The following is a 115,343-nucleotide window of genomic DNA, read 5'->3' on the forward strand; positions in this document are numbered from 1 at the left end:
CGAGACCTACCACGACGACCCGCGCATCGCGCAGACGCAGGCCAGCATCGAGCTCTCGGAACAGATCATCCCCGGTTTCCTGGCGCTGCACCCGATGGGCGCGCTCGTCGGGCAGGAGTGCGTCCGCATCACCGCCAGCGAGTTCACCAGCATGATCTACTCGGTGCAGTACCGGCTGCCGAGCTACTATCGCTGGCTGCTCTACGAGGCCGACCACGCCGGCGCCTATCGCTTCCACCGAATCTTCCTGCAGCACCTGCAGTCTGGGGTGCCCGGTCAGTGGCTGCTGAAGTCGCCGGCGCACCTGTGGCAGCTCGACAAGCTGCTGGCCGAATATCCCGACGCGCTGATCGTGCAGACCCACCGCGATCCCCTCAACGTCATCTCGTCGATCGCCGCGCTGACCCACCACCTGCGCCGGATGGGCAGCGACGAGTCGAACATCGCCGAGTGCGCGGCCCAGTCCTACGAGGAGATCGTCGTCGGCCTCGACCGTGCGATGACGTTGCGGGACAGCGGCGACGTGCCCGCCGGGCGGGTGATCGACGTGCAGTACGCCGAGTTCGTCGACGACCCGTGGACCACGATCAAGGACATCTACGCCAAGCTCGGTCGCGAACTGCGGCCCGAAGCGGAACGGCGGATGCGCGACTTTCTGGCCGCTCACCCCGGCGACGGCGGGCGCGGCCGCTACACCTGGTCGGACACCGGCCTGAACGCCGACGAGGTGCGGGAACGGGTGCGCGCCTACCAGGACCGCTACGGGGTGCCGACCGAGCAGCTGCGGTAATCAGTCGTCCACGAGCTGCGGTTGCGCGATGATCTCGCTTACGCCCGAGACGCCGAGCCGCTCCCGGAACGCCTGCGCGGTATAGCCGACGGCGGTGGCGTCGGTTCGGGCACGCACCGTCGCCGAGCGCGGCATGTGAAACAGCACGCCGATTTCGCCGAAGTAGTCGCCGGCCCCGGCCACCTCGACCAATTCCTCACCGCCATCGGCCAATTCGCGCACGATCTCGAATTCGCCCTCGGACACCACATAGATCAGGTCGCCCATCGTGCATTGCTCGAACAACACCTCGCCGGCCTTCAGCGCAACGGTTTCCGGGAGCCGGTTCGTCGACGCCAGTGCGGGTGCCAGCTCGACGACGTGATCGGCCATCGGCAGTATCCGGCTGTCGTGGGTCGCGACCACCACCACACGCTCGCCCGCCGCGAGCGAGCGGATCAACCGCAGCACCTCCTCCACCTGGATGAAGTCGAGGTGCGCGGTCGGCTCGTCAGCGAGGATCAACGGCGGATCCAGCGCGATCGCGCGGGCGACCGCGACCCGCTGCTGCTGCCCGCCGCTGAGGTCTCCTGGCCGGTGTTTCACCCGGTCCGCAAGGTTGACCCGCGACAGCAGCTCCTCGGCACGCCGACGCGAGGCCGCGCGCGACATCCCGGCCGCGCGCAGCGGGACCATCACGTTCTCGAGGGCGGTCAGGCTGGGCACCAGGTTGAACGCCTGAAAAACGATGCCCACCGTGTCGCGCCGGTACCTCGCCAGCGCGCGCGGGTCGAGGGCGGTGACGTCGATGCCGTCGAACTTGATCACCCCGCTCTTCGGCCGCAGGATGCCGCCGAGGCAGGACAGCAATGTGGTCTTCCCGCAGCCGCTGGGGCCGAGCAGGATCACCAGCGATCCGGCGGCCACGTCGAGGCCCAGGCCGTTGATGGGGCGCAGCGCATACCCACCACTGGAGTACTCGACGACGAGGTCTTGAATGCTCAGATCGCCCACGGTCACGGACCCCCGAACGCCAACGCGGGATCGACGGCCACCGCGCGTCGCAGTCCCGCGGCACTTGCCAGCAGACCGATCGCGACCGCGATCACCGGCAGCGCCAGGTAGGCGCGCAGGGGGACCACGACGATCATCGGGAACACCGGTGCCAGCACCTGCGCAAGGACGGCGCCCAACGCCGCCGCGAGCAGCGCGACGACCACCGCCTGCAGCGCCAGGCCCGCCAGGATCGACCGGGTGGGCACGCCGATCGCCTTGAACACCGCGAAGTCGCGCAGCCGCTCGAGCGCCGACAGGTAGACCAACGATCCGACGATGAGGACGGCCACAATCCACAGCAGGAACGCGATGATCGTGATCGCCCCCGACGCGACCTTCAACGGACGCATCAGGTCGGTGACACCGGCGGATCGATCCACGGCCTGGTAGCCGTCGGGCAGCTGCCGGGGGGCGCCGATGATCCCGATCGACGTGATCACCGGCTGCCCGTTGTAGGCCAGTTTTTGCAGGCCCTCGGTCGTCAGGAAGATGCAGGGCGTCTTCGCCAGCGCGGTGGCGTTGGGCACGACGCCGACGATCCGCAAGGTGTGCGCACCGACCTGCAGATCCTCGCCGATGGGCCGGCCCAGCGTGCTCGACACCGCGACCTCGTCAGGCGTCTCCGGCGCCCGACCCTCCGAAACCTGCGGCATGCCGGGTCCGTGTGAGGGCGCACCGAAGGCCGAGGAGTTTCGCGCCGAGTTGCCTTCCCTGATCGGCTGCGCCGCGGTCGCCAGCGGGGACGCCGCCTGCACACCGGGCGAGGCGGCCACCCGGGCCAAGTCGACTTCGGCGAACGGCGTCGAACCGAGAAACGGGCCGGCCGCGCCGGTCTTGACCACGAAGCCGTCGACCCCCATGGCGTCGACGGTGCGCTGGGCCTCGACCCGGAAGCCGTTCGCAAGTCCGGTCAGAACCAGCGTCATCGCGAACACCAGGCCGGTGCTGACGATCGCGATCACCAGGCGCCGCCGTCGCCATTGCATGTCGCGCAAGGCCGCGAACAGCATGACTGAGACCGTACCGCCGCCCACCCCGTCGTGGGCAGGGTTTATCGGCGATTTTCAGCCGGCGACCGACGCGTCGTAGATCGACTGGATCGACTTGTCCAGCGTCGCGTTGAACTGCTCGTCGGTCTGGTCGACGGTCAGGCCCTCGGTCAGTGCGCGGCTGAAGCTGGCGATGAGCCCGGTGTTCTGCGCGAGCAGCTTGTTGGCCTCGTCCCGCGAGTAGCCGCCGGACAGCGCCACCACCCGCATCACCTTCGGATGTTCGATCAGCGGGCGGTAATGGTTGACCTCGCTGGGCAGGCTGAGCTTGAGCATCACCCGCTGCCCCTGGGGCACGGTTTCGAGTTGCTTGGTGATCTCGTCGCGCAGGATGTCCTCGGCCTGGGCCTTGTCCGCGATCGAGATGGTGACCTCGGGTTCGATGATCGGCACCAGGCCGTGCGACAGCACCCGGTGGGCCACCTCGAACTGCTGGGCCACCACCGCGGCGATGCCCTCGACGTTGGCGCCGCCGATCACCGATCGCTCCTTGGTGCCGAAAACGCCCTTGCCGATGGCCCGCTCCAGCAGCTCGTCCAGGCCGGGTATCGGCTTCATCAGCTGCACCTCGTCGGACGCCTCGGCAAGCCCCTTGTCGATCTTGAGGATGGGCACCACGCCCTTGGTCTCCCACAGATAGGTGGTCGACGGCACCCCCTCGATCTCGCGGTCCATGGTCTGCTCGAACAGGATCGCCGCCAGCACCCGGTCACCGGTGAACGCCGGGGAGGTGATGATCCGCGAACGCATCTGGTGGATGAGGTCGAACATCTCTTTCTCGGAGGAATAGGCGTCCTCTCCGATGCCGTACAGGCGCAGCGCCTTGGGCGTCGAGCCGCCGCTCTGGTCGAGCGCCGCGATGAATCCCTTGCCCGACGTCATCCGGTCTGCTTGCTTCTCGTTCGGCATGGAATTCTCCACTCCCTTGTGGTCTTCGCACCCCTTTCGTGCCGGTGCGCGATCAGGCTCGAATCGGTGTCGATCATATTCGGCATTGGTACCGGGCGCGGTTGCGGTCCGGGCGTTCGGTTATTTTCGACTGGTCGCGCGTTACGCGCAGCCAGAACGGATCGACATGAAAAACGCTGTGGGGCAGGCCTTTGCCGTCATCGGCCTGGCCGCCCACCTGGGGCGCGGGGCGGGACGGGTGGCCGTCGACGCGGTGGCGGGGAACCGGGTGGGACTGCCCCGCACCGTCGAGCGCATCGACGCCGCGGTCCTGTCCAAGGTCATGGGGAACACCGTCAGGTCGGTGCGCGTCCTTGGCAGCGACGCGGGGACGTCGTCGCGGGCCCGGCTTGTGCTCACCGGAAAGGACGTGCCCGAGTCGGTGTTCGTCAAGCTCGCGGCGCAGACCGCCGCGACCCGCCTGATGGGTGAGCTCGGCCGGCTCGGGCACACCGAGGTGCGCTTCTACAGCCAGCTCGCGCCGCAACTCACCGGCGTGCCCGCCGCCTACGGCACGGCCTTCGACCCCTGGACCGGCCGGTACCTGCTGGTCCTGGAGGACCTCCCACCCGAGACGTGCCAATTCCCCGACACATTGCATCCCCTGTCCCCCGACCAGGCCGGGCTCATCGTCGAACTACTGGCCCGGTTGCACGCCACCTTCTGGGACCGCCTGCCCCGCGACGGGCGCGGCCCGCTGGGATGGCTCTACACGCCGTCGGGCGATGTCACGTCGCTGCTGACCGGCTCGCTGATGCACGCCTCGATCAAGCGCCTCGCCGATCGCACCACCATCCCCGTCGAGAATGGCCGCTACATCGCCGACAACTACCGGGCCGTCGCCGCGCTGATCGACGCTCCCCCGCACACCGTCATGCACGGCGACGCCCATCCGGGCAACATGTACTTCCACGGCGGCAAGGCGGGGCTGCTGGACTGGCAGGCGATGCGGCGCGGACACCCCTCCCGCGAACTGGCCTACACCCTGATCACCAGCCTGACCCCGGAGGACCGCCGCGCGACTCAGCGCGACCTGCTCGACGACTACCGGCGCGCGCTCGTCGCCGCCGGCGGCCCCGACCTGGATCGCGACGAGCTGTGGCTGCGGTACCGCCAGGGCGCGCTGTACGCCTACGTCGCCGCCCTGATCACCGCCGGAATGGGGGGAATGCAGGTCGAAGCGATCGCCATGGAGGGCCTGCGGCGCGGCGTCGCGGCGCTCGACGACCTGGAAACCATCGCGGCGCTGAAGGCCGCGGGGTAGCCGCGCGAAATTCGGCTCAACCTATTGCCATCGGTGCCGGAGGAGTTACGCTACTATGCGTAGCGAAATCCCCCGCGCGTTCGACGCCGACAGCGGCGGCAAGGAGAGTCTCATGTTCGACCTGAAGATCACCGGTGGCACCGTCGTCGACGGGACGGGCGGGGAGCGCTTTCGCGCCGACGTCGGCATCAAGGACGGCGTCATCGTCGACGTCGTCCGCCTTCCGGATCGACAGGGCGCCGACGGCGGCGGCCTGGCGACGGCCGAGGCCGCCGAGACCATCGACGCGACGGGCCATGTGGTGGCCCCCGGCTTCGTCGACATCCACACCCACTACGACGGGCAGGTGAGCTGGGACAGCCTGCTGGAGCCGTCGAGCGGCCACGGCGTCACGACGATTGTGACCGGCAACTGCGGCGTCGGCTTCGCGCCGGTGCGGCCCGGCAGCGAGCAGTGGCTGATCGAGCTGATGGAGGGCGTCGAGGACATCCCCGGCACCGCGCTCACCGAGGGCATCACCTGGGGCTGGGAGACCTATCCCGAATACCTCGACGCGGTCGGCAAGCAGAAGTTCGCCATCGACGTGGGCAGCCAGGTCGCCCACGGCGCCATCCGCGCCTACGCGATGGGCGAGCGGGGCGCCCGCAACGAGCCGGCCACCCCCGACGACATCGAGGCGATGGGCCGGCTGGTTCGGGAGGCCATCGAAGCCGGCGCGCTCGGATTCTCCACGTCGCGCACGATGGGCCACCGCGCGATGGACGGCGAGCCAGTACCCGGCACCTTCGCCGCCGAGGAAGAGCTGTTCGGGCTGGGCCGCGCGATGGCGGCCGGCGGCCAGGCGGTGTTCGAGCTCGCCCCGCAGGGGGCAGCGGGCGAGGACATCGTCGCCCCCAAGAAGGAGCTGGACTGGATGCGGCGGCTGGGCGCGGAGATCGACCGGCCGGTGTCCTTCGCTCTCATCCAGGTGGACGCCGATCCGAACCTGTGGCGCGAGATGCTCGACCTCTCCGCGGCCGCGCACGCGGAGGGCGCCCGCCTACACCCGCAGATCGCGGCGCGCCCGTTCGGCATGATGATCGGCTTCCAGGGTCACCACGGTTTCAGCCACCGGCCCACCTACCGCCGCCTGGCGGCCAAGCTCGGCCGCGAGGAGCTTGCGCAGCGCCTGGCCGACCCCGCGGTCAAGGCCGCGATCCTGGCCGAGGACGACCTGCCCGCCGACCCGACGCTGTTGTTCGACGGGATGTTCGCCCTCGTGCAGAACTCCCTGCACCGCCTCTACGCGCTCGGCGACCCGCCCGACTACGAGCCCACGCCCGACCGCACGGTCGCCGCCATCGCCAAGGCCCGCGGCGAGGACCCGCTGTCGACGCTCTACGACCTGATGCTGGAAGCGGACGCGACCAACATGCTGATGCTGCCGCTGTTCAACTACGCCGACGGCAACTGCGACGCGATCCGGGAGATGATGCTGCATCCCGCCGGGGTGCTGGGGCTGTCCGACGGCGGCGCGCACTGCGGGATGATCTGCGACGCCTCCTACCCGACGTTCCTGCTGACGCACTGGGCGCGCGATCGCAGCCGCGGCGAGAAGCTGGGGTTGGAATACGTGATCCGCAAGCAATCCCGCGATACCGCACACCTTTTCGGCCTCACCGACCGCGGCACGATCGAGCGCGGCAAGAAGGCAGACATCAACGTGATCGACATGGACGCGCTGCGGCTGCATCCCGCGGCGATGGCGTTCGACCTGCCCGCCGGCGGGCACCGGATCCTGCAGGGCGCAAGCGGGTACGCGGCCACGATCGTCAGCGGGACGGTGACCCGGCGGTACGACGTCGACACCGGTGCTCGCCCCGGCCGGCTGGTGCGGGGGGCGCGTTAAGGGCCGGGCTTATGAACGCGCCCGCACGCAACCCGGCTCGGACCCGCGACGAGGACGCGATCGGCACCCCGCCGCCGAGCCCGACCCTGGTGCCGGTCGAGCGCTACTATTCTCCGGCGTTCGCCGCGCTCGAGATCGAGCGGATGTGGCCGAGGGTGTGGCAGGTCGCCTGCATGCTCGACCACGTCGCCGAGCCGGGCGACTATTTCGAGTACCGCTGCGGCCCGTACGGGGTGCTGATCGTCCGCGGCGACGACGGCGCGCTGCGCGCCTTCCAGAACGCCTGTCGCCATCGCGGCAACTCGGTCTGCGTCGGCTCGGGTTCCGGGCTGCGCGAGCTCAAGTGCGGCTATCACGGCTGGACCTGGGACCTGGCCGGCACGCTCAAGCGAGTGCCCAACCGCAAGGGCTTCGGCGCGCTGCGCATGTCGGACTTCCCGTTGCTGCCCGTCCGGGTCGACACCTGGGAGGGCCTCGTCTTCGTCAACCTCGACCTCAACGCGATGCCGCTGCTCGAATATCTGGAGTCGATGCCCGACGACATCGCCTGGTGCAACCTGGGCGACTTCCGCTGCTATGCCACGCTGACCGTCGAGGTCGAGGCCAACTGGAAGACCATCGCCGACGGCTTCAGCGAGACCTACCACATCCAGACGCTGCATCCCGAGTTGCTGCGCTGTGTCGACGACATCCATGCGCCGCAGCAGATCTGGGGTCACACCGGCAAGTCCGACCAGCCCTACGGTGTGCAGAGCCCCCGCTTCGACGGCGCGCTGAGCGACGAAGAGGTTTGGGACGCCTACGTTTACACGCAGGGCGCGCTGATGGGCGTGGCCGAGGGAACACCCTTTCCCGCCGAGGAACTGCAGCCCGGGCAGACCGTGCAGGACCTGATCGCCGACCGAACTCGGGCGTTCGCGGCCACCCGCGGGGTCGATCTCGGCTGGGCCGACACCGACCGGATCACCCGGCTGCACCAGTACAACGTGTTCCCGAACATGACGCTGCTGGCCAACGCGGACCACCTGACCGTCATGTGCTCGCGCCCCGGGCCCGACCCCGACCACGGCGAGTTCGTCATGTTCTTGATGACGCGACTGCCGCCGGGCGCGGCGCGCAACAAGCCGACGGACGTCCGCATGAGCGCCGGCGAGGCCGAACCCGGCCTGGTGCTCACCCAGGACATCCGCGTGCTGCCGGGCCTGCAGCGCGGCATGCATCAGCCCGGTTTCACCCACCTGGTGCTCTCCGGCGAGGAGCGGCGCGTGATCAACACGCATCGCAACCTCGAGCGCTACCTCGACCTGCCCGAGTCCGAGCGGATGACGGGCGGCGGCTGATGTAGCGCTCCCGTGCCTGGCCACCCGGGCCGCGACACTGCAATGACGCACACGACACGCCGATGCGCGTGTGCGTGGATTCAGTCTCGACGGAGGCCCCCGGCGAGAAGACGTCCGCGCACGACGAATCGCCGCCAACGAAATTGGCGCGGAGCCTTCGAAACGGCGCCCAACCGAATTAGACTCCCGGCTTGTGGCGATCCCGTCGAGCCCATGCGGTGGCGAATGGGGGCGCCTGTCGCATCGGCTGGAGATGCAATACCGAATTGTCGGCCGCAGGGGTGCGCGGCGGTTGTGCAAGCGCTTCGAACAGGTGGGCGTCAGGACCCAGCCGGACCGGCTTCAGCAGATGCTCGCCGGCCTTCCCGGCGCGGACGACGAGGTGACCGACGTCAGGTTCGCGTTGATCGCCTCACAGATGAACCGTGAAGCGCGCACCGCGAAGCTGAGGCGCCTGCAACGCCGCGGCACCCGCTCACTGCTGTTCGCGGGGTTGCTTCTGGTCGTCCTGAACTTCCTCTTTTGCGTTGCCTACGTGCTGCTGAACCTGGCCCAACAGGCCACGCCGTTGTGAAAGGTCAACCCCCGCACTAGGCCGGGCCGCTCCCGTCGCCGGACAGCGTCAGCAAAAGCCGCGTCCCGCCGAGCGGGCTGGCGTGCAAAGACGCTGTGCCGCCATGTAATTCGGCCTGCTGGGCGACCAACGCCAGGCCCAGCCCGGACCCCGAGCGCGAGGCCGTCGACCCCCGGGAGAAGCGTTCGAAGACCCTGGCGCGCTCGCCCTCGGGGATGCCGGTGCCGTTGTCGTCGACGGCGATCTCCACGCCGTCGCCGGAACTTGTTACGGTGAGCTGGATTTCGGTGGCGCTGCCGTGCTTGACGGCGTTGGCGATGGCGTTGTCGATCACCAATCGCAGGCCCGTGGGCAGGCCCACCATCAGCACCGTCGGCGACGGCACCAGCGACACCTGCACGCCCGGGTAGATGCGCAGCGCGTCGTGCGCGGCGCGGTCCAGCAGCTCGGTGATGTCGAACGGGACGAAGTCGTCGACGGTGGTGAGCTCGCCCTGGGCGAGTCGTTCCAGCGCGGTCAGGGTGGCTTCGATCCGGCTCTGGGTGCGGATGACGTCGTTCATCACCTCTTTGCGCTGCTCGGCGCCCAGCTCCAGGGTCGACAGCACCTCCAGGTTGGTGCGCATGGCCGTCAGCGGGGTGCGCAGCTCGTGGGAGGCGACGGCGGCGAAATCGCGCGCCGACTCCAGCGCCGCCTTGGTGCGCTGCTGCTCGTTGCCGATGCGGGCCAGCATGCCCTCGACCGCTTCGGCGATCTCCACGGCCTCGCGCACGCCGCGGACCTGGACCTCGTCCGGGCTGGACTGCGCGTTGATGGCGCGGGCTTGCTGGGCCAGCAGCAGGAACGGGTTGACCATGATCAACGAGATCACCCAGCCGACGAGGATCGTGCCCCCGATGACGCCGGAACAGATCAACAACACCCGCAGGTGCAGTTCGTTGATCCGGTGCTGGGCCTCGGCCAGCGGCGCCGCCAGCGCGATCGACGCCGGGCCCGCGGTGAAGGTGCGGACGCGGTATTGCACGCCGTCGATGGTGGTGTTGGCGTAGCCGTTCGCCAGTTTGGGCAGCACGATATTGCCCGGCACCGAGACGGTGGTGTCCCGGACGCGCACGGTGCGCACCAGGTTGCCGTCCGGCATGGGTCGATCGGGGTTGGTGAGCTGCGCGCGGTTGAGCAGCGAATTGATGTCGCCGAGGCTGCTGACCGAGTCCAGGCGACGGTCGAGCTGACTGTACTGATCGTTGGTGACGCCGATCCACACCCAGAGGCCCAGCAGGACGACGAGGGCGATCACCGACACCGCGGCGACGATCACGATGGTGCGCAGCGACAGCACCCGCATCGGGAGCCGTATATGACGAAACACGCGAATATCAGGCTCCATTTATCACGCTCGAAGCGCCAGGTCGATGTCGGGGACGATCCTAGCCAGCCTGACCGCCATCCGGCGTGTAGGTGCGCCCATCCGGCCGGTCGTTCCCAAAGGCGCGTTCCGACAGTAGAGTTGCGGCTCTATGCAATCGTCTATGCATTCTCGAGTCTCGCCCGAATAGGCCGGGGGCACATGGATATTCAACGGGTCGCCGATCAGCAGAGGATCACCCCACTCTTCGACTTGGCCGGGCGCGTCGCCGTCGTCACCGGCGGCGCCAAGGGCATCGGCGCGGGAATCGCGGAGGTGCTGGCCGAGGCCGGCGCGACCGTGGTGGTCGCCGACTCCGATCTCGACGGCGCGAAGGCTCACGTCGACGCCCTGACCGGCGCCGGCCACCGTGCGGTGCCCGTGGGCGTCGACGTTGCCGACGAGGACTCGGTGATCGCGGCCGGCGCGGCGATCGCGGCCGAGGTGGGCTCCCCCTGGCTGCTGGTGAACAACGCGGCGCTGCAGCATCGCGAGCTGTTGCTGGAGGCGAGCGCCTCGCACTGGGACGCGATCCACACCGTCAACGCCCGGGGCGCGTTCCTGATGACGCGGGAGATCGCCGGGCAGATGGTCGCCGCCGGACGGGGCGGGCGGATCGTGAACATCGCCTCCAACGCCTTGCGTGGCGGCCTCATCAAGGGCCTCGCCGCGTACACCACCTCGAAGGGCGCCATGCTCGAGCTGAGTCACGTGAGCGCCTTCGAACTCGCCGAACACCAGATCACGGTGAATACGATCCTTCCCGGCGCCGTCATCACGCCCGGGGCCATCAACGCCACCGGGCCACTCACCGCCGGGCCGGCGACCAGGCCGACGCCGTTCGGCTTCCAGGAGCCGCGCGAGATCGGCGCTGCGGTCGTGTTTTTCGCCTCGGACGCGGCCCGGGCGATCACCAACCAGGCGCTCGCCATCGACGGCGGCTTCTCGGTCAGCTAACAGCGATCGCCGGACCGGACCGCCGGGGCGATTTGGCCTCGGCCGTGGTGAGTGAGTACTCTCTCACCATGTCCACCGCACGTGACCGGTTGCTGGCCGAGGCGCTGCAGCTGTTCGCCGCCAAGGGGTACGCGGCGACCTCGGTGGCCGACATCCAGCGCGCATCGGGCCTCGCGCCGGGGTCCGGCGCGCTCTACAAGCACTTCGGCTCCAAGCGCGAGCTGCTGGAGGCCGCCGTCGCGCACCGGATCGACAGCATCGTGGCCGCGCGGGAGCAGTACGACGCCGGGCGGTCGGGCAGCGTCGAGGACGCGGTGCGCACGGCGGGCCGGCTGATCTGGAACAACCTGCGCGAAAGCGAGGAGCTGCTCAAGGTCATGTTGCGCGAGCCCGCCGAGGCCGGCGATCTCGAACAGAAAACATGGCAGGTCATCACCGACAACGCCTATCAGCGCTTCGCCGACGAACTGGCGGCGTCCAATCGCTCCGGGCGCACCAGCATCCCCGACCCGGAGGCCGCCGCGGCCGTGGCGATCGGGTCGCTTTCCTACGCCGCGACGCTGCAGGCGCTGACCGGACGCTCGCCCGGAAACATCGACGACGACCGATATTTCGAGGCCTGGGTCAACCAGACGGTCGCCGTCCTGGCGCAATACACGAACCGCAAAAACCGTTGACCACAACATAGTTCAGGAGCAGGCAGTGACGTTCTCACTACAACTCAGCGACGACGTTATCGAGGTCCGCGACTGGGTGCACAAGTTCGCCAGCGAGGTCATCCGGCCCGCCGCGGCCGAATGGGACGAGCGCGAGGAAACCCCGTGGCCCGTGATCCAGGAGGCCGCGAAGGTGGGCCTGTACTCCCCCGATTTCTTCGCGCAGCAGGCGGCCGAGCCGACCGGGCTGGGCTTCCTGACCGCGTTCGAGGAGATGTTCTGGGGCGACGCCGGTATCGCGCTGTCCATCATGGGCACCGGCCTGGCAGCGGCGGCCCTGGCGGGCAACGGAACTCCCGAACAGCTGGGCCGCTGGCTTCCCGAGATGTTCGGCACGTCCGACGATCCCAAGCTCGGCGCGTTCTGCTCCTCGGAGCCGGACGCGGGCTCCGACGTCGGCGCCATCCGGACCCGCGCACACTACGACGAGGCGGCCGGGGAGTGGGTCCTCAACGGCACCAAGACGTGGGCGACCAACGGTGGCATAGCCAACGTGCACATCGTGGTGGCGTCGGTCTATCCGGAACTGGGCACCCGCGGCCAGGCCACGTTCGTCGTCCCGCCGGGCACCCAGGGGCTGTCCCAGGGGCAGAAATTCAAGAAGCACGGGATCCGCGCCTCGCACACCGCCGAGGTGGTGCTCGACAACGTCCGCCTGCCCGAGGACGCGATCCTCGGCGGCCGGGAGAAGTTCGAGGCGCGGATCGCCCGGGTCAAATCCGGCGCCTCCGCCGGTGGCCAGGCGGCGCTGAAGACCTTCGAACGCACCCGTCCAACGGTCGGCGCGATGGCCATCGGCGTGGCCCGGGCCGCCTACGAATACGCCCTCGAATACGCCTGCCAGCGCGAGCAATTCGGCCGCAAGATCGGTGAGTTCCAGGCGGTGGCGTTCAAGCTCGCGGACATGAGGAGCCGCATCGACGCGGCGCGCCTGCTGGTGTGGCGGGCCGGCTGGATGGCGCGCAACAACCAGAACTTCGACTCGGCCGAGGGCTCGATGGCCAAGCTGGCGGCGAGCGAGACCGCGGTCTATGTCACCGACGAGGCCATGCAGATCCTCGGCGGCAACGGCTACACCCGCGACTACCCGGTGGAGCGGATGCACCGCGACGCGAAGATCTTCACCATTTTCGAGGGGACCAGCGAGATCCAGCGGCTGGTGATCTCGCGGGCGCTGACCGGCCTGCCGATCCGGTGAGGGCGCACGCCATGATGGCGGGGTGACCATCGACATCCGGGTCCTCGACGACGAGGGCGACCTCGTCGCCGCGGCCAACCTGTTTCGCACCGCGATGGTCGGCTTCCCACCCCTGCCGAACCTGCAGCCAGGACAGATCGACAACCTGCTCGAACCCGGCCGCACCGTGGGGGCGTTCGTCGACGGACAACTCGTCGGCACCGCGGACGCCGCGACGAGCGGCCTGACCCTGCCCGGCGGGGCGATCGTCAGTCATGCCGCCGTGTCACACATCGGGGTGCTGCCGTCGTTCACGCGCAAGGGTGTCGCCACCGCGCTGATGGATCACCAGCTGCGCGACGTCACCGCGCGAAGCGAGGTGGTCGCGACGCTGCGCGCGTCGGAGGCGACGATCTATGAGCGGTACGGCTACGGCGTGGCGAGTTCGTCGCAGACCGTCGAGGTGCACACGGCGCGGGCGGCGCTGCGGCCGGGCGTCGGAGCCGGGGCTCCGGTGCGGTTGCTCGACGCCGCCCAGGCATGGGACGTCCTGCCACACATCTACGCCGTGAACCGTCCGTCGCGGCCGGGAACGATCGACCGGCCCCGGGTGTGGTGGCACATCGCGCGGCTGCGCACCGAATCTTCCTCGGGGCCCGCGTATGTCGCGGTGTGCGGTGCGCCGGGGTCCGAGTCGGGCTTCGCCCGCTACCGCCCCATCGACACCGAGCGGTGGTTCGTCAGCGATCAGCGCACCATCGTGGTCGAAGACTTCTTCGCGCCCACCGCCGACGCGTACCTCGGGCTGCTGCGTTTCCTGCTCGGACTCGATCTCGTTGACCGCGTGGTGTTCTGGATGCTGCCGGTCGATGACCCGCTGCCCTGGCTGCTCGTCGACCGGCGGGCCGCGCGGATGACCGCGGTGCACGACGAAACGTGGCTGCGCATCGTCGACGTCCGCGGGGCGCTGCGGGCCCGCCGATACGCCGACGGCGGCGCGGTCACCATCGCGGTCAAAGACCCGCTGCTGCGGAACAATTCGGCCACGTTCACCATCGCTGGCGGCGGCGCCGAGCCGGACAGCCGGCCGCCCGAGGTGCACGTCGGCGTCGAGGGGCTCGCCGCGGTGCTGCTCGGCGGCGCCACCTGGCGCGGCCTGACCCTTGGGGGGCTGGCGCACGGCGACCCGGCGGCGATCGCGGCGGCCGACCGGCTGTTCGCGGTGGCCGAGGCGCCGTACGCCGGGTTCTTCTTCTAACGCGCGGGCCGGGCAAAGCTCGCGCGCAGCGATTGGAAGCCTTGCAGCGTGTTGTTCAACATCCGGACCGGCGTGTCGACCCGAATCCGCGCGACTTCGGGGATCATCGCGCGCATCAGCGCGTGCATCTCCATCTTGGAGAGGTACATGCCGACGCAGGCGTGGGCGCCGAAACCCCACCCGAGATTGGCTCCTTTGCGGTGCAGGGAGAAGACCTCGGGTTGTTCGAATTGGGTTTCGTCCATGTTGGCCGACGCGAAGAGCAGCACGACGCGTTGGCCTCGGCCCAATGGGATGCCGTCAATCTCGGTGTCCTTCTTCAGCATTCGCGCGAAGCCGCGCACCGGCGAGCCGAGGCGAACGGCCTCGACCGCGGCCGCGGGCACCAGATCGGGGTTGTGCCGAATCTCCTCCCACACGTCGGGGTGGGTGCCCAGGCTCCACAGCAGTTGCGCGGACGCCAGGATCGTCGTGTCCAGGCTCGGCCCGATGAAGTCGATCACCATGGCCTTGGCTTCCGCCGGGCTCAGCGCGCCAGCATGTCCGGCCGCGAGGACCGACTCCGCCCATCCACCGCTCTTGACGCTCTGGGGGCGGATGGTTCGCGCGTAGTGCCAAAAACTCAGCCCCGCCGGCGCCGCCCTCAGGGTCCGGGTGTTGGTGGGGCCCAACACGTCGAACCCGCCGCGGCCGTATTTCAGCATCCGGTGGTGGTCGATGTCGACGCCGACCAGATCGGCGACCACCCGGATCGGCAGATGCGCGGCGAAGTCGGAGACCCCGTCGAACTCGACGCGGTCACACAGCCGCTCGATGAGTCCCGACGCCTCGCGCTGCAGGATCGGATCGATGGCGCAAAGCGCCTTTGCCGACAGGGATTGCAGCAGGACCCGACGTCGCTTGGCGTGAGCTTCGCCGTCGCTGGCGAGCGTGGTGCCCGCGGTCAGCACATTGGTCACCGGATTGGCGGCGACCCCGTTGCCGCTGCAGAACGTCTCGTCATCGCTGAGCGCTCGGCGCACGTCGCGATAGCGGCCCATCACCCAAAGGCGGTGCTTCGGCAGCCAGACCACGGTTCCGGCCTGCCGGATGCGGCGATAGGTTTCGGCCGGGTTAAGCAGTGTCTCTCTGCTGTAGAGGTCGATGGGCAGGGTCGGAGCCCCCGGCACGGCACCGCGACGCAGCATGTTCACATTGAACACGTGATCGTCATCGTCGGGGCGGGGATCTGCGGGCTCGCGGCCGCCTACGAACTGTCGCGGCGCGGGGAGCACGCGATCGTGTTCGAGCGCGGTGAACCGTTCGCCGAGCAGTCGGCGGGCCTGGCGCGCATCTTCCGGATCGCGCACCGGCGCCCGGCGCTGTGCGGGCTCGCGATCAGGGCCCGAACGGGTTGGCAGCGCTGGGAGGCCGAGTTGGGCGCGGGGCGGCTGCTCGGCTCGGAGGGCTTCATATCCGTGGCCGCGCCCGACGAAACCGCCACGGCAATGACCGACGCGGGCGCGGCGTTCTCCTGGGTCGACCGCCGCGAGATCGAGGCGCGCATCCCGTTTCTGGCCGCGCCGTGGGAAACCGGGGTGTTCGACCCGCTCGGCGGCAGCCTGCGCATCCGCCGCGCGCTGGGCGCGGTGGCGCGGCGGGTCACGATTCGCCGGGGCGAGGTCGCGTCGGTCGGTGACGACGGCACGGTGGCACTTGCCGACGGCACGGTGGTGCGGGGCGACGGCGTGCTCGTTTGCGTGGGCGTCCAGACGCCGGCGCTGTTCGGGCCCCTCGGCGTCGAGTTCGCCCCGCACACTCGCTTCACCTACGACGGCGCGAATGCCGTTGGCGCCGCTTGCCTTTTGGCGCCCGAGGGTTACGGGTTGCCGCTCGGCAGCACCGGCCGCTGGGCCTTCGGGCAGGAGGCGCCGGACCCGGCGACCGTGCGCGCCCTGTTCCCGTCGCTCTCGCCGGTGGGCCGGGTGGACTGCTTCACGGTTCGCGCCCCGTGGCTCGACCCCGGCGGCGACGGCTGGACCGTCGCGCGGCGCGGTCGCGTCGTCGCGTTCGTCGGGAGCAACCTGATGAAGTTCGGGCCGCTGCTTGGTGAGCTGCTCGCCGAGGCCGCGCTGGGCGACGAGCTGCCCGGCGACTTGACATTGGCCTAAGAGCCGTTAGCCGTGGGGCGCCTCGGAGATCTTGGTGTCCGGCTTGCCCACGGTCTGGCAGTACGTCAACGCCGAGAGCCGCGTCGCCGAGATCTCGATGTTGGTCGGATCGGCGCCACTCTTGTCCTTGAGCATCTTGCTGACTTCGTCGTTCTGCTTCTTCTCGTCCTGCGTGGTGAAGTCCTTGCACTTGGTGTCGCCGCCGGTGTTGATGACCTGCGACGCTGAGCACGCGCCGGACAGCACCGCGGCGACGGCGATCATGGCGGCCGCAATTCGCTTCATCGTTTGCCTTCCCGGATCTCGGTAGTGGTATTTGTACACCAAATCAGCCGATTTCAAACCGGGCCGGGGCCTGCCGCCAGTTCGATCGCCTCCTGCTGGATCCGGTCGAACTGGGCGCCCATCGCCTCCGACAGCGCCGTCGCGCCGGACAGCGGCCGCACCATCACCATGAAGTCGTCGATGAGGCCGTCGTCGTTGAAGTGCAGGAAGTCGCAGCCGGTGATCTTCTTGCCCGCCACCGTCGTCTCGAACACGAAGGCGTGGTCGCGGCCGTTGGCGTCGTGGATTTCGCGGACGTAGCGAAAGTCCTCGAAGACCCGCAGCACGCCGCGCAGCAGCGCCGCGGTTATCGGCTTGCCGACGTAGGGCTTGAACGCCACCGGGCTGGTGAACACCACGTCGTCGGCGAGCATCGCCTGGATGGCCGCCTCGTCGTGCTCCTCGACTGCCTTGCGGAACGGATGCATCGGGCACCTCGCATCATCGAATGGGACCGCTTGATTGACGCTAGGACATCGGACACCATTGCCGCAGTGGCTGACATCACCGAGTTGATCCTCGCCGACCATAACTGGTTCCGCGAGCAATTCGCCAAGCTGGACGACCTGCAGGAGCGGACGCCGGACAACCACGCTGCGCTCGAGCGGGTATGGCGGCCGCTCGGCGACAAGCTCGACGTGCACGCCTACATCGAGGAGAAGATCTTCTACCCCCAACTGCTCAAGCGGGGCGCCAACGATCCCGAGGGCGAGACGCTCGACGCCATCGGCGACCACAACGACATCCGCGACGGGGTGCGCGACGCCAACGCGGCCCCGGTCGGCAGCGAACAGTGGTGGGCGGCGGTCGGCCGCACCCGGGTGGCCAACGACGACCACATGAGCGAGGAGGAGCGCGAGGGCCTGTCGGATTTCCGCCGCCACGCCCCGATCGGCCTGCGCGAGGCGCTCGGCCGGCAATACAGCGAATTCATGGAGCAGCATCCCACCACCGAGGGATTGCCGATCATCGACCGCGACCCCGAACGCTACGTCGAGAAGCTCGAGGAAACGCCGCCGTCCAAACGCACCGACTTTTCGCTCCGCATCGGCAGCCTGAAGGGCCAATGAGCCGTCAGGCGCTACCAGCCGCGCCTACCGGCCGCGCCGAGCGTGCAGCTGCTGCGAAATGTGAGCCGATTTTCGCAATAGCTTCACGCTCGGCGAAAGCTGTCAGCGGCTAGCGGCCGCACGGCTGATCGGTTGCGTTGCAAGGTAGTCCGGCCGCTCGATCGCGCGTTGGGGTACCCGCGGCGCCACGCCGGTAAACCGCGCCGCTTATTCGAGTGTGACATGCGCCTTTTTTGGATAACCGTAGATAGAGGACGACACGGCCGCAGGAAACGAGGACGACGACCATGGAACCGATATCGCCGACGGATGCGCTGTTCCTCATCGGCGAATCGCGCGAACACCCGATGCACGTGGGTTCGCTGCAGCTGTTCGAACCGCCCGTGGACGCGGGGCCGCATTTCGTCCGCGAGTCCTATCAGGCGATGCTCGAGTGCACGGACGTGCAACCGACGTTCCGCAAGCATCCGGCGTTCTTCGGCGGCGTCACCAACCTCGCGTGGTCGTTCGACAAGGACGTCGATCTCGACTACCACCTCCGCCGCTCGGCCCTGCCCGAGCCGGGACAGATCCGCGACCTGCTGGAGCTGGTTTCCCGGTTGCACAGCAGCCTGCTCGACCGGCACCGCCCGCTGTGGGAGGCCCACCTCGTCGAGGGCCTGCAGGACGGCCGGTACGCCGTCTACACCAAATACCACCACTCCCTGATGGACGGCGTCTCGGCGCTGCGGCTGATGCAGCGCGCCTTGACCGATGACCCCGCCGACGACGAGGTGCGCGTTCCGTGGACCCTCGCCCCACGCAAGAGGAGCGGACCGCGCAAACGGCCCTCGCCGCTCGATCGTGTCGGCCGCACCGCGGCGTCGGCGTTCGCGTTGGCCCCGTCCACGTTGAAGCTCGCGCGCGCCGCCCTGCTCGAACAGCAACTGACCCTTCCGTTCCGGGCGCCGCGCACCATGTTCAACGTCCGCATCGGCGGCGCTCGCCGGGTGGCGGCGCAGTCGTGGTCGTTGGACCGCATCAGGGCGGTCAAGTCGGCCGCCGGGGTGACGGTCAACGATGTGGTGCTCGCCATGTCGTCGGGGGCCCTGCGCGGCTACCTCATCGAGCAGGACGCGCTGCCGGATGCCCCGCTGACCGCGATGGTGCCGGTCAACCTGCGCAAGGGCGACGACGACCGCGGCGGCAACATGGTCGGGACCTTTCTGTGCGACCTGGCGACCAACGTCGACGACCCGGCGAAGCGGCTGGAGATCATCAGCACGTCGATCCGCGACACCAAGGAGGTTTTTCAGCAGCTGCCCCCGGTGCAGCAGTTGGCGGTGTCGGCGTTCAACATCGGTGGACTTTTCCTGGGACTGATCCCCGGTTATCTCTCGACCGCGTCACCACCGTTCAACGTCGTCATCTCGAACGTCTCGGCCGGCCCGTCCGGGCCGCTGTACTGGCGCGGCTCGCGCTTGAACGGAAACTATCCGCTGTCGATCCCGCTCGACGGGCAGGCGGTCAACATCACCGTGACCAACAACGCCGACAACCTGGACTTCGGTCTCGTCGGCTGCCGTCGCAGCGTCCCCCACCTGCAGCGGCTGCTGGGTCATTTGGACACGTCCCTGAAGGACTTGGAGCGCGCCGTCGGTGTGTGACCATGGATGACGAAATCGACACCACCCCGGCCGCGCGGCCCAAGGACGCCAGGAAGCCGACCCAGGAGCAGCGAGACCGGCAGGGCAAGCTGGAACATCAGCACGATGACCCGGATGCGCCCGGTCTGCATCAGTCCCGGCACGACCTGCCCGACGAGAGCACCCGTTAGCACCCGACGCTGCGCTCCCCGAACCAGGTGGTGAGCGCGTCGGCGAGCCCAAGCCCTGATCCGACGCCCACCCAGGCGACGTACCCGTCGGGCCGGATCAGCACGGCGCTGGGCGCGCTGATCGCGCCGAGCGCCGGAAGTTCCCAGCCGCCAAAGTATTTCGCGTCGACCAGTCGAACCCGGTCGGCCCATGGTCCGATGTCGACACCGCCGGGCTCACCGAGGTTGAGCAGCACCGGCCGGGCCTCGTGCAGCAGGGGGTAGACCCGCAGCGGCCCGGTTGCGGTGGCCAGGTCGAGGTCGGGCATGCGGCGCCCGAGCAGCGGGTGTCCCTCACCGAGGTCGTAATGGATGTCCAGTCCGGACATCATCGCGGCGAAGCGCTTGCGCGGCTCCTCCATGCCGAGCAGCTCGGAGGTGGTGTCGCGCAAGGCCTTTGTGCGGTCGTCCGGCCGAAGCAGGGCCATCTGCGCCATCGTGTTGCGCAGCACCCGCGCACCGACCGGGTGCCGTTCGGCATGGTAGGTGTCGAGGAGGCTGTCGGACGACGTCCGCTTGACCACCTGGGCCAGCTTCCATCCCAGGTTCACCGCGTCCTGCACGCCGGTGTTGAGGCCCTGTCCCCCTATCGGGTGGTGCACGTGGGCGGCGTCGCCGGCCAGCAGGATGCGTCCGCTGCGATAGGCCGCGGCCTGCCGCGTCATGTCGGTGAACCTGGAAATCCAACTGGGACTGTGGATTCCGTAGTCGGTGCCGTAGACCGCGACGAGTGCCTCGCTGAGATCACGCAGGGTGGGTTCGCCGCCGGACCGCAGGTGCCGCTCGGTCACCATGACCCGAACCGGCCCCCCATCCACGGACTCGCTGAGCGCATGGACGCCGAGGGCGTCGTGTCGGATGCCCCATTGCGGCTCCCGGCCCGGCTCGAAGGCCATTTCGACGCCGGCGAGCAGGTAGCTCGTCGTCGGATCCCAACCCGGGAAGTCGATGCCGGCCGCCTTGCGGGTCAGGCTGCGCCCGCCGTCGCAACCGACGAGATACTCCGCCCGCACGACCTTGCCGCTCGCCGTTTCGACGTCGACGCCGGTGCGGTCTTGCGCGACGTTCGTCGCCTCCCGTCCCCGATAGATGGGCACCGCCAGCTCGCCGACCCAGCCGGCCAGGATGCGCTCGATGTGGTTCTGCCACAACGCGAGACCGTAGGGGTGCCGGGTGGGAAAGTCGCTGATGTCCAGGCGGATTTGGGAGAACCCGGCGACCTGGGCAACCTGTCCCTCCGACAGGAAACGATCGGCGATGCCGCGCTGGTCGAGGACCTCGATGGTGCGCGAGTGCAATCCGCCCGAACGCGAGCCGATGACGTCCTGGTTGGCGCGCCGCTCGACGATCGCGACGTCGACGCCCGCCAATGCCAACTCACCGGCCAGCATCAGCCCCGTGGGGCCGGCCCCGACGACCACCACCGCATGATTGGACACCCCGGCCTGTCGGCGCATTCGCAACCCCCCGATTCGCTGAGTTTTGGCTTAGGCCAGCGATTTTGCGGCATGACCCCGGTCTTGCCGCAAGCCCCCGGGTCCGCTATATGTTGAAGGTGAGAGGCAAAATACTCGCCGGCCCTCGACCCGTCTTAGAAGACCGCCAGCCAGATCGCGATGTATTGGCAGATCGCCGCGACCGCGGTGAACGCGTGGAACAACTCGTGGTAGCCGAACGTCGTGGGCCAGGGGTCGGGCCAGCGCAGCCCGTAGAAAAGCGCACCGATGCTGTACAGCGCGCCGCCGACGGCCAGCAGCACCGTCGCGGCCACGCCGGCGTTGTGCAGGATCATTCCCGCATACCAGACCGCCACCCAGCCCAGCAGCAGATAGAGCAGCACGCCCAGCCAGCGCGGGGCCATCGGCCAGAACAACGTCAACGCGATTCCGGCCGCCGCGCCGCCCCATACGATCGCCAGCACCAGATGGCCGGTGCCGCGCGGCATGTCCAGCCTCGCGAAGGGCGTATAGCTGCCGGCGATGAGCACGAAGATCATCGAGTGGTCGAGCCGCCTCATCCAATTCCGCAACACCGCCGACTCCCAGTCGACGCGGTGATAGACCGCGCTCACGGCGAACAACGCCACGATCGCCAGGGTGTACGTCAGCGTCGAATGGCCGGCCCGCTTGGATACCGCCGCCCATGACACCGCCACCAGCGGCAGGCCCGCGATGACGGCCGCGATGGCGCAGTATTGGTGGATCCAGCCCCGCATCCGCGGCTTGGCCAGTCCAGTGTCGTCGCTGGCCAACGGCGGATGGCTCATCGGTCCCCCTCGTGACGGGTTCCTGCCTATATCGTTTCGCCGCGCGATTCGTTACAGCCGACGCGGCAGCAGCCCCGACAGGTCCAGCCCGTCGACCGCCTGCCCGACGCAGACGGCGCGCAGGACGCTGTCGGTGAAGGCCTCGGCGTCCCCCCAGGGCAGGTAGGGCTTGGCGATCAGCAGCGAGGCGACACCGTGCGCCGCGGCCCAGAGCTGCAGGGCGGGTTTGACGGGATCACCTGGCGGAAAGAACTTTTGGTCCATGAGTTCCTGCACGGTTTCGCGGAGGTGGACAAAGGCCGAGCTGATGAGCGTCTCGTCGAAGTTGCTGCCGCGCCGCGGGGGAGCGCCGGTGGCCACCCTATACATCAGCGGTGTCGCGACGGCGAAGCGCACGTAGGTCATGCCCAGGATGTGCAGGCGCTCCAGGGCATTCGAGACGTCGCGTATCGCGTCCTGCATGACCTCGCCGAGCTGGCGGTAATACTTCGCGCAGACGGCGTCCAGGAGTTCGTCCTTGTTGGCGAAGTGCCGATAGAGCGAGGGCGCGGAGATGTTCAGGGCGCGGGTCACCTCCCGGGTGGACGGCGCCTTGATGTCTCCCGACGCGATGATCAGTTCCGTTGCGGTGTCGATGATTTGCTCGCGCAGCTGGCCGCCCGATCCCCTGGGCAGTCGCTGCCGGCGCGGCTCAGGACGCGTAGGCGTTTTGTTCGAGTGGCTCATCGGTGATACCCCATCGTGCGTGCCATCGCGCCAGCGCCGGCGGCGCCCACCAGTTCAGGCGGCCCAGGATCCGCATGAAGGCGGGTACCACCAGCATCCGTATGACGGTGGCGTCCATCAGGATTGCGATGGTCAGTCCGGCGCCGAACATTCTCATGAACGACACCTGCGCGGCGATGAGCGCGCCGAACGAGATCGACATGATCACCGCGGCGGCGGTGATCACGCGACCGGTGCGGGCCACCCCGAGGGCGACCGATTCGTCGTTGTCGGCACGGGTGCGGCAGGAGTTCATCCAGTACTCGCGGATTCGGGACATCAGGAACACCTCGTAGTCCATGGACAGGCCGAACGCGATGCAGAACATCAGGATGGGCATGTTCGAGGTGATCGTCCCGGTGGGATCGGTGCCCAACGCGCCCAGGTGCCCCTGCTGGAATATCCACACCAGCGCCCCGAACGTGGCCGTGAGGGATAAAAGGTTGAGGACCAACGCTTTCAGGGGGAGGACCACCGATCCGGTCAGCATGAACAACAGCGCGAAGGTCACGACGGCAATGATGCTCAGCACCCATGGCAGCCGGGACAATATGCCGTTGACGGCATCGCGATCCAGTTGCGCTCCACCGCCGAACAGAGCATCCGTGCCCGCGGGCGCGGGTATCGCGTGCAGCGCGTCGAGCTGACGTTTGGCTCCCGCCGTGTACTGCTGGGCGGTGGTCCGCACGGTGAAAAGCCCCGTGCCGTCGTTGATTCCGGTGGGCGTCAGCGCGGGGCCGGCCTTGTTTCCGTTGACGTAGGCCCCGGTTGGTGCCGAAACGGCCGCGACGCCCTGCACACGCGAGAGAGCAGCGGCGTACCCGTCGAGCTGCCGGCTCCCGGGTCCTTTCACGTGCTCGACGACGATGGAGAGGTTGGTGGCATCGTCGTTGTTGAAGTTGGTGCGCAATTGGTCTCCCACTTGGCGCGCCGACGCCGACGCGGGCAGCGTCCGATCGTCGGGGAAGCCGAGCTTCACGTGAAGAAACGGCGATCCCAGTAGCAGTAACATCGCGACGATGGCCAGGGCCACCGGAACAGCTTGTGCCATAACGTGTTTGGCGGTCCGGTACCAAAACGTGTCGGTGATCGCCGCGGCGACGGGCTCGGGGCGGCGCAGGATGCGCCGGAAGAACGGCCGGATGTTGAGGGCGTCGATACGATCGCCGAGCAGCGTGATCACCGCGGGAACGATGAACAGCGCGGCCACCGCGCCCATGCCCACGACCGCCACTCCGGCGTAGGCGAACGACCTGAGGAAATACATCGGGAAGAGCACCAGGGAGACGAGCGAGAGGGCCACCGTCAAGGCCGCGAACAAAACCGTCCGTCCCGAGGTGCGCATGGTCAACACCAGCGCATCCTCCCGGGCCATCCCGGCGGCGACCTCTTCGCGATAGCGGTTGATGATCAGCAGCGAATAGTCGATCGCCAGCCCGAGCCCCATCGCGATGGTCAGGTTGAGCGAAAAGATCGAGACATCGGTGAAGTAGCTCAGGGCGCGCAGTATCGACATCGAGCCCACGATGGAGAACACCCCCACCACCAGCGGAAGCAGCGCCGCGTTGAGGCCGCCGAAAATCGCCACCAGCGCAACGAAAGTCACCGGGATGGCGATCGATTCCATCGTCATCAGGTCGCGCTCGGTCTGCTTGTTGATCTGACCGTAAATGGTGGCCATCCCGCCGGCACGCACCGATACACCGTCGCGGTCATGGCCGAGAGTCTTGATCAACCGGGTGGCGTGCTTCTGTGCGTCGTTCTCGCCCCCGATCAGCCCGGCGACGATCATCCCCGACTTGCCGTCCTTGCTGAACAACCCCGCCGCAACCGGCGGTGGCGCGTTCCACGCGGAAGCCAGGTTCAGCACCACGCCCGAGCGGCGCAACTCGCCTTCCAGCTCGCCGGCGACCTTCGTCGTCGCGGGACTTCTCGCGCCCTGGTCGCTGCTGAGCATCAACACCAGCGACTGTTCGCTGATGCCGAACTTTTCGACGAGAATCCGCGCCACCCGCGCCGATTCCGACGTCGGATCCTGCTGCCCGCCCGCGGCAAGGTGACTCGTGACGGGGAGGCCGAACACGGCGGCGGCGACCGCGATCAGCAACGCCGCTCCCAACACCAGTCGCGGAGCCGCGACCACAAACCGCGTCAAACGTTCCAGCATCAGCATCCCCCGCCAATAAGGTAACGACGCTACGTTAGCGACGCTACTCTAGGCCGTCAAGGGCTCCGCCCCCGGCCGCGTCACATCGACTCGGCCTTGGCGCGGGGTTGACGTCGCCGCCTCGGCCCCCTAGATTCAAACCCGAATCTGGTTCGGGTTGAGGACGGTGGGGGCGTGCCGACACAACGAGCGGTTTTCATCGGCGCGGCCGGCGAGATGTGCCGGGTCTGACCACATGGGCAACGCGCACAACCGAATTCAGGCGACCGAAGAGGCGCCTCAACTCAACGCGGACGTCGTCGTCGTCGGGGCGGGGATCTCCGGTCTGACCGCAGCCAGGCGCCTACACGAGGCGGGGGTCAACGTGCTGGTGCTGGAGGCCGGCGATCGCGTCGGAGGGCGCACCGTCAACCTCGACGTCGCTGACGGGGTGATCACCGAGGGCGGCGGTCAATGGATCGGGCCCGGTCAGGAGCGGATCTCCGCTCTCATCGACGAATTGGGGCTGTCGACGTTCGACACCTACGTCACCGGCCACGCCATTTACCAGTTCCGGGGCAGGCGACGAACGTACACGGGCAACAATCCCCCGCTGCGGCTTCGGGCCAAACTCGATTACATCGAGCTGCAAGCGCGGTTGGAACGGATGGCGGCGAGCGTGCCGGGCGCGACGCCATGGGCTGCGGCCAAGGCGGTCACCTGGGACGGCACCACCTTCGGCCATTGGCTCGACAGGAACGCGTTGACGGACGAAGCGCGTTGGCTGCTGACCCTCGCGTTCACCACCATCCTCGGCGAGGACCCGCACAACAGCTCACTGCTTCGCGTTCTCCACGCCATCAAGACGTGCGGCGGCGTCGAACACATGATGGGCATCACCGGCGGATCCCAGGAATCACGCGTTACCGGCGGCTCCCAACTCGTCTCGTTGCGGATGGCCCGTGACCTCGGCCAGCGGGTGATGCTCGACACGCCGGTGTCCGAGGTCGCGCAATCGCACGACGGTGTCGTCGTGAAATCGGCTCGGGCACACCTACATTGCCGACGGGTGATCGTCGCCATGGCGCCCGCCGACGCTGAGCGCATCCGCTTCCGCCCCGACCTTCCCGTCCGCCGGGCAACCCTGCAACGCAAGTGGCACAACGGCACCGCGATCAAAGCCCTCGCCGTCTACGACGGGCCGTTCTGGCGGGACCAGGGCCTGAACGGGCAGGCCATCGCCGATCTGCCGACAACGTCGTTCGTCGTCGACAATTCGCCGCCCGACGGCAGCGTCGGCATCCTGCTGACATTCATCGGGACTGCCGGCTCCGGTACGGAACTGGCGTGGAACGACGCCGTCCTCGACAATCCCGAGCAGCGGCGCGAGGCCGTTCTCGCCGACTTCGCGACGCTGTTCGGACCCAAGGCATCTCGGCCCCAACAATTCCTCGAGAAGGACTGGGTGCACGAACCGTGGATCGAGGGCTGCGTGAGTGCACGCGCTCCGGGCCTGCTCACCCAGTGCACCGATGCCGTCAGCGTGCCCATCGGGCGCGTCCACTGGGCGGGTTCTGAGACGTCGACAGAATCCTATGAGGGCTACATGGACGGCGCGGTACGTGCCGGCGAACGGGTTGCCAAGGAGGTTACCGACGCTCTCTACCCGGTCGGAGCGTAGGTCGCCAGATAGGCCGTGATCATTCGGCGCGCCTCGGCCATCGTCGCGTCGTCACCGTCTGGCGATCGCCGGAATGCGATGTCGAAGAGGCGGTTTCCGGCTTCGAAAGCCAACCGGATCACGTGCAGGGGCGTGTCGTCGCGGACGAGGTGCCGATCCAGCAGCATCCTCCACACCGACTCCGACTTCTCGTCGTCGAATGCTTGCACCAGGTCGGTCACGGCCTCGTTCCGTCCGGCGAACCACAGCTCGGCGCAGTCGGGATGTGTCCGAAAGTATTCCATCAACGGATCGATGATGGCGTCCGTCGCGTCGCCCAAGGTTCGAATCTCCTTGGTTCTCAGCACCTCTGAGACATGCTTGTCCAGTTCACCGAGGTGTGCTCGAATCAGCTCCATCTCGACGTCGTGGCGATCCGAGAAGTAGTGGTACATCGATGCGATCGGGATCCCCGCGCGGTCACCGACCGCCTTGAGCGTCGCCGCCGCGTAGCCTTGCTCGCTCAGAATCGTTTTGGCCGCGGTCAGGATGGCGCGCCTGCGTTCGACTCCGCGGCGCTGCACCCGAGACTGTGACGGCTCGGCCCGTTCGGCGATGAGCCGCGCGGCACGGCTCATGGACGTCCTTTAAACTCGAACACAATTCGAAATCTTATCAGTAGAACGTGGTATTCCACCGAACTACAGGTCGGCGGAGGTTCGCTAGCCGACGACCTGCGCTCGCTGCTGTGACGGACGCGTCCTTTTGACACTCTGCCACATGACTACATGGTTGGGTTTCATTGCGGTGCAATGGCTTCCGGGAGACTTGCGTGGCTTTGCGGGCCGATGCAGATCAGCGTGCAGCCGGGCTGTCGCGTCTGCCCCGGCACCGGGGTGTTGGCCGGCATCCACGGGAACATCGGCGGCTGCCCGAGCGGCTGCGGCGGGCCGAAGTCGATCAGCGGCATCCGCGCCATCGGATCGTCGACCGACAGGCCGTTGATGTTCATCGGCAGGCCGGGACCCAGCCCCTCCGGGTGCTCGTCGTGGGCGTCGCCCAGCGGGGGCGGCGGCCCGGTGATCGGCGGCAGGTCGACCGGGACGACGCCGGTCGCATACGCCGCCGCCCAGCCCAGCACGTTCTGGGCGTACGGCATCGAGTTGTTGTAGCGCAGGATCGCGGCCATCACCTGCGCCGGGTCGCGCAGGTTGAGCCCGCCGGCGCACAGGTACCGGGCGGCCGCGAGCGTGGCGTCGAACAGGTTCTGCGGATCGGCCGTGCCGTCGCCCTTGCCGTCCGAGGCGTACCGCGCCCAGGTGCCGGGCAGGAACTGCATCGGGCCCATCGCGCGGGCGTAGGTGACCCGGTTGCCGACGCTGCTCTGCAGGATGACCTCGTTGCCGGGCAGCGTGCCGTCCAGCGCCGGGCCGTAGATCGGGACGACCGCGGTGCCGCGCGCATCGACGGCGCCGCCGCCCGCGTGGCCGGACTCGATGCGCCCGATCCCCGCGAGCAGGTTCCAGCTGACACCGCAGCCCGGCGCCTCGGCGGCCATCTTCTGTTCGGCGCTGCGGTAGGCCGACAGCGCGATCATCGGGATGCCCAGCGCACCCGGCGCGCCGACCGACACGCTCGGTGGCGGAGCCGAGACGGCAGCCGGCGCGATACGAAAGCTGGTCGGTGCATGCGGGACCGTGATCACTGCCGGGCCCGGCGGGGAGCTCCCTGCGGCGGCAGCAGACGCCACCGGAGAAATTGTCCCGTTAGCACGCAAAGCGGCCGTGGGCGTGTGAATTTGCGGAGCGGCGGCGGCCACGGCGCCAGCGAGTACCACGGGAGTGACCACCGCGACGCTCACGGTCGGCGTCCGTGCTGCGCGAATTGCCCGCTGGCACACCACCGCGAGGCCGAGGTGGTGCAGCGCCCAAACGACCAAGTGCATATACGATCTGCTCGCCGAGGCGGGTTGCTTAGTGTGGGGTATCAGACGGTGACGTGCCATCTTGGGCCTCCTTCACGCAGCCGCACTCGGTGCTGGCGCAAGCGTCCTCGGTGAGTCGAAATCGACAACGTGGGTCCTTGGTCGCCGTGAGGGCGGTACCCACATACGACACCTGGCCTCTCCCGAAATAGCCTGGGCTGCACGGCTTTGTACCGAATCCCGCCGTCGTTCAGCGCGAGCGCCTTCATTGCCTGCTAAGCCATCCTCTCGCCGTTGCCGTGGTGGGCTCACCCCCTGAAGAGCGGACCTTGCCCTCCTCTTGGCTTCAGTAGTAGGTACTAGGCGGGCCTTCTCCGCTCGGTGGTTGGTAGTGCGCCGCCGAGTTCCGAAGCTGCCAAATCTGAGCAGGGCACAACAGATTGACTGCATACGAAACCAAGTAGTTGGCTGCGAATTCGTCGTTAGGGGTCACGTCACTTTTCACGTCACTCATCACTTGGGCGTACGCTCCACCCCGACTGACTTTGTCGCAGATCCCATGGCCGTAACCGATCGCATCATTGTTGGGAAAGTTGTAGTGCCGCCGCACCGTCACGTTGTAGAGATACTCGATGTCGGGTGCCGGCGCGGCATGCGCGCGGGCGGCTGACACCTGCACGGCCCCGGCAACGGCTGCGGAGAACGCGATCAAGAGGACCACTGACTTCCGGCGCTTCATGGCTGAGTTCCTTGGGCGGGGTTACGGGAAGTAACGTCGTTGACAGATTTTGTGACGGCAACGCCCGTGCGAGCGCCTAATGCGTCGACGAGATAAAACGTTTCGTGCCTAAGAGATCGCACTCTAACCTACTGTGGCGGATAGGCGGGCGGCGGATACACACCCCGCAGGATCCAGGCGAACCAATTTGTGCCGAACTCGAATTCGTCGCTGGCGTCATAGTCCGGGCTGGGATCAATCGGAAGATTCTGCGACCTGTCGCCCGGGGAACTCAGAGGCGATGTTTCCCCTCCACCTCCGGTTGTGTCCGCCAGTCGCTGCGGCTGCCCGTAGACGGCTACCACCACCGTGCGATCGTGACTGTTTTCCGACCACACCCCGATTTGCGTGTTAGCGCAATCTGACATGATCGCAAAATCGGCGGGGTCGTCATACCAGCGGTTGATCAACTCGATACCACTGATCGCGAGAGCGGGGTTGATCGCCACAGTTTCCGCCACTTTTCCCTTATAGCCGGCGGCGTTGGCGCGGTCTTGTGGTGTGGATCCGTCAGATCCGGTGTCGCCGTCGAGGTTTCGGTTGCTGAGCACATCGTGGGTGTGCCGTTGGGCGGCCAGTTGCAGTTGCGGGTTGGTTCTAACGTCGTTGGTGCAGCCGGCCTGATGCTGCATGGTGAAGACATTGGCTACCACACCGTCGTTGAGCCGCTTGTTGTTCGGGACAAGTGTGTTGTTGTCACCATCGGCATATGCGGCGGGCGTGCCCAGTAGGACGCCGGCGACGCCTACCAAGGCGGGCAGGGCGAACGGCCGATACGGCATGTCGATCTCCTCCTTATCAGCCGCCAGCGAGCGGTGGCTGGTAGTGGCTGCTGAGGCTCGCAATTGGCAGATCTGTGCGGGCCCACAGTTCGTGGGTGGCGTCGGTGAAGTTATGGCCGCACGTCGCATTGACGAGATAGGCCGCAACGCCCGCGCGCGAGCGCGGAGTGACCGCCGTTGACGCGACAACGAATAACCCCGCCCACGCGAAGTCCACACGCGCTGGCAGCGTGCGAAGTATGCGATCCATTACTCGGTTGCGCATCGTAATGGGCTCAGACCGGGTCGAATTGAGAGATCAGCCATCGACCACCGACCTTGTCGAGGGTGACCCGAACATCGGATGCGGTACTGGTCGGCGCATCTTGGCCCACAATGATGGTCTGGTTCACAGACAGCAGGACCACCGCGTGGTTGGCGGTCGCAGATTTCGACGCAGCAGCCGGAACGGTTGCCACAGCAGAGATCTGCTTTTGCTGTGCTCCTGGGATCACCACGTCGTGGGTCAGCTGGGTGTAAGCGTTCAGGAACGTACCGGTCAGTCGGCCACGCGCGGCCTCCAGGTCCTTCTGCACGGTGTCGGGCCGGTAGGACAGCAGGGCGATCGTGCTCTCGGTGGCAACCCGCACGGATTCCGTCCGGGCCGCCGCAGCCTCGCGGGCCGAGGCGTCCTGCCACTTCAGAAAGCCCGCGGCGGAGGCCAGTATCAGTGCCAGCCCCGGCAGCACACCGTAGGCGATCGTCCGCGACCAACGGACGCGACCCTTCGCAGCGGTCGGACGCCGATAGTAGTTTGCCTCCTCGGCCTCCGCGGACGCTTGGGCCACGGTCGCCTCCTCGTCAGCGGTCACTGTCTGAACCCGCTCGGCAGGTGATTCCTCCGCTGAGTGGGTGTCACCCAGATAGCCGCCGCGGCGCAACTTCGGCCACCTCATGGCACGAACCCGACGTGGGAAACTTTGACCTGATCGCCGACCTTCTGCACGGAGACACGCATCCGCCAGGCGCGCGGAACCTGTTCGGATACACCGGCATTCGACGTCTGTACGGACACGGCGACCAGCGCCTGGGCTGCGTCGCCTGTCTCCGACTCCAGGCCGGCCTCCGTAATCGTCCCGACTGTGGTCGCCTTGGCTTGCTTGAGCACCTCGATGAACGGCTGTGACCGCTTGGCGAAGTCGTCGTAGAACTCCCCCGTCGCGCCGTCCAGAATGCGGTGCACATCGGCATCGGCATGCCGCCAGTCGATTGTCGACAAGTTCAGCGCGCCCTGTCTCGCCACTTGGAGGAATTGATTTCGCTGCGCCAGTGCCTGGTGCGACTGATACACACGAAATCCGAACCATCCCACCAGCACCGCCAACGCAACGACGACGGCCACCCCGAACCGCATCGCCGGCCGCAGCGGCGACGTGGCCTCTCTGGGCCGCACGTCTGGCACACGATCGTCGCCGCCCGCGTCGGACTCAGTCGCAACGTCCTCGATGTCGCCGTCAGTGTCCAAGGGATCCAGGAGGAGATCGACATCGGTCACTACGTGCACATCGTCCTCCCGTCGCGGTCGGTCGGCCCGCGCTATCGCTGTTAGTTGCCCGGCGGCGGGAGCAGCATCGTTTGCCATGTCTTGTCCTTCGGTGCGGTTTGGGCCAGGTCTGATTGGGTGTACTGCTGCCCGTCTGGCCCGATATAGGTGCCGGTGGCGGGGTTGTACTCGGCCGCGGGTATCGGCAGCGGCGGGCCGGCAGGCCCGGCAGCCTCCGGAGCAGACCCAGGCAGCAGTTGCGGGATGTCTTGGCCCGACACAGTGGCGTTGGGGTCGCCCTTCCAGTTGTAACCGTCGTTGAGCGGCACATACTGCTCGGCGCTTTCACACAGCTTCACCGTGGGCGCGCTCTTGCCGGGCGCGGTTTCGCATGGGACGTTGCGCGCCCCGCGCACGTCGAGCTGTGAGTCCTTGGGGACCCTGCAGTACAGCAGGCCGGCCGGGAGGTCCGGAGCGTCTTCGAACGTGGGATTGCGCCTCTGCTGCGACGGCAGATACCCGGTGGTGCACGGGGCCGGCAGATTGAGGTTGAGATTGAGATTGGCGAAAAAGCCCGCGTAGTCCTGCTTGGTATTCGCGTTGGCCACGATGGCCGCTTGGTGATTCGCGACCAGTTGGGGGAACAGCACCAGGATTTGTTCGATGTCGTTTCGGTAGGTGACCCCGACCTGGCCGACGCTGACCAGGTTGGCCAGCAAAACCGGCAGGGTCGGCTGCAATCGCTCGACCAGTCGCTGGGCCTCCGCGACCGCTGAGCCGCTGTTCTCCACCATGCCGGTGAATGCCTCGTCGTGGGTCTGCAATTCCGTTGTCACCGTGGCCATGTGCGATGCCCACTGCTGGATTGCGTCAGATGTGTGGGTCTGCGAGTCGAGGACCGGCTGCGATTGGTCTATCAGCGCGAGCAGCGGGTCGAGGTTGTTGTGCGCCTCGATTGCCAGGTCGGATGAGCCTTTGACGAGGCGGGACAGCTCCGGGCCGAGGCCGCCCACGGCGGTATACGACTCGTCGATGACGGTCTTCAGGTTGTCGCGCGGCACCGCCTGCAGAGCAGTGTTGACCGCGGTGAGCAGACCGTTGATGTCGGGCGGCACGGACGCGTTGGCCAGTGCGATCACGTCGCCGTCTTTGAGCGCCGGCGACGTGCCGGTACGCGGCAGCAACTCGACGTACTGCTCGCCGAGCGCGGTTTCGCTGTGCACCTCGGCTTTGAGATCGGAGGGAATGTGGATGCCGGATTTCAGCGATAGGACGGCTTCGACGCCCGTGCTGGTCAGCTGGACAGATTGCACCCGGCCTACTTCGCTGCCGCGGTAGGTCACATTGGCCCTGCTGTAAAGCCCGCCAGTGCGCGGCAGCTCCAGTCTCACGGTGTAGCGGCCGACGCCGAACAACATAGCCGGCAACTTGATGACATGCAGAAAGGTGTATGCCGCCGTGACAAGCGTGACCGCGATGAGGATCGCCAGCTGGAACTTGATTCGTCGGTAGCGCATCTAGGGCCCCTGGTTCCAGCGATACGGAATCGTCAGTGGATTGCCTCGGTTGAATGGGCCACCACCCGTGCATGGGCTGGGGAACTGGCCGATGGTGCGGCCCCACTGGAGCTCCAGCTCGGTCAGATTGCACTGCCACCGGGTGCCGGTGAATAGACCACTGTCGATGCGACTGAGGGTGAGGTCGATGATCATCGTCAAGTTGGCGTAGTCACCGCGTTGAACTTTCTCGAGCGTGTCGTTTGCGTAAGGAAAGGTGGTCAGGAGGCTGAGCGATCGCGTCATGCTGGGGCCGGCATTGGCGAACGACTCCAACACCGGGCCCATCGCCCGCAGTTCTTTGACCAGGTTCTGTTTGGTACGGCGGACCGTGTCGACGGTCAGGGCGCTGAATTTGCTCAACTCACTGGATGCGTCGGCGAGGTTCTCCCGCTCGTCGTTGAGCACCGCGAGCGCGTCGGGGATGGTCTTGATGGCCCGGTCCAGGACTAGTTGCTGCGCGGCGAACTTTCCGACGAGGTTGTTCAGGCTGTCGGTGGCGGAGATGATGTCACGGCTCTGGTCGTTGAGGTTGCCGGTGAAGGTGTCCAGCTGCTTCATCAGGGTTCGCAGGTCTTGCTCACGGCCCCGGAACGCCGTGCTGAACGCCTCGGTGATGTCCTGTATTTGGCCCAGCCCGCCGCCATTGAGTACCTGTGAGAGCGCCGCCAGTGTCTGCTCGGTGCGCGGATACGCACCGGCGCGTGACAAGGGGATAAGGGAGCCGTCATGAAGCTCGCCCTGCGGGGGGCCGTCCGCAGGGGGCGCCAGCTCGATGTGTAGCGAACCTAGCAGGCTGGTTTGGCCGAGTTTGGCGGTCGAATTGGCGGGCAGGTGGACGTCACCGTTGAGGCGCATGGTCAGCAACGCATGCCAGCCCTGGCGCTCGATCTTCGTCACAGTGCCGACCGTCACGTCGTGGACCCGCACCCGCGAGTTCGTTTGAAGGTTGTCGACATCGGGCAGCTGCGCCTGGATCACGAACGAAGCCGGTCCGCGCCCCTGCGTTCCGGGCAGCGGTAGCGAGTTCAATCCACGCCAGCTGCAACCAGTTATCCCGGCAACAACAATGATCGTCATCAGGCTTGGTCCCACCAAGCCCCGCCTGCTGAGCCTCATGAGCCACCTCCGGGGGGGATCATCATGCCGGGTAGGCCGGCAGCGGGGTTGGTGGAAACCGCCGCCGCGGCCGGTGCTCCCGGCGTTGCGGGCGGCGGTGGTTCGGCCGGAGGAGTCGCGGCGGCGGGCGGCGATTCGGGAACCGGGGGCACGTAGTCGGGCCGCATCCAGTCCTCGCTGTAGGTGACTTCGTTAGGCCTGGCCTGCGCTCCGACGAAGAAGTTCATCCCCAGCGGGGGGAAGTTGTATTGGCGGTTCTTGACGATCGGCGCCAGGTATTGGACGCAGAGCTTCGCGGCTTGCTCACCGCCCAAGCGGGAAGCGGCCTGCACCGCGCCGCAGAGGAAGGCGATCGGATTGGCGAAGTTGTTGACGGCCAACACTCCACTGAGGCCACCATTGGCCGGCTTGAAGATGTTGACGAAATCGGAAGCGGCGTGGGGCGTGATGTGCAGCGTCTGTTTGATGTCGTCGAGGCTGTCGACCAGCGCCTTGGTGATCGATGCCAATTTGTCTGACGTGGTACCGATCGCTTCGCGGTTCTCGGCCGCGAACCCTCGCACATCCGCAACGACCGCGTTGAGGTCTTCGACCGCCTGTCCGACCTTGTCGGGGCCGTCGGCGAGCAGCCCCGAAACCGCGGCCAGGTTGTGGTTGAGCTGCTCGAGCAGATCGGTGCTGTCGTGCAGCGCTGACACCAGGATTGACAGGTTCCTGAACGTGCCGAATATGTCCTTGCTGTGATCGCCGAGCGCGGACACCGCCTGCGACAGCTTGACGATGGTGTCGCGGATACTGACGCCCTGCCCGCGCAAATTGTTGGCGGCGGTGTTGATAAGCGCACCGAGCGTGCTCACGCCGCCCGGCTGGGTGGGCCGTAGCAATTCAGTCAGCCGCTCAAGCTGCCCCCGCAGGTCGTCCCACTCGACCGGCACCACCGTGTGGGCCTGTGCGATGACCGCGCCGTTCTGCATCGCCGGTCCGCCGGTGTAGGGCGGCGTCAGCTGGATAGCCCGACCCGTCACCAACTGCGGTGACAGGATCGCCGCCATAGCATTGGCGGGAACTTTGTATTTGCGATTGAACCAGAAGGTGATCTTGGCCCGCTGGGGCTGCGGTTCGATCTTTTCGATCCTGCCCACGCGCACGCCCCGGATGAGCACATCGTCACCGGGAAAGACGCCGGTACTGTTCTCAAAGTAGGCGACAACCGTTGTTCGGGCGGTCTGATCGGTGGCGCGCAGCGCGACGAACAGGCCCGCGACGAGCACGAGCACGAGCCCGACCGCGACGGCGATGCGCGGGTGCGTCCGCAGCCGGGTTCTCACGGTTGACCTCCCGGCGGCGCGGGGCGCCCCGCCTCACCCGGTGCCGGCACGTACACCGGCGACGGTGTCGGCTCGGGTGTGGACCGCAACCCGGGTGGTGCCACGGCGGGCGGTCCGGGCGGCGGCCCGCCGGGCGGCGGTGCCGGCGGCTCAGGCCGGTATGGGTAACGGCCCGGAGATTGTGGTGGCAAGTTGGGGTCGAGATTGCCGGTGATCGCGTCGGGCAGATTCAGCCGCGGTTCACCGCCCTGGCCAGTCCGCGGGTACGGCAGCGGTAGCGGCGGGGTCGCAGGCTGACCAGTTTGCGGATCCGTCAGCTGCGACGGCAGCAACGTGGCCGGATCCAGTCCCAGATCGGAAAAAGCGGCGTCGAGGAACGGTTGGACGAACTGGCCCGGCAGCAGGTTCGCGATATATACCTTGAAAAATGGCCCCCCGGAGATAGTTTCACCAAGCTGCAAGATGTAGCGGTTGAGACCGGGAATGGCCTGCTGCAGCCGCTCCTTACGGTTGTCGATGATCGCCAGCACCCCGTTTAGCTTGTCTAGGGCCGGCTGCAGCTGTTGTCGATTCTCCGCGATGAATCCCTTCAGTTGCCGCGATACGGCGGAGATATTGGTCCAGATCTGGTCCAGCGCCGCGCTTTGCGTCCGCAGCTGCGCCATCAGGGCGTTGGTGTCCTTCACGAGGCTCACCACTTGGTCGCTGCGCTTGGCAAGCACTCCTGTCGCCTTGGACGCGTTGTCGAGCAGGTGGCGTAGTTGGGCGTCGTGCTCGTTAAGCGTTTGCGCGAACCGTGCCAGTCCTTGCACCGCGTTCCGCAGGTCTGGCGGCGTAGTGGAGAAGGTTTGGGCGAGGGTGGCCAGCGAGTCGGACAGCTGGCTGGTGTTCAACCCGCTGATCGTGGTGGCCAAGTCACCGAGGGCTTCGGGCAGCTGGTAAGGAGACACTGTCCGGTCGATCGGGATGGCGCCGGTGAGCCGTCCGTCACCCCGGGGCGTCACGTCGAGCACCTTGGTGCCCAGAAGGCTCCTCGTTTTGATCGCAGCAGCGGTGCGGTCGCCGACACGGACGTGCTTATCCACCTTGAACGTGACCAGCACGCCCTGTCCGTCGAGTTCGATGCCCGACACCTTTCCCACCGGATAACCGGAGACCTCGACGACGGCGCCGTTCAGCAGCCCGCCGGCGTCGGCGAAATACGCTGAGTAGCTTGTGTTCTGGTTGATGAAGGGCAGGTTCTGGTACTGCAGTGCGGCCATGGTGATCGCGACGACTGCTGCGGAGCCGACGATGCCGATGAGCAAGGGGTTGCGTTCAGAGAACGATTTCATTTCGGCGTGCACCGCCCCGTGCTCTGACCGGCCACCTTCACATACACCGGCTGGCCCCCTTTGCCGTTGACCTTGAGGACGATTTCGCACAAGTAGAAGCTGAAGTAATCGCCGTAGATCCCCTGGCGGCTCATCGCCCGGTACTTGTCCGGCAGCGTGTTGAGCAAGTTGTCGAGATAGTCGCGGTCGGCGACCGCGATGCCCGCAGCGCGGTCGGTCTGGTCGACCACTTTTTTGAACGGCTCACGAGCCTGTGACAGCAGGTCGGCGATCGAACCGGCAGCAGCGTTGGTGTAGGCCACCGCATTTGAGACGTCGGTTTTGCGTTCGGCGAGCCTGTGAATGAGCTCCGACAACGACGTCACCGCCTTGTCGAGCTGGTCGCTCTGGCCGCCCAACGACCCCAGCACCACGTTGAGGTTGTCGATGACCTGTCCGATCAGCAGATCGCGGTCAGCCAACGTGTTGGTTACCGCCGCCGCTTGGTCCAGGAATGAGCTGATCGTCGGGCCCTGTCCCTGAAACGCCTGTATCAGCTGTCCGCTCAGCGCGTTTACTTGTTCCGGATTCAGTGCGCGAAATAGCGGCCGGAACCCGCCAATCAGCGCATCCAAATCCAGTGCAGGCTCGGTATGGGACAGCGGAATCGTCTGACCGGGCTGAAGCGTCTTGACTCCTCCGGCGCCTTCGGTGAGGGCTAAGTAGCGGCCGCCGAACGGATTGTCGTAGCGGATCACCGCTCGGGTCCCCTCGGTCAGAACGACAGTGTCGTCGGCGGAAAACTCGACGCGCACCGTCGCGTCCGAATTGACCCAGATTCCCTGGATTTTCCCGATCTCCACCCCGGCGATCCGCACCATGTTGCCCTTCTTCAGGCCGGAAACATTGGCGAACTCGGCGCTGTAAACCTTCCCCTCACCGAACCGGAACTGTCCGTAGATCGTCAGCAGCGCGAACGTGACCAGCAGACAGACCGTCAGGAAGATCCCCACGCGCCAGGCGGCGCCTCTCAGGTTGTTCCGCACGCGTTGTTCTCCTGGGTTGGCAGATCGTTGGCGGTCAGTGCGATCACGGCGAGCCGGGTTGGGCCGGCGGCCCACCGGGGCCTGCCGACACCGGAGGGGGTTGGGGTGCCGGCGGCACACCAGGCCACAGCGGCACCCCGCCAGGGCCGTATAGCGCCGCGCCGTACGGCGGTGCCCCTGGGTAAGAGATCGGACCGGGGGCCGGCCCGGGAAGACACGGGCGGATGCTGGGCGGCTTCGGCACCGCGCGGGTCACCGGCAAGTAGTCTGCCCAGCAGGGATGCCCGATGCCGGGGTTGGGCCGAATATCGACCCCCGTTCCCCAACCGGTGTTGGTGACGAGCTGGCGCACCGGGAAGTTCTTCGTCACGTCCGGCAGCGATCCGCATCCCGGCCTGCCGCCGGGTCCACCTTTGGCCGCGACGATGGGCAGGTTGTCCGGATACATATAGGGGTCATCGCCCAGCGCGAGTCCGAAGTCGAGTTGAATTGACCTGCCGTCAGCGCCGCCCCACGCCGAATAGCCCCCGTGGTCTAGGTACCACTTGGCACCCTGCAAAAAGCAGGTGTACTCAGGGTTGTACTTCAGCAACAGGTCGGTCGTCGGCTCGAGTGCGTTGACCGATCCGACGAGGTTGTCCCTGCTGGCGCCCAGCAGGGTGGTCCCGGCTTTCGAGAAGCCGATTACGTTGAGCAGCAAGGAATCCAGGGCTTTCGCATGGTTTACGACGGTGGCGCTGGTGGTGCTGCCGGCATTGAGGACCGTCAGGATGTCCCGCGCGGCCGCGTCATAGGTGTCGCTGAAGTTCGTCAAGGAACGCCAGTCCTGGCGGATGATGTCTCTGCGCGCGTTAAGGGCCTGCAACACCTCGTTGAGATCGGTTGTGGCCTTGCCGATTCGCTCGCCTTGCCCGCGCACACCCTCGGCCATGGCGGTCAGCACCGCGTTGAGCTTGCCCGGGTCGACCATCTTGAGCAGATCGACGACGTTCTCGAAGACCGTGTTGACCTCTGTGCTGACATTCTTCGAATGCAGAACCGCGCCAGCGGCCAACCGAGCAGCACTGGGATGCTGCGGATACACAAGCTCGACGAACTTGGCGCCGAATGCGGTGGTGGCCTTGATCTCTGCCTGGACGTTAGCCGGGATGTAGCGGATCTGATCTGGGTCGATCTCCAGCTTCAAGCTGGCCCCGTTGGTGCCGCCGCCGATCTGGCCGACCCGTCCGACCTGGACGCCGCGCAGCTCCACCTTGGCCCCAGGATCCAGCACCAGCCCCATTCGATCCGACGTCAGCGTTACCGTCACATAGGAGCTGACTACGCCCGTGAAGGCCGCCGTGGTCGCGAACAAGAACATGCCGATCAAGGCAAAAAGGATCAGCGTCCACCACGCGGAGTGGACACGGTGTTTTCCTCGCCCGTCGTTCATCGCGCTAGCCGGTGAAGTGGATGTTGCCGGACTGGCCATAGACGGCGAGGGTGAGGAGAACGAGCGCGAAGCCCACGATCACCATCGCGCTGCGCACCGCCCGGCCCACGGCCTCGCCAACCCCGGCCGGTCCGCCGGTGGCGTTGAATCCGTAGCAGGTGTGAAACAGCATGATGATCACCGTGAGGGCCAACGAGTTGAAAAATGACCAGATCACATCGGCGGGATCGAGGAACGTGTTGAAGTAGTGGTCGTACACGCCGGGCTCCTGGTCGTAGAAGACAGTGGTCGAGACACGAGCGGCGAAAAAAGCCATCAGGGTAGACACGCAGAACAGGGGAAGCGCCACGAACACCCCGGCTATGACCCGGGTAGACGCGAGGTAGCCGATGCTGCGGATACCGATCGCCTCGAGCGCGTCGATCTCCTCGTTGATGCGCATCGCTCCCAGCTGGGCAGTGGCGCCGGCGCCGATGGTTGCCGAGAGGGCCACCGCGACGGTTGCCGGGACTATGAAACGGATGTTGACCAATCCGCCGGCCAACCCGGTCAGGGCTTCCACACCGATCGACGCGAATTGGTTGTATCCCTGCACCCCGACAAGGGAACCCGTCGCTAGCATTATCATCGCGAAGACCCCGACGGCTCCGCCGATTACCGCGAGCGCGCCAGCACCCAATCCCATTTCCGCAATCAATCGCAGCAGTTCGCGCCGGTAGCGCATAAAAGCGTTGGGAATCAAAGCGAGCGTCGCCGCATAGAATCGCGTCTGGGATCCGATCCGATTCCAACCGTAAATCACATTGGTTATAGCTCGCTGCGACCACGGAAATTGTTCGCCCGCGGCGGCAATCGACAGTGTCTGTGTCATGAATTCACCTCACGACACAGTGAACTGGATACCGACGGCGGTGGAGACGAGGTTAATCGCGAATAACACGACGAAGGAGAATACGACGGTCTCGTTGACGGCGTTACCGACAGCGGCGGGACCACCGCCGACCGTGATTCCCTTATAGCAGCCGATCAGGCCGGCCGCCAGCCCGAATAGTGTCGCCTTGATTAACGAAACGACGACATCGCCGACGCCGGTGAGCAACGTCAAATGGTCGACAAAACCTCCCGGCGAAACGTGCTCGACATACACGGAGAAAACGAACGAGCCGACGAGTCCGGCCATGATCACCGCACCACCCAGTGCCAAGGACACCGTGGTAATTGCCAGCACCCGAGGAACCACCAGCGACCGGATAGGATCGACGCCCATCACCCGTAAAGCGTCGAGTTCCTCCCGGATTGTCCGCGATCCCAGATCGGCGCAGACCGCGGTGGCGGCCGCGCCGGATATCACCAACACCGTAGCGACCGGGCCTACCTGACTCACAATGGCGGTCGAGGCACCCGTCCCGGAGTAATCCACGGCACCGATTTCCATCAATACGACATTGATGGTGAACGTCAAGAGCACCCCGTACGGGATTACCATCACCAGAGCCGGCAGGGTCGTTACTCGCGCCACGAACCATGTCTGCAGAACGTATTCACGCCACGCAAACGGAGGCCGGAACATCATGACGAAGGTATCCAGCGACATCGCCATGAAGCCGCCGAATGTACGCAACGGCTTGGTGGCCCCATAAACTGACGTCAGCATATGCGCCCCGACACCGCGGCGGTGAGCGAATTCGATCCGGCCGCCGACCCTGCAGATATGGCCAGCACATCCGCGTCAGATCGTTTATCAGCGGCAGTCATCAGGATCGTATCCCCAATCCGAAGGCGCATAAGGCGGCGTTGACTTGGGACTATGCCAACCCCCGTCCAACGAACACATCCGTTGAACTACCGACCCATTACCGATACACCCGGACGGCCAGTCCTCACCCGACTCGGCCACGATGGCGCTGCAGCTCTGGGCGGGAACCGGCCGGCAGCCGGCTGCGCGGGGCTCAGGTCGAGCTTTGGTGAGGAGGTGTTGCACGTGGCGTCGATCGTGCTGCGGGACAGCATCAGCTCGGTTAGCTTCTGGCGGTTGGTCGTCCGCAGGCGACCATGCCCCCGACGCTCAGCTCTCGAGCGGTCAGCAGTGATCACGTGGTCGGGGTCCGCGGGGCGACCGTGCCCCCGATCGGGCTGCCCGGCTCCTCACGTCCGTGTCGCGAGGAGGTCTAAGGCGATGTCGACGATCATGTCTTCTTGGCCGCCCACCAGGCGTCGCCTACCCACCTCCAGCAGCAAGGTGCGGGCGTCGATTCCGTAGTTGCGGGAGGCGTTTTCGGCGTGCCGGAGAAACGATGAATACACACCCGCGTAGCCGAGCGTCAGGGTTTCGCGATCGACTTGGACTGGCCGGTCGCGTAGCGGGCGCACCAGGTCGTCGGCGGCGTCCTGCAGCGCCAGCAGGTCACAGCGGTGCTGCCAGCCCTGCAGCTCGGCCACCGCCACAAAGACTTCGAGGGGGGTGTTGCCGGCTCCCGCGCCCTGGCCGGCCAGCGACGCATCGACGCGGGTCACACCCTGTTGGACGGCCACCATGCTGTTGGCCACCGATAGCGACAGGTTTTCGTGGGCGTGCACCCCGATCTGAGTCTCTGGATTCAACACGTCGCGGTAGGCGCGGACGCGCTCGCTCATACCGTCCATGGTCAGGCGGCCCCCGGAGTCTGTGACATAGACGCAGTGCGCCCCGTAAGACTCCATGAGCTTGGCTTGGGCTGCCAGTTCGGCCGGACCTGCCATGTGGCTCATCATGAGGAAACCCGAGACGTCCATGCCGAGTTCGCGTGCGGTTGCGATGTGCTGCGCTGAGATGTCGGCTTCGGTGCAGTGGGTGGCAATCCGCACCGACCTAACCCCGAGCGAGTGCGCGTGCTTTAGTTCGGCAATCGTGCCGATACCGGGCAGTAGCAGCGTGGTCAGCGCCGCGGTGCTGATCGCGTCGGCCGCGGCCTCGATCCACTGCCAATCGGTGTGACTACCGGGCCCGTAGTTCAGTGAACCGCCGGCCAGGCCGTCGCCGTGGGCAACCTCGATGGCATCCACACCAGCCGCGTCCAGGGCAGCCGCGATACGGGCAACATCCGGGGGGCTGATTCGGTGCCGGATCGCGTGCATGCCGTCGCGCAGGGTGACGTCTTGGATGTACAGCGGCGGGTTCATTGGAAAACCTCTGCGGGAGTAGCGTTGCGCTGCCGTTGGGCAATCGACTCTGCAACCTGCAGGGCAGCCGAGGTCATGATGTCGAGGTTCCCCGCGTAGGCGGGTAGGTAGTGCGCTGCGCCTTCGACCTCGAGGTACACCGACACCCGGGTGCGCGCTGTGCCCACATCGTGGGGTAGCAGGGTATGGATAGGTTCGTCGGGGGCGATCGCGGTGAACTGCACCTGTTGTTTGAGCCGATATCCGGGAACGTAACCGGACACCCGCTCGACCATCGCATGGATGGAGGCCGTGATGGCGTCGCGGTCGGCGTCGCCGATCAGGCAGAAGACGGTGTCACGCATAATCAGCGGCGGTTCGGCAGGATTGAGAATGATGATCGCCTTACCGCGGGCGGCTCCCCCGACGGATTCGATTGCCTGGGCAGTGGTTTCGGTGAATTCGTCGATGTTGGCCCGAGTTCCCGGCCCGGCGGATCTGGACGCGATCGAAGCCACGATTTCGGCGTAGTGCACCGGGGTGACCGCCGAGACGGCCGCGACCATGGGAATCGTCGCTTGCCCGCCGCAGGTCACCATATTGAAGTTGGTGGCACCCCTGTCCAGGCCGGCCTGCAAGTTCACCGAGGGAATGACCGGTGGACCCAGCGCGGCGGGCGTCAAATCTATGAGCGTCTTTCCATACGGATCCAACGCGGCAGCGTTTGCCAGATGAGCCCGCGCGGAGGTGGCGTCGCAGACGATGCCGACGTCGGGAAAATCCGGCATAGCGATCAGCCCTTCGATGCCGTCGTGGGTAGTCGGGACACCCAGCCGTTTGGCGCGGGCAAGCCCCTCGGAGGCGGGATCGATACCAACCATCGCGGCGACCTCGAGGTGCCGGGAGGTCCGCAGCATTTTGATCATCAGATCGGTTCCGATGTTGCCTGATCCGATGATTGCGACTTTCGTTGTGCTCAAGGCTAATCCAATGTTGAGAAGTGGACCGATACGGTGCCCAGCGGCGCGATGTCGGCGCGGATGTGGGCGCCCGGAGCCGCGGTGACCATCGGGCCCAACGCACCGGACAGCACAACCTGACCGGCGCGCAACGGATTTCCGTAGTCCGCGGCCGCACGGGCAAGCCACGCCAGCGCGTTCAGTGGGTCGCCCAGGCACGCTGTGCCATCACCCTGCGACACCAAGGTGTCGTTAGCGTACATCCGCATGACGGCCCTTCGCGGCTGGAAGTCGTCGAGACGTAACGTGCGATGGCCCAACACGAACAGACCGCTGGAGGCGTTGTCGGCGATGGTATCGGCGATGGTGAGGTCCCAGTCGGCGATGCGGCTGTCGACGATCTCGATCGCACCGACGGCGTAATCGACTGCGGCGCGGATCTGCTCGGGATCGCTTATTTCGCCAGCGAGGTCGGCTTTGAGCACGAATGCGATCTCGGCTTCGGCTTTAGGCTGAATCAGCCGATGCGACGGAACAACCGCCTCTCTGGAGATATCCATGTCGGCCAGCAGCATCCCGAAGTCGGGTTGGTCGACGCCCAGCTGCTGCTGCACCGCCGGTGAGGTCAGACCTATCTTGCGCCCTACGATCACCGCGCCGTCAGCGACGCGGCGGGTGATGAGTTCTTGCTGAACGGCGTAGGCGGCGTCGATGTCGTCGGCGCCGATCAGCGCTCGGAGGGGCGCCGTGGGCACCCTGGTCCGGGCGGCCTGCTGCAGCACATCGGCGACGTGGCTGATAGTGCCGTCGGTGATCTGTTCAGTCGGGGTCATCGCGATCCCAGCGCAGCGGAGCTCCCGTACTTCCCTGGCCTTCGGTCATGCAATCCTCTCGGTGCGGTTGGCAACAGGACGCCAGCGCGGCCGGTCTCGATCAATCGATGTCATACTTTGCCGCCGTGACAGTGGATACTGAAGAAATGTGTTCCGCAGAGCGGCACACCGCGCCCGCATCGGCGACGTCGGTGATCCGCAGGATGGCCCAGATCTTCGACGCCTTGGATTCCGCTGGAATCCCGTTGGGGATCCGCGAACTAGCGCGTCACACCCACCTGCCACCCTCCACTGTCGCGCGGCTGGTCAATGACATGGCAGAGGCTGGATTCATCGACCGGCACGCCAGGAAGGTGGGCGTGGGGCTGCGGGTATTCGAGTGGGGCGAACGCGCCAGGGACCTGCAATGGGCACGTCAGGTGGCGATGCCGCTGTTGACCGATCTGCGTGCGGCCACCCATCAAACCATTCACTTGGCGATCCTCGACGGCGTCGACGTGATGTATCTGGAAATACTGCCGAGCCTGACGGCACCCCGGCTGCCGTCGCGTGTCGGGGGGCGACTGCCCGCGCACGCGACCGCTGTCGGTAAGGCCTTACTTGCGGCGTCGCCGCCGCACATCATCGACATGCTCGTCGCCACTGGCCTGCCGGCCCTCGGGCCCCGTACGATCCGCCAGCCCGGGTTGCTGCGACAACAGCTCACCCGCGCGGCGACCAGTGAGCTGGCCTTTGAGCAGGAGGAGTCGGGCCCCGGGATCGTCTGTGTCGCAACGGCTATCCGTGATGCCAATGGCCTACCTGTCGGAGCCATTTCGGCCGCGGGCTGGGCTGGCAAAATGAATCTGCGTCAGGTCGCACCGGCGGTGCAGGCCACCGCTCGCAACATCGGCCGCAGGGTGCTCGCAACATCACCGGGCCATGCGGTGCGGCGCGATGAGCAGTGAGATCAAGGAGAATCATTGTGATTACCGCGTTCGTGATGATCGTCGCCGCTAATGAAGGCCTGACCGAATTGGCTGAGCGACTCGTCGACCTCGATGGCGTGTACGAAGTATATTCGGTCACAGGGGAATTCGACGTCATCGCTGTCGTGCGGGTGGCCGAATTCGATCGAGTGGCAGAGCTGGTCACCGGTGAGATTTCAAAGCTGCCCCATGTGCTCGATACCCGAACCTACATCGCCTTTCGGGCGTATTCCCGATTAGACCTCGAAGCGATGTTCTCGATTGGGGCGGACTGAAGAGAGTCACGCGCGGCCGGTGTTGACCACCGCGGTTCCGTCGACGGGGACTCCTACATCACCCCGTTGGGGTTAGGGGCGCTTGACTGCTGTGCGAACCAGCCGGCGATCTGGCTGCGGGAGGTGAAGCCGAATTTGGTGAGGATATGTTGCACGTGGCTGTCGATCGTGCGGCTGGAAAGGACTAGCTCGGCTGCGATCTGGCGATTGGTCATGCCGCGGCTGACCAGGCCCGCGACTTCCAGCTCTCGGGCGGTCAGGGGGCAACCAGCCGCGTCCTCCAACGCATCGGGAGTGTCCGCGATGCCGGTGAGGTCGGCCATTGCCAGGTCGGTGCCCAGGGCGGCTCCCTCGGTGGTCAGCGCGTCGGCGGCCGAGGTACCCAACGCCTCACGCACACGCTTTTCGGTGGCGGTGTGGCAGTCAGCCAGGTGCTGTCCAAACGCGGCCATCGACGTTCCCAGGCTGTGCCAGATGGTGTGGGCCGCCCCGAGCATCCGCGCGCTTTCGACGAAGCGCCCGTCGGACGCCGCGATCCACGCCAACAGCTCGATCATGTGCGCGATGCCGAGGTGATCGCCGAAATCGCGCTTAAGTCGCAGGCTTTCGCGCGCCAACTCGCCCGCACCGGCGTAGTCGCCGACGGACCATTTGTTGAGCGCCAGCGCCCACAACGCGTAGGACGCCGCCCAGCGCTCCCCGTAGCGAGCGCTCAGGCGCAGTGAACGTTCGCACAGCGCGGCCGCGTGGTCATGTCCTCCGGTGAACAGGCAGACTACGGCCAGCTGAAACAGCATCGACACCACCGCCACGGTGTCGCCCCGCTCTTCGTGGCCGGCTAGGGCGCATTCATAGCACTTCTTGGCCTTGTTCAGGTCCCCACTGAAGAGTGCGGCCATGCCACGCAGCTGAGCCAGGTAGCTGGGTAGGTCAGGGGCGTCGACTACTCCAGCCAGCCGCTCGGCCTCGTCCAGCTGCGCCCCCGCTGCAGCCAGTTCGCCACGCAGCAGCGCAAGGTAGGCGTCGACCCACATCGCTGCGGCATGGGCCGGGCGGGGCTGACGCGGATCGGCGATGGCCAACGCCTGGCCCAGCCAGCGGCGACCCTCTCCCAGGCTCCCGCCGGCGATCCAATACCACTGCAATGCAGCGGCCAGTGCACACGCCTGCTCGCCGCGACCGGACTCGATGCAACGGTCGAAGGCGGCTCGCAGGTTCCCGTAGTCCTCACGCAGCCGGGCGACCCATGTCGCTTGCTCGGGGCCGCACCACTCGGTGAAGCTCCGTTCGGCGAGACGTCCGAAGTAGTCACCGTGTGTTCGTTGCAGCCGCGTTGAGGCATCGGTGGTCGCCAGCTGGGCACTGCCGTATTCTCGAACGGTTTCCAGCAGCCGGTAGCGCATCTGTTCCCCGCTGCGCTCGGTGATCAGGATCGACTTGCGCACGAGCGCCTCGACAAGGTCGAGCATCTCGTCGGCGGTCAACCCCTCCCCGGCGCACACCGCCTCCACGGCCGCCAAACTGAAGCTGCCGGAAAATACCGACAAGCGTGACCATAGAGCCTGTTCCTTCGGGGAGCAGAGTGCGTAGCTCCAGTCGATGAGTGCCTGCAACGTCTGGTGCCGCGGCAGTGCTGCGCTGTTGCCGGCGCTGAGCAGCTGGAACCGGCGGTCCAATCGGTCGAGCACGTCGGCGACCGTCAATGTCCGCAGCCGCGCGGCCGCCAGTTCAATGGCCAACGGGATGCCGTCGAGGCGTTCGCACAGCCGCGCGACTAGAAGGCTGTTCTCGTCGGTGACATGGAAGCCCAGTCCGCTGTCCGATGCGCGGGCACACAGCAGGGCCACCGCGTCGAACTCGTTCAGCGAGGACGCGTCCAGACCCGCCGCCGAGTTGGGTGTCGACATCGGCGGCACGGTGAAGATCCGCTCGCCGAGCACGCCGAGCGAATGCCGACTGGTTATGAGGAAACGCACCATCGGGGCGGTGCGCAGGAGCTCGCCGACCAACGTGGCGCAAGCATCGCTGAGGTGTTCGCAGTTGTCCAGAATGACCAGCATGTGTTTGTCGGCCAGATAATCAGCCAACTGCTCCAACGGCGCCCTGGTGGTGTGCTTGACCACGCCCAGCGCGCTAGCCACCGTATCGGCCAGCAGCGAGGCGTCCTGCAGGACCGCCAATTCGACGAACCAGACGCCATCCCGGAAAGCCCGCCGCGACTCGGCGGCGACCTTCAACGCCATGCGGGTCTTCCCAACGCCCCCGACACCGGTCAAGGTCATCAGCCGCGACTCCGTCAGCAACGTGCGCAGCTCCCGGAGTTCTCGCCGGCGGCCGATGAAGCCGGTGACGTCCGTCGGTAGGTTTCCCTCGCAACGCTTCACTTGTCGCATACTCGAAAACCTCTGTTGCGGCGACGCACGGCCGGTACGACCGTGCAGCTCGTTGTTCGCGGAGTGTACCTGGGACCACGTCGGTGCGTCATGAACAGCAAATCTTCAATTCCGGCGTTGCCGGTTCGGCATTGGCCGCGGCGGCGCGTCAGCTTCGCGTTCAGCCCATACCCGCCGCCGCAGGGATCCAGCGCCGTCGTGGTTGCGCATGGTCCTGGGGGCGTGTGAGTTCGAGGCGTGGCCGGGGTTTGTCGGCGTTGCCGGTGGGCGGCTTGCGACTGCCGCTTTTGAATTGGTCGGCCCATTCGCTTCCCGGCCCGGTGTAGTCCTGCTCAGCGGCGGCGTGCAGCGTCCAGTGCGGGTTGTATAGGTGGGTCCGTCCGATCGCGACGAGATCCGCGCGCCCGGCCAAGAGCACCGAGTTCACATCGTCGTACGAGGAGATGGCACCCACGGCTACGACGGTGACACCGTACTTCCTGCCGATCTCGTTGCGGATCCGGTCGGCGTACGGGGTTTGATAGCTACGCCCGTAGGCGGGCTGCTCGTCTTTGACTACTTGCCCGGTGGAGACATTGATGACGTCGACACCGTGTTCGGCGAAGGCACGGGCAATTTCGACGGCCTCGTCGATGTCATTGCCGCCCGCTGCCCAGTCGGTGGCCGAAATACGCACCGACAGTGGACGTTCGGTCGGCCACACTCGGCGGATCGTGTCGAACACCCGCAGCGGGAAGCGCAGCCGGTCCTGCAGTGGACCGCCGTACCTATCGGTGCGCAGGTTGGTCAGTGGTGACAAGAACGACGAAAGCAGGTAGCCGTGGGCGCAGTGCAGCTCCAGCAGGTCGAATCCCGCGCGGTCCGCCGCCGCTGCGGCGTCGGCGAATTGCTGGGTTATTCGGTCCATATCCGGCTCGGTGACTGCTCGCGGCATCTGGTTATACGGCCCGTACCGCAGCGCCGAGGGTGCGACAACCTCCCAGTTCCCTTTCTCGAGGGGTTCGTCGATGCCTTCCCACATCAGTTTCGTTGAGCCTTTGCGCCCGGAGTGGCCCAGCTGCACGCCGATCTTCGCGGTGCTGCAACCATGGACGAGGTCAACAATCCGTTTCCACGACGCCTCCTGATCGGCGGCGTAGAGACCAGCGCACCCGGGAGTGATGCGGCCCTCCGCTGACACACAAACCATCTCGGTCATGATGAGTCCAGCCCCACCGAACGCTTTGCTACCCAGATGCGCTAGATGAAAGTCGCCGGGTACCCCGTCGACGGCCGAATACATGTCCATCGACGACACCAGGATCCGGTTCTTCAGCTCAAGACCGCGAACTATATAGGGCTGGAACATTGGTGGCCGTGTGTCTGCCGGTGCGGAGATGCGGCCTTGGCGCACTTCGCATTCGGCGTACCACTGGTCGGTGCTGTCGACGAACTGCGGATCGCGTAGCCGCAGATTGCTGTGTGTGATGCGGCGACTGCGGGTCAATATGTTGAACGCGAACTGCTGCGGGTCCTGATGCACGTACTGGCCAATGTTCTCAAACCACTCCAGGCTTGCCCGCGCGGCGCGCTGGGTTGACTCCACGACTGGACGGCGCTCGCGCTCATAGGCTTCCAGCGCGTCACCGAGCGCGGCCTGCTCGTGCAGGCAAGCGGCCAGTGCCAAGGCGTCTTCCATCGCCAGCTTGGTTCCGGACCCGATGGAGAAGTGAGCGGTATGCGCGGCATCGCCGAGCAGCACCAGATTGTCACGACACCAGTTGGTGTTGCGCACCGTGGCAAAATTGAGCCAGCGCGAATTGTTTGCCAGTATCTTGTGGCCGTCAACAATGTCGTCGAGCAGGCTGGCGAGCGCTGAGATGGAGGCCTCATCACTTTCACCGGGCGGGAGGACTTGTGCTGCGGATTCTGCGAATCCACCGCGGTGCCAGACATCTTCGCGCATCTCGACGATCACGGTGCTGCCGTCGTTGCCGTAGGGGTAGCCATGGACCTGGATCACCCCGTATGGTTCTTCCCGGATGAAGAACTTGAAGGCCTCGAAAACCTTGTCCGTACCCAGCCAAATGTATTTGTTGCGGCCATATTCCAGCGTAGTGCCGAAATGGTCGGCGAAGCGGCTGCGGGTTGCCGAGTTGGCACCATCGGCGGCAAGCACCAAATCGTGGGTGGCGGCTAGCATTTCGACGTCGGGCGCGACCGTGCGGAACAGCAGCTCGACCCCCAGCTCCTGGCAGCGCTCCTGCAGGAGGAGCAGCAGTCGTTTGCGGCTCATGGCCGCAAACCCGTGGCCGCCGCAGATGTGGATGCTGTCGCGCAGATGGATGTCGATGTCGTCCCAGCGGGCGAACTCGCTTTCCATCCGGCGGTAGGTCTCCGTGTCGGCAAGTTCGATGCCGCCGAGTGTCTCGTCGCTGAACACCACACCGAACCCGAAGGTGTCGTCCGGGGCATTACGCTCCCACACTGTCACCTGGTGCGCTGGGTTCAACTGCTTGGCGAGCGCGGCGAAGTACAACCCGCCGGGCCCCCCGCCAATTATTGCGATACGCATCGTCGTCTCCTTATTCTCCTGCGTGAGATACAGCGCCCCAACGTGTTTCGCCGATTCCGCAGCATCGACCTGCCGAGTCACTGCCTCGCCCCGGAATCATGGTGGGTAGTTAAGAGCGCTGCACCTTGCCGGTAACCGTGCGCGGGATCGCGTCGGTGAATTCGATACTGCGTGGGTATTTGTAGGGCGCCAGAACACTGCGGACGTGAGCCTGTAGTTCGCTGGCCTTGTGGCAGTCGCCCGCGACACCGGGCCGCAGCACCACAATGGCGTGCACCACCGCGCCGCGGTCGCGGTCGGGCTTGCCGACGACGGAGCACTCGACCACGTCGGGGTGTTGCTCCAACGCTTCCTCTACCTCGGGAGCGGCGATGTTGTAACCCGAGGACACGATCATGTCGTCGCTGCGTGCCTGGTACCAGTAGTATCCGTCAGAATCGCGAATGTAGATGTCGCCGGTGATGTTCCAGCCGTGCTGGACATAGTTGCGTTGCCGCTCATCGGCCAGGTAGCGGCAACCCGTCGGCCCAATGACGGCTAGGCGACCAGGGGTACCATCTGCTACCGGATCCCCCTCGCTATCGAGGATTTCGGCGCGGTAGCCCGGCACCACCCGGCCGGTCGAGCCTGGCCGGATGTCATGGGGAGTGGATGAGATGAACACGTGCATCATCTCGGTGGCCCCGATGCCGTCGATGATCGACAGCCCTGATTGGTCTTTGAATGCTTGCCATACCCATTTAGGCAGATGTTCGCCCGCCGACATGCAGCACCGAAGCCCGGTCAGCGAGCGGGCTTTGCCCTCGCGAAGCAGGGCGCGGTAGGCGGTGGGCGCAGTGAACAAAATGGTGACACCCAGGTCGGCGACCGCCGAGACCAGCGCGTCTGGCGTCGGCTTCTCCAGCAGCACCGTGGCCGCACCGACACGCATCGGGAAGATCAGCAGCCCGCCGAGCCCGTAGGTGAACGAAAGCGGCGGTGTTCCGGTGAACACGTCGTCGGGTCGTGGAGCGATGACGTGTTCGGCGAACGTGTCGGCTACAGCCAGCACGTCGCGGTGAAACTGCAGCGTCGCCTTGGGCGCGCCGGTGGTCCCGGAGGTTGGCGCCAAGAGCGCCACATCGTCGGCGGCGGTGTCGACATTGGTGAACACGCCGGATTTGATCGCGGCCCGCGCAGTGAGGTCGTCGGGCTCCGGGCCGCCGTACTGCAGCACCGACACGTCGTCGGTGCTGTGGAGCGCCGCGAGCAGCTCGTCGCTGAAGCGATGGTCGCATATTGCGACCGCCGGTTTGACGAGGTCGATCAGTTGGCTCAGCTCGTGGCGACGCAACAGGGTCATCGTAGTGACCGCCACTGCGCCGGCCTTGATCACTGCGAACCAGCACGCCAGAAGCCACGGATTGTTGGGCCCGCGCAGCAACACGCGCTGCCCCGGGATAACCGCGAAATCCTCGCACAACACCTGGGCTACCTGATTGGCCCGCTGGAGCACATCGGCATAGGACCAGCACTCGGTGGGCGTAATCACGCATGGGCGGTCACCGCCAAGTCGATCGACGACCTCGTCCAGCAGTACGGTCCCGCAGTTCATGCGCGCGGGGTAGTGCAACGCGGGCAGCTCGAACTCCAAGTGCGGCCACTGATCGCGCGGGGGCAGATGATCACGACAGAACGTGTCGGCGTGTGCCGTCAGTGACATCGGCATGACTGGACCTCCGTTGAGGCTCGAAGTGTCCGAAATATATACCGTATCGATAACGCTCGTCAATATTATTGGATATCCTGCCGTATGGGCAGTCACGCGCCGGACGGCCCGACACGACGGGTGTGACCAACGGTCCTCATGGGACCGTCAGTCACCATGGGGGCTGACCGATGCCGCGCTCGGCTTGTCCGGACGCCGGACCGAGATCGGGTAGTCCCGTTCAGCGAGGAGAGCCGATGCCGAGCGCCACCACGCCAACCAACCCGGCGCTGCCCTGGCCCACCGAGCCGCAACCACGGGACCTGATCTTGACGCTGTTCGGGCTGTATGCGCGTGCGGAGCAGAACTGGTTGTCAGTGGCGTCGGTGGTCGAGCTGATGAGCGATCTCGGCGCCGCGGGACCGCTGGTGCGCAAGTCGATTTCGCGTCTTAAGCAGCGGGGAATGCTCGCCAGCCATCGTCTGGGTGGGGTCGCGGGGTACTCACTGTCGCCGCAGGCGCTTGCCATCTTGGCTGAAGGTGATGTCCGGATCTTTGATCGCGCCCGTGCTGCTGTCGAGGACGGCTGGGTGCTGGTGGTGTTTTCCATCCCCGAATCCGAGCGGCACAAGCGCCACGCGTTGCGGACCGCGCTGATCCGGCTGGGTTTCGGCGTGGTGGCGCAAGGGGTGTGGATCGCGCCGGGCAAGTTGAGCGATGAAACCAGGCAAGTACTGGAACGCCAGCAACTCGCCGACTATGTCGACATGTTCGTCGGTGATCATCTCGCATTCGGCAGTCTGCGCACCAAGGTGCGCGAGTGGTGGGATCTCGACAACCTTTCGGCGCTGTATGGCCAATTCGTCGCCAGGCACCGGCCGGTGCTGACTCGGTTCGGCAGCGACACCGTCGACCCCCGCGAGGCGTTTTGTGTCTATGTACCGATGCTGACCGACTGGCGCCGGCTGCCGTACCTGGATCCGGGTCTTCCGCTGTCACTACTCCCGGCCGGATGGAACGGGGTCACGGCGGACGAACTTTTCGGCAAGCTGAACGCGGTGCTCAGCGCGCCGGCCCGTGAGCACGCGATGCGCGTCATTCACCGCTGACCGGGCTCGCCATGGGTGGTACACAGGCAATACCCTGGATTTCCACGAGCGCTTCGGCATCCCACAGCCGCGCCACTCCCACCCCGGCGATTGCCGGGTATGTCGGCCCGACCAGCCGCCGCCACACTTGCCCGATTTGCTTGGCATGGTGTTTGTAGTCGTCCACATCGACGATGTAGATGGTCAGGCTGACCAGATCTTTAGGCGTCCCGCCCGCGGCGCGCAGCGCGGTGAGCAAGTTACTCAGCGCCTGCTCGAACTGGTCGACGACCCCGTCGCCGACTACAACTCCTGTCGCGTCCATGGCGGTCTGCCCGGCCAGGTACACCGCAATGCCCTCGGCGCGCACCGCGTGGGAAAAGCCAGATGGCCTGGGCAGGTCACCGGGGTTGATAAACGCGGCCGTCACGATTGCAGCGCTCCCCCGTCGACGTTGATGCCTTGCCCGGTGACCGCAGCGTTGATGATGCAGAATCGGACCGCCTCGGCGACCTCGGCGGCATGGATGAGCCGGCCGATCGGCTGCCGCCGGGCCAGCATCGCTCGGGCGTCGTCCGCAGAGCGGGCAGTACGGGCGCTGATGGCCGCCACCGTAACGTCGGTCATCGGGGTATCCACATAGCCCGGGCACACCGCGTTGACCGTGATGCCGGCGCGCGCATACTCCACTGCGGCAGCGCGTACCAGGCCCAACACACCATGCTTGCTGGCGGTGTAGGCACTCACCTGAGCCTCCCCCCGTTTGGCCACAATCGAGGCCACCACCACGATCCGCCCCCATCCGGCCTGCACCATCGCGGGTAACGCGGTGCGCACGCACCGAAACGGGGCGGTCAAGTTGAGGTCTATCGCCCGCTGCCAGTCGTCGTCGCTGGTCTGGGTGAGCGGCGAAGCCCACCCCGCGCCCGCGTTGGCCACCAGGACTTCCACCGGCGCCCAATGCCGTTCGATGGTGGCGAAGAGGGTTTCGACATCGGGTGGGGACGTGACATCGCAGGCCACCGGCAGGACGGGATGGTTGTGCTCGTCCGCCACGGCGCGCGCGGCGGCTTGAAGCGGCTCTCGCGATCGGGCGGCCATCGCGACGCAATGCCCGTCGGCGGCCAGCCGGCGCGCGATGGCCAGCCCGATGCCCTTGCTGGCACCGGTGACGAGGCACACTCGCGGCGTGGTCACCGGAACGCCGAAAACCCGGTGATGTGTCTGCCCAGCGTCAGGGCGTGTATCTCCTCGGTGCCTTCGTAGGTGAGAACGGACTCGAGGTTGGCCAGGTGGCGCATGACGGTGTGCTCCAGCGTGATGCCCGCGGCGCCGAGCATGCCGCGCGCGGTGCGCGCCACCTCGAGCGCCGAGCGCGTATTAGCCAATTTCCCGAAGCTGATCTGGGCCGGATGAATCCCGACGGTGTCCTTGAGCCGCCCGATCTGCAGCGCGATGAGGTTGGCCGTGGTGACCGCGATCAGCAGGTCGGCGAGCTTGCGCTGACTCAACTGAAATGAGGCCAGCGGCCGGCCGAACTGCTTGCGCACAGTGGTGTAGTTCAGAGCTTCCTTGAAGCACTCACGTGCCGCCCCGACCACGCCCCACAAAATCCCGTAACGCGCCTCGCTGAGGCAGTTCAGGGGGCCCCGCAGTCCGCGGGCGTCCGGAAGCTCGGCCCCCGCCGGCAGCCGCACTTCGTCGAACACCAGCTCCGAGGTCACCGAGGCGCGCAGTGACAGCTTGTGCGGCACCGGGTGCGCAGTGAATCCGGGGACCGTCGTGGGCACCACGAAGCCACGAATGCCGTCCTCGGTGCCCGCCCAGACCACCGCAACGTCGGCGAGTTCGCCGTTGGTGATCCACATCTTGGCGCCGTTGAGCACCCAGTCGCCGCCGGCTCGGCGGGCAGTGGTGCGCATCGACGCGGGGTCGCTACCCGCGTCGGCCTCGGTGAGCCCGAAGCAGCCGATCGCCTCTCCGGCCGCCATGAGCGGCAGCCATGCGGCCTTCTGGTCCTCGGATCCCCAGCGGTGAATGGCGAACATCGCCAGCGATCCCTGCACGGACACGAAGCTGCGTAGACCGGAGTCGACCGCTTCCAGCTCACGGCAGGCCAACCCGTAGGCCACAGCGCTGGTGCCCGCGCACCCGTAGCCGTGCAGGTGCATGCCCAGCAACCCCAACCGCCCGAGTCCCGGCGCGATGGAACGGTCGATCGCGCCTTTCGCATACCATTCACCTACGTACGGCGCCAGCTCGGTGACGGCGTAGCGGCGCACCGTCTCGGCGATCGCGCGCTCCTCGCCGGTCAGCTGCGCGTCGATCGCCAAGAAATCCAGCGGGTCGGGCCGCCGCGCCGCAGCGGCCCCGCGACCTTCAGCGCCCAGGGTGTGCGATAGCACCGGGTTCACCGTCCCAGCCACTGCGGAGGGCGCTTTTCGTTGTAGGCGGCATGAAACTCGGCGTGGTCGTGGGTGGTCATCAGCAGCGCCTGCGTCATTGCGTCCAGCTCGAGGGCTGCGTGAAAGGATGCGTCGAGCTCGCGGGCCAGCAGCGTTTTGGTCTGGCTGTAGGCGAGACTCGGCCCGTCGGCGAGGCGCCGGGCCAGCTGCGAGACGGCCCCGTCGAAGGCCTCATCTTCCACCAGTTCGCTGACCAGGCCGTAGCGGTCGGCGGTGGCCGCGTCGATCGTGTCGCCGAGCATCAGCAACTGAGTGGCCCGGCCGGTCCCAACCATGCGGGGCAGCAGGTAGGCGGCGCCCATGTCCGCGCCGGCGAGCCCAACCTTGGTGAACAGGAACGCAAACCGGGCCGACGCCGACACCACCCGGAAGTCGGCGGCAAGCGCGATGACCGTCCCGGCTCCCGCAGCGATCCCGTGGATCGCGGCGATAACGGGGACCGGGCAGTCGCGCATGGCAGCGATCACATCGCCGGTCATCTTCGTGAACGCCATCAGCTGATCGGGCTCCATCTTGATCAGCTCGCCGATGATTTCGTTGACGTCCCCGCCGGCGCAGAAGCCCTTGCCCTGCCCGCGGACGACCAGCACCCGGGTGTCGGTGCGATACGGCAGCTCCCACAGCAGGTCGCGAAGGTCGGCGTAGCTGTCGAAGGTCAACGCGTTGAGTTTCTCTGGCCGGTTGAGGGTCACAGTGGCTACCCCGTTGGAAACGGTGAAGTCGAAGTGTTTCCACACCTGGGTCAGCGGCGCAGAGGCACGAAAAGGGTTGCTGGTCAACGGGTCTCCTGTCCTAGTTGGGTGAGGTGGCGGCTGATTATGGTGCGCTGGATCTCCGAGGCACCCTCATAGATGCGCGGGGCGCGCACGTCGCGGTAAAGGTGCTCGAGCGGGTGTCCCCGCTGTAGAGCCCGGGCGCCGACCAGTTGCACGGCAGTGTCTACAACGAACTGAGCCGCCTCGGTCGCCTCGAGCTTGGCCATCGCCGAGCGGTAGGTGATCTCGGAGCGATCACACCCCGCGTCGTAGGCCGAGGCGGCCTTGTAGACCAGCAGCCGGCCGGCTTCCAGGCGGGTGGCCATGTCGGCCAGTTTGTGAGCGACCGCCTGCTGGTCACACAGAACACCCCCGAACGCTTCCCTGGTCATGGTGTGTTCGATGGCGACATCGAGGGCCGCTTGGGCCATACCGAGGGCAAACGCGCCGACACTGGGCCGGAACAGGTCGAGGGTCTGCATGGCGACCCGAAACCCCGCGTCCACTTCGCCGACCACCTCCTCGGGACCGACTGGCACGCCGTCGAACGTCAGCCGTCCTATCGGGTGGGGAGACAGCATCTCGAGGTGTTCACCGCCCAGCCCTGGACTGTCTCCCGCGATGACGAATGCGGTGATCCCGCGTGCCCCCGTCCCCGGTTTGGTGCGGGCGAACACCGTGTAGACGTCGGCGTCGGGCGCGTTGGAGATCCACATCTTCTCCCCGTGCAGGCGCCATCCACGCCCGTCGGGCCGTGCCTGCAGGCTCAGCGCTGCGGCGTCGGACCCGGCGCCCGGTTCGCTCAGCGCGAAGGCGGCCACGGCGCTGCCGTCCACGACGGCGGCGCGCCACCGGTTTCTTGCCGCTGGGTTTCCCCACAGCAGGAAGGGATAGCTGCCCAGGCCCTGCAGCGCCAGCGCCGTCTCAGCCTCGGTGCTCACTGCTGCGAGCGATTCGCGCAGCAGGCACAGGTCCATCGCGGCCGCCTTTGCCGTGCCGTCGGCGGCGAACATCCGCGCGAGCAGGCCTCGCTCGCCCAGGGCTCGCAGCAAGTCCCGGTTCACCCGCCCGCACGGTCCAGCGGTCGCGAGCGGTCGGAGCTCGGCGGCCACTTGGCCGACATCGCGCACCAGGTCGCGCTGCTCGGCGGTGAGCGCAAATGCTGGCATGGCTTCCTAGAGAAAACGAATACGTACGGGAGCAAGATATGTCGTTTATAGCACGTTCGTCACAAATACGCCATACACGCCTCGGTGATTGTAAGACTGGAATCCGCCGGTACCACCGTCAAGACGCCTGTCGGTTTGCGGCCAGTAGGTCGGCCAACGTGAACCCGTCGTCGGCAGTGCGCATCAGTTTGCGGGCGACACCGAGTGCGTCGCTGTTGACGCCAAACACGCCGACCGGTTGGCCCTGCGCCCGGTAGACCGCGACGAACTTATGGGCCGATACATCCCCGCCGATTTCCACGCTGTCGTACGCCCGGGTGTTCCCAACGCACCACATGTCCAAGTCGAACTGCTTAGACCACACAAACGGGAGCGATTTGTCGACGGTCGTGCCGCCCAGCATGTTGCGGGCCGCCACCGCACCCTGCTGCTGCGCGTTGGACTCGTGCTCAATGCGCACATAGCGGTCGAGCAGCGGCGAATAGGTCGCGGCGGCGTCCCCGGCGGCGTAGACATGCGGGTCGGCGGTGCGGCAGTGGGCGTCGACAACGATCCCTCCCTCCGACAGCGCGATGCTGCTGTCCGCGAGCCAAGAGGTGGCCGCGCGGCTGCCGACCCCCACTACGACGACGTCACAGGGTAATACGGCGCCTGTGTCCAGGCACACCGCCTCGACTCGGTGGTCGCCGCGGATCTCCACCACCGTTGCGCCCAGGTAGGTGTGCACGCCGGCACGGCGATGGTGCTCGGTGAGAATCTGCCCGACGTCGCGGCCGACGGCGCGCTCCATCAGCACCGCGTCCATTTCGACGGCGTGGACATGCGCACCACGGGCGATGGCGCTGGACGCAACCTCGCAGCCGATGAAGCCTCCCCCGATCACGACAACCCGTCGCCCCGGGGCAATCTCGTCGCGCAAAGCGATCGCGTCTTCCAAGTTGCGCAGCGTGTGGACGCCCGGCAACAAGAACCCAGGAATGTCCAGCGGTGCGGGCACCAGGCCGGTGGCCAGAAGCAAAGTCTCGTAACCCATGTGGCGCCCGGAGGACAGCCTCACCACACGCTGTTCGGTGTTCAGTCCGATGGCCGCATCGCCGAGGACGACATCGATCCCCCGGTCGCGATAGAAATCGCTGGGCTTGAGGTACGCCGAAAATGGTGCATTCTCGCCGGACAGTATCGCCTTCGATAGCGGCGGTCTCGCGTAGGGAAAGTGATGCTCCGCGCTGACCAGACATACCCCGCCTGGTTGTTTTTTGGCTAGTGTCTCCGCCGCGCTGGCGGCGGCCAGACCACCCCCGATGATCAGATACGGCGTGCGCTGCGCTGTCATGGCATCGTCCCACCGACTGGTGAGTGTGCTAGTCGCCGTCGGTGCGTGCGAGGAAGACGTCAGCACCATCAACGACGACGTCGAATTTTTTCACCGGCTCCACGCACGGCAGAGCCGTGGCCTCTCCCGTGCGAAGGTCGAATTTGCCTTCATGCAGGGGACATTCGATCTCCAAACTGTCCGGGTGAACTACACCGGAATCCAGCCACGCCTCGGCATGGCTGCAGATGTTTCCGATGGCGTAGACCACCCCGCGGATGCGCACGACCAGCACTTCCTCGCCGCCGGCCTCCACGCCGAGCGGCTGCTCCTCTGCAAGATCGGTATAGTCCGCGATCCTCAGCAGCTTGCAGCGGCGGGTGCCTTCCACAGTCATGTTCCCCTCACTCCTGACTGACAACAGGCGAGCCACTCACGCCGCGCCCTCTTGTGGACTGGTGAAAGCAAAGGCACTCATACCTGTCACCCACGCTTTGATCGGTTCGTAGTAGAGGGCCTCGCCACCCCGGTCGCCGATGGCCGCGGCAGCGAAGATCCAGTTGCGGATCTCCAGTCCGCCATTGCCGGCGTGCTCGAGAATGTAGTCGTTGGACCAAGCCGCGGCGTAGCCGCCGTCACCGGCAGCAAGAAGCGCCAGGAACTCGGCATCGAACTCCTCGTTGATTCGGCCCATTTGGGGCGTACCCGGCCAGTGCGAAAGACCTCCGCAACCGACCACCACCACGTTCTCATCGCGGGTTGCGACGTAGTCTGCCAATACCTTGCCCAGCCGGTAACAACGGCTTGGTGTGGCAAGGGAATTCGGCGACTGGGTTCCGATGATCAGCGGGACTACCGCTATGTCGTTGTCCGGAAACATCATCAGGATCGGGATTGCCAGCCCATGGTCGGCGCGGATCGTGCTCATCGACGCGACGTCGAAGTCGCGGGCCGCCGCGTGGCTGATGAAGCCCCCGGCGAAATCGGCGTTGGAGGCGATCTGCACCTTGGGAATATTCATTTCGCCGAACGTCGAAAAAGATTCGGTCACCGCCACGGTGTATGGAGGTTGGGGCCCGCTGGGTAACAGTGTCGGCCCGTGTTCGGATGACACCATCAGCACAACATCGGGGCCCAAGGCGCGTATTCGGCGCCCGACTTCAACGAAGCCGTCGACAACCTTTTGCGCCTGAGTCTCGACGCCCCTGCTCGGGAACATGGTGTGCGAAGTGGCGAATGCCCCGATGACGTTACCCATCGGCGCACTCCACGCGGTAGGGCGCCGCAGTGAAGTATTCGCCTGCGCTCATGGAGGTTTCAAAGTCCGGGTTGGCCATGAACGATCCCCACATGGCCAGCAGCGGCGGCACCCCGAGCGACGCCAGTTTGTCAGGTGTCGGCTTGTTGCGAACCGTCGCGGCCTCCTCGGGCGTCAGGGCGTACCGGGCGAGGAAGTCGTCGTCGAGGGCACGGATGGCGCTCCACGCCTCGGCGCTGACGAGTCCGTCCTCGACCATACGGCTCAGTTCAGCGGAACTCATCGCGGTCGACCTCTGAGGACAGGAAGTCGCAGGAGATGCGGCCGAACTCCGCGGGATGCTCGATCATCGCCCAATGCCCGCATCGGGGAATGGCGTAAAGCCGCGAGTCCTCGATGAGTTGATGGAACCGTACCGACTCCATCAGTGGCACGACGGCGTCTTCGCGGCCGCAGACGACAAGCGTGGGAACCCCGACGGCAGCGATCTCGTCCTCGCCATAGTGCAGCCCGCCTTGTTCGCGCACCCATGCCATGGTGCGCCGGTAGGCGTCCATCACCGCGGGCTCGCGAGTGAGGGTGTAGCGGTAGTCGACCAGATCCTCGGGAGGCACGAAGCTTTCGTGGGTCAGGGCGCGCACGATGTCGGCCATAGCGTCGCGGCTGGGTTCGCGGTAATTCAAGATGGTCTGCAACTGGGGCGAGAAGGCGCGGTTGAGCCCGGCGCTACCCATCAAAACCAGCTTTTTGACCCGCTCCGGCTGGGTCATCGCCAACCCCAGCGCCGTTGCGCCGCCCATTGAGTTGCCAATCAGTGACACCCGCTGCAGCCCCAACGCATCCAGGAGGGCCGACAGGTGGGCGACACGATCGCCCTGCGAGTAGTTGAAACCGGTGTCGTCATCACGACTCAGCAGGCTTTGCCCAAACCCGACCATGTCGTAGGCGATGGTGCGGAAATTCGTTGCGTACGTGGGGATCAAGGTCGCCCAGTTGCCCCAGGCGTCGGCGCCCGCACCCCCGCCATGGATCAACAGCAGCGGCTCGCCGGTACCTGATTCCCAGTAGTGGGTTCTGACCAAGTCAGCCTGGATGAAGCGTTCGTCTGCAGTGGTGGTGGTGATGGTCATGTCATGTGGTCGATTCCAAGTGGGCCAGGCCGCGGGCATGGGTGGAGGCGAGTTGGCGCCATTTGGTGATGCACATGTCGGGCGGGAACAGGTGCTCATTCGCCCAGCCATTGTGGTCGCGGTAGAACTCCTCCTGGGCTTCACGCGCCCACACATCGTCGTCGTTGAAGCCGTGCAAACCCAAATCCCGCCACTTGCTTTCGAATTCCCGCTCGTAGGAGGCGATGTCGGCTTCGGATGACACCTTGCGCTGCAGCACCTGGAAATACTCGTGCTGGCCGGAGTTGATCGGCACGTAGAACTCGTACTGGATCAGCGTGGGGTCAGGGAATGGGTCGACCTTGAGCACTCCGGGCAGCCACACACTGACCTGGGCGGCCACCCGCTTCTGGTCATCGGTCAGCTCAAAGTGCAGCACCGCCTCCCCGCCTAACTGGGCCTCAAAGATCGGCCGATAGTTCTGCGCGAGGTTGTCCACCACCCCTTTGGGCCAGCCCTGGCTGTGCACCTCCATCGCCCCGCGATCTGCGGGCACGAACCCATAGGGCAGGGCGAGCCGGTTTTCCGTCACAAGCGGAGAGTTGCGGTGCATGAAAATGTGGGTGGTGTCGAATCCGTTCTCCACCCCGAGCCGCCAGTTGGACGCCACCGTGCGCCGGATTCCCAGACAGTGTGTGTCGGCGTCGAGGAAGCCCGGGGGCACATCCTCGGCGAGATCGTGCGGTTGCTGATCGCCGAGGAATACAAACACGAGTCCCTGACGCTCGGCCACCGGATACACAGGGATGGCGACCTGACCGATCACTGGCGAATTCGGCGACGTCAACACATCACAGAGCCGACCGTCATCGAGGCTATAGGTCCAGCCGTGATACCAGCACGACACCGTGCCCTTCTGAAGACACAACGGCTGCGCCGAAAACCGCACCCCGCGGTGCGCGCACCGATCGTCGATCGCACGCACCTGTCCGTCGGTGCGGGTCAACAACACCTGCCGGCCCAGCACCTTCACCGACATGAACCCGCCTTCGGCTAACTCATGGCCGAACAACACTGGATGCCAATGGTTGCTAAACCCCAGCTCAGCCTGCAGATACCGGGGCCACTTCGACCCCCTGGATGCAGTGGAGCCAGCAGGCATATCGATACTGGTGCCGGTTTGCTGATCGGCCGCTGTCACCGGAGTCGCCTCCTTGTCGTTTGGCTGACGGTGCCCGCGACTATGCCAACCGCGCCCTCGTCCGACATCCGTTGAACTACCGACCCCGCCACCGAACCGACGAGGGGCCAACGGCCAGCGTCGCTACGTCGTTGGTGGAGGCCGGTGTCACACTGCGGTCGTCGCCTCCAACCGCTTTGAAGGTCCGGCACCGCCGTCCGTGCCCTCGCGGCATCATAGGGCGACGTCCTCCAAAACAAGCCGCACTGCCGTCGGCGCTGCGCCCGAGTCGTCCGGCAGCAGGTGCGTGTAGCACAACGGTCTCCGCGCGCTAGTGTGCTTTGGTCAGCCTTAGCGAACAAGCCGATAGAAGAGTGAATTTCATGACCGCAGCAGCGGAAGCGTCGGCGATCGAATCGCGGGTCGGCCACTACTACCAGATGGACGGCACCTACCAGGTCGGCCGCGAAAAGCTACGCGAGTACGCCCGCGCGGTGCAGGACTATCACCCCGCGCACTGGGATCTCGCCGCCGCGGCTGAACTGGGCTATCCGGACCTGGTGGCGCCGCTGACGTTCACGTCGACGCCGGGCATGACGTGCAATCGGCACATGTTCGAGCAGGTGGTCGTCGGTTACGACACCTACATGCAGACCGAAGAGGTCTTCGAGCAGCACCGCCCGATCGTGGCCGGCGACGAACTGCATGTCGACGTCGAACTGACGTCGGTCCGCAGGATCGCCGGCAGGGACCTGATCACCGTGACCAACACATTCACCGACACCGCCGGCGAACGGGTGCACACCCTGCACACCACCGTTGTCGGTCTCACCACCGAGGATGTCGATCCCGCAGTCAAGACGGCCGTGCACAACATGATGATGCACGACGTGGACATCACGGCCGTCGGTCAATCCGATGCCTCCTACGAGAAAACCGTGCGCCCCGAGGGCGAGGTTCGGATCGCCGACGCGGGCACGACCCGCACGCCGGGGACGCCGTCCTTCGAAGACGTGCAGGTCGGCGACGAGCTACCGGTGCGCCACACCCGACTCTCCCGCGGCGACCTGGTGAACTATGCCGGCGTGGCCGGCGACGCCAACCCGATTCACTGGGACGAGGGGATCGCCAAGCTGGCCGGGCTGCCCGATGTGATCGCCCACGGAATGCTCACCATGGGTTTGGGCGCCGGATTCGCCTCCGCGTGGTCGGGCGACCCCGGTGCGGTTACCCGCTACGCGGTGCGACTGTCCCAGCCCGCGATCGTGTCGGCGGCCGAAGGCGCGGACATCGAGTTCAGTGGCCGCGTCAAGTCGCTGGACCCGGAAACCCGCAGCGGTGTCGTCATTGTCACCGCGAAGTCCGGCGGCCGGAAGATCTTCGGCCTGGCGACGTTGAACATCCGGTTCCGCTGAGGTGTCGGTCTTTGGTGGCGGCCGGCCCCCATCAGCCCGACCCGGGCTCGCACGAAAACTACTGGGCCACAACACGAGCCGCACCTGAAGGTCACGGCAACTTCTAGCCTGCGATCGAATCCCGCGTGTCGAGCACGGCCATATCCGCCGCTGCGCGCCCGGCGCCCCAGCCGGCAACGTCGGACCCTGATACCGCGCGAGGCGTCGTCGACGGGAACAGTCGATCACAGAGCTCATCGGCAGCCCGGCTGTTGGCTGCAAGCACGGGAAGTAGTCGACCGTCCCGCTTGACCTCCGCGGTGACCGACGCGCTGGCGCTGTCGAGTCGTTCGCCGATGCGCTGGGCGTATGCGAGCAGAAATGCTTGCCGGAATGACCTGGTTCGTGTGTGCCTATTGCCACTCTGGCGGCGCCCGGCACTGAGCATGGCTCGGTTGGCTTGGACGAGGAGCGAAGTGCTGAGCAATTCGACCAGAGCGAGGTCGGTTTTGCAGCCGACGATGGTAACGAATCCGAGGCGCTCTGCCCATACCGCGCGACAACGATTGGCCTGGCTCACCACTTGCACCAGCGCTGTCTTGGCGGCGGCATAGGGGTTCTCGATCCAGATCCGTCGCGCGGCGGCCACCGGCACCTGGCCGCGGTCGTGGTGCTTCAGTGCTTCTTGTAATGAGTACCGGCTCATCAGGTCTTGGGCCTTGGCCGAAAGGGCCTCCGCTTCGTCGGGAAACTCGGTGGCTTCAGCCTTCGCCAGCAGAGCGCGCACTTTGCCGAGAGCCTTCTCGTCGACACCGTTCACCGCCGTCGGCGCGTGGCGATGCGCCCCGGGCGGCGGCAGAACCGCCCCGAGCACGGGAAGTCTGCCGAGGAGATTCAACAGCTTCACGACAACGGTCAGGGCCATCCGCCGGTCGACAGCGTTCGATGCGGCCCAGCGCCACATCTGCGGCGTCTTCGCATCGACATCGACGGTGGCCGCAAGCACGGCGATATCGGCCCGCCAATTCGGATGCAGTGTCGCCACCGCATACCGCCGAGACTCGCGGACGATGGCCTCATCGAGGTAGCGGACCTCGCCTGCCGGTAGCTTGCGGCGTGCGACCTCGTGCAGATCGGACGGCAACCAGCCGTGGTCCCACGCCGCTCTGATCGCCTCGTTCATGGTGACGTCGGCGGCAACGTCGAGCTCGCGCGGGTAGGCCCGATAGTCCTCGAACAGTGCCGCCGCATGCCGCGGCGCGTGATCGCCGGGACACGAAGCGGCCGTACTCAACGCCACGACGAGGCGCTCCAGAAGCAGCGCCCGGTCCGCCTCCGGGTCCAAGCCGACGCGCTCTCGCTCAGTGGCCGCCCGGCGCCGACTCTTCTGTTTGGCCGTCCGCTTCTCGCGATTGCGTCTGCTCATGCACCGGATTCTTGCGAAGGGGTCCGACACTTTGCGGCAGACGCGCCGCGAAGGCCACCGTTGGACTGGATGCCCAGATTGACCCAGCAGATCGGCGCCGCGCAGCCGGCGTAACGATATCTTCATCCGCTTCTTCAGAACGTTGCGAGCACTCCCCCGGGAGGACGTCCAGTAGCTCAACAAGCGTGCCGATGCAGTGGGGGATTCATCACGTGACGGCACACTTGTATCGGCATCGTCGCGGAGTCCCCGCGGAGGGTCGCCTCCGATCCCCCCGTTATCACTGAGTCTGAGGCATTCTCATTGACTCTGGGCCATGTTGATGGCACTTCGGTCAACGGTGCCCACCTATCGAGGCCGCGTGGCGCGACAATCGCCGGCGAGGTCAATGCACGACAGATGATAGCATGATATCATTCGCACATGGCGCAGATTCTGATTCGTCAACTCGAAGACGACACTAAGTCCAAGCTGCAGCGGCTAGCCCGTCAACATGGTCGCAGCACCGAGGAAGAGGTCCGCGAGATCCTGCGGAACGCTGTCCGGAGCGTCGATGATCCGCCTGGACGACTAGGGTCGCGTATCGCGTCCCGCTTCAAAGGCAAGGGCCTGACCGAGGACATACCCGAACTACGCGGACAGCCCGTCCAGCCGGCGCGATTCAACGAATCATGATCGTGCTTGACACCAATGTGCTCTCCGCTTTGATGCGGGACACACCCGATCCGGCCGTCGTGGAATGGCTCGACAATCAGCCCGCCGAATCGATCTGGACGACATCGGTCACTGTATTCGAGATACGCACTGGCATAGAACTTCTGACACCAAGCCGCCGACGCAAGCGGTTCGACGAGACCTTTTCTCAACTCCTCGACGAAGACCTCGACGGCCGTGTGCAAGCCTTCGACCTGACGGCCGCGATCGCTGCTGGGACTATCGCGGCCACCCGGCAACGAGCCGGGCTTGCGGTGGAGATCCGTGACGTACAAATCGCCGCTATCGCCGCATCCCGGCACGCAATTGTAGCTACCCGCAATACTCGCCACTTCGACGGAACCGGCGTCGACTTGGTCAACCCCTGGGACATGATAGTTGTCGGGCGGCAATACGTTCTGTCCCGCAGGTGATGTCGGTCGGTAGCAATAGCCTCGGAACATGACAGAGCGTGATGATGCGGGTTCGGCTAGTGAACTAGTTGCCCGAACGGATTGGTCGGTCAGACAGGGCTACGGGAACCCCGCAGGCGTGGCGAAGCCGTCACAGACACGGGTGGCGCGGGCAGACACCGGATTCGAAGTCTCGCTGGACGAATTGATGCGTACTGGTGTGAGTCCCCTCCTGTGGTCAGTCGACGAGCGAATGCGCCTCGTCAGGCGACGTGCCACGGGGCGCGTTCTGACTCGCAGTCAAGAGGTGTTCCGGCTGAGCCTGGCATCCGGACGTCAACTCGTGCTGACATCTGGGCAACATGTCCTGAAGGTGGATGGCTGGACGCCTCTGGTAGAGCTGCATGCTGGTTCCAGGATTGCTGTGCTCCGCCGACTCGGCGAACCGGTGCAAGCGAATCGGATGCATGACTCAGAGGTAATCCTCTTGGCGCACATGATTGGTGACGGCTCCTGCGTCAAGCGGCAGCCGATTCGTTATGCATCTGTCGATGAGGCCAACCTCGTGGCCGTGACCATCGCGGCCGCACATTTCGGCGTGACACCTATCCGCGACGAGTACGCGGCGGCGCGTGTGACGACATTGCGGTTGCCTGCTCCTTTTCGTTTGACGCACGGCAAGCGCAACCCGATCGCGGAATGGCTGGATAATCTCGGCCTCTTTGGTCTGCGTAGCTATGACAAGTTCGTTCCGCCCGAGGTGTTCTCGCTTCCCGACGAGCAAGTGGCCCTGTTCTTGCGGCACCTATGGGCCACGGACGGTTCGGTGCGCTGGGACGCGAAGACGCAGCAGGGGCGGGTGTACTACGCCTCGACAAGCCGGCGCCTAATCGACGACGTGATGCTCCTACTTCTTCGGATGGGGGTGCAGAGCAAGATTACGCGTACGACGAAGGCGGGCTATCGCGATTGCTGGTTCCTCACCATTGACCGAGCCGCCAACCAGATCGCCTTCCTTACGAAGGTAGGCGTGCACGGGGAGCGCGGCATCAAGGCCAAGGAGGTTGTCGAGAAGCTGGCTGGACGCGCGCGTCGGCCAGGTACGGATACCATCCCGCTCGAGATCTGGGTACGGGTTAAAACGATTCTGGCGCGACAGAACTGGTCCGAAATGGACTTCGCGCGCGCGACCAACACCAGATTTGACGGTCCCCGGATGTGGACCCACGCGCCAGGCCGCGCCAGGCTGCATCGGATATCCGTCATTCTGGACGATCCCGCGTTGCACGACCTTGCGACGAATGACATCTATTGGGATAGCGTCGTCGACATCGCGAGCTTGGGCAACCGTGATGCGTACAGCATCGCTGATGCCGGGGGCAGTCCTGTCGTGGTTCAGGGCGTGGTGGTGCGATTCAAGTTTTGATTTCAGCGCAGCTTTCGGGCACGTGGAGGATTCGGCTAGACCTTGAGTAGTAACGCTTGCGGGACAACGCACTTTCGTAAACCTTCGCGGCCTCGCGACAATAATTGCCTCATCTCGCCATGTTGGCGAAGCGTGAAAGATGCAACTGATGCGCGACAGTGACCGTCTTGGTCGGACCGTTACGGTGTTTGGCCAAAATTAAGTCCGCCTCTCCCCCGCGTGGGTCGTCGCGATCGAAAGCATCTGGCCGGTGCAGCAGGATCACAACGTCGCTATCCTGTTCTAAGGAACCCGATTCGCGAAGGTCGGAAAGCATCGGCTTCTTGTCGGTGCGCTGCTCGGGACCACGGTTGAGCTGGCTGATCGCGACCACCGGAACCTCGAGTTCCTTAGCTAAAAGCTTGAGATGCCTTGAGAATTCGGACACTTCCACTTGACGCGACTCGAACTTTTTGCCTGATGTCATCAGCTGCATGTAGTCGACGACGATCAGCCTCAGGTCGGCCTTCTGCCGTAGCCGGCGCGCCTTGGCACGGATCTCCATCATGGTGAGGTTGGGCGAATCATCGATATACAGTGGGGCCTCGCTGATTTCGCTCATCCGTCGTGCCAGCCGCGTCCAGTCGTCGTCGTTCATCCGGCCCGAACGCATATCGGAGAGCTTGATTTTCGCCTCCGCCGAGAGCAGCCGCATCACGATTTCGGACTTGCTCATCTCCAGCGAGAAGATGACGCTGGCCATGCGGTGCTTGATCGAACACGAGCGCAAAAAATCTAGTCCCAGTGTCGACTTCCCCACTCCAGGTCGGGCCGCCACGATGATCATCTGCCCGGGATGCAGACCATTGGTCACATCATCGAGTTCGTTAAATCCGGTCGGCACGCCGCGTGAGACGCCGCCGCTGGAGGCGATGGCATCGATCTCGTCCATCGTCGGCTGCAGCAGGTCCTCGAGCGGAACGAAGTCCTCGGAGAGTCGACGGTCGGCGACGTCGTAGATCTCGGCCTGCGCGCGGTCGACCACCTCGGCGACGTCGGCGCCCTCGGCGCCCGCGTAGCCGTACTGCACCACCCGCGTGCCGGCCTCCACCAGCCGGCGCAGCAGCGCCTTCTCGGCCACGATGCCCGCGTAGTAGCCCGCGTTGGCGGCGGTCGGCACCGTCGAGATCAGCGTGTGCAGATACGGGGCGCCGCCAATGCGCCGGAGCAGCCCGCGGCGATCCAGCTCGGCGGCGACGGTCACGGCGTCGGCCGGCTCCCCACGGCCGTAGAGGTCGAGGATCGCGTCGTAGACGTTCTGGTGCGCGGGCCGGTAGAAGTCGCCGGGGCGCAGCCGTTCCAGCACATCGGCGATGGCGTCCTTGCTGAGCAGCATCCCGCCCAGCACCGACTGCTCCGCGGCGAGATCCTGCGGCGGCTGACGGCCATAATCCTCACTCGGGGGCGAGGCGCCCATGCCGGACGTTAGGTCATCGACGACCGCCATGGCCCTCACCTCCCTCCGACAAGGCTAGCCGAACATACATTCGACACCCGGCATTCAAGAGCGTAAGTCGGGGCACCGACACCCCGCGCTCGAGCGCCGGTATGGCCGGCGCCGGGACGACGGTAGGCGTTGCTGGCGAGTACTTAAAGGGGGTGCTGTTCATAACGCTGTGCATCGTGTGTGCATATCCGTCGGCACCTGTGTTGAGCGGGGTGTGGAGAACCTGTGGATTATTCCTCGACGTCCTGACATAGCTGCAGATAAGCGCAGTACAACACCGCACAATTGGTGTGGACAAGAATCTCTTCGGCGTGTCGCGACAGGTTACCGAGTCGGGCGTGTTGGCTTTCGGCCGTATTTTCGCAACGTTAAGCCCCGGTTACGGCGACCCCTCTGGAGCGGCCCCGAAAAAGTTCGCCAGACACGGGCTGGGCGATCGTCCAAAGTGGGCGCAAAGCGCCCGCACAGCGCCTAGGATTCTGCGGCCGCCCGATGCGGCGCCCGGCGGGCGAGTCGGGTGAACGCCGAGGGGGTTAGCCCTCCGCGACGACCTCGAGCGCGAGCTCGACATCGACCCCGGGGTGCAGGTGCACCGATACCGGGTGGGTGCCGACGGCTTTGATGTGTGTCTTGGGCAGCCGGACGATTCTCTTGTCGAGGTTCGGCCCGCCGGCCTTCTTGATGGCCGCGACGACGTCACCACTTGTCACCGAGCCGAACAACTTGCCCGAATCGGCGGCGGTCTTCACCGGCAGCGAAACCGGTCCCAGCGCCTCGATCGCCGTCTTGATCTCGTTGGCGTGCTCGAGGTCGCGCACGGTCTTGGTCTCGCGGGCGCGGCGAATCTCGTCGGCCTGCTTCTGCGCGCCGCGCGAGGCGACGATCGCCAGCCCGCGCGGGAGCAGGAAGTTGCGGCCGTACCCGTCCTTGACCTCGACGGTGTCGCCGACGGTGCCGAGGTGCTCGACATCGGCGGTCAGAATCAGCTTCATCGTTGCGTACTTTCGGTTGAGCCTGGGCTATCGCGCCGAGGAGGTGAACGGCAGCAGGGCCACCTCGCGGGCGTTCTTCACCGCGAGCGCGATGTCGCGCTGGTGCTGCACACAGTTGCCGGTGACACGACGCGCCCGGATCTTGCCGCGCTCGCTGATGTAGGTGCGCAGCAGCGTGGTGTCCTTGTAGTCGATCACCTGCTCCTTCTTCGCGCAGAAGACGCACTTGCGCGCCTTGACCGGCTTTTCCGGAGCCGGCCGCCGCTTGTTGGACTTGGCCATGTCTGTCTTTCTTTCCGTTTACCGATTGAAGTTTCTTGGTCAGAAGGGGGGTTCGTCGTCGCCGCCGCCGAACGAGCCCGAAGCCGGGGCGCTGCCCCACGGGTCGTCCCCGCCGCCGCCGCTCGGTTGGGCCGCCGGCGGTGCCTGACGGGATCCGCCCCCGCCACCACCGCCGAAGCCGCCGCCGCCGGCGCCGCTGCGGCTGGCCTTGTTGACCTTGGCCGTGGCGTAGCGCAGCGAGGGACCGATCTCGTCGACCTCGACCTCGACCACGGTGCGCTTCTCGCCCTCGCGGGTCTCGAAGGAACGCTGCTTGAGACGCCCGGTCACGATCACCCGCGCCCCGCGGGTGAGGCTCTCCGCGACGTTCTCGGCCGCCTCGCGCCAGATGTTGCACCGCAAGAACAGCGCCTCGCCGTCCTTCCATTCCCCGCTTTGGCGGTCGTAGATCCGGGGCGTGGACGCGACGGTGAAGTTCGCCACCGCGGCGCCCGACGGCGTGAACCGCAGTTCGGGGTCAGCGGTCAGGTTTCCGACAACCGTGATAGTGGTGTCACCAGCCACAATTTCCTCCTGGATCCGCCTGGGGACGAGTGATGGTCATGAGCGTGTTCCTCGCTGAGCCTACGCAAGCGCGCCGACAGCGGGCAGCCAGCGCCGCCGTTGCTGCCGTCAGTGCTTGTCGGTGCGCATCACCTTGGTGCGCAACACGGACTCGTTGAGGCTCAGCTGCCGGTCGAGCTCGGACACCGTCGCGGGCTCGGCCTTCAGGTCGACGACGACGTAGATGCCCTCGGCGTGCTTGGCGATCTCGTAGGCCAGCCGGCGCTTGCCCCAGATGTCGACCTTCTCGACGGTTCCGCCGTCCTTGCGGACGACGTTGAGGAACGTCTCCAACGACGGAGCGACGGTGCGTTCGTCGAGTGTGGGGTCAAGAATGACCATAATTTCGTATGGACGCATGGAAACCTCACCACCTCCTCTGGTCTCAAGCGGCCACGGTCGATCCGTGGCAGGAGGGTCGCCTGCGTCGGCAACCGCATCAGGGTACCGGACGGCCGGCCCGCGCCGATAATCCGGGCGCGGCGCCGGCTATCGGCGCGCCCGCAGGTAGTCGTTGGCCCTGGCCACCGTCGCGTCGTCGGCCTTGGCCAGCGCACCCGAATCGAACGGCGGTTGCGGGTCGTATTCGATGAGCAGTTGCACCGCCTGCGCGGCCCGGCGGTCGACGAGCAGCTCGACCAGCCGCAGCGCCATGTCGACGCCGCTGGACACCCCCGCGGAGGTGATGATCCGCTGCGGCAGATGCTCGACGACTCGTTCGGGCACATAGCGCGCACCCAACTCGTTGAGCAGGTCCGCGGCCCGCCAATGCGTTGTCGCGGTCAGCCCGTCGAGCAGGCCGGCCGCGGCGAGCAACAGCGCCCCGGTGCACACCGAGGTGGTGAACGTGGTGTTCGGGTGCACCGATTGCAGCCACGCGCGGATGGTGTCGTCGTGAATCAGCGGGCGGGTTTCGATACCGCCCGGGAACACCACCACGTCGGGTGTGCCGACTTCGTCGAACGTGGCGTCGCACGCCATGCCCAGCATCCCGTTTTCGGTACGCACCTCGCCACGGCGGTGCCCGACGAACACCACCTCGATCGATGGAATGCGTTGCAGCACTTCGTAAGGCCCGACGGCGTCCAGGGCGGTGAACCCCGGGAAGAGCGGGATGGCGACCTGCGTCATGATCGTCCTCCGGCGGTCGCGGTTTCTAATTCGGCGCCGGTCTCGGGCGCCGGCGCGGTCGACCGTTTCGGGCCGGCCGGGCGCAGCCACTGCGGCAACCAACCGGGCGGGGCGTCGGGTGCACGGTCGAACGGCCCGCCCGCGGGATCGTCGATCCGCCCGCCCCAGCGCGCCAGATCCTCGTCCGGGCGATAGATCTGCCGGATCACCAACGCGCACAGCGCCACCACCGCGATGTCGCGCAGCAACACCGTCGTGGTGAAGAACTGCTGGGGCAGCGCCCTATTCGGGTTACCGTACAGGTAATACATGCGCGGCACCCATACCACCGCGTCGATCGTCATCCACGCCAGCAGTATTCGGCGGTGCGGCAGGGCCAGCACCGCCAGCGGCACCAACCACAGCGAGAACTGCGGGCTCCACACCTTGTTGGTCAACAGGAATGCCGCCACGATCAGGAACACCACCTGTGCCACCCGGGGCCGCTGCGGAGCAGTGAACACGATGTAAGCTATTGCCGCGCAACATATTACGAACGACACCACGACCACCGTGTTCAGCACCGTGGGCGGCTGCCAGAAGCCCAGCTTGGGATCGAAACCGTGCCAGCCGGTGAACGATTTGACGACGTTGTACAGCGAGTCCATGTCGTCACCGCGGCGGGTGTTGAGCCGGAAAAACTCCGACCACCCCCGCGGAAACAGCACCAGCACAGGAAGGTTCACCGCCAGCCAGGTCGCCGCGGTGGCGCCCGCGGTGCGGGCCAGGGCGCCGAAGCGCCCGGTCCGGATGCCCAGCACCAGCATCGGCCCCAGGAACAGCAGCGGATACAGCTTGGCCGCGGCGCCCAGTCCGATCAGCAGGCCGGCGAGCACCGGCTTGCGCCGCGCCCACGCCAGCAGCCCGGCCATCGCGAATGCCGTTGCCAGCGCGTCGAAGTTGGTGAAGATCTGAAAGATCAGGATCGGCGATGCGGCCACCAGCGCCGCGTCCCACACCCGGCGCCCGGACAAGCCGGCGGTCGCCCACACGGTCGCCAGCCACGCCAGCGCCAGCCCGAACGCCGCGACGTCGAAGAAGACCACCACCTCGGCGACGACCGGAAGGGGCGCGATCTTGCTCAGCGCGGTGTAGGTCTTGGCCACGGCCATCGACGCGTACTGATAGACGCCGGTCAGCACCGGATATTCCATGTACCGCACCGCGGGCTTGCCGTCGTATTGGGTCTGCGGTGCGCCGCTGGCGTCGTTTTCGACCCAGCTCGACTTGTACGGAAACTTGCCCTGGCTCAACAGCTCCGCGCCGTAGAGCGGCACCGTGTCCGAGTAGCACAGCTCGTAATAGGCGCGCTGGTTGTCCCAGTTGGCGACCCGCTGATCACCCGTCCCGCTGCCGGTGCTCTGCAGGCAGGCCGCCTTCGTCGACCAGCCGAGCGCCAGGAACACCAGCCCGATCAGAAACATCACCCGCAGCGGGGTCATCAGCCGGGCCCGGCCGATCAGCGCGTGCCGGCCCACCGGCCCGCCGATCGCGTCGGCTAGCGCGGCACCCAGAAAGTCGGTGCGGCTGGGGCAATCGCGGTTGTCGGCGCTGCGCAGGTCCGCGGCCAGGGGTCGCGGCGAGATGGGGGCGCGCTGCTGCTGGGTGCTCGTCACGGCGGCGGTTGGCCGAACGGTGGCGGCTGACCGAACGGTGGCGGCGGGCCACCCGGCGGCGGGGCCTGGGGGCCACCCGGCGGGACACCGAACGGCGGCCCGCCGCCCGGCCCCTGCGGTGGCGGCGGCCCCATCGTGATCGTCGTGGGCGGGCCGACCGGGATGGTGATGCCCGGCGCCACCTCGATGGTGGGCTGGATGACTTGCTCGGACGGCGGCGGGGGCGGAGGGGGCGGCGCGGCGGGCACCCCCGCGTAGCCGCCGATCTCGCTCGGCTTGGGGAAGTTCTCGTTCGGCGTGCCCTTCAGCGCGCCGTCCATGGTCGCCTTCCAGATGTCCGACGGCAGGCCCGAGCCGTAAACCTCTGCGCCCGAGGAGGTTACCAGCGGCACGTTGTCCTGGACGGTTCCCACCCACACGGCCGTCGACAGCGACGGCGTGTATCCGACCATCCAGGCGTCCTTGTTGGCCTTGGTGTCCCCCAGCTGCACCGTGCCGGTCTTGGCGGCCGACGGGCGTCCGCCGGCCAGGGCGTGGCCGCGAGAGTAGGCGGCGATGGGCTGCATCGCGGCGGTGACGTTGTCCGCGACGCCCTTGTCGATGCGCTGCTCGCCGTTGTTGTCCGAGCCTCCGGCGTCGAACAGGACCTGGCCGTCGGCGTTGACGACCTTTTGCACCAGGTGCGGCCGGTGGTAGACGCCGGACGCGGCCAGGGTGGCGTACGCCGACGCCATGTCGATCGGCCGGGTTTGGTACTGCCCCAACACGATTCCGTTGTTGGGTGGCCCGCCCTTGCCGTCCTCGGACAGCGTGTGCTCGACGCCGGGGAAGCTCTTCGCGATGCCGGCCTGATGCGCGGCGTCCGCGACGGCCTGCGGCCCGTTTTTGAGTTTGAGCATCAGCCGGTAGTAGGCGGTGTTCAGCGAGAGCTTGAGCGCCTCGGCGATGTTGCAGGTTCCGCAGCTCTCGCCGTCGACGTTGGTGATCTTGATTCCGTCGACCGTCAGCGGCGAGCTGTCTACCTGGTAGCCCAGCCCGATGCCCTGCTGCAGCGCGGCGACAAGGGCGAACACTTTGAACGACGATCCGGTCTGCAGGCCGGCCTGGGCGAAGTCGAAACCGTTGGCATCGGAGCCGCCGTAGTAGGCGCGGATCGCGCCGTTGTGCGGGTCGATGGACACCGCGGCCGAGCGCATGTCGGGGTCCTGGCCGTCGAGGTACTTCGATATCGCCTTCTCCGCCGCCTGCTGGGCCTTCGGATCGATGGTGGTGGTGACCTGCAGCCCCTGGGTGTTCAGGGTCTGCTCGTCGATGTTGAACAGCTCCATCAGCTCCTTGGTCACCTGACGCTCGATCAGGCCGTTGGGGCCGGTGGTCTGGTTCTGCGCGCGGGCCTGATCCGGCGGCACGGTCGGCGGAAACACCTGCGCCGCACGGTCACTGGGCGACAGCGCCTTGGTTTCCACCATGCCGTCTAGCACCCAGTTCCAGCGGGCCGCCGCGCCCTTGGGATCGACGGCCGGGTCCAAAGTGGACGGTCGCCGGATCAGCGCCGCCAGGAGCGCGGCCTCGGAGACGGTGAGCTGCTCGACGGGCTTGTTGAAGTAGGCCTTGGCGGCGGCCGATATGCCGTAGGCGCCGCGGCCGAAGTAGATGATGTTCAGGTAAGCCTGCAGCACATCGTCTTTGGACCACTCCCCCGACATCTTGGTGGCGATGACCAACTCCTTGGCCTTGCGCAGCAGCCCACTGAACCCGTGTTGCGCGGAGCCGACGAGGGCGTTCTTCACGTACTGCTGGGTGATCGTCGACCCGCCCTGCAGGTCGCCGCCGCCGAAGAGGTTGTTGTTGACCGCCCGCGCGAATCCGCTGAACGAGAAGCCCGGGTTGGAATAGAAGTTGCGGTCCTCCGCGGCGATCACGGCCTGGCGCACGTGCACGGGCACCTGGTTGATGTTGACGTCGACCCGATTGCCTTCCGGGGGAATGATTTTGGCGATCTCCGAGCCGTCGCTGGCCAGGATCGTCGAGACCTGGTTGGTGCGGATGTTGCCCGGTTTGGGAATGTCGACGATGAAGTACGCCATGGTGAACGTCACGATCGGCAACAGCACCAGCACCGCCGCGGTGAGGTAGGCCGCCCGTCGCACCCAGCGCCAATTGATCTGGTCGATCCAGCTCCAGTCCAGCCTCGGCCCGGGTGCCCGAGGGCCGGGCCCGATCGGCTCGTCGGGTCCGCCCGGCCGTCGCGGCGGGGGTGGCGGCCCGGCCGGCGGCCGTGGCCCGGACGCCGGGCGTTCACGCCGCGGACGGGTATCGAGCGCGGCCTTGACCTCGTCGATCGCGTCTGGCTGCAGGGGTTTCGAGGCGGGGGCGTCCAGCGCGGCCTTCACCTCTTCGAGGGGGTCACGCCGCCGGAACGGCCGGTCGTCGGCGACGGGCGGCAGGATCGTCGTCATCCGGTCGTCGGGCGGAAGCGGACGACGCGGGCGCGGCCCCGGACGCGCGCCGTCGCCCGGCCGGTCGGGGTGGTCCGGCGGGTCGGTGCTTGCATGCTTGCCCACGCGCTCAGTCGCTGGCCCGCCCGGGTCGTTGGACGACTGGTCGTGGCGCCCTTCGTTATTCAATGGCCGTGCGGGCGCCGTCGCGCGCAGTCCGGGTGCCGCGCGTCCCCTTTGGCGGGCGTGCCGCGCCGAGCACATACGACTTGACCAGGTGGTTCCAGCTGCAGGTGCGGCACACCTCCACCACGTGGACCGCGAACTCCTCGTAGCGCGTGGCCAACATGACCAACTCTTCGGCGGTGCGCGCCGAGCCCGACACCGCGCCCAGGTGCTCGCCGAACACCCACGACACCAGGGTGAGTTGTTCCTTGCGGCAGATCGGGCACATCACCTGGCTGGGTTTCCCGTGAAACTTCGCGGCGCGCAGCAGATAGGGGTTGGCGTCACACACCTCCGACACACCGGTGCGGCCCGAGTACACCTCGGCCAGCACCGCGCGCCGCCGAAGCGCGTACTCCACCACCTGTCGCTGCAGTCGCACGCAGACCAGAGTACGTCGCCATCCCGGCCGCCGATATGCAACCGAGGCGGTCGCGCTGGCCGAGCCGCCGTAATCGCTCGTCACATTCGGTGCCGAACTCGATTCGGGCTCCTACGATCATGGCCGTGGCGAAATGGCTCGGGGCACCCCTCGGCGGGACGACGTCGGCGACCCGCGCCAAGGACAGCGACCGGCAGGACACCTGCGCGATCCTCGACAACGCCCTGAGCGACGGCGAGCTGTCCGGCGAAGAGCACCGGGAGCGGGTCAGCGCCGCGACCAACGCCGTCACGCTGGGTGAGCTGCGGGCGCTGGTGGCCGACCTGCAGGTCGACAGCGCGCCGGTGCAGCTCCGTGTTCCCAAGTCGCCGCCGAAATTCGGCGGGTGGGGCATCCTGGCCGCCGCGTTCATCGTGTCGGTGCTGCTGGGCGTCGGCATCGGATGGGGCCTGTACGGCAGCACCGGCTCGCCGCTGGACGTCGGCAAGGGCCGCGAGGATCCGGGAGCCAAGCCCGACGGAATCGGCGCGGTGGTGCTGACCGCTCCCACGCAGCTGCATTCGCTGGGCGGGCTGACCGGCCTGATGGAGCAAACCCGCAAGAGGTTCGGGGACACCATCGGTTTCCGGATGGTGGTCTACCCGACGTACGCGATACTCGATCGCCCCGACCCCTCCGACAGCCGCCGGATGCTGTCCTACGACTACCGCGGCGGCTGGAGCGACCCGACCAGCTCCGCCAAGAGCTCCGCCGACGGCGCCGTCGCCGTCGACCTGAGCAAGTTCGACATCGCGGCGGCCGTCGGAGTCATGCGCGGCGCCCCGCAGACCCTGCACATGAAGCAGTCCGACGTCCAGACCATGTACCTGATCATCGAGCCCGGCACCGACCCCACGGCGCCCGGGGCGCTGTCGCTGTCGCTGTATGTCTCGTCCGATTACGGCGGGGGCTCCATCGTCTTCGCCGGCGACGGAACGCCCAAGCGGCTGAATTTGCCCACGTAGCGGCCCAATGCCGCACCAACATCGGGTGGTGTTGAGGCAAATATATCGAGACGATACGATGACGCGAGGCGTCGGACCGTCGTAACCAGCAAAGCAAGGGAGGTGAGTCGATGCTGGAGCTCGCCATCCTGGGTCTCCTGATCGAGTCGCCCATGCACGGTTACGAGTTGCGGAAACGGCTGACCGGCCTACTCGGTGCGTTCCGTGCGTTCTCGTACGGTTCGCTGTACCCGGCGCTGCGGCGCATGCAGGCCGACGGGTTGATCGCCGAGGACGCCGCCCCGGCCGGCACGCCGGTCCGGCGGGCACGGCGGGTCTACCAACTGACCGACGCTGGGCGTCGGCGCTTCAGCGAGTTGGTGGCCGACACCGGCCCGCACAACTACACCGACGACGGCTTCGGGGTGCACCTGGCGTTCTTCAATCGCACCCCGGCAGAGGCGCGGATGCGCATTCTGGAAGGCCGCCGCCGGCAGGTTGAGGAACGCCGAGAAGGTCTGCGCGAGGCCGTGGCGCGGGCCAGCAGCTCGTTCGATCGCTACACCCGCCAGCTTCATCAACTCGGGCTCGAGTCCAGCGAGCGCGAGGTCAAGTGGCTCAACGAGCTGATCGCCGCGGAGCGGGCCATGCCCGGCCTGTCCGAGCAGATGTAACCCCTTGCACGAATCCGCACGAAACCAACAAGTCACCGAGCATCCGAGGCAAACGTAATGAGGTTAGGAGAACGCCCTATGAGTGAGCACCAGCCCGTAGGGGCGCCGGAGGCGCACACCGAGGTACGAGTCGCCATTGTCGGCGTCGGAAACTGCGCGTCCTCACTGGTCCAGGGCGTCGAGTACTACCAGAACGCCGACGAGACAGCGTCGGTGCCGGGCCTCATGCACGTGCGGTTCGGTCCCTACCACGTGCGCGACGTCAAGTTCGTCGCGGCATTCGACGTGGACGCCAAGAAGGTGGGCTTCGACCTGTCCGAGGCGATCTTCGCGTCGGAGAACAACACGATCAAGATCGCCGACGTACCGCCGACCAACGTCACGGTGCAGCGCGGCCCGACGCTCGACGGGATCGGCAAGTACTACGCCGACACCATCGAGGTCTCCGACGCCGAGGCGGTCGACGTGGTCAAGGTTCTCAAGGAGAACAACGTCGACGTGCTGGTGTCCTACCTGCCGGTCGGCTCCGAGGACGCCGACAAGTTCTACGCCCAGTGCGCCATCGACGCCGGCGCGGCGTTCGTCAACGCGCTGCCGGTGTTCATCGCCTCGGACCCGGTGTGGGCCAAGAAGTTCGCCGACGCCGGCGTCCCGATCGTCGGCGACGACATCAAGAGCCAGATCGGCGCGACCATCACCCACCGCGTGATGGCCAAGCTGTTCGAGGACCGCGGCGTGCAGCTGGACCGCACCATGCAGCTCAACGTCGGCGGCAACATGGACTTCCTCAACATGCTTGAGCGCGAGCGGCTGGAGTCGAAGAAGATCTCCAAGACCCAGGCCGTCACCAGCAACCTGCAGCGTGAGTTCAAGACCAAGGACGTGCACATCGGCCCGTCCGACCACGTCGGCTGGCTCGATGACCGCAAGTGGGCCTACGTGCGGCTGGAGGGCCGCGCCTTCGGCGATGTGCCGCTGAACCTGGAGTACAAGCTCGAGGTGTGGGACTCGCCGAACTCGGCGGGCGTGATCATCGACGCGGTGCGGGCGGCCAAGATCGCCAAGGACCGCGGCATCGGCGGACCGGTGATCCCGGCCTCGGCGTACCTGATGAAGAGCCCGCCGCGGCAGCTGCCCGACGACGTCGCGCGCGCCCAGCTCGAGGAGTTCATCGTCGGCTAGGGCCGGCTGCCTCTCGCGGCGGATTCGTCGACACGGCGCTGGGCGGGTGCTTAGCATCATCTCTCGATGAGAGTTCAGCCCGCCGCGTTCCTGCGCACGACGCTTCCGCTCGACCTGTCCCGGCTGTCGGAGCTGGACGGTGGCCGCTACCACTCGATCTGGCTGCCGGATCACATGGTCAGCTTCTGGCCCGACGCGCTCTGGACTCCCGAGTTCACCGACCTCGCCGCCGCGTCGCCGTCGCCGCACCGCCACCTGGACGGGCTAGCTGTGGCGGCGGCGGCCGCGGTCCTGACCGAAAACGTGCCGCTGGTCAGCGCCGTCGTCGACACCGTGCGCCGCCATCCCGCCATGCTGGCGCAGACGGCGCTCACCATCGACCATCTCGCCAAGGGCCGTTTCGTCCTCGGCCTGGGCAGCGGCGAGAGCGAGAACACGCTGCCCTACGGCTTCGACTTCTCCCGGCCGGTGAGCCGCTTCGAGGAGGCGCTGACGGTGATCCGCCTGCTCTGGGACAGCGACGGTCCCGTCGATTTCGACGGGCGGTTCTACTCGCTGCGGCACGCCCGATTGGACACCGAACCGTACGGCGGTGAGCCGCCGCGGATCTGGATCGGCGCCAGCGGCCCGCGGATGCTCAACATCGCGGGACGCCACGCCGACGGGTGGTGGCCGGCGGGCGCCTGGACCCCGGAGCACTACGCCGACATGCTGACCGCGGTCAGGGCATCCGCCGAACGCGCCGGCCGCGATCCGACGGCGATCACGCCGTGCTTCATCCAGGTGTGCCTGATCGGCGAGGACGAGGACGCCCTGGCCGAGATCCTGCAGGCGCCCCTCGTCAAGGCGTTCCTGCTGCAGGTATCGGCAGAAACGTTGCGCGGCTTCGGGTTTGAGCACCCGATGGGCGAGGGCTGGCGCGGATTCCAGGACATCGACCCGGCGCTGCTCACCCGCGAACGCATCATCGCGTTCCTGCGGCGCGTCCGGCCGGAAATGCTGCTCGCCGTCGTGCCGCACGGCACGCCGCGACAGGTTGCCAAGATCATCAAGACGTATGTGGACGCGGGCCTGCGGGTGCCCAAAATCCTCGACTACGGCGCCATGGCGGGCCGCAAGCACGCCGAGTCCTCGGCCACCAACGTTCGCGCGGCCGAGGACCAACTGCTGGCGCTGTGCGGGGACCCGTCGTGAGCGAACACCTGGACGCCGCCGAGCTGCTGGGCGCCGCGGAGGCCGAAACCGGGTTGCGCGACTACGGCGACCCCACCTTGCCCGAGCGCTTCGCCGTCGCCGTCGACCACCTGAACGGCCTCGGCTTGGATGCCGACGGTAGGCGGCAAGCGGCGCAGGTGTGCCGGTGGCTGCTCACATCGCGTCTCGAGTTCATCGAGGACCGCAGCCGGTACCCGATCGGCGACGAGGTGATCCAGGCCCCGATGTTCGTCACCGGCGAACCACGTTCGGGCACAACGCTCGTGCACGCGCTGATGTCCGTCGATCCGCACGCGCGGGCGCTGCGGTTCTGGGAGGTGATGTATCCCTCGCCGCCGCCGGGCATCGCCGCCGCCGACGACGACCGGCGCGACCGGGCCGACGCGGACTGGCGCGAGATCAACGCCAAGATGCCCAAATGGCTGCACAGCCACCCCTACAACGACATGCTCGGCGACGGCCTGCCCGAGGACGAACGCACCTGGGCCTTCGATTTCCGGGTCATGACGCCGACGGCGTGGTGGCGGGTGCCGATGCAGTCGCTGGTCGGCGGCCTGCCCACCGACCCGGCCGCACAGTACCGGTTGCACAAGGCGATGCTGCAACAGCTGCAGTACAACCGGCCGCGAAAGTACTGGGTCCTGAAGGGTTTTCACGGTTTCCGGCTCAAGGAGCTGTTCGAGACCTACCCCGACGCGTTCATGGTCTGGTTGCACCGGGACCCGGTACAGGTCGCAGCGTCGCGCACCATGATGATGGCCGACATCGCCGACGGCATGATCGGTCCCGTCGATCTGCACGCCGAGGCCAAGAAGCATCTCGAGATGACCCGCGCCAGCATCGCCAACACGATGAGCAATCCGCTGGTCGACGATCCGCGCATCCTGCACGTCCGCTACGCCGACTTCATCGCCGATCCGGTCGCCACGGTGCGGCGCTACTACGCGTTTTGTGGGCGGGAGCTGACGGCCGAAGCCGAGTCGGCGATGCGCGCCTACCTGGCCGACAACCGCCCGGACCGATACGGCAAGTTCACCTACTCCACCCGGCTGCTCGTCGACATCGGCGAAGACCTCGACGCGCTGCACGCCGAATTCCAGCCGTTCCGTGAACGATTCGGCGTCGAGATCGAGAAGCGGGCCTGACGTGACGGCGGTCGACCAACGCCTGTCCGTGCACAGCGTCACCTTTCACGGCGCGTCACTGGCCGAGCTGCAGCAATACTGGGCCGCGCTCGGGGTGTCCCGGCTGAGCATCCTGGACAGCCAGCTGCTCGATCCCGAATTTCCAACGCTGTTGCGGCGCAACGACTACACGGTCGAAGCCGTGTACCACCTCTTCGCGGGCGGCTCGCTGTCCGCCGACCCGCGCGCTGCGCGGGACGCGCTGTGCGCGGTGATCGACGCCGCGGCCGGGGTCGACGCGCGTACCGTCTACCTGCTCACCGGTGGTCGCGGCGCCCTCACCTGGAAACAGGCCGCCGACCGGTTCTGCGCGATGGTCGGCCCCTGCGTGCAGCGCGCCAACCGCGCCGGGGTCGCGCTGGCTATCGAGAACGCCTCCAGCCTGTACGCCGACATCCATCTCGCCCACACGCTGCGCGACACCATCACGCTTGCCGAGATGGGCGGGCTTTCCATCTGCATCGACCTGTTTCACTGCTGGGCGGAGGGCGATTTCGAGGCCACCGTGGCACGCGCCCTGCCGCGGACCGCGCTCGTCCAGCTCAGCGACTACGTGCTGGGCGACCGCGCGCTGCCGGCCCGGGCGGTCCCCGGCGACGGCACGATCCCGATCGAGCCGTTCGTGGCCCAGGCCCTCAAAGCTGGCTACGCGCACGGCTTCGACCTGGAGCTCATCGGCCCCCGGATCGAGAACGAGGGTCGGCTCGAATCCGCCCGGCGCGCATGCGATTTCGTGACCGCGATGCTCGACCGGCTGGGAGCGTGACGATGGCATTCGGCGACGGGCCCGACGACGCGGAACTGCGGTCCGCGTGGACCGCGTTCTGCGAACGGCTGCAACGCGCCGGCGAGCAGGCCTTCAAGGACGCCAACGCCACCTCGGGCGCGCAGCGCGCCGACGCCTTCCGCTTTCTCACCCAAAACCTGGGCCAGGCCTTCGATTTGGCGCTCGAGACCCGCGACACCCGCTACCCGGTGCTGCACACGTTCTGCGGCCCCACCCGCAAACTCGGCGGCGACTGCGCCGACTTCACCTACCAGCAGGCGTGGATCGACGGGCGCTCGACCTACCGGCTCACCGGCAGCCGGGGCACCTCACGGTTTTTCAACGTGACCGTCCAGGGCCCGCGCCGTCCCGGGCCGGGCGTGCTGCACGAACCGTTCGGTGACACACCGGAGGCCAACCTGCACGGCCATCAACTCGTCGTCGGCGGCGACGGGCAATTCGAGCTCTACATCGGCGGGCCCGAACGCGGCCCGAACTGGTTGCCCACCACCCCGGGCTCGCGCAAGGTGTTCATCCGCCAGGGGTTCGACCGATGGGACGAGACGCCGGCGCGGATGCGGATCGAGCGGACCGACATGGCCTCCCCCAAGCCGCCGCCGACGCCCGCCGCGATGGTCGACGCGATGGGCTGGGCCGGCGACTTCGTCACCGGCCTGATGTCCGACTGGCCGGAGTTCCCCTTCACCCACGGCGGCGTCGACGCCGAGCACCCCAACACCTTCCCCCGGGTGGACGCCACCGACGCGGACGCCAAGCGCGGCCGCGCCGCCGCCAACATGTACTGGGAGCTCGGACCCGACGAGGCGCTGATCGTCGAATTCGACGCCCACGACGGGCTGTGGATGCTGACCAACATGGGCGTCTTCTTCAACAGCATGGACTACCTGTACCGCCCGGTGAGCTACACGCCGAGTCGCACGAAAACCGACCGCGACGGCCGGGTGCGTCTGGTCATGGCGCACCGCGATCCGGGCGTGCACAACTGGCTGGACACCCAGGGCTTCGAGCGCGGCAACCTCACCTACCGGCACATGCTGGAGGGCCAGCCCGCCGTGCTGAGCACCCGGACCATCAAGTACGACGAGCTGCTGCGCATCCTTCCCGCGGACACCGCCAGGGTGACCGCGGCGGAACGCACCGCGGCGATGTGGGAGCGGTTCCGCGCGATTCGCCGGCGCTACGTCCTCTGAAGCGTGTCCTCTAGTGTCTGTAGATCGTGACCGAGATCTCCGAGGACGAACTGGCGGGGCTGTCCGAGTTCTCGCTGCTGCCCGAGAACGCCGAGCAGGCGGGTGTTTCGGGCCCGTTGCCGGCAGTCGAGCGCGTCGACGCGGGCGCCGTCAGCGCCCTGCGCTGGGGCGCCACCGCACCGCGGGTGGTCTTCCTGCACGGCGGCGGGCAGAACGCGCACACCTGGGACACCGTCGTCGTCGGCATCGGCCAGCCCGCGCTGGCGGTCGACCTGCCCGGCCATGGGCATTCCGCCTGGCGTGAGGACGGCGACTACTCACCGCGGCACAACGCCGACGCCCTGGCGCCGGTGCTGCGCGAGCACGCGCCATCGGCCGAACTCGTGGTCGGCATGTCGCTGGGCGGGCTGACCGCGATACGGCTCGCCGCGATCGCCCCCGAGCTGGTGCCCGAGCTGGTCCTCATCGACGTCACCCCGTCCGCGCTGCAGCGGCACTCGGAGCTGACCAAGGAGCAGCAGGGCACGGTGTCGCTGATGCACGGGGAGCGCGAGTTCCCCAGCTTCCAGGCCATGCTGGACCTCACGATCGCCGCGGCCCCGCACCGCGAGGTGAAGGCCCTGCGCCGCGGCGTCTTCCACAATTCCCGCCGGCTCGACAACGGCAAGTGGATGTGGCGCTACGACGCCATCCGCACCTTTCCGGACTTCGCCGGCCTGTGGGAGGACGTCGACGCGCTGTCGGCGCCCATCACGCTGGTGCGCGGCGGTTCGTCGGGCTTCGTCACCGACGAGGATGCCGACGAACTCGCCAGGCGCGCAACGAATTTCCGCACCGCGCACATCGTCGAAAATTCCGGCCACTCCGTCCAAAGCGATCAGCCCCGCGCGCTGATCAACATCCTGCGCGGGGTGCTCGACGGGCGCTGAGCCTACGGTGGTCCTATGACTGTGCAACGGCCCATTCGAATCGGTGTGCAGCTGCAGCCGCAGCACGCGCCGTATTACCGCAACATCCGCGACGCGGTTCGCCGTTGCGAAGACATCGGCGTCGACATCGCATTCACCTGGGATCACTTCTTTCCCCTCTATGGCGATCCCGACGGGCCGCACTTCGAATGCTGGACGGTCCTGGCGGCGTGGGCCGAGCAGACGTCGCGCATCGAGATCGGCGCGTTGGTGACGTGCAACTCCTACCGCAATCCCGAGCTGCTGGCCGACATGGCCCGCACCGTCGACCACATTTCCGACGGCCGGCTGATCCTCGGCATCGGATCGGGCTGGAAGAAAAAGGACTACGACGAATACGGCTACGAGTTCGGCACCGCGGGCAGCCGTCTCGACGACCTGGCGGCCGCGTTCCCCCGGATCAAGTCGCGGCTGGCCAAGCTCAACCCGCCACCGACCCGCGACATCCCGGTGCTGATCGGCGGCAAGGGCCCACGCAAGACCCTGCGGCTGGTCGCCGAGTACGGCGACATCTGGCACGGCTTCACCACCGTCGACACCTACCCGGCCGCGGCAGCCGTGCTGGAGGAGCATTGCGCGGCCGTCGGACGCGACCCGGCCGCCATCGAACGGTCGGCCGGCGTGGAGGACAACAGCGGTGTCCGCCGCGGCGAGGGCCTCGACGGGCTGATCGCCAACGCCGAGGGCCTCACCGCCCTGGGCGTGACGCTGCTGACGGTCGGCGTCAACGGCCCGGACTACGACCTGAGTGCCGCCGAGGCGCTGTGCCGGTGGCGCGACCGGCGCTAGTCGGTTTCGCCGGCAATTCATCGGCGAAACATCGCAACGCGGGCGCCAAGTCGTGAGAAACTTCCTCCGCTGATTGCCTCGTGGGAAAAGAGACCGATGCCGAAGAAATACGGGGTCAAAGAAAAAGATCAGGTTGTCAACCACATCCTCAACCTGATATTGACCGGGAAGCTGCGCAGCGGTGACCGCGTCGACCGCAACGAGATCGCGGTGGGCCTGGGAGTGAGTCGCGTCCCCATTCAAGAGGCGCTCGTGCAACTCGAACACGACGGCATCGTTTCCACCCGCTATCACCGGGGCGCGTTCGTCGAGCGGTTCGACGAGGCCACCGTCCTCGAGCACCACGAACTCGACGGCCTGCTGAACGGCATCGCGTCGGCGCGAGCGGCCACCAACCCGACGCCGCGGATCCTGGGCCAACTCGACGCGCTGCTGCGATCGCTGCGCACCGCAAAGGACGCGCGGGCCTTTTCCGAATTCGCCGCGGAATACCGGCGCACCATCAACGACGAGTACGCGGGCCCGCGGTTGCACGCCACCATCCGCGCCTCGCAAAACCTCATCCCGCGGGTGTTCTGGATGACCTACCAGGACAGCCGCGACGGCATGCTGCCGTTCTACGAGGACGAAACCTCCGCCATCCACCGGCGTGACTCGGAAGCCGCGCGGGCCGCGTGCGTCGGCCGTTCCTACTTGATGGCCCAGACCATGCTGTCCGAGCTGTTCCGGCGCAGGGTGTTCACCCCGGCCGAAACCGTTGTTCCGGGGCCTCTTCGGGCGCTGGCCGGCGCCGAATCGGCGGGCACCGAGCCGTCCATCACGCTCTGAACGCGCCCGCCGACTTTATGAATGACGGGCGAAGTTTCCTTTCCGACGTGACTTTGATGCGGGCTAAACAAAGTCGCCAATAGCCATCTTGTCCGCACCCGATATCCGGTTAGACTGCCAAACTATGGCGGACACATCCACCGCGCCCGAGGTGACGGAGCTTGCGGAAGGGTTGCACCGTGCGCTGTCCAAACTCATTTCCATCCTGCGCCGCGGGGACCCCAGTGGCGTGGTGGCCGGCGACCTGACGCTGGCGCAGCTCTCCATCCTGATCACGCTGCTCGAACAGGGACCCATCCGGATGACCGACCTGGCCGCACACGAGCGGGTGCGCACCCCCACCACGACCGTGGCGATCCGCCGGCTGGAGAAGATCGGGCTGGTGAAGCGATCCCGCGACCCGTCGGACCTGCGCGCCGTGCTGGTCGACATCACCCCGCGCGGGCGGGCCGTTCATGCCGAGTCCCTGGCCAACCGGCACGCCGCCCTGGCGGCGATGCTCAGCCAGCTCGACGAATCCGACCTGAACACCCTGGCGAAGGCGCTGGCGCCGCTGGAGCGGCTGGCCTTCGGCGAGGCGGTGCACGACGCGGAAGGCGAATCGTCGGCACGCAAGCGGGCGTGAAAAGGGCTGATTCCCAACATCATTGGCGATGCCCGTAAGCTGGCCGCATGCCAACTGCTCTGATCACCGGCGCCGGCGGCGGCATCGGTTCCGCCATCGCCGCCGCGCTGGCGCCCACGCACGCCCTGCTGCTGGCCGGTCGCCCGTCCGACCGGCTGGATGCCGTCGCGGCCCGGCTCGACGCCACAACGTTTCCGCTCGACCTGACCGATTCCGACGCCATCGGGTCCAGCTGCGAGGTCGTGGACGCGCTCGACGTGCTGGTGCACAACGCCGGCGTTTCCATCCCCGGCCACGTCGCCGAGTCCAGCGTCGAGGAGTGGCGCGCCACCTTCGCCGTGAATGTCTTTGGGGCCGTGGCTCTTACACTGGCGCTGCTGCCCGCGCTGCGCAGCGCCCGCGGTCAGGTCGTGTTCGTCAACTCCGGGTCGGGCCGCAAGGTGTCGTCGGGCATGGCGTCCTATTCGGCCAGCAAGTTCGCGCTGCGCGCGTTCGCCGACTCGCTACGCGACGACGAGCCGGAGCTGCGGGTGACGACGATATATCCGGGCCGCACCGACACCGGCATGCAGCGCGAACTCGTCGCGTTCGAAGGCGGCGAGTACGACCCCGCCGACTTCCTGCGGCCCGAGACCGTCGCGGCCGTGGTGGCCAACGTGGTCGCCGCCCCGCCCGACGGCCATGTCCACGAGGTGGTGATCCGGCCGGGCCGGCGATAGGCCTTGCTAGACGACGAGATTGACCAGCCGGCCGGGCACCACGATCACCTTGCGCGGGGTGGCACCCGCCAGGAAGGCCTGCACCTTTTCGTCGGCCAGCGCCGCGGCCTTCAGGATGTCCTCGCCGGCGTCGGGCGCCACCACCACCCGCCCCCGCACCTTGCCGTTGACCTGCACGGGATATTCGACGCTCTCCTCGACGAGATAGGCGGGGTCGGCCGCCGGAAACGGGCCGTGCGCCAGCGAGGTGGTGTGGCCCAGCCGCAGCCACAGTTCCTCGGCCATGTGCGGGGCCAGCGGCGCCAACATCAGCACCAGCGGCTCCACCGCCGCGCGCGGCGCCGCGTCGCGGTGCTCCTTGGTGAGGTGGTTGGTGTACTCGATCAGCTTGGCCGCCGCGGTGTTATTGCGCAGTGCCGCATAGTCTTCCGTCACCCCCGCGATGGTGCGGTGCAGGGCCCGCAGCGTCTCGGTGTCCAGCTCCCGCGGGCCGGCGTCGTCGACCACCCGGGTCTCGCCGGTGTCCTCGTCGACCACCAGCCGCCACACCCGCTGCAGGAAACGGTGGGCACCGACGACGTCCTTGGTGGCCCACGGCCGCGACGCCTCCAGCGGCCCCATCGACATCTCGTACACCCGCAGGGTGTCCGCGCCGTACTCGTCGCAGATCTCGTCGGGCGATATCGAGTTCTTCAGGCTCTTACCGATTTTCCCGAATTCCTGAAAAACTTCGATTTCGCCGTCGGGCCCCGAATAGACAAAGCGGCCGTCGCGCTCGATCACCTGCTCCGCCGGCACATACGACCCGCGAGCGTCGGTGTAGGCGAACGCCTGGATGTAGCCCTGGTTGATCAGCCGGCGGTAGGGCTCCCGGGAGCTGACCTGACCCAGGTCGTAGAGCACCTTGTGCCAGAACCGGCAATACATCAGGTGCAGCACCGCGTGTTCGGCGCCGCCGACGTACAGGTCGACGCCGCCCGGGTCGTCGGGGCCGTGTTCGGCCGGCCGCGGCCCCATCCAGTACGCCTCGTTTTCCCTGGCGCAGAACCGTTCCGGGTTGTGCGGGTCGGTGTACCGCAGCTCATACCAGGAGCTGGCCGCCCACTGCGGCATCACGTTGGTGTCGCGGGTATAGGGCTTCAGGCCGTCGCCGAGGTCCAGCTCGACGTGCACCCAATCGGTGGCCTTGGCCAGCGGCGGCGACGGCTCGCTGTCGGCGTCGTCGGGGTCGAACGACACCGGCGAGTAGTCGGGCACGTCGGGCAGCTCGACCGGCAGCGCGGCCTCGTCGAGCGGATGCGGGCGTCCGTCGCTGTCGTAGACGATCGGGAACGGCTCACCCCAGTACCGTTGTCGCGCGAAAAGCCAGTCGTGCAACTTGAATTCGATGCGCGCCCGGCCGCGGCCGTCGGCCTCCAGCCGCGCGATGATGGCCTCCTTCGCCGCCGCCACGCCCATTCCGTCGAGGTAGCCGGAGTTCACCAGCACGCCGTCGCCGGTGTAGGCCTCCTCCGAAATGTCGCCGCCGGCAATGACTTCCACGATCGGCAGGTGTAGCTCGCGGGCGAATTCCCAGTCGCGCTGGTCGTGGCCGGGGACCGCCATGATGGCCCCGGTGCCGTATCCGGCCAGCACGTAGTCGGCGACGAAGATCGGCACGGGTTTTCCGTTGGCCGGGTTGGTGGCGTAGCTGCCCAGGAAGACGCCGGTCTTGTCCTTGCTCTCCTGGCGCTCGAGGTCCGACTTCGCCGCGATGGCGCGGCGGTACGCGGCGACGGCCTCGGCCGGGCCGGCGGCCCCGAACGTCCACGCCGGGTCCACCCCGTCGGGCCAGGCGGGCGCGACCAGCTCGTCGACCAGGTCGTGTTCCGGGGCCAGCACCAGGTAGGTGGCGCCGAACAGGGTGTCGGGCCGCGTGGTGAACACCTCGATGTCGGTGACCTCGCCGTTGGTCTTGGTCGCGGAGAACAGCGCCTGGGCGCCGCGGGAGCGGCCGATCCAGTTGCGCTGCATCGTCTTGATCTTTTCCGGCCAGTCCAGTAGGTCGAGATCGTCGAGCAGCCGGTCGGCGTAGGCGGTGATGCGCATCATCCACTGCCGCAAGCGTTTCCGGAACACCGGAAAGTTGCCCCGGTCGCTGCGGCCCTCGGCGGTGACCTCCTCGTTGGCCAGCACGGTGCCCAGGCCCGGGCACCAATTGACCATCGCGTCGGACCGGTAGACCAGCCGGTGGCCGTCGATCACGTCGGCCCGCTCCCCCGCCGACAGCGCTGTCCAGTCCCGGCCGTCTTCGAGACGGCGTGCGCCGGAATCGAATTCGGCGATCAGCTCGGCGATCGGACGCGCCTTGCCGGCCGCGGTGTCGAACCACGCGTTGTAGATCTGCAGGAAGATCCACTGGGTCCACTTGTAGAAGTCGACGTCGGTGGTCGCAAAGCTTCGCCGGCTGTCGTGGCCGAGGCCCAGCCGGCCGAGCTGACGCCGGAAGTTCACCACGTTGGCCTCGGTCCTGGCGCGCGGGTGGGTGCCGGTTTGCACGGCGTACTGCTCGGCGGGCAGCCCGAAGGCGTCAAACCCCAACGCGTGCAGCACATTATGGCCGGTCATGCGGAAGTAGCGGGCGTAGACGTCGGTGGCGATGTAGCCCAGCGGGTGTCCGACGTGCAGTCCCTCGCCGGAGGGATAGGGAAACATGTCCTGCACGAACAGCTTGTCGTCGGGCACCGGGGACCCGTCGGCGGGGGCCAGCGAGCCGACCGGGTTGGGCACGTTGAACGTCCCCAGCCGCGCCCAGTTGTCCTGCCAGGTGCCTTCGATACGGTTCGCCAGCTCCGCGGTGTAGCGGTGTGGCGGCGCATCGGAGTCCGTCGGGGCACCGGCCGGGTTGCTGCCGGCCGCCGCGATCGGGGATTCGGTCACCTGAACAGGGTATAAGGGCGGGCGTCCCGCCCCCGCCGGCCACAGGTTGATCTCGGTTGCGTTGCGCACCGGTCAGAGGTTCATCCCAGGTGTGTTTCGGGCCTATTCACCGCGTTTGACCACTGGTTACAGTCAGCCTCTGTACTAACGCCTGAGTCGTTGGGAAGGACCTGGGAAGGACCGAGCCATGAGTCAGATCACCCCGAATTATCGGGTCTTAGGGGGTCTGGTCGCCGGCCTGATCGGCGTCGCGGTTTTTTCGGGCGCCCAGGCCTCGGCGGAACCCTTGGTCCCGGCGCCCCCACCCGCGCCCGCCGGTCCGGGTGTCGCCGCGCCGGCGCCCCAGAACGTCATCAGTCCCGGAGCGCTCAACGGGAACCGATTCACCGCCTCCCCGCCGTCGGCCAGCCCGGCGCCGACGGTGACCCCGGCGGGCTCCGGCACGATCCGCGAGTACCTGCAGGCAAAGGGCGTCAGGTTCGAGCCGCAAAAACCGCAGGGGTTCAAGGCGCTCGACATCACGCTGCCGGTGCCGCCGCGCTGGACGCAGGTGCCCGATCCCAATGTGCCCGACGCGTTCGCGGTGATCGCGGACCGGCAGGGCAACAGCGTTTACACATCGAACGCGCAGGTCGTGGTGTACAAGCTGGTGGGTGACTTCGATCCCAGGGACGCGATCACGCACGGCTACGTCGACAGCCAGAAACTGCTCGCCTGGCAGACCACCAACGCCTCGATGGCCGATTTCGGCGGCTTCCCGTCCTCGGTCATGGAGGGCACGTACCGTGACGGCGACATGCTGCTGAACACCTCGCGGCGCAACGTCATCGCCACGTCCGGCCACGACCGGTACCTGGTGTCGCTGTCGGTGACCACCGACCGCTCGCAGGCGGTCGCCGACGCCCCGGCCACCGACGCCATCATCAACGGGTTCCGGGTGACCGCGCCCGGGGCCGCGACGGCCGCGCCCGCACCGGCCCCGGTCAGCCCCCCGGCCGGGGTTCCGGCGCAGGCGCCGCAACACTCCCCCGTCGGGCTACCCGGGCAGACCCCCACCGGGGCGGCACCCGTCGGGCTTCCCGGGCAGGCGGCCGGTACCGCTCCCCTCGGGCTGCCCGGACAGGCGGCGGGGCAACCGCCCGCGGCGCAGCCGAGGCCAAACCTGTTGACCCTGGTGCCCGGGCTGCCGCCGCTGCCGAACTTCAGCTTCCTGCAGCGCTGATTCAGCGCCGACGCGCGCCCTGTGGAACCCGGCGCGCGGGTCGACGGCGGGACTCGTATTGTGATGCCCATGTTGATCGCGGGCGTGGTGTGCGTGTGCGCGGCGGTGGCCTCCGCCGGGTTCGGGACCTGGTCGCTGTCGCAAAGCGCCGTCGGCACCACACAGCTGGCGCTGCGCGCGTTGGCGCCGACACAGTTGGCCGCCGCGATAATGCTGGCCGCCGGCGGCGCGGTGGCGCTGGCCGCGTCCCCGCAAACCGCGCTGGTGGTGTTGATCGTCTGTGTCGCAGGCGCTTTCGGCACGCTTGCCGCCGGGTCGTTGCAGAGCGCGCGCTTCGCGCTGCGCCGGGAGGAAGCGGCCGCGTCCGGCTGCGCCGGCGACTGCGCCATGTGCACGCAGTCCTGCCACTGAGCGGCGCTAGTTGCGGCTGACGTCGATCGGGTGGGTCGCGAGCAGCGAAAGCGGCAGCGGCTGGCGGCGCAGCACCTGTCCCCACAGGTCGGCCCGGGGCCCGACCAGAACGTCGGATGGCAAGGCGGACAACACAATCCAGTCGTCGCGCTCGATCTCGCCCTCGAGCTGACCGATGGTCCAGCCCGAGTATCCGGCGAAGATCCGCACTCCCTCCACCACGGGCGCGATCAGGTCGGGCTCGGCGTCCAGGTCGACCATCACCATCCGGCCGGCCACATGCCGCAGGCCCGGCACGCCGTCCGGGTCGGCGCCCACTCGCAACGCCGCCAAACACAGTGCCGCGTCACGCTTGACGGGCCCGCCGATGAACATCGTCTTCGGCTTGGCGGCGAGTTTGGCCCACTGCGGCAACACGTTGTAGACCGCGGTCTCGCTGGACCGGTTGAGCACCACACCCAGTGTGCCGCCGTCGTTGTGCTCGACGATGTAGATCACGCTGCGCCGAAACGTCGGTTCGAGCAGGTCGGTGTTGGCGAGCAGCAACGTACCCGCGCGCACCCGCTGCGCGGCGGGAGCGACATGGTCCTCTGGATCTTCGGGCGGCACAGCACCATCATCGCATTCCCGCGGCATCGTCCGGTGGAAACGGGCCCGCCCCAGTCGCATTTGTAATGTTATTAGAGCGGCGTCGAGTTCGACGGCCCCCTGCCAGCCCCGATCGTGGAAGTCGGTTCTGTGTCTCAAACCCGGATGCGCACGCGAGCACGCGTCGAACTCTGGCGGTCGGTGCGCGGCCTGCCGGATTTCTGGCGATTGCTGCAGCTGCGCATGGCGAGCCAGTTCGGTGACGGCCTCTTCCAGGCGGGGATGGCGGGGGCGCTGCTGTTCAACCCCGATCGGGCCGCCGACCCGATGGCGATCGCGCGGGCGTTCGCGGTGCTGTTTCTGCCCTACTCGCTGCTGGGGCCGTTCGCCGGGGCGCTGATGGACCGGTGGGATCGCCGGCTGGTCCTCGTCGGCGCCAACATCGGCCGGCTGATGTTGATCGCGGTGATCGGCACGATCCTGGCGGTTCGCGCCGGCGAAATGCCGCTGCTCGTTGCGGCGCTGGTCGCCAACGGCCTGGGCCGGTTCGTGGCATCGGGGCTGTCGGCGTCGCTGCCGCATGTGGTTCCGCGTGAACAGGTGGTGACCATGAACTCGGTGGCCACCGCGGCGGGCGCGATCGCGGCCTTCCTCGGTGCCAACTTCATGCTGGTGCCCCGCTATATCGTCGGCGCCGGCGATCGGGGAGCGTCGGTCGTCATTTTCCTGGACGCGATCCCGGTGGCGACCGCGTTGCTGCTGTCGTGGCGGTTCGCCCCCCGGGTGCTCGGCCCGGACGACACCAAGCGTGCGATCCACGGATCGGCCGTCTACGCGGTGGTCACCGGCTGGCTGCACGGCGCGCGCACGGTCGTGAGCTACCCGACGGTGGCCGCCACCCTGTCCGGCCTGGCCGCGCACCGGATGGTGGTCGGCATCAACTCGCTGGTGTTGCTGCTGCTGGCGCATCACACGAAGGACCCGGCGGTCGGCGGGTTGGGCATCGCGCTGGTGTTCTTCGCCGCCTCGGGCCTCGGGTCCTTCCTGGCCACGGTGCTGACCCCGCCCACGGTGCGACGGTGGGGGCGCTACGCGGCGGCGAACGGCGCGCTGACGGCGGCCGCGCTGATCGAGTTCGCCGGGGCAGGGCTGTGGCTGCCCGTGATGGTGGCGTGCAGCTTCCTGCTCGGCGTGACCGGCCAGATGATCAAGCTGTGCGCCGATTCGGCGATGCAGATCGACGTCGACGACGCGCTGCGCGGCCACGTGTTCGCAGTGCAGGATGCGCTGTTCTGGGTCGCGTTCATCGCCTCGACCACGCTGGCCGCGACCGTGATTCCGCAAGACGGGCATGCGCCCGGGTTCGTGCTGTTCGGGTCGGCGCTGTACCTGCTCGGGCTCGTCGTTCACGGCGTCGTCGGCCGTCGGAGCCAGCCGGTGGGCGGCCGTTAAGGTGGGGCGATGATGGCGGGACCCGGGCCGATCGTGGCCGACTTGCGCGCCGAAAGCGACGACCTCGACGCGTTGGTGGCGCCCCTTCCGGCCGAGCGCTGGGCGGAACCGACGCCGGCGCCGGGCTGGACCATCGCGCACCAGATCGCGCACCTGTTGTGGACCGACCGGGTCGCGCTGACCGCGGTCACCGACGAGGCCGCGTTCGCCGAGGTGCTGGCCGCCGCGGCGGCGGATCCCGTCGGCTTCGTCGACGCCGCCGCCGAGGAGCTGGCGGGCGTGGCGCCGGCCGAGTTGCTTGCCGACTGGCGGGCGACCCGCGGCCGGTTGCACGAGGCGCTGCTGACGGTGGCCGACGGGCGCAAATTGCCGTGGTTCGGGCCGCCGATGAGCGCGGCCTCGATGGCGACCGCCCGGTTGATGGAGACCTGGGCGCACGGGCTCGACGTCGCAGACGCCCTGGGCGTCACCCGGCCCGCCTCCGAGCGGCTGCGCTCGATCGCGCACCTGGGGGTGCGGACCCGCGACTACGCGTTCGCCGTCAACAACCTGACTCCGCCGGCCGAGCCGTTCCTGGTCGAGCTGCGCGGACCCGGCGGCGACACGTGGTCATGGGGACCGCCGGACGCGGCCCAACGGGTCACGGGCTCCGCCGAGGACTTCTGCTTCCTGGTCACCCAGCGGCGCCCGCTGAGCGCGCTGGACGTCGCGGCGCATGGGACGGACGCCCAGCGCTGGCTGGAGATCGCGCAAGCCTTTGCCGGCCCACCGGGCCCCGGCCGCTGAGCGCGACCTACGCGTCCTGCGGGTCCGTCCTGTCGCCGCCGACCACGACCCGGGCGCGCGTCACGGCGTCCTTGTCCGACTCGGGACCGGTCCCGCGCGCCAGCATGCCCGCCGGCGACATCGGCATCGGGGTTCCGCCCATCCCGGTCGACGTCGTGGGCCCGCGCACGTCGGCGGCGTTGAGCACGCCCGCGCGCAGGCTGGTCGGTCGGCCGCCGGCCTCCGGCTCGAAACTGCTGGTGGGGCGGGTGTAGCTGGTCAGCGCGGCGCCCGGGAAGCCGCCGGCTCCGACCCCGCCGCCGACGCCCGCGGCGCCCGCCCCTCCCGCGGCCCCGCCGCCGGCCAGCACCGGTTCCGCGAGGGCGCCGGCCGAAGCGTTCGGCGCCCCGGCCGCCGAGAACATCCCGGTCATCGACGACAGGAAGCCTTGCGGCATGCTGCCGACGCTTTGAAACGCGTCCATCGGCGCCTTCAACGCGTCCTGCAGCGGCTGGGTCATGCCGGACACCATCTGCATCGGCTGGCCGAACATCGAACTGAGCTGGCCGCCGGCATCGGCGGGCGCCGAACCCGCCTGCCCCGCGGCCTGGGTGGCCTGACCCGACGCCTGCACCGCATTGTTCATGCCGCTCTGCGCCGCCGCTTGGGCGACCGCCTCACCCGCGGCCGCCGGGGCGGCCGGCGACGCGCCCATCGGCGCGAACGGTGGGGGAACGGCCAATGCGGCGGTCAACGCGCTCAGCGCGGCGGAGTAGGCCCAGCCCACGCTCGCATTGTGCGGCCAGTGATCGCCGTGGTACTCGGACTCGTGCGCCACGATGTTCGGGCCGTTGATCCCCATGAAATTCGTGTCGTACAGCGCCTGGGTCTCGACGCGATTCCTGATCGACATCACCGACGGGATCACCGATGACCGCGCAATGGTAAACGCCTCCACCGCGGCCTGCGTGACGCCGATCTTGTGTGCCGTCCACCCCACCAGGGTGTGCAGCCCGACGTTAAGTCCGGTGTTGGCCACCAGCGACGCGACCGCACCGGCGCCCTGCCAGTTCGCGGCCGTGGCCATGGCGTTGACCGTGGACAGGCCGGCGGCCAATTCCTTGTTCGCGGTTTCGGCGACCCACACCGCGTTGTTCGCGATCACCGACGCCGGGCTGCCCGCCTCGAAGATCAGCGCGACCGTTTCGGGGGGACCGCTGAATCTGGGGTCGGCCATTGGTGCTTACGGCTTACGGGCTACAGGGCGCTGGCGGCCGCGCGCGCCGCCTCGGTGGCCTCGGTGGTGGCAGAAGCCAGACCCTGGGCGCCCGAAAAGGCGGCCCGCTGGCCGACGTGCTCGCCCGCGGTCGTCAGGTAGGCCGCCCCGGTGGCATTCAGCGCGGCCGCGAATTCCGCCGAGTCGGCGTCCGTGGCCATGGGCATCACGCCGGTGAGCGCCGCAGCTCCGGCCGCTGTGGTGGCCGCCATCTCCTCGCTGATCCCAGCCTCCGCGGCCGACGACAAGTTGACGGCCCCCGGAACCATGCCGAACGATGTCATTTCTGCCTCCGTGTATTAAGTGCCCGGTCCACCCGCAGGGGGGATATATACCCCCAATGCCCGAGCTTCCCACCCATATGTTGTGTCCGCGGCGAAACCGCGCGGAATTGCCTGATTCTATGGTGGTCACCAGTGGGTGTCGACTCACCCGTCGGCTCCATTAACTGGAGCTACCGGCCGCCCCGCCCGGGTCACCCCATTCGGGATCTCCGACCAGCACCCCTTCCATCGCCCCGTCGGTCGTGACCAGCAGGCCGCGGCCGGGGGGAAGTTGCTGGGCGCTCACCCTGCCGAACACCTTCACCGCCGCCGGGTCGTTGTCCATGAACAGCGTGGGCGCCCGCGAGCTGGTCATCTTCTGCACGAACGGGTTGGTCACCGACACCCCGGCCCAGTTCCCGGGCAACCGGGAGGCGATCACGTGCAGGCCGATCTCGCGGCTGCGCTCCATCAAGCCCCACAGCGGCGCGGTTGCCGCGTTCTTGCCGATCACCCCGTGCGGCCGCAGCTCCTGCTCGTCGTCGATCAGGATGAAATGCTGTGGGCCCTCCCACGTGCTGCGGCTCAGCAACTCCTCCTGGCTCAGCCCCGAGGGTGGGAGGCGGTCGCGCAGGACGGCCGCCAGCCCCTCGATCACCTCGTCGATGTCGTCGGCCGTGTAGGCGTACGCGCGCACATGCGGACCCCGGATCTTGCCGATCAGCGATGTCTTGGGGTCGACGATGGTGATCTGCGCCTGCTCGGGATCGAACCGGCTCATGATCGCCTGTCCGAACGCCGCCAGCGTCGTGGTCTTGCCGCACAGCTGGCGGCCCAGGACGAGCATGTTCGGCAGCGTTCGCGCCGGCAGGGCAACCGGCTGCAGCGCGCTTTCGCCGATCGCAAACGGGATGTTGAGCGGGTCGGCCGCCTCGGCGGTGGCCGCGAACGCGCCAATGATCTGGCCGAGCTCGACCCGCTCGGGCAGTCGCGCCAACCTCTCCAGCCGGCCCGCGCCGGTCACGTCGGCGATGACCGCGCCGATGTCGCGCGTCGCCACCCGCTCACCCGTGGCCGACGTGAGCTCCGGCACCCCGACGAGCAGCTCGTGACCTTGCCGGGTGACCCCGAAGCCGGGCCGGTCCAGGGTGTTGCGCGCGGCCTTCCTGCGCTCGAAGCCCTCACCCATCTGGGTCTCGTCGGGGTTGCTCAAGCGCAGCTGGATGCGCGCGTTCGACACGTTGACCAACTGCTGCTTTTGCCCCACCAACCACGCCGTGGCGCTGGTCATGACGTGCACGCCGTAGGACAGGCCCTGGCGGGCGATCCCGATCAGGCGGTCCCCGAGCGGGGTGTACTTCTCGTACAGGTCGCTGAAGTTGTCGACGACGAGGAAGACGTCGCCGAACTTGTCGTCGGGGTCGGTGCCGCCGCCCGCCGCCGCGCCGCCGAACCGCCGTTCCCGGAACTCGGAGATGTCGATCTGGTACTGCTTGAACGACGCCTCGCGGGCCAGGATCAGCCCCTCGACCGAGGCGATGGTCCGCGACACCCCTTCGGTGTCGGTCTGGCTGACGACGGACGCCACGTGCGGCAGCTCTTCGACCGGATACAACGACGCCCCGACCGCGAAGAACGTGACCCGCTCGGGCCGATACATCAGCGCGGCCGACGCCATCAACGTCATCAGCGTGGTGGACTTGCCGCGCTGAGCGGTCGCGACCACCATGATGTTGTCCATCTCGGCGTCGATGGCGTGCACCCGCTGGTCGTGCTCCTCGGGAATGTCCACGATGCCGACCGGGAACACCAGTCCCGGGTTCTGCCCGTAGTCGACGTGCCATGGCTTGCCGCGCCAGCGTCCGACGAGCGCGTCGATGGGCTCGCTGACTTCCAAAGGCGGAAGCCAGATTTGGTGCGGTGGGCGCGCGGGGTGGGAGCTCAGCGACTCGCGGATGATGTCGACGAGCTTCTTCTTGCGGAAGCCGTCGGCGTGGAAGAGGAACTCGTCGGGCTCCTCGGGCTCGTCCGCGACGGCCAGGGCCGCGGCGTCCGCCTCGCTGAGCGGCTGGTACGCCCACGTGAACGCCCGCGGTTGCGAAAAGCTCACGGCCACGGTCTTGTTCACGTTGACCACCCGTTTGGGCACCACGAAGGGCGCCGACACGTAGAAGCACCGGAACTGCTCCAGGTCGCGCGGTCCGACCTTGAGCAGTGCGTACCCGTTTTCCTTCGACGGCAGGTGCAGCGCCGCGTCGCTGCCGATCACGTCGCGCGAGTCCTCCGCGGTCTCCGCGCGCAGGGCGACGCGGAATGCGATGTTGCTCTTGGCTTTACTCAGCGACGACAGGTCCAGCCGCTGACCGCCGAGGGTGAAGAAGACGTTGCAGCCGCGGCCCTCCTGGCCAATGTGAATGACGAGATCGATCCACTCGGGATGGTGGATGAACAACTCGAGGTATTCGTCGATGATGACCAGCAGGATCGGTACCGGCTCCAGGTCCCTGCCGGCGAGGCGCATCTCCTCGTACTCGTTGGCGTCGCGGGCGCCGGCCTCCTTGAAAAGCCGGTAACGCCTGGCGATCTCGCCGTTGATCGCCTTGCGCATCCGCTCGGCCAAATGCCGGTCGTCCTTGCCCAGGTTGGACAACGAACCCGCGACGTGCGGAAACCCCTGCAGGTCCTGGGCCGCCGACTCGAATTTCATGTCGACGAAGATCACGATGAACGATTCCGGCGAGTGCGTCAGCGCGATCCCGCTGCACAACGACAGGAAGTACTCCGACTTCCCCGAGCCCGATGTCCCGATCACGACGGAGTGAAACCCGAAGCCGCCGAAATCCTTGGCGCGCAGGATGATGTATTGCAGCTCGCCGCCTTGCTTGACGCCGACGGGGACCATCGCCCATTTGTGGTCGCCGCGGCCGCGGCTCTCGGCCCAGAGCCTGTCCACGTCGAGTTCCCGCGGGTCGCTGATCCCCAACGCCCGCAGCAGTTCGCCGCCCTGGCTATCGGTCTCCGACAACTCTCCGGCGGTCATCGGGGACCAGCGGGCGAGCGCCCGCGCGTACCGACTGGCGGTGCTCTCGGCGAGCATGTCGGCCACCGCGTAGAAGGTGCCGCGGTGGGTGAGCCGGCCCTCGCGCAGCCCGAAACGCTCGCTGTCGTCGGTGAATCCGACGCCGACGCCGGGTCGGGTCGCCAGCCGCAACACGGTGATGCCGGCCATGCCCTTCTGACCGGTCACACCCTCCCATTGCTCGGGCGTGCCGACGTTGTCGTCGACGATCACCCAGTGCGGGCCCAGCGCCAGGCCCGGGGCCGACTCCATCGGCGACGGCATCGACGTCGGGCTGGTCCCGACCGGCGGCGCCCACGGCCCGCGACCCTTGCGGTGCAGCTCGGGGTCGAGCGCCTCTTCCAGTTCCGTCGGCGACGCGAACACGAGCCGGCGCAGCCCGCACGCGTCGAACATCTCGTCGTGCTGATTGTGCGGCAGCCACACGATCCAGGACCACAGCTCGGGGTGGCGGGTGACCACCATGAGCTTGACGTCGTTGGGGCCGTGATAGACGGCCAGGGAACACAGGATCGCCCGGGCGAAGCTGTGCAGCTCGCCGGGATCGTCGCCGATGAAGCTGAACCCGGGCTTCGACCGCAGGCTCAGCACCTTGCCGATGCCGCGTATCTTGCTCTGCTCGAGGATGAAATCCCTTAGCGCGCCGCCGGTTACGGGTTCGAGCTCTTCGCCGATGGGCACGTCGGGCCACTGCAGCGACACCGCCGATTCGCTGGCCTGCTGCACGCCGATCCCCAGGCGCACGTCGAGGAAGTCGGGGTCACCCGGGCGCCGCTCCCACATCCGCGGACCGCCGATGACGGTGTCCAGCTTCTGCGGGTCGCCGTGCACGAACAGCTGGCTGCGCCGCTGTTCCTGAGCGGCGCGCTGGACTTCTTCGCGGTCCTCGTCGAGCTGGCGCAGATAGCTGCGGCGCTGCTTTTCCTGCTCACCCCAGGTGATTCGGCGTCCCCGGCCGAAGCGGCCGCTGAACATCAGCGTCCCGAAACCGACCAGCCCGATCATCGGGAAGAAGCCGGACTGCAACGAACGGATTCCCGAGGCGTACATCACCACCAGGGTGCCGATGATCCCGACCAGCAGCGCCGGCACGGCGATCATCAGCAGAATGTTGCGCGGCTCCCGCTCGGGCAGCGCCAGCGGCGCGGCGACGGCGACCCGCACCGGCGGAACGCTCGGCGGCGGCTTGCGGCGGCCGCGGACGAAACCTCTTTTTGACATTGCTCAACCCCCGCTTGTCTGGTCGCTGGAATCTGGAATGGGCGCCACGGCGCCGCCCCCGGACACCGAATCGCGCGCCACCAGCGCGGCGTCGCGACTGATCGCCGGGCCGGGCGCGAACGTCCGCACTATCGGCCAGGGCGCTTGCACCGCCAAACGCGGATCGAGCCCCAGCGCCTTGAGTGTGCGCTGATCCGATTGGATGCCGTACCGAACACCTTGCGGCGAAAGCCAATACAGGCTCTCCCGGCTGTCGGACGTGCTGACGCCGCTTGTGGTGGTGACGAAGTTCGCCGCACCTGGCAGCATCAAGGTCTGTTGTGCCTCGGGCGAATTGGGGTCGCGGTCGTCGCGGACCAGATGCACGACGCGATCGTCCATGCCGATCGGGACCGGCAAACCCCGCCCGCTGAAGACGGTGATCCTGGCCTGCGGGTCGCCGGGTTGCTTTTCCCATCCCACGCACGTCACCGGATTCGCCGAGGTGTCAATGAATTCCATCTTGCCCGACGGGTAGTAGTCGACGTCGAGCACGTCGACGACCGGGATCTGGATCAGCTTGTCGGGCGCGACCAGGACCGGTGTCGTCGTGCCCTCCGAATCCGCGGTGCGCAACAAGTCCGCGACGAAACTGGTGATCTTCTGCACGCCCGTCGGCAACAACACATAGAAGCCGTTGACGGTGCCGTTGGCGTCGCGGGTTTCCAGCACGCTGCCCACCGTCGAGCCCGGCAGCCACCGCGATGGCGTGCCGTGACCCGGAATCACCGGCAGCACAAGGGGTTCCGTCGAGGGCATCGCATCGAAAAGGGCGTTGGAGATCTCGATCGGATACGTCACGCCGGGGTCAAGACCGAGGTTGAACGTCACCGACCGGTCGGTCGGGTCGATGCGGGAGCGTTGCCCCTTCCAGATCACGTAGGTCGCGCCCTTGTGGGTCACCAGGATGGCCTGCGCCGGGCCCATGGCCGCCGACCGGCCGAACGGCGAGAGCTGGCCCGCGATGGATGTCACCACCGGAGAAGTTCCGCTGCCCCGGGTGGCCGCGGTGTCGCAGACCGACCAGGCCGACACGGCGCTCGCCGTGATCGGCAGGCTGTCCGGCGCCCCCGGAATGCCGATCATCGCGCCCGTCGGGTACTTTGCGATCTCGCTCGCCTTGACCCAGGTGGGCGCGCTCGCGTTGCCGATCGCCAGCCGCGCGGAGGTCAGGTTGAGCGCGGGGTAGAGGCGTCCGTTGATCTTCGCGTAGACCGCGCCGGTGTCCCGGTCGCCGATGATGGCCGACTGGCCGACCAACCCCGCGGGCTTCATCACGTGCAGCAACGCCATCCAGCCGAGGCCGATGAGGACGAGCACGATGGACAACGCCACCGCCGCTTGCTGTTTGCGGTCGTCGTGCTTCATCCGCACCGAGAACCTGGTGATCGCGGCCCGCAACCGCCGGTTGTAAAACAGGTGCCCCGAATTCTGATCCCGGTTGGACAGATTGAGCGGCACGGTCCTTCTCCTTTCGGCGGTCGATGCGGTTGTGCTGCATCGACCCCGACGTCACTGCAGCTGGCCCCCATATCTTTCCCGGTTATCGGCCTCCGCCTCCTCGCGGAGGGCGGCGATCACCAGGTTCAGCCTGTCGGCCAATTCTCCATGGGCGTAGCCGGTCATCACGCCCGGATGCAGCGTCAACTCGAGCAACCTACCGTCGGAGTTCGCCACCGCACGAATATCGCCCATGTCCACGCTGTACGTGACCGTCTCGGCCTGCGCGACAAGAGCCTCCCACTTGTCGGCGGCCTCGCTCAATTCACGCAAAACCGATTCGACGAGATCCTTGTCGCTCAGATTCGCGCGACTGCCCGATCCCGACACGCTGTCAGTATCGTTGACCCCTCCAACCAGCGTCAATTCATGGATTTGGGGAGTTCGGCGGTCCACTGGCTGGGCGGCGGCTCGTCGAGCTTCCGGAACCAGGCGAGGTGATAGTTCGCCGATATCGAGTCCCCGGTGACAAGGCTTTCGGTGGCGGCCAGCAACAGGCAGTTGAGCAAGAGCGCGGACCCGGCGTCGGGATACTGGGTCAGGAGTTGGTGGCGCGCAGTATCGAGGTGGACCCGCAACAGGTCGACTTCTTCCGCTACGACGCCGGTACCCGCGGCGGCCGCCTTGGCCAAGGTATGCACCATCCGGGGCAGACCGTCGCGCCAGTGCGTAGCTCGCCCCAGCTCCCAGCCCAGATCGTCGACCGCCGGCAGTTCTCGGGGCTGCACCGACGATTCCGTCGCCGCGAAGTCGGCCGGCCGGCCGATCGCGTCGCCCGGGGTGTAGGTCGCCATCCGCGCCGCCTCGCCGATCAGCGCGGAGACCTTCCCGGCGCGCCGCCCGGGCTCCAGCAGCCGCACGCCCGCCGGGAGGCTGATCCCCGGAGGTATCCAGCCGTGCGCGAGGTCGGTGACCAACAGCGTCGTGCCGTCCGCGAGATCGGCGACGGCCCAGCTCAGCCGCGGTTCCTGATGGACGACGAACGCGAGTTGCCGCCGCAGCCGTTCGTCGTCGGATTCGGCCACCGCCGGGAGCTCGACGGTCTCGGGGACCTCCGGGATCTCCGGGATTTCCGGGATTTCCGGTTCCTCCGGGGTTTCCGGTTCCTCGGGGATTTCTGGTTCCTCCGGGATTTCCGGTTCGTCGGCGACCGGCGCGGGCTGCGGTGCCTCCGGGGCCTCGCCGGCCGCCGGCTCCGGCGTGATGATCGTCGTGACGGCGTCGTCCTCGTCGGGGGCCCGATGCCGGGCGGGCGAAATCTCGGGAACCTCGGGAACCTCGGGCTCGCCCGGGGCCTCGGCCACCGCGGCATCCGGCGCCGGGGGAGCGGCGGGTTCCACATCCGCGACGACCGGGATGACTTGCGTCTGGTGGATGTCCCTGCTCGCGAACCGCTGGGTGACCTGCGGGCGCCGATGTCCCGCGAGCATCTCGGCCTTGATCGCGCGCACATGGCGAAGCGTCGATTCGACTCGCCGCTCGGCGTGGGCGCGGGCTTCGTCGATGACTCGTGCCTCTTCGGCCTCCCGGGTGGAATCGGTCATGCCCGCCCGCTTGATGGCCCGCAGCTGATTGTTGGCGCGACGGGTGACCCGCTGCAGGTCCTCCCTGAGATAGTCTGCGAGCGCGGCGGTTTCGCCGGTAGTGGTCGACAGTTCGTCAGGCCAAAGCCCGCCTGTCACCCAGGGGGTGCAGTCGACCTGAGAGCTGAAGGCCGGAATCTCCAGTGATTCCCGGGTAGCTCTCCGGAGGCGCTGGCGCGCCGCGATCCGACCGAAGATAGCCACCGGCCAAGCCTACCGGCATCCGGCAGATGCTTTATGCGGACGGTGAATTGTGCGGATGCGACGGCCTGGGTAGCGTGGGGGCATGGCTGATTCTGCGCTGCAGCAGCAGCTCGACGAGGTCCGCGCTCTGCTGAGCCGCGCGCGAGAGTTGTTCGGCGCCAATCCCATCGAGCCACCAACCGATATCGCACCCGATCCCGACATCGTCAAGACCTGGGTTCTGTAGGCTAACGCGCGTCATCGCGGCGGCGCAGTTTGTGCGCCAGCAACTTCTCGATCGCCGCATCCAGGTCGTGCGGGGTCGGCACCGCCGCGGACGGGGTGTGCCCGGCCGCCACGATTTCGTCGCGAACCTCTAGCAACGCCTTCAGGCACGACACATCGGCGGTCAAAAGGATGCCCCTTGCCAGGGTTTGGGCGTCGGTGTCCATCGCCTCTTCGCTCAGGGCGACGCTGTGCATGTAGCCGCCGCGGCACGAGCGGACCAGGATGTGTCCGCTCGGGTGAACCGTGTCGAAGGCCGGATTGGCGTCTGTCATCGACCGCCGTCGACGATGCCGCCGAGCTTGCCGGCCGCATCTTCCTCGTGCTGGTCCCACACCGCCGCCGACGTATTCAGTTTGTGCGCCATCTCGGCGTGATCGTTGGCTTGTTGCTCGTAGCACTGGCGGCGGAGCTCGAGCAGCTCCCGTCCCGCGTCGCGAAGTTCGCCGAAGATGGGCCCCAGTGAGTCCAGGCTCTCCTGAATCGCAGGGTGCGACGACGGCACGGTCCGCAAGTACTCGGAGGTGTCCTGGTGATGCGCGGCGGCGTCACGTAAATGCGCGGGCACCACATGGATTCGGTCTGCCATCTGTTGTCTCCTGTTCATGCCGTGGTCGACGTGCCTGCCGGGCGGGTGGGCGCCGGTGCGTCGTCAGTGGCCGGCGCGGTCGCGACCGCCACCGGCGGATGCTCCCAGCCTAGAAAGCTTGGCCCGGTTACGGTGGCGATGTGCTGAATCTGCCCGTCGAGAAGGGCCTTCTCGTGGCCGAGGGCCAGCGCGTGCCGGTCGGTGAACATGCCGATGTCGCCCGGCGCGACTTGCAGCGCGTCGATCGGGTTGGTGACCGCGGTGCCCGGCGCGGGAATGGTAATTCCCTGCTGGTGGAAGGCATCCGCGATCGACGCCCCGCCGGTCGCGGCCTTGATCGCCGCGGCCAGCTGCGGGCTGGCGGCGGTCACGGTGTCGCCGTCGGGCAGGGTCACCGGCGTCGGGCCCGCCGGCTGCGGTTCGCGCTTGTCGGCTGACTCGTCCTGTTCGCGCTGTTCGTCCTCCGCGTGCTTGTCGGCTTCCTCGGGCGAGGCGTGGTCCATCGCGTCGACGTCTTCCGCCCCCGCCAGCCCGTCGTCCATACCCCCCGGATCGGTGCGCTCTTGCGGCCCGCCGAACGGCAACCCACCCGGGCCGCCCCAACCGGCCGGTGAGGCCGGCGCTGCGCCCAGCCCGGGTAGACCACCAAAGTTGGGAACGCTCGGCGCGACCGGCGCCGCCGGCGTGGTGGATGTTGGGCCCTGCCCGGATTGGTCCCCGGCCGGCAGCCCGGGATCGTCGGCCAGCAGCGAATCGAGTAACGGATCCCAGCCGGGGTCGGCAACATCCGCGGATTGGCCGGCGGTGCCGCGCATGGGTGCACTCGTGGCGGCGCCAGGCGCCGGTCCGCTTTCGCGCGAAGCGCTCGGCGCGCCCTTGGACGCGTCGTACAGCGCCGTCCACGCGGCCATCAGTGCTGACTTCGACGTGTCGTCGAGGCTCGCGTTCGCGACCACCGACCGAATGTCCCTGAGCTTGCCGATGAGGAACCGCTGGAAATCGCGTGCGCCCGCGGGCGTGTCCAGATCGGACCGGGTTTGGACGGCCGCTTCGGTCTCGTGCTGCAACTTGGTCAGCGCTTCTCTGCCCTCGACGGTCTTCAGGTGCGCGTTCATGATGGCCGAAACCACTTGCAGGTCGAGCTGCGAGCTTGCCGAATTCTGGTGTGCCAGAGCGGCTTCGGCCTCCGCTATGGCCTCGGCGGCGGCACCCTCCTGCCGATCCGGCAGCGGTCCGCCCGGCAGCGCGCGGGCGTCGAACAGGTCGGGGTGCTGCCGCCGGATCTTGAGCAGAATCGCATCGAGGGTTTCCGCACGCGTGGTGGGGGTGACCACGGCGGTCAGCTCGGCCGGCGTCAAACCCGCCTGCCAGGCGTTGGGATCGCCGGTGCGGTCGCGCACGCGTTTGACCGTGGTGAGCAGTTCGTCGTAAGTCGACATCGTCTAGGCGAACAACGCTGCGTCCCGGTGCGGGCGGTGTCGCGACCCCTCCATGCCGCGTGACAGTACTCAGGCGCAAACTCGGCGACAATTCACCTCGACGGGCCTGTGAATGAACGCACCGCGCGGCGTTCGGCTAGCCCGGGGAGACGGTGTAGTGCGCCCGGAGCTCTTCCAGCACAGCACTTTTCGCACGGTCGAGCTCGTGCGCATCGGCGACGATCGCCGCGATCTCGCGTTGCTTGGCGACCAGGAAACGCTGAAACTCACGGACCCCCAACGGAGTATCGAGAGCAAGGTCGTTCCGATCCGGTGCCGCGCGTTCGATTTCGTCGGCGATCGCATCGAGCCGGCGGATGCTCTCCCGTATCGCGGTGTGAGCGTTGGCAAGCACCTCGGCCAGCACGCGGTCGGCGTCGGCGACCGTACCGTGTTGGTCTGCTAGCGCCGCCTGACGCGCCTGAATGGCGGCTAGCGAAGGCCCGGACGGTTCCGACATGGGTTCAACCTATTCATCGTGCCCAGCTGGATCCGGGCGGTCGTTGCTTCTCATATCGGTCGGCGGATCGCAACGTTACTGCCCAGCTGGCTGATCCGCACCGAGGCGCCCGAGTAGGGGGCCTCGACCACCAGGTTGTTCCCGATGGCCAGCTGTACGTGTCCCGCATGGGGAAAGACGAGATCGCCCGGACGGACTTGCGAACGGGGCACCGGGATCCCGTCGTTGATCTGCTGATACGTGGTGCGGTCCAGGTGAATACCCGCCTGCGCGTAGGCCCATTGGACCAACCCCGAGCAGTCGAACTGGTCGGGGCCCGTCGCGCCCCAGACATACGGCCGGCCCAACCGTGACAGGGCGGCGCGCACCGCCATCCCGGCACGGCCGTTCGGTAACGGCAGCCGCAGCCCGGCCAGTCCCCGGCCGCGATGGTGCGACATCCGGTACCGCAGCGCGCGCAACGCCGCTGAATGCCGCCGGGCGCGAAGCCGGGTCGCCAGCACGTGCGCCCGTTGCGCGTGCAGCCGGGCGACGCGGCGCCGCATCGCCTCCCGTTGGGCCATCGGGGTAACAGGGGTGGTGGCGGCATCGGCGCGAGCCTCGTCGAGGACGTTCTTGGTCAGCTCGCGCGCCTGCGCCCGATCTCGGTGGGCAGCGGCGATCACGCCCGTCGCCGCGGCATCCGTGCGCGCCGTCGACCGCAATGTCTCCCGTCCGCGCTCCGCCAGCAGTCCGTAATCACCATGGACCACACCACTATTCAGTTCTGCAGATCGCGACAGCAATCTTCTGTAATGCCCTGGGTCCGCGTCCAGCGTCGCGTGCGAAGTGCTGCCGGTAAACATCTGATGCGCGCGACTCAGCGCCGCGATGTCGCTTTCGATCACTGTTCCCCCTCGTCAGTGTCCGCGTCCGTCGTGACCTCGTTCGTCGTGGGGTGAGCCGTCGTGTCCTGGGTCGTCGACTCGACGGCGTCCGTGAAAGCGCGCACGCGGGGGAGCGCTCCGGCCGGGATGACCCCGCGGTTGCGGATGTCCCACATTTCGTCGCTGCCGACACCGAGCAATGCCGCGACGATCGGCTCCGGCAGCGACGAGCGCGCGCAAGCCCGATCAAAGCGCGCGCTCAAGCTGGCTGGCATCCGCTCCAGCAGCGCGCTGCGCGTCGCCTCGAGCTCCCGTAGATGCTGCATGAGCCGATCCGTCGAGTCGGCGCCGGCGTTCACGGCCACCCGCCATGAGCTGGCGGCCAGCATCTCTGCCTTCACGCATTGTGCGATCACAGAGAGAATATACGTCTCATATTCGTTTGATGTCGTCGCCGGCAACCGATCGATGACAGATTTGAGGGCGTCGAGTTGCGCTTCGGCATAACCTTCCAGCACTTCGGTGTCGCTGTGACGGTCGACGACCACCGTGCCGGCGGGCCGCGCGGACGCCGGTTCGGGCGGCTGCGCGGCGAGCAACCGGGCCAGCTCCGCGTCCGGATCGGCGGCCACCAACAACCGCGAGTAGGTGCCGGGCGGCAGACCCAGCCCATTCTCGACCTTCTGAACTGTGCTTTTGTGGGGCTTGCGGGCCCCGCGCTCCAGATAGCTCAGTCCCATGACGCTGACGCCGGTCGCGGCGGCGAGTTCGGCTAGCGACCAGTCGCGCGACTCGCGCAACGCGCGGATGGCGGCGCCGGCCGATTCACGGCTCACGGCAGGCTCCGGCCATAGGCCGGATATTACACAGGCTGGGTCGCTAGGCCCTGTATATACGTTTTTGTCACGTTTCGCTTGCGCTAACCGGTTATGTGCGTATACGCTTTTGCCTACGTTTCATTCGACAAGGAGACCAGCATGGGACATCCCTGCGCAGCCAACCCGGAACTATGGTTCGGCTATCCCGACGATGACGGTGGCGACGGCGCGGCAAAGGCGCGCGCTTACGAGCAGTCGGCCACCGAAGCGCGGCTGCAATGCCTGCGCCGTTGCCCGTTGGCGCAGCAGCGGCGGTGTGCCCAGCACGCCATCGCGCACCGCGAGGAGTACGGCGTCTGGGCGGGCGTCAAACTTCCGGGTGGGCAGTACCGCAAGCGCGAACAGCTCGCGCGTGCCCACGACGTCCTCCGGCGCATCGCCGCGGGCGAGATCAACTCCCGCCAGCTGCCCGAAAACGCGGCCCTGCTGGCCCGCCGCGAACATGACGTCGTCGCGGCGCCCGCGGTGGTGGTGCACCTGCCGCTCGCGCACGTCGGGCCCCGCTCGGCTGCCTGAGAAACGCCCTGGCGGTCGGCAGTTTGTTGCCCCGGCATACGGGGTAGTGCGCATCCATGGCGTTCGACCTGACTCCGACGGCCGCACAGCACGACCTGGCCCGGCGCACCCACGAGTTCGCCGAAGAAGTCATCCGCCCGGTCGCGCTCGGCTACGACCAGCGGCAGGAGTTTCCCTGGCCGGTGCTGGAGGAGGCGGCCCAGCGCGGCTTCTACAGTCCGCTGTTCTACCGCGATTTGATCGGTGATCCGACCGGCATCTCGCTGCCGATGTTCATGGAGGAGCTTTTTTGGGGCTGCGCCGGAATCGGGTTGGCGATCGTCATGCCGGCGCTGGCGCTGTCGGCGATCGGCCAAGCCGCTTCCCCCGAGCAGATGTTGGAGTGGGCGCCCGAATGTTTCGGCACACCAGGCGATCTCAAACTTGCCGCGCTGGCGATCTCCGAACCCGAGGGCGGCAGCGACGTCCGCAACCTGCGCACCCATGCCCGCCGCGACGGGGACAACTGGGTGATCAACGGCCACAAGATGTGGATCGGCAATGGCGGCATCGCCAACGTGCACGTCGTCAACGCGGTGGTCGACGAGGAACTCGGCCACCGCGGTCAGGCGCTGTTCGTGGTGCCCGGCGGCACGCCCGGACTGAAGATGGTGCGGAAGCTCGACAAGCTGGGTTGCCGGGCGTCCCACACCGCCGAGTTGCTTTTGGAGGACGTCCGGGTTCCCGCGGCCAACCTGCTTGGCGGGCAAGACAAGCTCGAACACAAGCTCGCCAAGGCGCGCGAGGCGGCGGCGGGCGGACAACGTTCCGGCTCCGCGACTTTGGGCACCTTCGAGCAGACCCGCCCGATGGTCGCCGCGCAGGCGATCGGGATCGCGCGCGCGGCGCTGGAGTACGCGACGTCCTATGCCACCCAACGGGAAGCGTTCGGGGGACCGATTATCGACAACCAGGGCATCGCGTTCCCGTTGGCGGACCTGGCCACCCAGATCGACGCCGCCCGGCTGCTGACCTGGCGTGCGTCGTGGATGGCCGCCAACAACGTCGCCTTCGAGCGGGGGGAGGGCTCGATGTCGAAACTCGCCGCCAGCGAGGTGGCCGTCAAGGCCACCGAACGCGCCATCCAGACCATGGGCGGCTGGGGCTACGTCACCGACCACCCGGTGGAGAAGTGGTATCGAGATGCCAAGCTGTACACCATCTTTGAGGGCACCAGCGAGATTCAGCGGATGGTCATCTCGAACGCGCTGGGCGCCGCCGTAGGTACACCGCCGCTGCATGTGGTGATCGAGCCGTCCGGGGGACCACTGAACCGGGTTTTCGGTCGCGGCACGCCATTGCGTTCTCGCGCCGCAGACGTCGCGTTGTCGATGCAGGATCGGATTCCCGAGCCGGTGATGCGGCTCGCCATGAAGGTGCTGCGCCCGCCCGGGCGATGACCGGGGCTTGGGTATCGTCGCGGTATTGGCGCCGTCCGGCACCCACGATGGAGGGTGAACGATGAGCAACCTCGAAGCCGCGCCGGCCGAAGTGGCCTGTAGCGCTTCACGGGTTGCGGGCATCGAGGTGCTACATCCACGGGAAGTCCCGCTGGGCGGCCCGAGGGCGCTACCCGTCCAGCGCACGCTTCCGCAACGGCAGCGCTCGTTGATCGGCGCGTGGTGCTTTGTCGACCACTACGGCCCCGTGACCGCGAGCATGGACGTGCCGCCCCACCCGCACACCGGGTTGCAGACCGTGAGTTGGTTGTTCAGTGGGGAAGTGGAGCACCGCGACAGCGCCGGCGTGCACGCCATGGTCCGCCCCGGCGAGCTGAACCTGATGACGGCGGGTGCGGGCATCTGTCATTCCGAAGTGTCGGTGGGGTCGGGCACCGTTCTGCACGGCGTGCAGCTGTGGGTGGCGCTGCCTGATTCCGATCGCGATACCGGACGCGACTTCGTTCACTATGCGCCCGAGCCGATTTCGCTGCGCGGCGCGGTGGCGCGGGTGTTCATCGGGGAGCTGGCCGGCGGCCGTTCACCGGTGCGCGCGTTCACACCGCTGCTCGGCGCCCAGCTCGACCTTGACGCGAACGCTGAACTACAGCTCGACGTCAACCCGGCATTCGAACACGGCGTGCTGTGCGATGCCGGTGGCGTGCGGATGGGCGGGACCGCTCTGGCGGTCGCCGACCTTGCTTACCAGGGTCCCGGCACCTCGACACTGCGGCTGCAGAATATGGGGGAGCGGCCAACGCGAGTTCTGCTGCTGGGCGGGGCGTCCTTCACCGAAGAGCTGGTGATGTGGTGGAACTTCGTCGGGCGCAGCCACGACGACATCGTCAGCTATCGCCAATTGTGGCAGGACGCCGACGAGCGGTTCGGCGCCGTCCAGGGGTATCGGGGGCCTGTCGCCCGGCTGCCCGCACCGCCGCTGCCGACCACCCGGCTGCGGCCTCGACCCATACCGGAGAGAAAGGATCCCGAATGACCACCGACAAGACCGGTGCGCCGACCACCGTCACCGCGAGGCACCAGACCTACACCATTGCCGTCGACGGAAAGACCGTCGGCCACGCCGACTATGCGGACCGTGGCGACCAGCGCGTGTTCCACCACACCGTGGTCGATCCCGAATTCGGCGGCCGCGGCCTGGCGACCATCCTGGTCGAAGAAGCACTCGATGACGCCCGTCGTGCAGGCAAACGCATCGTCCCCGTGTGCTCGATGGTTGAAACGGTGCTCAAGAAGCATCCCCAATTCGATGACATCACCGACCCGGTCACCGCCGAGGTCACGGCGTGGTCAAAAACTCAGCCCAACGGCTGAGGCCCGTTTCGGTGGCGTCGGGCCGTTTTCTCGAGCTAGTACAAAAGCCGGTCGCCTTCATGGTCGGGTTGACTCATCCAACCCTTGGGTTCCAACGCTATTCGACTTTCGCCAGCGCAGTTATGACGGATTTCCTTGCGCGCCTGCGGGATTCGTTCCTAACGGAGCCCCTCGCTAACCATCTGTTCAATCTCATCGACCGATTTGTTCATCAGGTGACTAAATATGGTCGCGTAGGGCTCCATCAAAATGGCGCGTCCACTGCTTGATCGCACTTCGGCGATTCCTTCGGTTATAGGATTCAACTCGACCTCCGGACTGACGCCTAAGGAATACAGTTGCGGTCCCAGCCTCGGAGCACCGACGACCCCTCGAGCGCTGGAAGCCCAGATCCATATCAGGTATTTTTCGGCTAGTTCGAAAGTGGATAGTTTGGCCGTTCCATCATGGCGTTGTCCGCGGTCGTCCACGGTATCTACAATCCACCAAGTTCCGTCGTTCCTGAGATGGACTGAGTAGTCGGTGGATTCGAACAAGAGTTGACAGTCATCGCAGTCGGTAGACACGGATATGTTGCCGAGTTGCGCCAGATTGGACCATGCAAACCAGTTCTGCGACAGTCGGGCGAAATTTGCCATCACTTACGAACCTCTTTCAGGTATCCAGACTCAAGCAGGGCATCCACCGGGGCGTCCTTCCCATCTGGCCCGATAACTCGATATTGCGTCCCGCCCCCCGGCTGGTGGAACCAGGGCGCTACTTCAGATTCCTCAATGTGGTAGCCGCGCGGCAGCGCTTCCGGGTTATCTACGACGTATTGAAAGTAGGGCTTGAGAGCACTATCCGGCGGGAGTGAAAGTTCGGCGAATGGGGTTCCCTGAGCAGCCATGTAGGAACCTCCGGGGTAGCCGAAGCGACTGAGAACCGTTCCTTCGGGCAGCTGTGCGTCGGGCATGACGGTGCCGGGTACCGCGTAGGGCTTGGTGGGGAGGCTGTCGTCGGGATAGATAAGGCTGCCATCGGGCCTGGTGAATTCTGGGCCCGGTTCGATCGGTTGGTATCCGTGAAACAGCGGATGGTCCGAGGGCAGCGGTGGCGGTGGCGACTGGTCAACGACCGGTGGTGGAGTGTGCGGAACGTCAGGTACCGGCAAATGTTCTCCGGGAGCGTGTTCCGCAATGCCGCCGCCCTGACCTCCCGGCGGCGTGTGCTCGACCACGGGTGACGGGCCGGGATGCGCTCCGGGCAGAGGCTCCCCGCCCGCGCCGGGCAGTGTGCGTGGTGGGAGATCCGCCTGGGCGATTGCCGCACGCGCCTCGGCCGCGCTCAATGCGCGGGGCAGCACGTTGTCTGAAGTCAGGCCCGTCATTAGGGCTTCACGACTGAAGAGGGTTTTGAGCCCCTGCCACGCGGCTTCGCCGCCGGCCTTGAGTTCGGGTCCGCCGACGGCCAGGGTGATCACGCTCCACAGGGGTTCCGGCGTGGCTTCCACCTTGCCGGGGTCCAGCGTGCGCATGCCGGTCAACTTGCCGTCTTTGAAGGTGTAGGACGTGCCGGTGGCTTGGTCGAAGAATTCGCCGGCACCGTTCTTGAGCTGCCCGACGACCTGCACCGGCTGCCCGTCAACGTTGTAGGTGAACATGAATCGACCGTCGGCGGTGGTGCTGACGGACGCGGGGTCGATGGTGTTGTAGTCGGGAATCTTGCCCAGGTCGTCGATGGCGCGGGCGAGGTCGGCCTTGAGCTTCGGCAAGCTCTGGGCCGCGGCCTCTCCTTCCGGGGAGCCCGGGCCCTTGGTGTAGAGGGTCGCCAGGGCTTTGTCGACGGCGTCCTGCGCGGCGCGCACTTTGCCCATCTGATCCACCACGGCCTGGTTGGTGACTTGGCGGAGGTCGGTCAGCTCGCCACTCTGCAGCGCGGACGGCGGGGGCGCAGGGTCACTATCGACGCCGTGGATGGCGGCCGGATCGTATCCCTCGCCTCGCAAGTTCTGCAGCGATTTCTGCAGGCAACCGGTGTAGCCGTCGCGCGTTAACTGGATCTGCGCCAGCGTGGCCTGAGTGTCTTTGATGGCGTCCTCTTCGCAGGCACCAATGAAGGCTTCGAGTTGGGCCATCTCATCAGGGGTGACATCGGGATCGTCTTCTTCATCCAGCGCTTGGCCGATCAAGTCGTCGAGCCGCTGCAAATGATCCTCGAGCGTCGCGATCTGCCCACTTGCGGATCCTTGCGCTTCGGCAAGTGCGGCGGCGATGTTTTCCAGGTCGACGCCGATCTTGGGCAGCTGCAGGGACTGCGCACCGAGCGACCGGACGACGAACTGCACTTCGGCGGAGTCATTGATCGGGTGCTCGCCGTTCTCCCGATTCCAGGCCGCCTCGAAGCGGCGACGTGCTTCGTCGAACGCGGCGTTGGCCTCGGTGGTGCATCGGCCCGCGGCATGGAAGGCCTCCGCCAAGTCGGAGATCTGGGCCGGGCGGCCGGCTTGCAAGCTCTTGTTGATCGCGCAAGGATCGCCTCCGGCCTCGGCGACCAGCAGCGCGATGCTTATGTAGCGCAGCTGCATCGCGCCGCCCGCATGCTCGCGGCGCTGCGCATATCCATCTCGGTCGACGTCGCGAACATCCCTAACCCCTTCTGAGCTGCTGGTTAGGCTACTGCCGCAAACGCACCCGTCAATTCACTTCGCG

The 115,343-nt window shown here is 67.0% G+C and carries 109 protein-coding genes and 1 pseudogene (1 of these 110 only partly in view); 42 read left to right on the top strand and 68 right to left on the bottom strand.

Features of this window, described 5'->3' with window-relative positions; translation table 11 throughout:
• Positions 1-790 carry the 3' portion of a sulfotransferase gene (locus OQ968_RS05650; protein ID WP_324675569.1) on the top strand. 395 nt of this gene lie to the left of the window's left edge, so only the last 790 of its 1,185 coding nucleotides appear in the window; the start codon falls outside the window, past its left edge; its stop codon occupies positions 788-790.
• Here the strand turns inward: OQ968_RS05650 and OQ968_RS05655 are convergent, their stop codons facing one another.
• The 3 genes from OQ968_RS05655 to OQ968_RS05665 are packed head-to-tail and all read right to left on the bottom strand — an operon-like array spanning position 791 to position 3,783.
• Positions 791-1,783, bottom strand: a complete 993-nt coding sequence (locus OQ968_RS05655) for an ATP-binding cassette domain-containing protein (RefSeq protein WP_324675945.1) — start codon at positions 1,781-1,783, stop codon at positions 791-793.
• A gap of 2 nt (positions 1,784-1,785) precedes the next feature.
• Positions 1,786-2,835, bottom strand: a complete 1,050-nt coding sequence (locus tag OQ968_RS05660) for an ABC transporter permease (RefSeq protein WP_324675571.1) — start codon at positions 2,833-2,835, stop codon at positions 1,786-1,788.
• A 54-nt stretch (positions 2,836-2,889) separates the two neighbouring features.
• Complete coding sequence (locus OQ968_RS05665; protein ID WP_324675573.1) at positions 2,890-3,783, bottom strand: fructose bisphosphate aldolase; 894 nt, start codon at positions 3,781-3,783, stop codon at positions 2,890-2,892.
• 166 nt (positions 3,784-3,949) lie between these two features.
• On the opposite strand from OQ968_RS05665, the gene OQ968_RS05670 reads away from it, so the two are divergent.
• The 4 genes from OQ968_RS05670 to OQ968_RS05685 all read left to right on the top strand — a co-directional run bounded on the left by OQ968_RS05670 (position 3,950) and on the right by OQ968_RS05685 (position 8,888).
• The gene (locus OQ968_RS05670) at positions 3,950-5,086 is read left to right on the top strand and encodes a phosphotransferase (protein WP_324675575.1); all 1,137 of its coding nucleotides are present in this window, start codon (positions 3,950-3,952) and stop codon (positions 5,084-5,086) included.
• 112 nt (positions 5,087-5,198) lie between these two features.
• Positions 5,199-6,974, top strand: a complete 1,776-nt coding sequence (locus tag OQ968_RS05675) for an N-acyl-D-amino-acid deacylase family protein (protein ID WP_324675947.1) — start codon at positions 5,199-5,201, stop codon at positions 6,972-6,974.
• 11 nt (positions 6,975-6,985) lie between these two features.
• Positions 6,986-8,314: an aromatic ring-hydroxylating dioxygenase subunit alpha gene (locus OQ968_RS05680; RefSeq protein WP_324675577.1), complete on the top strand. Its 1,329-nt coding sequence runs from the start codon at positions 6,986-6,988 to the stop codon at positions 8,312-8,314.
• Positions 8,315-8,507: 193 nt separating this feature from the next.
• Positions 8,508-8,888: a hypothetical protein gene (locus OQ968_RS05685; RefSeq protein ID WP_324675579.1), complete on the top strand. Its 381-nt coding sequence runs from the start codon at positions 8,508-8,510 to the stop codon at positions 8,886-8,888.
• Between the two features lie 16 nt (positions 8,889-8,904).
• Here the strand turns inward: OQ968_RS05685 and OQ968_RS05690 are convergent, their stop codons facing one another.
• Positions 8,905-10,233, bottom strand: a complete 1,329-nt coding sequence (locus tag OQ968_RS05690) for a HAMP domain-containing sensor histidine kinase (RefSeq protein WP_324675581.1) — start codon at positions 10,231-10,233, stop codon at positions 8,905-8,907.
• Between the two features lie 222 nt (positions 10,234-10,455).
• On the opposite strand from OQ968_RS05690, the gene OQ968_RS05695 reads away from it, so the two are divergent.
• The 4 genes from OQ968_RS05695 (at position 10,456) to OQ968_RS05710 (ending at position 14,401) form a co-directional block, all read left to right on the top strand.
• Positions 10,456-11,250 carry an SDR family NAD(P)-dependent oxidoreductase gene (locus OQ968_RS05695; protein ID WP_324675583.1) on the top strand — a complete coding sequence of 265 codons (795 nt, stop codon included), beginning with the start codon at positions 10,456-10,458 and terminating at the stop codon, positions 11,248-11,250.
• Positions 11,251-11,318: 68 nt separating this feature from the next.
• Positions 11,319-11,927, top strand: coding sequence for a TetR/AcrR family transcriptional regulator (locus tag OQ968_RS05700; protein WP_324675585.1), 609 nt, complete (start codon positions 11,319-11,321; stop codon positions 11,925-11,927).
• Between the two features lie 25 nt (positions 11,928-11,952).
• Complete coding sequence (locus OQ968_RS05705) at positions 11,953-13,164, top strand: acyl-CoA dehydrogenase family protein (RefSeq protein WP_324675587.1); 1,212 nt, start codon at positions 11,953-11,955, stop codon at positions 13,162-13,164.
• A gap of 22 nt (positions 13,165-13,186) precedes the next feature.
• Positions 13,187-14,401 carry a GNAT family N-acetyltransferase gene (locus OQ968_RS05710; protein ID WP_324675589.1) on the top strand — a complete coding sequence of 405 codons (1,215 nt, stop codon included), beginning with the start codon at positions 13,187-13,189 and terminating at the stop codon, positions 14,399-14,401.
• Here the strand turns inward: OQ968_RS05710 and OQ968_RS05715 are convergent.
• Positions 14,398-15,588, bottom strand: coding sequence for a cytochrome P450 (locus tag OQ968_RS05715; protein WP_324675591.1), 1,191 nt, complete (start codon positions 15,586-15,588; stop codon positions 14,398-14,400). The genes OQ968_RS05710 and OQ968_RS05715 overlap by 4 nt on opposite strands.
• Positions 15,589-15,603: 15 nt before the next feature.
• Here OQ968_RS05715 and OQ968_RS05720 point away from each other — a divergent pair, with 15 nt between their 5' ends.
• Positions 15,604-16,551, top strand: a complete 948-nt coding sequence (locus tag OQ968_RS05720; protein WP_324675593.1) for an FAD-binding oxidoreductase — start codon at positions 15,604-15,606, stop codon at positions 16,549-16,551.
• 6 nt (positions 16,552-16,557) lie between these two features.
• Here OQ968_RS05720 and OQ968_RS05725 read toward each other — a convergent pair whose 3' ends face one another.
• On the bottom strand, positions 16,558-16,836 hold the full coding sequence (locus tag OQ968_RS05725) for a hypothetical protein (protein ID WP_324675595.1): 279 nt from the start codon (positions 16,834-16,836) through the stop codon (positions 16,558-16,560).
• 53 nt (positions 16,837-16,889) lie between these two features.
• Positions 16,890-17,303 (bottom strand): nuclear transport factor 2 family protein, encoded by a 414-nt coding sequence (locus tag OQ968_RS05730; protein ID WP_324675597.1) that lies wholly within the window; start codon positions 17,301-17,303, stop codon positions 16,890-16,892.
• Positions 17,304-17,369: 66 nt separating this feature from the next.
• Between OQ968_RS05730 and OQ968_RS05735 the strand changes: the two genes are divergently transcribed.
• The 3 genes from OQ968_RS05735 (at position 17,370) to OQ968_RS05745 (ending at position 19,761) form a co-directional block, all read left to right on the top strand.
• The gene (locus OQ968_RS05735) at positions 17,370-17,945 is read left to right on the top strand and encodes a hemerythrin domain-containing protein (protein WP_324675599.1); all 576 of its coding nucleotides are present in this window, start codon (positions 17,370-17,372) and stop codon (positions 17,943-17,945) included.
• 287 nt (positions 17,946-18,232) lie between these two features.
• The gene (locus OQ968_RS05740) at positions 18,233-19,591 is read left to right on the top strand and encodes a wax ester/triacylglycerol synthase family O-acyltransferase (RefSeq protein ID WP_324675601.1); all 1,359 of its coding nucleotides are present in this window, start codon (positions 18,233-18,235) and stop codon (positions 19,589-19,591) included.
• 2 nt (positions 19,592-19,593) lie between these two features.
• Positions 19,594-19,761, top strand: coding sequence for a hypothetical protein (locus OQ968_RS05745; RefSeq protein ID WP_324675603.1), 168 nt, complete (start codon positions 19,594-19,596; stop codon positions 19,759-19,761).
• On the opposite strand, the gene OQ968_RS05750 is transcribed toward OQ968_RS05745, so the two are convergent.
• From OQ968_RS05750 to OQ968_RS05765, 4 genes are all read right to left on the bottom strand, one after another.
• A complete protein-coding gene (locus OQ968_RS05750; protein WP_324675605.1) occupies positions 19,758-21,257 on the bottom strand; it encodes an FAD-dependent monooxygenase in 1,500 nt (499 codons plus the stop codon). The two genes, OQ968_RS05745 and OQ968_RS05750, sit on opposite strands and share 4 nt — an antisense overlap.
• Positions 21,258-21,391: 134 nt before the next feature.
• Positions 21,392-22,066 (bottom strand): PAQR family membrane homeostasis protein TrhA, encoded by a 675-nt coding sequence (gene trhA, locus OQ968_RS05755; RefSeq protein WP_324675607.1) that lies wholly within the window; start codon positions 22,064-22,066, stop codon positions 21,392-21,394.
• 51 nt (positions 22,067-22,117) lie between these two features.
• A complete protein-coding gene (locus OQ968_RS05760; protein ID WP_324675608.1) occupies positions 22,118-22,792 on the bottom strand; it encodes a TetR/AcrR family transcriptional regulator in 675 nt (224 codons plus the stop codon).
• On the bottom strand, positions 22,758-24,998 hold the full coding sequence (locus tag OQ968_RS05765; RefSeq protein WP_324675609.1) for an MMPL family transporter: 2,241 nt from the start codon (positions 24,996-24,998) through the stop codon (positions 22,758-22,760). The genes OQ968_RS05760 and OQ968_RS05765 overlap by 35 nt, the downstream gene beginning before the upstream one ends.
• A gap of 235 nt (positions 24,999-25,233) precedes the next feature.
• On the opposite strand from OQ968_RS05765, the gene OQ968_RS05770 reads away from it, so the two are divergent.
• Positions 25,234-26,658, top strand: coding sequence for a flavin monoamine oxidase family protein (locus OQ968_RS05770; RefSeq protein WP_324675611.1), 1,425 nt, complete (start codon positions 25,234-25,236; stop codon positions 26,656-26,658).
• Here OQ968_RS05770 and OQ968_RS05775 read toward each other — a convergent pair.
• The 17 genes and pseudogenes from OQ968_RS05775 to OQ968_RS05855 all read right to left on the bottom strand — a co-directional run bounded on the left by OQ968_RS05775 (position 26,640) and on the right by OQ968_RS05855 (position 44,367).
• Positions 26,640-27,275: a TetR/AcrR family transcriptional regulator gene (locus OQ968_RS05775; RefSeq protein WP_324675612.1), complete on the bottom strand. Its 636-nt coding sequence runs from the start codon at positions 27,273-27,275 to the stop codon at positions 26,640-26,642. The two genes, OQ968_RS05770 and OQ968_RS05775, sit on opposite strands and share 19 nt — an antisense overlap.
• Positions 27,276-27,481: 206 nt before the next feature.
• Positions 27,482-28,582: pseudogene (locus OQ968_RS05780) on the bottom strand (lytic transglycosylase domain-containing protein); the annotation flags it as partial.
• Between the two features lie 325 nt (positions 28,583-28,907).
• Complete coding sequence (locus tag OQ968_RS05785; protein ID WP_324675614.1) at positions 28,908-29,300, bottom strand: DUF732 domain-containing protein; 393 nt, start codon at positions 29,298-29,300, stop codon at positions 28,908-28,910.
• 128 nt (positions 29,301-29,428) lie between these two features.
• Positions 29,429-30,121, bottom strand: coding sequence for a CAP domain-containing protein (locus OQ968_RS05790; RefSeq protein WP_324675616.1), 693 nt, complete (start codon positions 30,119-30,121; stop codon positions 29,429-29,431).
• A gap of 275 nt (positions 30,122-30,396) precedes the next feature.
• Positions 30,397-30,861, bottom strand: coding sequence for a hypothetical protein (locus OQ968_RS05795; RefSeq protein WP_324675949.1), 465 nt, complete (start codon positions 30,859-30,861; stop codon positions 30,397-30,399).
• Between the two features lie 191 nt (positions 30,862-31,052).
• A complete protein-coding gene (locus OQ968_RS05800; protein WP_324675617.1) occupies positions 31,053-31,655 on the bottom strand; it encodes a mammalian cell entry protein in 603 nt (200 codons plus the stop codon).
• A 50-nt stretch (positions 31,656-31,705) separates the two neighbouring features.
• The gene (locus OQ968_RS05805; RefSeq protein WP_324675619.1) at positions 31,706-33,160 is read right to left on the bottom strand and encodes an MlaD family protein; all 1,455 of its coding nucleotides are present in this window, start codon (positions 33,158-33,160) and stop codon (positions 31,706-31,708) included.
• Complete coding sequence (locus OQ968_RS05810) at positions 33,161-34,279, bottom strand: virulence factor Mce family protein (RefSeq protein WP_420715835.1); 1,119 nt, start codon at positions 34,277-34,279, stop codon at positions 33,161-33,163. It lies immediately after the preceding gene.
• 35 nt (positions 34,280-34,314) lie between these two features.
• Positions 34,315-35,646 carry a virulence factor Mce family protein gene (locus tag OQ968_RS05815; protein WP_420715836.1) on the bottom strand — a complete coding sequence of 444 codons (1,332 nt, stop codon included), beginning with the start codon at positions 35,644-35,646 and terminating at the stop codon, positions 34,315-34,317.
• Positions 35,643-36,980, bottom strand: a complete 1,338-nt coding sequence (locus OQ968_RS05820) for a virulence factor Mce family protein (RefSeq protein WP_324675953.1) — start codon at positions 36,978-36,980, stop codon at positions 35,643-35,645. The genes OQ968_RS05815 and OQ968_RS05820 overlap by 4 nt, the downstream gene beginning before the upstream one ends.
• On the bottom strand, positions 36,977-38,005 hold the full coding sequence (locus OQ968_RS05825) for a virulence factor Mce family protein (protein WP_324675622.1): 1,029 nt from the start codon (positions 38,003-38,005) through the stop codon (positions 36,977-36,979). Before OQ968_RS05825 ends, OQ968_RS05820 begins: the two co-directional genes overlap by 4 nt.
• 43 nt (positions 38,006-38,048) lie before the next feature.
• Positions 38,049-39,437 carry an MCE family protein gene (locus tag OQ968_RS05830; protein ID WP_324675623.1) on the bottom strand — a complete coding sequence of 463 codons (1,389 nt, stop codon included), beginning with the start codon at positions 39,435-39,437 and terminating at the stop codon, positions 38,049-38,051.
• 4 nt (positions 39,438-39,441) lie between these two features.
• Positions 39,442-40,296 (bottom strand): MlaE family ABC transporter permease, encoded by an 855-nt coding sequence (locus OQ968_RS05835; RefSeq protein ID WP_324675955.1) that lies wholly within the window; start codon positions 40,294-40,296, stop codon positions 39,442-39,444.
• Between the two features lie 21 nt (positions 40,297-40,317).
• Positions 40,318-41,091: an ABC transporter permease gene (locus OQ968_RS05840; RefSeq protein ID WP_324675624.1), complete on the bottom strand. Its 774-nt coding sequence runs from the start codon at positions 41,089-41,091 to the stop codon at positions 40,318-40,320.
• Positions 41,092-41,582: 491 nt separating this feature from the next.
• The gene (gene dmpG, locus OQ968_RS05845) at positions 41,583-42,596 is read right to left on the bottom strand and encodes a 4-hydroxy-2-oxovalerate aldolase (protein ID WP_324675625.1); all 1,014 of its coding nucleotides are present in this window, start codon (positions 42,594-42,596) and stop codon (positions 41,583-41,585) included.
• Positions 42,593-43,555, bottom strand: a complete 963-nt coding sequence (locus tag OQ968_RS05850) for an acetaldehyde dehydrogenase (acetylating) (protein ID WP_324675627.1) — start codon at positions 43,553-43,555, stop codon at positions 42,593-42,595. The genes dmpG and OQ968_RS05850 overlap by 4 nt, the downstream gene beginning before the upstream one ends.
• A gap of 2 nt (positions 43,556-43,557) precedes the next feature.
• Entirely contained in the window at positions 43,558-44,367 is an 810-nt protein-coding gene (locus OQ968_RS05855; RefSeq protein WP_324675629.1) for a 2-keto-4-pentenoate hydratase, read from the bottom strand.
• Between the two features lie 125 nt (positions 44,368-44,492).
• On the opposite strand from OQ968_RS05855, the gene OQ968_RS05860 reads away from it, so the two are divergent.
• The gene (locus OQ968_RS05860; RefSeq protein WP_324675631.1) at positions 44,493-45,314 is read left to right on the top strand and encodes an IclR family transcriptional regulator; all 822 of its coding nucleotides are present in this window, start codon (positions 44,493-44,495) and stop codon (positions 45,312-45,314) included.
• A gap of 17 nt (positions 45,315-45,331) precedes the next feature.
• Entirely contained in the window at positions 45,332-45,610 is a 279-nt protein-coding gene (locus tag OQ968_RS05865) for an Lrp/AsnC ligand binding domain-containing protein (RefSeq protein WP_324675633.1), read from the top strand.
• A gap of 53 nt (positions 45,611-45,663) precedes the next feature.
• Here OQ968_RS05865 and OQ968_RS05870 read toward each other — a convergent pair whose 3' ends face one another.
• The 3 genes from OQ968_RS05870 to OQ968_RS05880 all read right to left on the bottom strand — a co-directional run bounded on the left by OQ968_RS05870 (position 45,664) and on the right by OQ968_RS05880 (position 52,361).
• On the bottom strand, positions 45,664-48,003 hold the full coding sequence (locus tag OQ968_RS05870; protein WP_324675635.1) for an ATP-binding protein: 2,340 nt from the start codon (positions 48,001-48,003) through the stop codon (positions 45,664-45,666).
• 160 nt (positions 48,004-48,163) lie between these two features.
• On the bottom strand, positions 48,164-50,638 hold the full coding sequence (locus OQ968_RS05875; RefSeq protein WP_324675636.1) for a bifunctional salicylyl-CoA 5-hydroxylase/oxidoreductase: 2,475 nt from the start codon (positions 50,636-50,638) through the stop codon (positions 48,164-48,166).
• 28 nt (positions 50,639-50,666) lie between these two features.
• Entirely contained in the window at positions 50,667-52,361 is a 1,695-nt protein-coding gene (locus OQ968_RS05880) for an AMP-binding protein (protein WP_324675638.1), read from the bottom strand.
• A gap of 140 nt (positions 52,362-52,501) precedes the next feature.
• Here OQ968_RS05880 and OQ968_RS05885 point away from each other — a divergent pair, with 140 nt between their 5' ends.
• A complete protein-coding gene (locus OQ968_RS05885; RefSeq protein ID WP_324675640.1) occupies positions 52,502-53,353 on the top strand; it encodes a PaaX family transcriptional regulator C-terminal domain-containing protein in 852 nt (283 codons plus the stop codon).
• On the opposite strand, the gene OQ968_RS05890 is transcribed toward OQ968_RS05885, so the two are convergent.
• From OQ968_RS05890 to OQ968_RS05940, 11 genes are all read right to left on the bottom strand, one after another.
• Positions 53,340-53,762 carry a RidA family protein gene (locus tag OQ968_RS05890; protein WP_324675642.1) on the bottom strand — a complete coding sequence of 141 codons (423 nt, stop codon included), beginning with the start codon at positions 53,760-53,762 and terminating at the stop codon, positions 53,340-53,342. The genes OQ968_RS05885 and OQ968_RS05890 overlap by 14 nt on opposite strands.
• Positions 53,759-54,529, bottom strand: coding sequence for an SDR family oxidoreductase (locus OQ968_RS05895; RefSeq protein WP_324675644.1), 771 nt, complete (start codon positions 54,527-54,529; stop codon positions 53,759-53,761). Before OQ968_RS05895 ends, OQ968_RS05890 begins: the two co-directional genes overlap by 4 nt.
• Positions 54,526-55,737, bottom strand: a complete 1,212-nt coding sequence (locus tag OQ968_RS05900; RefSeq protein WP_420715837.1) for an acyl-CoA dehydrogenase family protein — start codon at positions 55,735-55,737, stop codon at positions 54,526-54,528. The genes OQ968_RS05895 and OQ968_RS05900 overlap by 4 nt, the downstream gene beginning before the upstream one ends.
• 5 nt (positions 55,738-55,742) lie before the next feature.
• Positions 55,743-56,576, bottom strand: coding sequence for an enoyl-CoA hydratase family protein (locus OQ968_RS05905; protein ID WP_324675646.1), 834 nt, complete (start codon positions 56,574-56,576; stop codon positions 55,743-55,745).
• Positions 56,573-57,721: an acyl-CoA dehydrogenase family protein gene (locus OQ968_RS05910; RefSeq protein WP_324675647.1), complete on the bottom strand. Its 1,149-nt coding sequence runs from the start codon at positions 57,719-57,721 to the stop codon at positions 56,573-56,575. Before OQ968_RS05910 ends, OQ968_RS05905 begins: the two co-directional genes overlap by 4 nt.
• Before the next feature lie 118 nt (positions 57,722-57,839).
• Positions 57,840-59,054 carry an NAD(P)/FAD-dependent oxidoreductase gene (locus OQ968_RS05915; RefSeq protein ID WP_324675648.1) on the bottom strand — a complete coding sequence of 405 codons (1,215 nt, stop codon included), beginning with the start codon at positions 59,052-59,054 and terminating at the stop codon, positions 57,840-57,842.
• 28 nt (positions 59,055-59,082) lie between these two features.
• Positions 59,083-59,430 carry a non-heme iron oxygenase ferredoxin subunit gene (locus tag OQ968_RS05920; RefSeq protein ID WP_324675649.1) on the bottom strand — a complete coding sequence of 116 codons (348 nt, stop codon included), beginning with the start codon at positions 59,428-59,430 and terminating at the stop codon, positions 59,083-59,085.
• Between the two features lie 36 nt (positions 59,431-59,466).
• On the bottom strand, positions 59,467-60,291 hold the full coding sequence (locus OQ968_RS05925) for a hypothetical protein (RefSeq protein WP_324675650.1): 825 nt from the start codon (positions 60,289-60,291) through the stop codon (positions 59,467-59,469).
• Complete coding sequence (locus OQ968_RS05930; protein ID WP_324675652.1) at positions 60,284-60,574, bottom strand: hypothetical protein; 291 nt, start codon at positions 60,572-60,574, stop codon at positions 60,284-60,286. The genes OQ968_RS05925 and OQ968_RS05930 overlap by 8 nt, the downstream gene beginning before the upstream one ends.
• Entirely contained in the window at positions 60,561-61,421 is an 861-nt protein-coding gene (locus OQ968_RS05935; protein ID WP_324675653.1) for an alpha/beta hydrolase, read from the bottom strand. The genes OQ968_RS05930 and OQ968_RS05935 overlap by 14 nt, the downstream gene beginning before the upstream one ends.
• A gap of 1 nt (position 61,422) precedes the next feature.
• A complete protein-coding gene (locus tag OQ968_RS05940; protein ID WP_324675655.1) occupies positions 61,423-62,601 on the bottom strand; it encodes a Rieske 2Fe-2S domain-containing protein in 1,179 nt (392 codons plus the stop codon).
• A 362-nt stretch (positions 62,602-62,963) separates the two neighbouring features.
• Here OQ968_RS05940 and OQ968_RS05945 point away from each other — a divergent pair, with 362 nt between their 5' ends.
• Positions 62,964-63,995 carry a fused (3R)-hydroxyacyl-ACP dehydratase subunits HadA/HadB gene (locus OQ968_RS05945; protein WP_324675657.1) on the top strand — a complete coding sequence of 344 codons (1,032 nt, stop codon included), beginning with the start codon at positions 62,964-62,966 and terminating at the stop codon, positions 63,993-63,995.
• Between the two features lie 103 nt (positions 63,996-64,098).
• On the opposite strand, the gene OQ968_RS05950 is transcribed toward OQ968_RS05945, so the two are convergent.
• The gene (locus OQ968_RS05950) at positions 64,099-65,400 is read right to left on the bottom strand and encodes a DUF2786 domain-containing protein (RefSeq protein ID WP_324675659.1); all 1,302 of its coding nucleotides are present in this window, start codon (positions 65,398-65,400) and stop codon (positions 64,099-64,101) included.
• A gap of 423 nt (positions 65,401-65,823) precedes the next feature.
• On the opposite strand from OQ968_RS05950, the gene OQ968_RS05955 reads away from it, so the two are divergent.
• From OQ968_RS05955 to OQ968_RS05965, 3 genes are read left to right on the top strand one after another with little or no spacing between them, the layout of a single operon-like run.
• A complete protein-coding gene (locus tag OQ968_RS05955; protein WP_324675661.1) occupies positions 65,824-66,075 on the top strand; it encodes a FitA-like ribbon-helix-helix domain-containing protein in 252 nt (83 codons plus the stop codon).
• Positions 66,072-66,527, top strand: coding sequence for a type II toxin-antitoxin system VapC family toxin (locus OQ968_RS05960; protein ID WP_324675663.1), 456 nt, complete (start codon positions 66,072-66,074; stop codon positions 66,525-66,527). The genes OQ968_RS05955 and OQ968_RS05960 overlap by 4 nt, the downstream gene beginning before the upstream one ends.
• 28 nt (positions 66,528-66,555) lie before the next feature.
• On the top strand, positions 66,556-67,932 hold the full coding sequence (locus tag OQ968_RS05965; RefSeq protein WP_324675665.1) for an LAGLIDADG family homing endonuclease: 1,377 nt from the start codon (positions 66,556-66,558) through the stop codon (positions 67,930-67,932).
• 109 nt (positions 67,933-68,041) lie between these two features.
• Here the strand turns inward: OQ968_RS05965 and dnaB are convergent, their stop codons facing one another.
• The 9 genes from dnaB to OQ968_RS06010 all read right to left on the bottom strand — a co-directional run bounded on the left by dnaB (position 68,042) and on the right by OQ968_RS06010 (position 77,126).
• Positions 68,042-69,418 (bottom strand): replicative DNA helicase, encoded by a 1,377-nt coding sequence (dnaB, locus tag OQ968_RS05970; protein WP_324675667.1) that lies wholly within the window; start codon positions 69,416-69,418, stop codon positions 68,042-68,044.
• Between the two features lie 533 nt (positions 69,419-69,951).
• A complete protein-coding gene (gene rplI, locus OQ968_RS05975) occupies positions 69,952-70,410 on the bottom strand; it encodes a 50S ribosomal protein L9 (protein ID WP_324675669.1) in 459 nt (152 codons plus the stop codon).
• Positions 70,411-70,437: 27 nt separating this feature from the next.
• Complete coding sequence (gene rpsR, locus OQ968_RS05980; RefSeq protein WP_324675670.1) at positions 70,438-70,692, bottom strand: 30S ribosomal protein S18; 255 nt, start codon at positions 70,690-70,692, stop codon at positions 70,438-70,440.
• A 39-nt stretch (positions 70,693-70,731) separates the two neighbouring features.
• Positions 70,732-71,256: a single-stranded DNA-binding protein gene (locus tag OQ968_RS05985; RefSeq protein ID WP_324675671.1), complete on the bottom strand. Its 525-nt coding sequence runs from the start codon at positions 71,254-71,256 to the stop codon at positions 70,732-70,734.
• Between the two features lie 108 nt (positions 71,257-71,364).
• Positions 71,365-71,655, bottom strand: a complete 291-nt coding sequence (gene rpsF / locus OQ968_RS05990) for a 30S ribosomal protein S6 (RefSeq protein ID WP_067007424.1) — start codon at positions 71,653-71,655, stop codon at positions 71,365-71,367.
• Between the two features lie 129 nt (positions 71,656-71,784).
• Complete coding sequence (locus OQ968_RS05995; RefSeq protein ID WP_324675672.1) at positions 71,785-72,426, bottom strand: DJ-1/PfpI family protein; 642 nt, start codon at positions 72,424-72,426, stop codon at positions 71,785-71,787.
• Positions 72,423-74,081 (bottom strand): glycosyltransferase family 87 protein, encoded by a 1,659-nt coding sequence (locus tag OQ968_RS06000; protein ID WP_324675674.1) that lies wholly within the window; start codon positions 74,079-74,081, stop codon positions 72,423-72,425. Before OQ968_RS06000 ends, OQ968_RS05995 begins: the two co-directional genes overlap by 4 nt.
• A complete protein-coding gene (locus OQ968_RS06005) occupies positions 74,078-76,708 on the bottom strand; it encodes a transglycosylase domain-containing protein (protein ID WP_420715838.1) in 2,631 nt (876 codons plus the stop codon). Before OQ968_RS06005 ends, OQ968_RS06000 begins: the two co-directional genes overlap by 4 nt.
• On the bottom strand, positions 76,701-77,126 hold the full coding sequence (locus OQ968_RS06010; RefSeq protein WP_324675676.1) for a DUF5318 family protein: 426 nt from the start codon (positions 77,124-77,126) through the stop codon (positions 76,701-76,703). Before OQ968_RS06010 ends, OQ968_RS06005 begins: the two co-directional genes overlap by 8 nt.
• Before the next feature lie 125 nt (positions 77,127-77,251).
• On the opposite strand from OQ968_RS06010, the gene OQ968_RS06015 reads away from it, so the two are divergent.
• The 12 genes from OQ968_RS06015 to OQ968_RS06070 all read left to right on the top strand — a co-directional run bounded on the left by OQ968_RS06015 (position 77,252) and on the right by OQ968_RS06070 (position 88,270).
• The gene (locus OQ968_RS06015) at positions 77,252-78,130 is read left to right on the top strand and encodes a DUF1707 domain-containing protein (RefSeq protein ID WP_324675678.1); all 879 of its coding nucleotides are present in this window, start codon (positions 77,252-77,254) and stop codon (positions 78,128-78,130) included.
• 110 nt (positions 78,131-78,240) lie between these two features.
• The gene (locus OQ968_RS06020) at positions 78,241-78,783 is read left to right on the top strand and encodes a PadR family transcriptional regulator (protein ID WP_324675680.1); all 543 of its coding nucleotides are present in this window, start codon (positions 78,241-78,243) and stop codon (positions 78,781-78,783) included.
• Between the two features lie 78 nt (positions 78,784-78,861).
• Positions 78,862-79,965, top strand: a complete 1,104-nt coding sequence (locus OQ968_RS06025) for an inositol-3-phosphate synthase (protein WP_324675682.1) — start codon at positions 78,862-78,864, stop codon at positions 79,963-79,965.
• A gap of 66 nt (positions 79,966-80,031) precedes the next feature.
• Complete coding sequence (locus OQ968_RS06030) at positions 80,032-81,159, top strand: LLM class flavin-dependent oxidoreductase (protein ID WP_324675684.1); 1,128 nt, start codon at positions 80,032-80,034, stop codon at positions 81,157-81,159.
• Complete coding sequence (locus tag OQ968_RS06035) at positions 81,156-82,325, top strand: sulfotransferase (RefSeq protein ID WP_324675686.1); 1,170 nt, start codon at positions 81,156-81,158, stop codon at positions 82,323-82,325. The genes OQ968_RS06030 and OQ968_RS06035 overlap by 4 nt, the downstream gene beginning before the upstream one ends.
• 1 nt (position 82,326) lies before the next feature.
• Positions 82,327-83,130, top strand: coding sequence for a sugar phosphate isomerase/epimerase family protein (locus tag OQ968_RS06040; protein WP_324675688.1), 804 nt, complete (start codon positions 82,327-82,329; stop codon positions 83,128-83,130).
• 2 nt (positions 83,131-83,132) lie between these two features.
• Complete coding sequence (locus OQ968_RS06045; protein ID WP_324675690.1) at positions 83,133-84,341, top strand: DUF1214 domain-containing protein; 1,209 nt, start codon at positions 83,133-83,135, stop codon at positions 84,339-84,341.
• 26 nt (positions 84,342-84,367) lie between these two features.
• The gene (locus OQ968_RS06050; RefSeq protein WP_324675692.1) at positions 84,368-85,270 is read left to right on the top strand and encodes an alpha/beta hydrolase; all 903 of its coding nucleotides are present in this window, start codon (positions 84,368-84,370) and stop codon (positions 85,268-85,270) included.
• Between the two features lie 15 nt (positions 85,271-85,285).
• Positions 85,286-86,098 carry an LLM class F420-dependent oxidoreductase gene (locus tag OQ968_RS06055; RefSeq protein WP_324675694.1) on the top strand — a complete coding sequence of 271 codons (813 nt, stop codon included), beginning with the start codon at positions 85,286-85,288 and terminating at the stop codon, positions 86,096-86,098.
• Positions 86,099-86,194: 96 nt separating this feature from the next.
• Complete coding sequence (locus OQ968_RS06060) at positions 86,195-86,926, top strand: GntR family transcriptional regulator (protein ID WP_324675696.1); 732 nt, start codon at positions 86,195-86,197, stop codon at positions 86,924-86,926.
• 124 nt (positions 86,927-87,050) lie between these two features.
• Entirely contained in the window at positions 87,051-87,551 is a 501-nt protein-coding gene (locus OQ968_RS06065; RefSeq protein ID WP_324675698.1) for a MarR family transcriptional regulator, read from the top strand.
• A 47-nt stretch (positions 87,552-87,598) separates the two neighbouring features.
• Complete coding sequence (locus OQ968_RS06070) at positions 87,599-88,270, top strand: SDR family oxidoreductase (protein WP_324675700.1); 672 nt, start codon at positions 87,599-87,601, stop codon at positions 88,268-88,270.
• A gap of 6 nt (positions 88,271-88,276) precedes the next feature.
• Here OQ968_RS06070 and leuS read toward each other — a convergent pair whose 3' ends face one another.
• Positions 88,277-91,189 (bottom strand): leucine--tRNA ligase, encoded by a 2,913-nt coding sequence (gene leuS / locus OQ968_RS06075; protein WP_420715839.1) that lies wholly within the window; start codon positions 91,187-91,189, stop codon positions 88,277-88,279.
• 187 nt (positions 91,190-91,376) lie between these two features.
• Between leuS and OQ968_RS06080 the strand changes: the two genes are divergently transcribed.
• Positions 91,377-92,411 (top strand): LpqN/LpqT family lipoprotein, encoded by a 1,035-nt coding sequence (locus OQ968_RS06080; protein WP_324675702.1) that lies wholly within the window; start codon positions 91,377-91,379, stop codon positions 92,409-92,411.
• Between the two features lie 69 nt (positions 92,412-92,480).
• A complete protein-coding gene (locus tag OQ968_RS06085; RefSeq protein WP_324675704.1) occupies positions 92,481-92,822 on the top strand; it encodes a hypothetical protein in 342 nt (113 codons plus the stop codon).
• 6 nt (positions 92,823-92,828) lie between these two features.
• Here the strand turns inward: OQ968_RS06085 and OQ968_RS06090 are convergent, their stop codons facing one another.
• The gene (locus tag OQ968_RS06090; RefSeq protein ID WP_420715850.1) at positions 92,829-93,458 is read right to left on the bottom strand and encodes a YqgE/AlgH family protein; all 630 of its coding nucleotides are present in this window, start codon (positions 93,456-93,458) and stop codon (positions 92,829-92,831) included.
• A 117-nt stretch (positions 93,459-93,575) separates the two neighbouring features.
• Here OQ968_RS06090 and OQ968_RS06095 point away from each other — a divergent pair, with 117 nt between their 5' ends.
• Positions 93,576-94,862 (top strand): MFS transporter, encoded by a 1,287-nt coding sequence (locus tag OQ968_RS06095; protein WP_324675708.1) that lies wholly within the window; start codon positions 93,576-93,578, stop codon positions 94,860-94,862.
• Positions 94,863-94,874: 12 nt separating this feature from the next.
• The gene (locus OQ968_RS06100; protein WP_324675962.1) at positions 94,875-95,648 is read left to right on the top strand and encodes a TIGR03084 family metal-binding protein; all 774 of its coding nucleotides are present in this window, start codon (positions 94,875-94,877) and stop codon (positions 95,646-95,648) included.
• A gap of 7 nt (positions 95,649-95,655) precedes the next feature.
• Here OQ968_RS06100 and OQ968_RS06105 read toward each other — a convergent pair whose 3' ends face one another.
• The 6 genes from OQ968_RS06105 to OQ968_RS06130 form a co-directional block, all read right to left on the bottom strand.
• The gene (locus OQ968_RS06105) at positions 95,656-96,864 is read right to left on the bottom strand and encodes a PPE domain-containing protein (protein WP_324675710.1); all 1,209 of its coding nucleotides are present in this window, start codon (positions 96,862-96,864) and stop codon (positions 95,656-95,658) included.
• Between the two features lie 20 nt (positions 96,865-96,884).
• Entirely contained in the window at positions 96,885-97,187 is a 303-nt protein-coding gene (locus tag OQ968_RS06110) for a PE family protein (protein ID WP_324675712.1), read from the bottom strand.
• Positions 97,188-97,347: 160 nt separating this feature from the next.
• The gene (gene eccCa / locus OQ968_RS06115; protein ID WP_324675713.1) at positions 97,348-101,466 is read right to left on the bottom strand and encodes a type VII secretion protein EccCa; all 4,119 of its coding nucleotides are present in this window, start codon (positions 101,464-101,466) and stop codon (positions 97,348-97,350) included.
• A gap of 3 nt (positions 101,467-101,469) precedes the next feature.
• Positions 101,470-102,966 carry a type VII secretion protein EccB gene (eccB, locus tag OQ968_RS06120; RefSeq protein WP_324675715.1) on the bottom strand — a complete coding sequence of 499 codons (1,497 nt, stop codon included), beginning with the start codon at positions 102,964-102,966 and terminating at the stop codon, positions 101,470-101,472.
• A 51-nt stretch (positions 102,967-103,017) separates the two neighbouring features.
• A complete protein-coding gene (locus OQ968_RS06125) occupies positions 103,018-103,335 on the bottom strand; it encodes a DUF2710 family protein (RefSeq protein WP_324675964.1) in 318 nt (105 codons plus the stop codon).
• Between the two features lie 32 nt (positions 103,336-103,367).
• Entirely contained in the window at positions 103,368-104,792 is a 1,425-nt protein-coding gene (locus OQ968_RS06130) for a DUF5631 domain-containing protein (protein WP_324675717.1), read from the bottom strand.
• 82 nt (positions 104,793-104,874) lie between these two features.
• On the opposite strand from OQ968_RS06130, the gene OQ968_RS06135 reads away from it, so the two are divergent.
• The gene (locus OQ968_RS06135; protein ID WP_324675719.1) at positions 104,875-105,018 is read left to right on the top strand and encodes a hypothetical protein; all 144 of its coding nucleotides are present in this window, start codon (positions 104,875-104,877) and stop codon (positions 105,016-105,018) included.
• A gap of 1 nt (position 105,019) precedes the next feature.
• Here OQ968_RS06135 and OQ968_RS06140 read toward each other — a convergent pair whose 3' ends face one another.
• From OQ968_RS06140 to OQ968_RS06165, 6 genes are all read right to left on the bottom strand, one after another.
• A complete protein-coding gene (locus tag OQ968_RS06140; protein WP_324675721.1) occupies positions 105,020-105,331 on the bottom strand; it encodes a DUF2694 family protein in 312 nt (103 codons plus the stop codon).
• Complete coding sequence (locus tag OQ968_RS06145; protein ID WP_324675723.1) at positions 105,328-105,645, bottom strand: ESX-1 secretion-associated protein; 318 nt, start codon at positions 105,643-105,645, stop codon at positions 105,328-105,330. The genes OQ968_RS06140 and OQ968_RS06145 overlap by 4 nt, the downstream gene beginning before the upstream one ends.
• Positions 105,646-105,659: 14 nt before the next feature.
• The gene (locus OQ968_RS06150) at positions 105,660-107,084 is read right to left on the bottom strand and encodes a DUF4226 domain-containing protein (RefSeq protein WP_324675725.1); all 1,425 of its coding nucleotides are present in this window, start codon (positions 107,082-107,084) and stop codon (positions 105,660-105,662) included.
• A 136-nt stretch (positions 107,085-107,220) separates the two neighbouring features.
• On the bottom strand, positions 107,221-107,583 hold the full coding sequence (locus OQ968_RS06155) for a DUF4226 domain-containing protein (protein WP_324675727.1): 363 nt from the start codon (positions 107,581-107,583) through the stop codon (positions 107,221-107,223).
• A 50-nt stretch (positions 107,584-107,633) separates the two neighbouring features.
• Positions 107,634-108,428, bottom strand: coding sequence for a C40 family peptidase (locus tag OQ968_RS06160; RefSeq protein ID WP_420715851.1), 795 nt, complete (start codon positions 108,426-108,428; stop codon positions 107,634-107,636).
• A 38-nt stretch (positions 108,429-108,466) separates the two neighbouring features.
• Positions 108,467-109,285 (bottom strand): helix-turn-helix transcriptional regulator, encoded by an 819-nt coding sequence (locus OQ968_RS06165; RefSeq protein ID WP_324675731.1) that lies wholly within the window; start codon positions 109,283-109,285, stop codon positions 108,467-108,469.
• A 141-nt stretch (positions 109,286-109,426) separates the two neighbouring features.
• Here OQ968_RS06165 and OQ968_RS06170 point away from each other — a divergent pair, with 141 nt between their 5' ends.
• The 4 genes from OQ968_RS06170 to OQ968_RS06185 all read left to right on the top strand — a co-directional run bounded on the left by OQ968_RS06170 (position 109,427) and on the right by OQ968_RS06185 (position 112,653).
• Positions 109,427-109,843, top strand: coding sequence for a WhiB family transcriptional regulator (locus OQ968_RS06170; RefSeq protein WP_324675733.1), 417 nt, complete (start codon positions 109,427-109,429; stop codon positions 109,841-109,843).
• A 56-nt stretch (positions 109,844-109,899) separates the two neighbouring features.
• Positions 109,900-111,282 carry an acyl-CoA dehydrogenase family protein gene (locus tag OQ968_RS06175; protein WP_324675735.1) on the top strand — a complete coding sequence of 461 codons (1,383 nt, stop codon included), beginning with the start codon at positions 109,900-109,902 and terminating at the stop codon, positions 111,280-111,282.
• Positions 111,283-111,343: 61 nt separating this feature from the next.
• Positions 111,344-112,315 (top strand): pirin family protein, encoded by a 972-nt coding sequence (locus tag OQ968_RS06180; protein ID WP_324675738.1) that lies wholly within the window; start codon positions 111,344-111,346, stop codon positions 112,313-112,315.
• Positions 112,312-112,653 (top strand): GNAT family N-acetyltransferase, encoded by a 342-nt coding sequence (locus OQ968_RS06185; RefSeq protein ID WP_324675740.1) that lies wholly within the window; start codon positions 112,312-112,314, stop codon positions 112,651-112,653. The genes OQ968_RS06180 and OQ968_RS06185 overlap by 4 nt, the downstream gene beginning before the upstream one ends.
• 158 nt (positions 112,654-112,811) lie before the next feature.
• Here the strand turns inward: OQ968_RS06185 and OQ968_RS06190 are convergent, their stop codons facing one another.
• Positions 112,812-113,294, bottom strand: a complete 483-nt coding sequence (locus tag OQ968_RS06190; protein WP_324675742.1) for a hypothetical protein — start codon at positions 113,292-113,294, stop codon at positions 112,812-112,814.
• Positions 113,291-115,219 (bottom strand): TNT domain-containing protein, encoded by a 1,929-nt coding sequence (locus OQ968_RS06195; RefSeq protein WP_324675744.1) that lies wholly within the window; start codon positions 115,217-115,219, stop codon positions 113,291-113,293. The genes OQ968_RS06190 and OQ968_RS06195 overlap by 4 nt, the downstream gene beginning before the upstream one ends.
• Positions 115,220-115,343: the final 124 nt, after the last annotated feature.

Source organism: Mycobacterium sp. 663a-19 (assembly GCF_035616495.1).
Classification (GTDB): domain Bacteria; phylum Actinomycetota; class Actinomycetes; order Mycobacteriales; family Mycobacteriaceae; genus Mycobacterium.

Bases quoted from the DNA above. Each gene is read 5' to 3' on its own strand.
- OQ968_RS05745 (WP_324675603.1), top strand. From the start codon at position 19,594: ATGGATGACGAAATCGACACCACCCCGGCCGCGCGGCCCAAGGACGCC.
- OQ968_RS05665 (WP_324675573.1), bottom strand. From the start codon at position 3,783: ATGCCGAACGAGAAGCAAGCAGACCGGATGACGTCGGGCAAGGGATTC.
- OQ968_RS05715 (WP_324675591.1), bottom strand. From the start codon at position 15,588: ATGCTGCGTCGCGGTGCCGTGCCGGGGGCTCCGACCCTGCCCATCGAC.
- rpsF (WP_067007424.1), bottom strand. From the start codon at position 71,655: ATGCGTCCATACGAAATTATGGTCATTCTTGACCCCACACTCGACGAA.
- OQ968_RS05695 (WP_324675583.1), top strand. From the start codon at position 10,456: ATGGATATTCAACGGGTCGCCGATCAGCAGAGGATCACCCCACTCTTC.
- OQ968_RS06185 (WP_324675740.1), top strand. From the start codon at position 112,312: ATGACCACCGACAAGACCGGTGCGCCGACCACCGTCACCGCGAGGCAC.
- OQ968_RS05805 (WP_324675619.1), bottom strand. From the start codon at position 33,160: ATGCGCTACCGACGAATCAAGTTCCAGCTGGCGATCCTCATCGCGGTC.
- rpsR (WP_324675670.1), bottom strand. From the start codon at position 70,692: ATGGCCAAGTCCAACAAGCGGCGGCCGGCTCCGGAAAAGCCGGTCAAG.
- OQ968_RS06175 (WP_324675735.1), top strand. From the start codon at position 109,900: ATGGCGTTCGACCTGACTCCGACGGCCGCACAGCACGACCTGGCCCGG.
- OQ968_RS05725 (WP_324675595.1), bottom strand. From the start codon at position 16,836: ATGAAGCGAATTGCGGCCGCCATGATCGCCGTCGCCGCGGTGCTGTCC.
- OQ968_RS05675 (WP_324675947.1), top strand. From the start codon at position 5,199: ATGTTCGACCTGAAGATCACCGGTGGCACCGTCGTCGACGGGACGGGC.
- OQ968_RS05820 (WP_324675953.1), bottom strand. From the start codon at position 36,980: ATGAAATCGTTCTCTGAACGCAACCCCTTGCTCATCGGCATCGTCGGC.
- OQ968_RS05740 (WP_324675601.1), top strand. From the start codon at position 18,233: ATGGAACCGATATCGCCGACGGATGCGCTGTTCCTCATCGGCGAATCG.
- OQ968_RS05885 (WP_324675640.1), top strand. From the start codon at position 52,502: ATGCCGAGCGCCACCACGCCAACCAACCCGGCGCTGCCCTGGCCCACC.
- OQ968_RS05760 (WP_324675608.1), bottom strand. From the start codon at position 22,792: ATGAGCCACTCGAACAAAACGCCTACGCGTCCTGAGCCGCGCCGGCAG.
- OQ968_RS06105 (WP_324675710.1), bottom strand. From the start codon at position 96,864: ATGGCCGACCCCAGATTCAGCGGTCCCCCCGAAACGGTCGCGCTGATC.
- OQ968_RS05770 (WP_324675611.1), top strand. From the start codon at position 25,234: ATGGGCAACGCGCACAACCGAATTCAGGCGACCGAAGAGGCGCCTCAA.
- OQ968_RS05830 (WP_324675623.1), bottom strand. From the start codon at position 39,437: ATGAACGACGGGCGAGGAAAACACCGTGTCCACTCCGCGTGGTGGACG.
- OQ968_RS06170 (WP_324675733.1), top strand. From the start codon at position 109,427: ATGGGACATCCCTGCGCAGCCAACCCGGAACTATGGTTCGGCTATCCC.
- OQ968_RS06060 (WP_324675696.1), top strand. From the start codon at position 86,195: ATGCCGAAGAAATACGGGGTCAAAGAAAAAGATCAGGTTGTCAACCAC.
- OQ968_RS05995 (WP_324675672.1), bottom strand. From the start codon at position 72,426: ATGACGCAGGTCGCCATCCCGCTCTTCCCGGGGTTCACCGCCCTGGAC.
- OQ968_RS06090 (WP_420715850.1), bottom strand. From the start codon at position 93,458: ATGCCGCGGGAATGCGATGATGGTGCTGTGCCGCCCGAAGATCCAGAG.
- OQ968_RS06085 (WP_324675704.1), top strand. From the start codon at position 92,481: ATGTTGATCGCGGGCGTGGTGTGCGTGTGCGCGGCGGTGGCCTCCGCC.
- OQ968_RS05920 (WP_324675649.1), bottom strand. From the start codon at position 59,430: ATGACTGTGGAAGGCACCCGCCGCTGCAAGCTGCTGAGGATCGCGGAC.
- OQ968_RS06065 (WP_324675698.1), top strand. From the start codon at position 87,051: ATGGCGGACACATCCACCGCGCCCGAGGTGACGGAGCTTGCGGAAGGG.
- OQ968_RS05680 (WP_324675577.1), top strand. From the start codon at position 6,986: ATGAACGCGCCCGCACGCAACCCGGCTCGGACCCGCGACGAGGACGCG.
- OQ968_RS06160 (WP_420715851.1), bottom strand. From the start codon at position 108,428: ATGTTTACCGGCAGCACTTCGCACGCGACGCTGGACGCGGACCCAGGG.
- OQ968_RS05950 (WP_324675659.1), bottom strand. From the start codon at position 65,400: ATGAGCAGACGCAATCGCGAGAAGCGGACGGCCAAACAGAAGAGTCGG.
- OQ968_RS05840 (WP_324675624.1), bottom strand. From the start codon at position 41,091: ATGCTGACGTCAGTTTATGGGGCCACCAAGCCGTTGCGTACATTCGGC.
- OQ968_RS05810 (WP_420715835.1), bottom strand. From the start codon at position 34,279: ATGACGATCATTGTTGTTGCCGGGATAACTGGTTGCAGCTGGCGTGGA.
- OQ968_RS05700 (WP_324675585.1), top strand. From the start codon at position 11,319: ATGTCCACCGCACGTGACCGGTTGCTGGCCGAGGCGCTGCAGCTGTTC.
- OQ968_RS05730 (WP_324675597.1), bottom strand. From the start codon at position 17,303: ATGCATCCGTTCCGCAAGGCAGTCGAGGAGCACGACGAGGCGGCCATC.
- OQ968_RS06155 (WP_324675727.1), bottom strand. From the start codon at position 107,583: ATGTCGGAACCGTCCGGGCCTTCGCTAGCCGCCATTCAGGCGCGTCAG.
- OQ968_RS05870 (WP_324675635.1), bottom strand. From the start codon at position 48,003: ATGCGACAAGTGAAGCGTTGCGAGGGAAACCTACCGACGGACGTCACC.
- trhA (WP_324675607.1), bottom strand. From the start codon at position 22,066: ATGAGCCATCCGCCGTTGGCCAGCGACGACACTGGACTGGCCAAGCCG.
- OQ968_RS05855 (WP_324675629.1), bottom strand. From the start codon at position 44,367: ATGACCCCGACTGAACAGATCACCGACGGCACTATCAGCCACGTCGCC.
- OQ968_RS05965 (WP_324675665.1), top strand. From the start codon at position 66,556: ATGACAGAGCGTGATGATGCGGGTTCGGCTAGTGAACTAGTTGCCCGA.
- OQ968_RS05955 (WP_324675661.1), top strand. From the start codon at position 65,824: ATGGCGCAGATTCTGATTCGTCAACTCGAAGACGACACTAAGTCCAAG.
- OQ968_RS05915 (WP_324675648.1), bottom strand. From the start codon at position 59,054: ATGACAGCGCAGCGCACGCCGTATCTGATCATCGGGGGTGGTCTGGCC.
- OQ968_RS05765 (WP_324675609.1), bottom strand. From the start codon at position 24,998: ATGCTGGAACGTTTGACGCGGTTTGTGGTCGCGGCTCCGCGACTGGTG.
- OQ968_RS05790 (WP_324675616.1), bottom strand. From the start codon at position 30,121: ATGCCGTATCGGCCGTTCGCCCTGCCCGCCTTGGTAGGCGTCGCCGGC.
- rplI (WP_324675669.1), bottom strand. From the start codon at position 70,410: ATGAAGCTGATTCTGACCGCCGATGTCGAGCACCTCGGCACCGTCGGC.
- eccCa (WP_324675713.1), bottom strand. From the start codon at position 101,466: ATGTCAAAAAGAGGTTTCGTCCGCGGCCGCCGCAAGCCGCCGCCGAGC.
- dmpG (WP_324675625.1), bottom strand. From the start codon at position 42,596: ATGAACCCGCCGCTGTACATCCAAGACGTCACCCTGCGCGACGGCATG.
- OQ968_RS06145 (WP_324675723.1), bottom strand. From the start codon at position 105,645: ATGGCAGACCGAATCCATGTGGTGCCCGCGCATTTACGTGACGCCGCC.
- OQ968_RS05925 (WP_324675650.1), bottom strand. From the start codon at position 60,291: ATGGGTAACGTCATCGGGGCATTCGCCACTTCGCACACCATGTTCCCG.
- OQ968_RS06150 (WP_324675725.1), bottom strand. From the start codon at position 107,084: ATGTCGACTTACGACGAACTGCTCACCACGGTCAAACGCGTGCGCGAC.
- OQ968_RS06100 (WP_324675962.1), top strand. From the start codon at position 94,875: ATGGCGGGACCCGGGCCGATCGTGGCCGACTTGCGCGCCGAAAGCGAC.
- OQ968_RS06030 (WP_324675684.1), top strand. From the start codon at position 80,032: ATGAGAGTTCAGCCCGCCGCGTTCCTGCGCACGACGCTTCCGCTCGAC.
- OQ968_RS05670 (WP_324675575.1), top strand. From the start codon at position 3,950: ATGAAAAACGCTGTGGGGCAGGCCTTTGCCGTCATCGGCCTGGCCGCC.
- OQ968_RS05960 (WP_324675663.1), top strand. From the start codon at position 66,072: ATGATCGTGCTTGACACCAATGTGCTCTCCGCTTTGATGCGGGACACA.
- OQ968_RS06070 (WP_324675700.1), top strand. From the start codon at position 87,599: ATGCCAACTGCTCTGATCACCGGCGCCGGCGGCGGCATCGGTTCCGCC.
- OQ968_RS06095 (WP_324675708.1), top strand. From the start codon at position 93,576: ATGCGCACGCGAGCACGCGTCGAACTCTGGCGGTCGGTGCGCGGCCTG.
- OQ968_RS06180 (WP_324675738.1), top strand. From the start codon at position 111,344: ATGAGCAACCTCGAAGCCGCGCCGGCCGAAGTGGCCTGTAGCGCTTCA.
- OQ968_RS06135 (WP_324675719.1), top strand. From the start codon at position 104,875: ATGGCTGATTCTGCGCTGCAGCAGCAGCTCGACGAGGTCCGCGCTCTG.
- dnaB (WP_324675667.1), bottom strand. From the start codon at position 69,418: ATGGCGGTCGTCGATGACCTAACGTCCGGCATGGGCGCCTCGCCCCCG.
- OQ968_RS06195 (WP_324675744.1), bottom strand. From the start codon at position 115,219: ATGCAGCTGCGCTACATAAGCATCGCGCTGCTGGTCGCCGAGGCCGGA.
- OQ968_RS06025 (WP_324675682.1), top strand. From the start codon at position 78,862: ATGAGTGAGCACCAGCCCGTAGGGGCGCCGGAGGCGCACACCGAGGTA.
- OQ968_RS05660 (WP_324675571.1), bottom strand. From the start codon at position 2,835: ATGCTGTTCGCGGCCTTGCGCGACATGCAATGGCGACGGCGGCGCCTG.
- OQ968_RS05910 (WP_324675647.1), bottom strand. From the start codon at position 57,721: ATGCCAGCATTTGCGCTCACCGCCGAGCAGCGCGACCTGGTGCGCGAT.
- OQ968_RS05775 (WP_324675612.1), bottom strand. From the start codon at position 27,275: ATGAGCCGTGCCGCGCGGCTCATCGCCGAACGGGCCGAGCCGTCACAG.
- OQ968_RS05750 (WP_324675605.1), bottom strand. From the start codon at position 21,257: ATGCGCCGACAGGCCGGGGTGTCCAATCATGCGGTGGTGGTCGTCGGG.
- OQ968_RS05930 (WP_324675652.1), bottom strand. From the start codon at position 60,574: ATGAGTTCCGCTGAACTGAGCCGTATGGTCGAGGACGGACTCGTCAGC.
- OQ968_RS05945 (WP_324675657.1), top strand. From the start codon at position 62,964: ATGACCGCAGCAGCGGAAGCGTCGGCGATCGAATCGCGGGTCGGCCAC.
- OQ968_RS06140 (WP_324675721.1), bottom strand. From the start codon at position 105,331: ATGACAGACGCCAATCCGGCCTTCGACACGGTTCACCCGAGCGGACAC.
- OQ968_RS06110 (WP_324675712.1), bottom strand. From the start codon at position 97,187: ATGACATCGTTCGGCATGGTTCCGGGGGCCGTCAACTTGTCGTCGGCC.
- OQ968_RS06020 (WP_324675680.1), top strand. From the start codon at position 78,241: ATGCTGGAGCTCGCCATCCTGGGTCTCCTGATCGAGTCGCCCATGCAC.
- OQ968_RS05785 (WP_324675614.1), bottom strand. From the start codon at position 29,300: ATGAAGCGCCGGAAGTCAGTGGTCCTCTTGATCGCGTTCTCCGCAGCC.
- OQ968_RS06055 (WP_324675694.1), top strand. From the start codon at position 85,286: ATGACTGTGCAACGGCCCATTCGAATCGGTGTGCAGCTGCAGCCGCAG.
- OQ968_RS05935 (WP_324675653.1), bottom strand. From the start codon at position 61,421: ATGACCATCACCACCACCACTGCAGACGAACGCTTCATCCAGGCTGAC.
- OQ968_RS05690 (WP_324675581.1), bottom strand. From the start codon at position 10,233: ATGCGGGTGCTGTCGCTGCGCACCATCGTGATCGTCGCCGCGGTGTCG.
- OQ968_RS06080 (WP_324675702.1), top strand. From the start codon at position 91,377: ATGAGTCAGATCACCCCGAATTATCGGGTCTTAGGGGGTCTGGTCGCC.
- OQ968_RS06045 (WP_324675690.1), top strand. From the start codon at position 83,133: ATGGCATTCGGCGACGGGCCCGACGACGCGGAACTGCGGTCCGCGTGG.